The sequence below is a fragment of the Pseudomonas sp. SJZ080 genome (genome assembly GCF_007828295.1).
Lineage (GTDB): Bacteria > Pseudomonadota > Gammaproteobacteria > Pseudomonadales > Pseudomonadaceae > Aquipseudomonas > Aquipseudomonas migulae_A.
Window position 1 is genome coordinate 1 of record NZ_VIUK01000020.1, and the last position, 111136, is coordinate 111136.

The window sequence follows — 111136 nt, forward strand, 5'->3', positions numbered from 1 at the left end:
CAGGAGTAAAGGAGCGGCGTTGTTTGGTCATCTGACACCTCAATCTGGCGAGCATTCTCGCCTAAATGGGTGTCCGGTTTCATTAGACCACTACAGATTGGTTGTAGCAGCGAACGCAATCGCTCCGGCAACAGGTTGGCTGGAATGGGGAATGCCGCGAGGTAGTCGATCATCTGTACGCGTCCTTGCTATGTCGAAGCCAACTCGATCGTTTCGCCAAGGTTCAACCAAAGCCAGAAGTGGAAATTGGTGTAAGTCAATGTGCTTGAGCTCAAGTTGATCAGCCGTCAGGAGCTGCTCACTCCACCCAGCATATTAACGATATCGCCGTGTATTCAGGTAGCTGCGAATACTTCTCTACCCAATCTTGTATTGAGCGATTCCAATGCCCTTGCTACCCACCAGGCGCTGCCTGCCGTTGGTGGGCAGCCAGAGCTGGCGCAAAGCAGTGCCAAAGCTATCGCTAGCTCACAGCTACCTAGATCCAGGATATTCGTGGGAGTAAATGTGGGAGTATTCTTTCAGGCATGAAAAAGCCCAATCTTTTCGGATTGGGCTAAGTCATTGAAAAATATGGTCGGGACGGAGTGATTCGAACACTCGACCCCTAGCACCCCATGCTGGCGGACGTCCTAAAAGGCTTTAAATTACAGTCCATTACGTAGGCGCCCACTGCAATCGACGCTCTACGTGGTTCAGCTTGGTTTCACGTTTCCCCGCAAAAGTCCCTACAGGCTTTCGTTCAGAAAGTCCCTGCCCCTACGGCGTTCTGCCGACACCCCACATCAATTCTCACACTTCAAGTTTCTCCCTGCTACGCTCCCTCTTCACGGAGGAAATTCAATGCCCCATTCAGACCTGCTCCCTTCTCTGCTCTACAAGATCAACGAAAACCAATTGGCTCTAGAGGCAGCGATTCTTGAACTGTCCAACTGGGTCGAGGAGCGTGGCGGCGCCGAAGTGGCTGACAACGTACGCGGCGCCCTGGACACCATCGACAAGAACGAAGAGTTCATCAAGCTGACGCTTGCGGTGCTGATGGCGCCGGACTGAGCGCTGTTCGTCGCCAGCCCCTCGCGGAATCTACAAGCCTCGATGGACTAACCAATGTACTTTTGCTGCGCTGCTGGCCCTTTCTGGCGTCCCTGCCGAGCAGGAATTACTTGATGCGCATGTAATAGGTAACGCCGATGTTCTTGCCGCGCGTTTCCGTCCCTGATCGGACGGCGCCGTTGGTGCCGTCACCCACTGGCTGCAAACGGGTGCTTAGGCCTGCGCCATTTGATGCGAGCCATCGCTCGATGGAAAACCCGCTGCCTGCGTTAGTTGCGACAGAGCCTGAGGCGCCGTTGGCGGTCATATCACCATAACGGGTTCCGCCTGCCTCCACGGCACCGACTTGAAACCCCTGGAATTGATCGCCCTCGACTGTGCCGGACGAGCCCGCCCTCAGGAATCGCCGCTCGGTGTTCATCAGTCTTACGGTTTGCCCGTTCAATGGACTACTTGCCAAGCTGACAACGGCAGTCGCCTGCACAAGCGGCGAAGTCCCGGTCACACTCTCCGAACTCAGCACACCTGTGTTGTAGGCATCGGCCGCAGTGAGCTTGATGTAGCGATAAGGCTGATTGGTGGGTGGCTCAGTAACCCCTGTCAGGTTGGTAAACACGGGAATCGGCACGCCGATAGGCTGAAAATTCCAAGGGTCGCCGGCAAAAGCAGCAGACGCGGCCGCAGCGGAGGCGGATGCAGCGGCTGCAATTTCGGATAAATGAGCGGCGTTAGCTGATGCAGCGGCGGCAGCGGCGGCAGCCAAAGCCTGCGCCGGCTGCTGTTCGATCTGCTCCAGGGTCAGATTGGAAGGGGTCGGTTGACCCAGCGCATCAAAGGCCAGCATCCGCAAAGCGCGATTTGCGATGACCGGCAGCGGCGGGATGCCTTCAGGCTCCAGCAAGCTCACCGTCAGAGCTCGTCCATTGTCTCGATACAGCTGCTTGACGGCCAACCACAGTCGATCGAAGTCCGGGTTTACCGTCTGCGCAAGGAAGTCGCCGTTGATTTGGTAGTCCGTTAACCGCTGAAACGGCATGACTTGCTGAAACAACAGATCGCCCAGCGGCGGCACCGTGAATGTGCATGAACTGGTTGGGTTGCCAATACCTGTAAGGGTAAACCCGGACGTAATCAGGGCACCGTCGAGCGTGATTTGCAGGTCGGCAGCATCAAGCAATAGGAAGGTAATGGTGTAGGTCGGCGCAATGCCGTTGGCTGCATAGCGCTTAAACGTTGGTCCTGGTTGAACTGACATGACGTGCCCCTGAGTGTGGGCGGGCTAGTATTCGACCTGAACATCATGAGTGCCCGCATCTGGGCGCCAATCGTCCCGCCGAGCCTCTGTCGGTTTCCCGACTATTCGGCCAATGCGCACAGGGGTTGAGCTGATGCCGCCGGCGCCGCTGTCTATATAGTCGTCGTCCTGGGTGTTCACTGCCGGATTGAAATCGCGCATCTGATCCCACACCGGGCCGCGCAGCACATCGATGTGAGCCCACAGGAAGCGCGCCGACAGCGGCGATTCGAAGGCGTCGAGAATGCGTTTCTGTTTGTTGACGGTTGAGTGCTCTTCCCCCACCCCGCAACCGGTACCCTTCAGGGCTTGTTTCAGGATCGTCGGCACGAAGCCGCCCGGGCCGTTGGTTTCGACGATGACGCGCGGAATCTGATATTTGATCACCAGCTCGCGCACCTGGTACACCTGGCCGCCAATGATTCGGTCGCGGCTGTCGAACTCAGCAATTTCCCCGGTAAGACCGGCGGCGATGTGCCAATAGAGTTGCCCGCGGGCATCGGTCAGCAGCAGCGAGAATGCTGAGGCGTCGGATTTGATCTTGCCCAGCGAACAGTCCCAGTAAGCTACCGCGCCAACGATCTGCGTTGAACCCAGATACATGGCAGCCGCGTTGTTGGCGTAGCGCATGGTCGGCTGGACGTCGTAGGGGATAATTCGGGTCGGGTCCAAACGAACCTCCGTGACGGGCTTCGAGTGGAGTTGATACTGCGAATCCCATTCGTTGATGGTGCGGGTTTCTTTACGGCGCGTTTCCAGTGTCGCCATGTCGAAACGCTCGGGCCAGGCGCTGCCCGCATAGCAATCGACCAACGTGCCGGGTGGTGTAAAGAAGGCAATACCGGTCTTCGTCGGCTGGTAATCCTTGCCGAGCACCAGCACCCGTGCGTGCTTGCCGATTCCGGAGAACACCACGTCAGGCACGAACGGCACGTCGTAGGCGTTCAGCTTGGCGTCATCAATCCTGTGTTCCTGGGCGAACATGCGGATGGTCAGGCAGTCGGCGCCCATGCTTTCCAGTTCGTCGTACAGGCTGTCATGGGTGTGTGGGGTGCCGATGTAGAGCTTGCTGCCACCCGGCACCAGGATGTGTGTCTGTTCACCGAGCCGGTACCGGAGCTTTTCCCGTGCCTCGGGTGTCTGGATGTTTCGCGGGACCTCGACGTCATCGTTCTGGCATTCATCAGCGCGGGCCGAAGTGACGTTGGACAGAATGCCCTTGGCGAACATGCTGGCGTTCCGGAAGTCGGACGCCCCTTCTACCCACCATTGTTCGACGGTGCCCTGGTTGGGCGGCAACAGGTGACGGGTCAGCGGATGATTGCGGATGACGTTCTGCGTATCTCGGCTGGTTTTGTAGGCGGTCGGGTCCGATTCCGACTGGTGCAGGATTCGAAAGGTCGGGTCTTTGTAGTAGAGCCAGGCGTTATAGATCGCCAGCAAGGTGGATTTGCCGAAGCCCCGGAAGCAACGCAAAACGGCCAGAGGCCCTTTAGCCTCCAGCCATATCAGCGCTTGAACGTGGATAAACGGCACATCCCATCGCATGCGCCGTGCCCACAGCATAAAGAAAACCAGTAGGCTGACTTTCTTCTCGGGGTCAGTGGACATGGCCACTCTTCTGCATCCGATCGATGATGGCTTGCGCCTCACGTTCGGCGGCAGCTAGTTCGCCGTCCAGTTCATCCACAGCATGACCAGCGTCCGGGGCTGGCTTCTGGCGGTTCATGATGCCGGCGATGTTCACCACCTTGAGCAACAGAGTCATGGTGGCGGCGGCGTTCTTCTTGCACCAGTAGCGGTCGCCGCGTTCCTGCTGGGTGAGTTCAGCCGGAACCTTCTCAGCACCTGGCCAGTTGTGCGGATCGACCTCGGAAATTACAACTTCACCCAGGCGTTCGCTGAGCGCTTGCAATCGGGTGATCTGATCGTCACGCATATCAGCGGCCTCCTACTACGGCGTCAAGGTTCGGCGCGCGATCGGGCGTCGAGTCGCCCGGCTCCCACCAATACGATTGCTTGAATTCCTTCTGTGCGCGTTGCTTCATCCGGCGCAGGTACCCGGGCGAGAAGTAATCCTGCAGTTGGTTGAAGATCAGGTGGTCCGTTGCGGCCTTCGTGTACCAGAGGTTCGCCGCGGGCAAATGACTCTTGGCTAGCTTCACCAGCTTGGCCCCGGTCTGGTTGACCTCGCCGGCGGCCGCATTGTCCTTGAGCTTGAATACCTGCTCGATGTCACCAGCGATGGGGCCGCCGACGGCCGCCAGTGGCGAGCTGCCGCCCTGCGAGTTGTCAGAGAACAGGAAGTCGCCATACAGACCCATCGCCCCGCCCTTGAGCATGGAGGCGATGCCGAAGCGCAGGCCCGGCACGCCGAGCGTGCCGTCGTCCAGCATGTTTTTCGGATCGCGCCCGCTGGCTACTTCGTTGAGCTGAATGGCCATGCCGCCCAGCACGGTGGTGCTGGCGATCAGCGCGCCCAGATAACCGGCTTTGCCCCAGCCTTCTTGCGCCATGCCGCGCTGGACGTGCCGCATGACCATGCCGATGGAGAAACTTTTGAACTGCCAGAACGAGCGCAACAGCTCGCCCTTGACGGTGCCGCGCTCAACGCCGCCGTGCATCATGGCCTTCTCACGGGCACCGGGCTCGATGATTGCCATGTTCGTTTCATCCAGCACGGTGCCCAGCAGCTTGGTGGCGGCCTGATCCTTGAGGCGCTGCGGCGTAGTGTTGAGCTGCTTGGCCATCTGCACCAGGTCAGCGTCAGGAATGCGGTAGATGCTGTTCGCGGTCAGCACTGTGTCGCCCACGCCGCGCCAGTCCTCAGGCTGAGCAAGGCGCCACACAGACCAATCGGTTTCGGTTACGCCCTGGCCGAGCAGGCGCTTGCTGTCGGCTGGGTCCATGGCTGCAATGGTCGGGTGCCGGCGCGACATGTCGCCGATGGTGTCCATCATGGTGGCGCCGAAAGCCCTCTGCGTGCCAGCGGTCAAGGCGTTAAGGCCAGACGCCTGCATCACCTTGCTGGCGGCGGTCTGCGAGAACTTCGACACCTTGCCCGATATCTGCTCGGTGCTTCCCAAGCCGTCAGCGCCCCAGCGATTGAGGCTACCGATCAGTTGGTTCAAGCCCAGCCCGGCACGCTGCGCCATGCGACGATCCCCGGCACTGGCCGGGTTGAGCATGCGTATCTCATTGGCGAATACCTTCATCACCGGCATGCCGTTCATGGCAGCGGTAAGCCCCAGCGTTCCCTGGTCGGTTACGGACGTCAGCACCGCCGAGCCCAAGCGGCTGGCGACGTTCAGGGCGCGGTAAGTCTCGAAACCGTTGGCAATAGCAGCAGATGCTGGCGGTTCGCGGGTGCCGGCCACCTCTTCATAAAGGTGTTCGATCTTCCGGCGCTGCTTGGCGGTCTTGTCGGCTTTCAGTGGGTCGGCCTCGATGGTGACCTTCTGCCCTTCATCGAGGAAGTAACGCATCTGGTTGTTCGGGTTCGGGCCCAGCGTTTCGACCAAGGCGACATCCCGCGATGCCCTGTCGATGTGGCCTATCAGCAGCTCCAGCAGGTTGCGTTCGCCATACGCTTTCTGTGCGGCGATGAAACTCTCGGCATCCTTGTAGTGGATTTGGCGGGACTCGCTCCCACGGTTGGCGCGCATGCCGTTGCCGGCGACGTTGCCCGGTTCCAGCTTGTTGACGCCACCGGTGGCCAGGGTGGTCCATGCGTGATTGAGAAAGTCGGTCAGCTCAACATCATTCATCGGCGAGCCGTCTTCTTTCATGTACTTGGCGCGGTTCGCCCACTGCACGTGGTCCCCCACCCACTTAGCCTGGTCCTTGGCCACCTTCACCTGCGAGTGATCGCGCGGCATCGACCAATCATCCAGCAAACCCACATCGCCGCCGGCACGATTGAAGCGCTGGCGCAGTTGTTCAGCGGTGTCCTGAAACTGTTTCGCTGCGGTCTTGGCGGTGGCTACGCCGGAATCCTGCCCGTGCAGCTCGCGCACCAAAGCGAGGTTGCCAGCTTCGTCCTGGAACAACCCCATAAACTTGCCCTTAGTCTGGTCGATCACCTCAAGCATGCGGCTCAGCGCATCGTCACGGATGGCGCGACTGGCCGACTCGATCGACTGAATGCCGCTCTTGCCATCGCTGGAAAACGCCAACAACCGATCAAGCCCTTCAAGGGGCTGATCCGGGAAACGTTTCATATAACTGTCGATGCGGTCGTGGGCCAGGATTGTCAGGGCCACGCGCTTTTTCTTGAGTTGCTGCTCAGCCACCAGCTCCTGCGCGGATTTGGTGGCGGCCTCGTTCAACCGGTCGGCAGCGGTCTTTGATTGCCAGGTGGTGTCGGTCTGGGCGAGCTGGCGCATGTTGCGGCGCAGCCTGTCCTCGATGCCTTGGATTTCTGGTTGGGTGAGGGATCGGCCAATGGCCTGGGTGACAGCTTGAATGCACTCGGCGCGCATGGCCATGGGCTTGCCTCCAATTGGAATGGGGCAAGCCTATGGTGGGGGGATAGACGGTTTCCCGACTATTTATTCAGAGACGCAGCCGTTGCCGCGATTGGACCAGTCGACGATTTTGGCCGCTTTGATTTCGAAGGTGGTGGCGCAATTGTATTCGAGCCCCTGCTGCGGCACGCCGTGGCTGACCGTCGTGTAGGCGGCAGTGCCGGTCACGCTGGTGCTTGCAACAGACGGGGTACCAGGCAAAACGAGAGTGTTGCCGAACGAGTATTGAAGAAACTTGCTATCGCCCGATTCATAGGTGCGCTCTGGCGGCCCCCACGAACGAACGAGTTTCAGCTCGTCCTGGCCGATCCAAGTGTTCAGCCGGGTTTCATACTTCGCTTCGGAAGCGCACCCGGCGAGCAGCGATAGCGCAATGAGCGGCAATACCCTTTTCATGTCCTGTCCCTTGAATCGCTTGTGTGGTCGCATATTCACACATCACCCCCGTTGCAGGAAGCACGCTGCAGCGGCGACAAAGCCCCGGGATTCTTCCTGAGCCCTGACGATATCGGCGTCGGCCTGCGCCATCAGTTCCCGCGCAGACACAGTGATCGGGTTGCCGTCGGCATCCAGCGCGCCAGTGGACAGACGCATGTCGTCCATGCGGCTCAGGATCTCGTCTGCGACTTGCACGACCGGGTCAGCATCGGGCTGCTCGCCTTTCGACGGTGCTGCATCTTTAGGGGGTGCTGATGCATCTTTTCCCCCAGTTGTTGCAACTTTTGCCGGTTCCGATGCATTTTTTGCTGGGGCCTGTGCATTTTTCCCAGCCTTTGGAGCATCAACTGGCCGGCCAATATCCAGCGGTTTGGCCTGCAACGTCGGCTCAGCGCGTTCTATATCGTCAAGGATGCGGCGGATTTCCTGCTGCGCTATCTGCGCCATGGACTGCCGGGTGTTGGCTTCAGCGACACCGGCAGCGAGTGGCTTTTTCTCGAAGCCCTGAACAATGGCATCCGCGCGTTGATTCACTCGATCGTCAAAGCGAGACGGGGTTTCGCCACGATTCATGGCGGCCAGATCGGCGCGGGCAAGCTCGGCGGTGCGGTTGCCGGTGAGGCTTTCATTCAGCGCGGTCTGGCGGTCGCTGAGTTCAAGGCGCTCAGCATCGATCGCTTGCCTTGCCGACTGTTCGGCACGCTTGCGGCTCTGCCCCTGTGCCTGGAACTCTTTTGCTCGAGCGCGAAACGTATCGTCCAACCCATCAATGGACTGCTTGAGCGTGCCCAGCTCGGCGCGGACGTCCTTCACATTGGGGAGAATGCCGGCGGCTTCCTGCTCCAGCTGCATGCGCAAGGTCGGTTCAAGATCCTGTTTGGCGGTGGCCAGCGCTACGTCACGGGTTGGAGCAACTACCGAGGATTTCTCGGCAGTTCGCATGAACTGGGCCGAGTGGATGCTCTCGGGCAACACCACCGGTTCACCGCGGCTGAGTTGGCCGATAGCCGTACGGATTGCATCCTGGTGGGCAACCGCTGACCGTGGGTTGATCGGCGCACCTGGTGCGGTGTCGATATCGGCATGCTGATAGGTGCGCTCACTCAATGCCGCGTCGACCTGTTCAGTGGTGGGACGGCGCAGTCCGGCCCGGCCAATGCCGAAGAACGCAGCACCGAGGATGGCATCCGTCGCAATCGCGGTGCCGTCCATGGCGCGGTACTGGGCGGCTTGTGCGTGATAGCCGCCACCGTCCAGCAGTTCGGCAGTGGCGCCGCGCCCAGCCATGCCCAACCCTACGTTCGCTCCTACAGCAATTGCAGCATCTCCAAGCAATGGCTTGACGAAGCGCGCCGCCGGCAACACCGCACCGACACCCACGGTTGCAGCGTCGATCACCCCCTTGAGAGTGGCCGTTGATTCGTCCAAGCCTTCAGCCATGCCAACCTGCTTGCTTGCGTAGCCAGCAGGACCACCAGCAGCCAGTCCCGCTCCCACAGGCCCAGCGAGGACCGTGCCCACCACCGTGCGCGGCAAAATGGCAGCGGCTTCGCCAAGGATCTGGCCGACCACACCGACTTCGGCGGGATCAGGGCGCAGGTCCATCACCGCTTGAGCCGTGCCCTGCCCCAGCGTCTCCTGGCTCGATTCTTCAGCGCTGGTGACGTTGGGCTTTCCGCCGAACTTCGGTTCAGGCAGTAGCACGTTGGCGGCCGCATCAAGGCCGGTTTGCCACAGCGAGCTGAAACCAGACTCAACGGCGGCGCCAGCCTCAAGCCCACCACGCAGCAGGCTGGGACCCAGAACGTCGAGTGCGCCAGTGAAGGCGCCCGGGGCCGGCTTGTCTGCTGTCCGTCCAAGGCGCTCGTTCTGGCTCAGCGCTTCGTTTTCTTCGACCATCCCGTCAAGCCAGCTCATTTGACTTTCACCATCATCGGTTCGTTGGTTGTCGGATCGATCTGTACCCGACCCGCATTCAGCAGGTAATACGAACCTTCCTTGCCCGGTACCGGCGACAGCGGCATGTCCTCCAGTTGGCCGATCGGGAACTTGCTACGGGTGGCCAGGCCTTCGAGTTCGATATCGACGACCTTATCGAACACCTTGTCGCTCATGCCGTAGGGCTTGATGACCTTCGCGCCGCCCCGCTCACCCACTCCGCCGGTGGCCAGGGTGATCGCCTGATCGGCAAGCTTGCTGTCGATCTCAGGCGACGGCCCGTCATGCTTCACGCCCTTCGGTCCGGCCATGCCTGCATACATGGATTTGTAAGCCAGATAGGCCTGCTCCCGCTGCGGGGTACCAGGTGTGAGCGAGTTGCCCACGCGCTCATCGAAGGATTCCCGGAACTGGTTGTCTTTCGGCATCGGTGTTGATTTGTCGGTGAGCACCTTCGCGCCGGCCAACAACGTCTTGGGCACGTCGGTACCGTCTTCACCCTTGAGCCCACGGAACTGCGCCATGCCGGCAAGGACAGTGATCGGCTGATCTCCGGCAATCGGCTTGATCGCGGCAGCGGCATCGGCACCAGTTGGTGAGGATGCCGCGATAGCGCCCAGTACCTGCAGCTTGGTGCCGTCATCGGCCTGCGACAGCAACGAAGCCAGCATGGTTTGCTCTTCAGGCTTCCACGGGTTGCGAGCAACCTCAGGCCCGTAGGACTTGCGCATTGAATTCACCACGTCGAAGCGGTTCGCGATCTGCTCGCCGAGCTTGGCCTGTCCTTCTGGCGTGGTGATGCCCGAGATATCCAGCGGTTCGACGTCGACCCCGGTTCGCATGGCGTTGAAGGTGAGCGGGTTCTCGCGCATCAGCTTGGTGTTGTTATCGATCGCAGTTTGCAGGCGAGCCACGTTCGCCTGCTCGGTGACGCTGCCGCCATTCCTGGCCATTTGCAGGCGCTTCTGTTCGACGTACTGCTGCTGCGCCGCAATGGGCTGACGCAACAGGTTCTGCACCTCGTTCATTTCGCCCATGCGTGCGTTGAACTCGCCGGCGGCGGACGTGCCAGACAGCCCGGCTTTCCACCGCTGCTGGTCTGCCGGCGTCGGCGGAACACCTGTTGCTGCCTGTCGATCCATTTGGGTAAGTATCCGCTCGGCCTTCATTTCCCGCATTTCGGCCTGGCGCTGTTGGTGTTCCTTGACCTGAAAGATTCGCCCGCTGACGGTGTTCAGCAACTGGGTACGCTTCTCCGGGTCAAGCTTCTTGGCGTAGAACCCATCCTCGGCGGTGAGGTCGTGCTCGACCTTTTGCAGGCTGCCCAGGCTCTCGCGTGACTCGATGACACGCTGAGTGGCGTGCGTGGTCCAGTTGTCGTCCTTGAATTCCTGTTTCTTGCTGGCCCATCCTTCGCCGAAGGCCAGCCGACCAGCGATATCGATGTCTTCGGCATCCATGCGGGCATTGATCTGATCGACGTTCGCGCCGGGCATGGCGGCGTCTTTGCCCAGCATGTCCATGCGTGACACCAGGTCGCTCTGGGCGGACTGAATACGACCCTTGGCAGCGGATGCGCGGATGGCTTCAAGGCCACCGATCTGCATGCGCTTGAGAGAGTTGCCGATTTCGCCCTGCTGAGCAGCGTCAAGTCCCGGAGTGTCCAGCGGGTCAAGCTTCGACACCGCCGCGTTATAGGCTTCCGGCGCCTTTTCGTAGCTCAGCTTGCCGGTGCGCATCTGCTCATCAAGGTCGGTGGCGATGGTCTTGATCTGCGATTCGCGATCGATCAGCGAGTTACTGGCCTTCACCCGGGCAAGGGCCTGGTCTTCCTTGATGCCCTTATCTATCTGCTGGTCAAGGACATTCAGCCCGAGACTGGTTACCGCGCCAGCAGCCTGTTGGTTTATGCGGTTCTGTACACCCGGATCGGTGGTGATGACGCGGTTCTGCGCGACATCCGTCTGCACGTTGGTCTGGCCAAAGTTGCCCACTGGGATTTTCATACAGCCGCGCCCCCGGGTTTAGATGCCTGCCCGTTGGCCGCTGCTTTCCAGCCGGACATGCCGAGGGAAGCACCGGTGTTCAATACGCTGCCGATAGCCTGAGAGTTCGCAGCTTGGCGCGCCTGAGCCCCCTGCATTCTGATGTTGCTGGAGTCGGCGTAGCCTCGGGCCTTCTGAGCCTGGCCGTTGAAGATGGTCAGCGCGGCGTCTTCTTCGGCGTTGCCGTAGATTTCCTCGTTGATGTTGATGGCCGTGCCCTCGCCCACTTCGACGCCAGACCCTGCAAGCGCGGCATTTGCCTCGCTCGCTTGATTGCGCGCAAGTCGACGTATGCGGTCGGCCTGGACCACCGAAGCACTGGCAGCAGCATCAGCGTCAAGCTGCGACTGCTCGGCCTGGGCCTTGGCATTCTGGTCGGCTTGCTTGCCGGCCTGTTGGGATGAATAGACGGAATATGCCGTCCCGGCAACGGCAGCAGCGACGGCGATGTATCCGCCGTATGCCGCCATAAACGCAGCGCCAGCAGCCATTAGTTGATCTCCATTTGAAAGAGGGGCGCGAACACATCGAACCCCAGGGATTGATACAGCTTCGAGGTGCCTTCGACGTTGAGCTTTGTGCCGATACCCAGCTGCACATGGCGAGCGCCACGGAGCCGCGCCCACTCGACAAACGCCAGAATCAGTCGGCGCGCTGTGAAGCCGCTGCGGCGCGATGGCTCAATGAACACTGAGTAGTCATAGGCAATGGTTTCCTCACTGAACCACTGGTCAACGATCCCACCAGCCATGCCGCCCACGATGTCGCCGCTGATCTCAGCCACGAACACCACACCGTTGTGCCCATTGATGAGCTCATGCAGAAACGCCGCGGACTTCTCGGGTGAGAAAGCGAGCGTTGAGTAACTGCTGATGTCGTGCAGCATGGTGCCCAGCTCGATCAGCCGGGGTACGTCAGAGTGTTTGGCGGCCCTGATCATGGGTATTACCTCAATCGTTGATCGACATTTTTTTGATGACGCAGAGCAGGTGGAACGGCAGCGGCTGGTTTTGCTCGATAGTGATAGAGGCTTGGCCACGGTCCCATCCGAGGTTTTCAAGCCTGTGATCCCCGGTGAACGGCTGCGCTGGCTGATTCAGGACGTTCTCGCCAAGCACACGGAAAGCGATCGGCTGGCCGTTAACCACGCAACCGATCGTTTCGAGGAATCGCAACGTGATTTCAGCGACCCGCATGCTGTTGCCCTGGGCGCTGCCGGTGCTGCCCTGCACTTCTGGCGTCAGCGTTTTGATCCTGGTCTTGTACGGCAGACCGATTTGAACGGTTAAGGCGTTGCGGGAAATGGTGACCTGCCCGCCGGTGACAACCTGCTGCGGCATCGGCACGCCGTCCGCGACGATATCCACGGTCTTACCTTCCAGGTGGCCCAACCCGGTCCACACCGTCGCACCAGGTCCACTGGTTGCGCTGATGCCGCAATCGACGTTGATGCCTGATACGAACCGCTCGACGTAACGGACGGTGTTGCCGTTGACGGTGCGGTTGACGATGGCCCACATCTGTTCGCCGCCAGTGGTTGGAATCGACGCAACCGATTCGAACTTGCCGTCAGTGACTTGCCGGGCCCAGCCAACCACGTCTTGGTCACGGTCAACGGTCAGGGTGGCGATCACACCGTCATTGCGGACCAGAAACAGGATCGACTCCGGCTCTTGCTGATAAGCCATGTCGATGACGCCGCTCTGCGTGGCGTGCTCAGACAGGACGGACATGTCCGGGGCGCCGTAGGCATCGGAGTCGTATTTGTAGGCCAGTGCCCGCAACTTGCGGTCTGAGCGCTGAATGAAATACAGCTCGTTGCCGATCCGCACTGGCTTGACGTTGTTGCAGCCGTATACGGATTGGTTCTTGACCTGAATGTTGGTCGGGGTGATGGGCTTCTCGACGCCACCAGTGAGGCTGAACTCGCCGCCGTAGGTCAGTGCAATCAGCGCCTTGATCTGTGCCATGTGCGTGATGGGGTTGATCTGGTCGCTGGACACAGTGAACGACATGGCGTCGTCGTCCTTGGTACCCAGCTCGAAGTTCAGATACTCACCGGTGCGCGACTCCCAAATGGTCTGGGGGAAGTTGGGCGAGCCGGCGGCGACAAGACGCTGTTCATGCAACGTGCCGGTTGATGGGTAGCCGTCAAAGTCGTTCCAGACTGAAGCCTCAAGCGACCAGGCGTTCGCAGGCGCGGCGACCGTCGAAGTGTTGGCACCACGAACAATCCCCGAGACAACCGTTGAACTTGAGACGACAGTGATTTCAACCAGACCGCTATTGACCTTGACGAATTTGCCTACGTCATCAGAGCGCCACCCTGCTGCGCCTAAGGTCAGGCCGATGACGGCACCGACTGTGCCCACAACGCTTGGCGACAGCGTTGTTTGCGGAGAACCCTTAATCGACCAAGCGGCCATAGGGGTGACCGGAAATGCAGTCACCACCTGTACGGTGACCACGGTGGCACTGATGGCAGCGGTGATCTTGGCAATACCGCCACCAGACCAGATTTCACGCCCAACGTCCGAAGCCAGGAAGGCGGAAACCGAGGACGTGAACGTACGGCCGGTGCCTACGGTGATATCGCTGATCGTTGCCGAGGTGGCGAAGTTGATGCCCTTCTCGTCGAACGGCTTGGTCACAAAAGGCGCCGGTGCAAGACTCCATTGCAAATCCGTGATGCGGCGCAGGCGCTGGATAGGCACCTGGTTGTTGAAGATAAACATGGTGTCAGCGCCCTGCACGTAATCGATCGCGCTGAGCATTGCCTCGGTGTAAGGGCTGATCAGCTCGACTCCGGTGTAGACCCCGTTCGGGTAGTAGACCCGCACGTAAAGGTCGCCGAACTCGCACATGTAGGCTTGAGATTTGTTGAACACGTAGGGGATGAGGCGCGCGCGCTTGGCGGCGAACTTGGCAGCGGCAGCAAACAGAGTGCCATCGCGGCGAGTGCAACCACCGTGCACCAGTGGCCAAGCGTTTTCGATGATCTCGGCGCCGTTCTGGTACCGAGCGATATCGACACGGCCCAGCATGCGCGGCGAGAGTTCGCCGGCGGTGAAGTTGGTCTGGTTGAGCGTATAGCGCGCCATTATCCGCGTGCCCCGAAGCGAGCGCCGTAGAGACGTTCATCGCCCAGGGTCTGCGGCGGATCTTCCTGGCCATCAACAGCCCGCGCCACCTTCTTGGCCATCGCAAGTTTCTGTTCAAAGTTGGCTTGGAGCGCGGCTGACTGAGTGATCGGGTAAGCCATGGCGGCAGCCATCGACAGCGTCAGCAGCTCAACAAGGCTGGCATCCCAGACGTTTTCGATCTCATTCCGGTACACGTAGCGCAGTTCGACGGATGTGGCGTTGGCCAAGATGCTGCGACCCTCAACCAGGTAATCAATCTGCATGCCGCTCTGCCCGACCTCCAGTACGCGCAGGAAGTCCGCCGGTAACTCGAACTGATTGTCGTAGCCAAAGGCCGGGGCCGTGGCGTCAGGCGCCAGCAAGGCGCGCTTGATGGTGCAGTTCCACGGGTGAGCCCGTAGCAGGCCATCACGAATGGTCGGATACAGGTTGGCGGCGATCTTGGCCCGGTCCACAGGTTCATTGAAGTCGTTGATGGTCTGTGCACCCAGCATCAACAGGGCGTTGGAGCAGATCGAAACCCCGGTTGCCATGCTCATCCTAAAACCTCCACATAAAAGGACCGGGGCACGCGGCCCCGGTTAAGTCGTTCGCCATCCCTGGCAGCACCAATCAGTTTTGTCCGGCGTAATGCGCCACCAGGGTGATGACTTGGCCCGCCAGCAGCGCAGCACCGGCAACAGTGGAGAACAGTTCGCTTTGATCGGTGGCCAGGCCTTGCTGAGCTACCGAAACCTCAAACAGAGCTCCGTTGGCGAACTGGGCGTCGGCGGTCGCACTGCCTGCTGCCGCTACCGAAGTCGCTGCGAGATAGCGCGCTGGCACTACAGCGTCGCCAAGGTTGATGGTCGAAGATGCAGCACCGACAGCGAAATACAGTCGAGTGCCGGGCATGAGGCGAGAACCAAACGGCAGCAGGCCCCAGGAGATTTTGTCGCCAATAGCGATGCCGCCAACGGGGACGGTGTAGGTGCTGACAAGAATCTGCACGTCAGCGCCCTGCAGGTTGGGTTTGACCAACTGCTGCGGAAGAGCCGCGCGAGCGGCGGATACGGATGCGTTTACGGTTGCCATGGGTTAGAACTCCTAAACCGGGAAAGAGGGGGAAGCCGAAGCCGCTTACGCGGCCTCAGTTACGGAGATTTCAACAACCTTTTCTTCCTCGGTACGCACGGCACCAATGGACTGCTTGCCGTAGATCCGCACGTTGAAGCCCTTGCCCGGATCCTCGCCAACCTTGGTGGTGATGTCCTTGCCTTTGCCCAGGGTTACGCCGGACTTCGCCCAGGCGTACAGACGGCGGGTTGAACCGTCATAAGGGGTGCGCTCGGAAGGAATCCAGGTGAAGCCCATCCACTTACCTTCCACGTCGCCTTCCTGAAGGAACTTGCCGGCCATGTAGTCAGCGCTGGTCAGGGTGCTGTCCGCGAGGATGTCGGCAGCAGCGGAAGCGGTGTAGGTCATGAACAGCTCTTCACCGTTGTGGTTATCCGCTTCGTTACGGCGGAACAGCTTGCGAGCCTGGATGATCTTGGCCTTGGTCAAGCCGGTACCACCCACCGCGATTTTTTGCGTGGTTGGCAGGATGATGTTGCCGGTGGTAGCGCGCGAGTTGCCGCCGAAGGCGCCGATGATCACGTCGTCTTTGGCACGGTTCAGCGCCGCAACCATCGCCTTGACGTAGTCCGACGTCGGATCAACCAGCATACGAATCTTGTCCTGGTCGTCGATCATGTCGCCATCGTCCCAATCGAACAGATCCACAAAGCGTGTGCTGTGTGGTTGGTCATTGATCGGGGTGTCAGCGTGACGCTGGGTGCGACGCTGGGCGGTACGCTGACCCAGGCGGTTAACCGACTTCGACATGCCGACGATGTTGGGCTCGATGGTCACGCGGGTTTCGAACCGCGAGGTCATTTGCTGCGCGAGGTGACGGAAGTTGTCAGCGAACTGCTGAACAAAGGCTTCGGTAATTTGCTGAGACATGCGATGCACTCCAATGCAGATAAGGGATTTGCCTGCCGGGTGTCCGCAACGCGGGCCGGTATTCCTGGCGTGCATCGGCTTTGCTGCGCCTCGGGGCTGTCCGGGTGTCTGCGTGCCATCGCAGGCCGGCCCATTGCTGGGATGCCTGCGATGTTTGTGCATGGTGGGTGTCGGTTTCCCGACTATTTGCAGCGGGGGTTAGAAGCGGGATGTAGGCGTGTTGTATTTGCGGTTGTAGAGGTCATCCAGTTGCGCCTGAATGCCGGCGCGCTTGGCATCGTGGGGCGGCAGATCCTGCAACTGCTGGCGCAACTCCGAAGTCTTGACCGCGAAATCACCATCGCTCACTACGGCGCCGCCGTTGATTGGGCGGTCTTCCTTCAGCTCCTTGCCGATGTTGGCGGTGAAAGCGATGAAGTCGGGATCGTTGCCGTACTTCTCCATCAGTGCGCCGAAGTTGCCTGGCTTGCCCGGCTCGCTGGCAAACGCTTCAGCAGCCCGGTAAGACGCAGTGACGTTGGTCTTCATGGCCTGCTCATCGGTCCATACCGCTTTCAGCGCGGTGGTGCAGTCCTGAGTGGTGAGCACGGCAGCACCAGCGATCAAGCCGGGCGCCGCCTTCATGTATTCGCCGATCACGTACTGCACCTGGTCGTTGCTCAGTCCCTTGGCGTGAGCCCCCTTAAGGAACGACTGGGTTTCTGGATCAGCCTTGAATTCGTCCCAGTTGAAGCCCTCGACGCCCTCCAGCTTGACCGCGTATTCGTCCGGGGTTTTGGGTGGCACATCACCTGAGCCCATGCGCTTTTCAAGATGACTGTAGGACTCGGCCAGCTTGCGGGTGGACGCTTCGAGGTCAAGCGATCCATCTTCCTTGCTGGTCCGATACTTCTCAGGGATGTAATCGTTCGGGCCCGGCACAACAGCCGCGGCTGGCGTGGCAGCTGCCAGCACGGAAGCCGGTTGTTCGGTTGTTACTGCACCAGGCACACCATCTGCCGGAGCTTCAGCCATGAACATCACGCCCATGAAACGGGCAAAACTATTCTTCAAACGCATTGGTATCTACTCCATTTGCTCTGTTGATTTGGGCAACGATGAATTCCAGCACTCGCCGCTGGCCGTCTCGCTGGTAAGTTTCGAGCACCGCATCGATCCCGCCCTTTACCACTGCGGGGCGGGCGAACTGATGGGTGAGCGCTTCGAGGATCAACCGCCCTTCGTGGTGGTCCTCGAAAACGCGCTTGAACATTGCTGCATCGACTTCGATCGCCATTACGCTGCGGCCCCTGCTGTTTGCTTGATGGCGGTCTCTCCGGCCTGTTGCTGCAGCATCTGCTGCTGGGCCTGTTCCTGCGCCGCCTGCTGGTCTTGGGCTCTCTTCTCGCGCAGCTTGTCGCGTGCGGCTTCGCTGCGGATGACGGATGAAGGAACCCCCAGCGCCTCGCCTTTGAAGCGCTGGGCGGCGTCCATGTCGATGTTGTCCATGATGTCCGAGGTAGGATCAGCGGCCTTGATGGCCAGTGCGCCGCCCACGTACGTGTCAATCGCGGTGACCTCTTCCAGTTTCTGGGCGCGTGACAGCGGGCCGGTGTAGCGAACCGTGAAGTTACGATCGGTCAACGATTGAGGGGCGGCACCCAGCACGCCAGCACGGTAGGCAATACCGAAGCAGCGCTCGATCAGAAGTTGCAGGTACTCCGACTGCATGCGGCCATAGACTGGGCCAAGCAACTGACGGATCAGGGCGACACGCGCGTGCACCTCGGTGGCGGTCATGCTCGGCCCGTCCTGGGCGCGGAGCTGGTCGGCCATCAGGATCCGTCGAATCGAAGCCTGAATGCGGGCGATCTTCGTCTCGGCGTATTGGAAGTTTGAGCCGCTTTGCAGTGGCTTCATGCTGTCGACACTGTTGGCCACGATGATCTTGCGCGGGCCCACCTTGACCGTGCGCGGGTTTAGTACCCCGTCATCTTCGGCAATCCACATGCCGGCGATGGCCAGGTCACCGGCAGCCAAGTCCATACGGCACAGCTCGTTGAGGGTTCGGGAGTCCGGCAGAGCATCCGAAACCGGGCCGGTCGCGTACACGCTATCGGGGATCATCATCCAGCGCGGCACGACTACCGGCATTTCGTGATAGCCAGACTCACTGACCAGAAGCTGCGCACCGACCTCCACCTTGCAACTGGCGATCGGCATGTTCTTCGCCAGCCTGGCGTTGACCATGTGTGTGGTGCGCGGATAGATCGCGTGGATGAACGAAACCAGTTCCTGTGGCTTGTCCTTGGCCAGCTTGCGGGTGGTCTCGCTGATGTTCTCTTCGCCGAACTCGTTGACTGCCTGTTCTGCCGTGAGCCTGTACTCGCGATACACGGTGTCAATCTGCCCGCCCGCCTTGGATGCGGAGCAGTACACGCTCGCGATAGGCCACAGGTCGAACACGAAGCCGCCGTTGTCTTGATCCGCATCGATGTACATGGCAAACCAGCCAGCACACACGATATCGATCATGCCCTCAAAGCCGGCGGCGTCGAAGTTGGCGGCGTGAATGTTCTCCCAAAGGATTTTGGCGCTGTCGTCCATCCAGCGGCGCTCTTCATCACTCTCTTGGCCAGCGTCCAGGGCGAACCACACAGAGTTTGCAGGCGTGACACCAGACATGATGGCCGATGACAGGATACGCACAGCATCAGTGGTGGTGCCGTCGATCATGCGGGCCTTACGCGACTGCGCTTCGGTCGCTGTGATCGACTCACCGGAAAAGCCACTACCCCGCACGGGGTAGCTGTGGTCGTAGCAGTCGCGCCAGGTCTGCTCATGCGGCGAGCGCAGCGACTTCAGGGTGCTCAACGTTTTGCAGATCTGGGATGCGTTCATGATCCGAGGGTGCTCTTGCCTTGGGATAGAACAGAGCCGGTGCCTTGGGCGCCGGACGTGAGCAGGCTGCTCTCGGCCTTACGCTTCTTGCGGGCGGCGGTTTCTTCGTTGGCCTTGATGGCAGCAGTATCAGCAGCCTTGGTGGCTTCGATCTGCGGATCAGGCGGCGCCACAACGACTGGGGCTGGCGGCTTCTTCGGCTTACTTCCCATGCGCCTTACTCCTTGACCGGTGGTTCAGGGCACAGCCAGCCGTCAGGCGTCATGACTGCTTGCTTGAGCTTGGTGGCGTCGACGTCGGTAGTCGCCGATTGCTTGGGCTGTGCCTGGTCGGCGCGGTCTTGCAGGCGCTCCGGGTCCAGCTTCAACGGCTCACCGCCGGCGTTCATGCGTTCGACTTCGGCAACGATCGAAACCTTGTCGCCAACGAAGTCACCAACGCGGGTGGCGTCAGCGTCATTGGTCACGACGTGCCAGCGGCCACCGGCACTGTGCTTGGCGGCGTACAGCGGAGGCTGTGCCTGGGCGGTGTCGGCCTCGTTGGCAGTGGTCACTGCTGCTGCGAGCGGCGTCATAGTGCCAAGCGGTTCGCCTGGGGTTTGAATCTTCAAATCATCTGGACCGGGCATGGTCTTGTCTCCTGATGGTGTGAAGCCCGGCACGTGACCGGGCATCAGCAGTTGCTGGACGGGTTACTCGGCGGGCGAGGCAGCGAGGGCTTCAGGCTCAGGCGGTACAGGGGTTTTCAGCAGTTGCTTGGCATAGGAAATCAAGTCAACGCTCAGCGTGTTAGCGGCGCCCTGAACGTCCATGTTGTTCGACGGTGCAACGCGACTGACCAGCGTTCCCGCGATCTCAACAAGGATTTGCGCTTTCAAAACATCCTGATAATCGACTTCGCGGATAGTGGCTTCTGGCATGGGTGTAGCCCTCGGGTTGATGGGGAATCAACGAATTGAGGGCCAAGGATCAGGTGGGCAGGCTGTCGGGTTCCCGACTATTTGCGAGGGGTGCAGGCGGTGGCCACGTAATCGATCAGCCCGTTCAAGGCGATGATGGCTTCGTCTCCGTCGTTGGTGATGGCGACAATTCGTTGAGCAGCCGCGGGGTCAATGTCGGCTCTCGCTTCTGCATCATCCACGCCGGCGGTGGTGGCGGTGGCTCGCACTGCGGGACAACGGGCTGGGACTGACAGCCGCTGAGCACCAGTGCCAACGCGAGCAAGCTGGGCTTTGTGCTGGGCTTGAACATCGGTGAGTACCTTCGTGTGGTCGGTGTCGAGCTGGGCCAGCAGGCGCTGGGTATTGCGGCGGGACTCGGCGGCGTTGGTCAGCGTGGTGACCTCTTCCTCGGCAGATGCCAGCTTTGTGCTGACGTGGTCGACGCGCCAAAGCGCCAGCAGCAGCCCGATGGCCAGTGCGGCACAGATGCCGGCGAGGATCTTCACGGCACGTCTCGGAAGAACACGTGGTTGCCAATGGTGACGGTTTGCTTCGCTCCCACAGTCCACTTGGGCGCGGTCTTCATGCTCTTGGCGTAGTAGTGAGTGGCGCCGCCGGTTGGGTCAGGCGTTGCGCCATCGACGACGAGCTTGGCGTTGCGCATCACCAGGGCGTACTGGCTGGGCGGGATCTGCTTGGCGCCACTCAGGTAGGGATAGTTCGGGTCGTTCTTGTTCCAGCAGCTGAACTGCCACGGGGCCTGGCACACGCCGGCATAGCCCTCGCCCCACCACGACCGAGGGTTGCCATCGTTCACCCGGTTGCGGATGGTCCAGGCAACAGCGACCTGCCCTGCTGGACCTTCGCCGCGTGCTTCACCCCACAGCGTGCGGGCCAGTACATCGATGTCGTTGGCGACCATCAGTCCATCCTCAGGATGCGCGCCACGTTGCCGCGAGCCCGGTAGACCAGCACCACCAGGACGAGCAGAACGATCAGCTGGAAAGGGGAAACGGCGGGGGTAGGCCTGGAGAAGAGGACCGACATCATGATCGACAGCCACTCGCAGCCTGTTGCGGCGGCCAGCGCGTAGGCCATCCATGACACGCCAGCGCGGTATCGGGCACCCTGCCGGCGATAGAAAGCGATGCGGATGCAGATGGCGCCACAGACACCCCCTGCAAGAAGAGTCCATGGATCAACCATTGGGACGACCTCCACGAAGATTGAGGAGCCATTGCAGCCACCCAGGCACCTTGCCGCCGCCAAACCACTCCAGAAGGCTGATACAGATGGTCACGCAGAACAGCGCGCCGAAGAAAGCGACAAGGCCAGATGTCTTGGCCCATTCACGGCCGATCACTTCGCTTGCAACGTAGTAACCGGCCACCCATGACGCGATGAAATAGCCCAGACGGGCCAGCGGAGTGAGGTCCTTCGCGTAGACCACGATGAACATTGCACCAGCGAATGCCCCCACCACCGCGTTCGGGTCCACACCTGGCCACGAGCTCACAGCGGTGACACCGACAATCCCTGCGGCCAACACTGCCCCGCTGCTTGGCTCTGCCATTTGATACCTCGGAAAGAAATAACCCCGCACAGGGCGGGGTCGGGTTACTCGACGAGGTAAGGATCAGCGGGGTTGGGTGTCGGGTTCCCGACTATTTGGGAGGCAGTAAAAACCCCGCCGTGGCGGGGCTCTGTTACAGGTCAATCATCATTAGCAGCTGGCGGTAGCCTAAAACATGCGAGACGACCCTCGATGTGTTTGATGTGATCATCCAACACCCAGAGTGCACCCATCACGTTTTGATGGGTGATCGAGAAGCCTTCAATGTACGTGCCGTTCTCACGCAGCAATGCCAGCACAGATCGGGCTTTCTCCGCTGCCTCTCCCAAGGCGTCTACAAGTTCCAGTACTGCTTTACGTTGATCCATTCGTGGTTCCCTTCATCGAGTTGAGGAACCTCCGGTCGCTATACTGCGTCAATTTGTTGCTAATCTTTTAGGCATATATTGACGTTACGTATTTACGTAAATACAGTTCATACACCTTCAGCCCTAGGCCGAAGTGTGATTTTGAAGACCTTGCAGGAACTTCAAGCTGTACACCGGAGGAGAAACTGGGTAATCCGTTCCCCTCTACCAAACCCTCGACGCGGCAACGTCGGGGGTTTTTTTTTGGTTTCGGGTACTGGTGATGTGTCCAGTGATGTCGAATATAACCGCACTTTCTCAACATGCAACACACTCCCAAGAATTTTCTCGATCCCCATGTTGGGCGCCGAAACACTGACTCCGGCGCCGGTCAACCTGAGTGATAAGCCCACCAGTCACCTTTAGCGACCATGGGCAGTCTTGATCTGTCGTTCCCCGTGATCTGGCACCAGAACAACACAAGTCGCTCCCCTTCCGTGTAGCGAGGTTCAGCGCCTTGTTTCCAGCCCAACAACGTGGTGCGCGCAACTCCGATGACATCAGCAACCGACTGCGGGGAATAGCCGGTACGTGACAAGGCCGTGATGACCTGAAACCAGTCAACCCGGTGTTCGACTCGCTGCTGGGCTACGGCCAGCATGGTCAGCCCCCAAACGCGCGCGCACGCGAGGCAGAGAGCAGTTGCGCGCCCTCCGCCCCCTCCACCCCCCTCATTACGCGGCAAGTCATTTCAGCGATAACAAAACTGAAGTCCATAACCGGATCATCGGATCCATCGAACTGGAACGGATGCACAGCTCTGCGGTACCCAAGCAGCCCCTCAGGCTCACCTGGTGCTGACAGATCTACGTCCACCCCGATCATTACCCAGCCGTCTACCAGCTCGCGGCAGGCCCATTGCATGACTGGCTTTTTCATGTGCTCCCCTCCCCAGGGTTATTGGCAGACGGACGGCAGACCCATCCAGTAGAGCTTCAACGCCATGAACACCAGCGCGGACAAGGCAGTGAATCCAGCAATCAAAATTGTGTTCATGACGACTTCCCCTCAAGCGGCACAACACGAACGAGTACGCCCGGGGTTTCACCGAAACGCTTGCTCAGCGAGACGTTGACCACCTGGACGTCATCCTTGAACACGATGCCGTTGATGCCGTCGCAGATAGCCTTCAGGACGTTGTCCGCGTCTGGCTTCTTGGTTGGCATCACCAGCCCTTGCAGGGCCTCGGCGGTTTTCTTCTTCGACCAGGACGCAGCCACGGACACGATGATTTTCATTTCCACCATGACGGGGCCGGCGAACAGGTCGCGGCCGTTCATGGCTTGCTGTGCGGCCATGGAAATGAGGGTTTCGTAGTTGGCGGTCTTGGTTGGGGTGAACATGCGTGCATGCCCACCGATGGTGCTGACGCGTGATCTGCCCTTCCCCACGGCTTCGCCCGGTACCACGAACGAAACGGGCCTTTGATCAAGCATGGTCTTCTCTCCGGATACCGAGTTTTGCCAGCAACATGGCGCGGGCAGATTGAGGGTTGGCCGGGATGCCCTGGGCGATGACCAGCGCTTCGGCTTCCTTGCGGGAGTGTTCGAGCTGGACCTGTTCGCGGGGTCGCATGCTGTCGCTACCAATGCCTTTGGCAATGCGGCCTTCGAGCGGCTGGCCGGTCTGGGCGCGGCGCATGACGATGGCGTAGTTGCGCTCGAAGCGTTGTTTCAGCGCTTTGTCGTTGTGGTTGCCGGCGCGTAGATCGAACGTGCTTGTCGCTTCGGCGGCGATCTTCACAGCCTTGTGGCTGTAGGAACCACGCAGCGCTTCATCCCATGCCTGGGCTTCCGAGGGCATGTCGTCAACGCGCTCGCACAGATCCATGAAGTCGCTGGGCGATGGTGGAAACTTGCACTCCAGCACCATGCGTTGCAGACCACGGTTTACAGCCTCGTCCCCCAGTTCCTGAATCCCGGTCATCCACACGCGGCGGGCGAGCTGCTCAGCCCGTGCATCGCCATAGTGCTTTTCGTACCAGGCAGGGAACGCGGTTTTCAGCGTTGCGAAGACACGGCGAACTGCCCGGCGCACTTGCTGCTCCAGCGGGGTAACGTTTTCGGCTACTGGCTCACCAGCTAGGGTCGTTGAGGATGTCGTGAGCGTTACGCGAGCGGATTGGAGCAGTTCGTCTACCGGTGTCATTGAGTGTTCCCCCGTTGGCTTGCTGGGTGCGTGCTTGGCGTTTCAGTTGCTGGGCGAGCGCGTGTTCCCACTGAGCCTGGGTCTTCAGGTCATCGGGTCGGCTGATCCAGTAGGAGCGGAATTCAAGAAGCTGGTCGGCTTCGAAGGTTTGCCCGGCCATGCCATTGCGAAACAGGACGGCGGTGAAAGTCTTGGGGTCGGGCTCCCAAACGTCGTGGAGCGGAAATTTCGTCTGCGCGGTATGTGTGTGTTCTTTATTCTTATCTGTATCTAATCTGTCGTGACTCGGCGTGACTGTGCGTGACGCGCCGTGACTCTCCTTTTCCTCGGCTTCCCTTCGCAACCGCTCTCGCTGATCCCTTTTTCGTTGCGCAGCTGATTTGGCGCCGCTTTCAGGGTTGCCAGCGTCTTCACGTTTTGGTTGTCGCCCTTCCCATCCGGACAACCGATCACCGTCCATGACACGTCCCTGCATGGCCAAAAATACGGCTTCAACCTGCTCGTCTGTCACGTCCAAAGCGGACGCAATATCCTCTTTCGTGACTGTCACGTGACCGCGCGTGACATTTCGTGACGCGTCAACGAGCAGATGCACATACATGGCCTGGACAAGTGATATCGGCTGCGAGGAAACGCGGGCGATGGTTCTCCATTTCGGATCGTTTGGCATGTCGTGCCAGAGCCTGAGCCAATCCATGGTCAGTCTTCCTCCAACTGGTCAACGTGCTGCACATGCTCCATCCAGCGCTTGGCCTGATGAAAAATCGCCTCGATATCGCGCTGGTTAAAGCAACGCATTTCGTTGGGGACAATTTTCAGGTCGAGAACGGCCAGGATCTGAGCGAACTGCTCAAACTTCTCCGGTTTCATGCGGCTGATCGTGGCCTCATCGCAACCGACTGCAACCGCGACGGGACCGTTGCCGATCGATGCAAGACGCTGCATGAGGACCGAATAGTTCTTGCGGGCCCTTACGGTCTGCTCTTGGTTCAATGGGCTCGACATAGTCAGGCCGCCGACTGGCCTGGCTCAGGGAACACCTGGGCCAGATCGCAAGTGGCACCGAGATCATTCAACGCGGCAACGATCAAGCGGGCATCAGAAAGGGATGGAGTCCGTTCGCCACTCTCGTAGTTGGCGATACGTGACTGCCCCCAGCTCAGCTTTCGGTACAGGTCGGACTGGCGGATTCCAGCCTTTTCCCTGATTTCACGGATACGGTTCATGGGCTTAGCCTCCTGTGGATCTTAGCGAAGGATAAACACATAACGTGATTAACACAAACACGATAAGTGAGAACAGTTCATTTCGTTGCGTGATTAAACTCGCAGCCATGAACACACTCGGCTCAAGAATCAAGCATTACAGGCGGGCTCTGGGCATGTCCCAGAAGGCTTTGGCGATGGCGTGCGGCTGGGGCTCACAGTCCCGGATAGGCAATTACGAGACTGATTCACGCGAGCCAACGCTCGACGATGTCAGGACGATTGCGGCTGCTCTTCGAATTGCACCGGAAGCACTGCTACTGGAGGACGACGACAGCGTACAAAATGTGCAGATGGCCTTGCAGCCAACCAAGGCGCCCAAGGCCTACCCTTTGATCAGCTGGGTTATGGCTGGCGAATGGGCAGAGTCACCGGACAACCATCACCCAGGGGATGCTGATGAATGGCTGTCATCGACCGAGAACGCTGGTGAAAATGGGTTTTGGCTGACCGTACGCGGCGACTCAATGACCTGTAACGGCAACCCAAGCTTTCCAGAGGGTTCACGCATCTTGGTGCGGCCAGAAGCCGACCGAATCAGCGGTAAATATTACGTGGTGAAGCTGATCGACAAGGGTGAAACTACTTTCAAACAATTCATCGAAGACGCCGGCAACAAGTACTTAAAGCCGCTGAACCCGAGCTATCGCACTATCGAAATCAATGGGAACTGCCAGTTCATCGGGCGCGTCATCGATACAAAAATGACTGGACTCTAATTCTGTAACGGTGAGGGATAATTTCCATGAAAGGATTCGTAAAATTTATCCTGGTCGCTGGTATTCTCAGCGCTAGCCCAGCATGGGCCGCAACGGGCAAAAACCTGGTGGACTGGGGCAAAGACTACGAGACAAACCAAGCGGGCACCTCTTTCACTGGCGGATCTTTTTTCGGTTACGTTTCGGCAGTTGCTGACAGTTTTCGAGGAGTTGGCTTATGCCCTCCAGACAATGTCACTTACGGTCAATTGGCCGCAATTACCCTAAAATATCTCCGTAATAACCCTGAACAGTGGAACCAAGATGCATCTGGATTGGTTTATGAGTCTCTCTCGCGGACGTTTCCTTGCAAGAAAAAGTAACTATCCAGCGTTCATTCGTATAAGACCCGACTTAATAAGCTAGAAACCCGCCCTCACTTCCAAAAAGCCTGGCTGATGCCGGGTTTTTTTCGCCTTCAGAAAAATAAATCACGATACGTGTTTGACAGCGCAAACACATTGCGTGATTATTGATCACAGGAAACACGCACATGAACACGCAAGCCGGCGAAAGCCACCGCTCTTTAGTTTCACCGCTTCACCACAGGTAGCGATGAACCGGCCTTAACGGTTCAGAGGGATGGCAACTGTCCCAGGGTGCGCAGCGTAAAGCCCCAAATCAGTTTTCCAGCGGACAGGGTCGCGGCTGGAGATAAGGAAACACCGGAATTTGCATCGCCTCTGTCCACTCGGCGAGTGGGCAGACGGATGTAATCACCGCTTGGAGGCACCATGGAACACGAAATAGTTGTTGAGGGGTTTGTCCTCCAAGTGGAGGTAACCCATTGCGAGAACACGCCACCTTGCCCCGGCACCTGGTCCAGTGACTGGGATGCTCAGGGCTGCCGCGAACTCGAGTTCAAGGTTGTGTCGGGCATCTGCTACGACGATGACGGGATCCGAATGGATGTCGAGCCGTATCAACTGCCGATTCTGGCTCATTCGCTCGGCCGTCAGATTGAAACGGCGCTGTGGGTTGAGATTGACGCCATCAACCGCCGGCAGAAACGGTGGGCAGCATGAGCCGCCAGCATCAAATCGCCGTGGACATGATCGACTCTCGGTTCACTCAGCTGAATGCGGGCAGCACATCAGCGCAGTTGCATGCTGAAACGAGCATGGCCTACGAAATGGCTCACTCGCTGGGTGCGATCGATAACCGGGAGTACGGCCACTACAAGGCCCGGCACAACCGGATTATCGAGATCCAGCATCAGGAATTGATGCAGAAACTGGAGTCATACCGATGACCACACCACCAGTTAAATCACTGATCGACGAGCAAATCGCCGAAATCGAACGAACCCTGACCATTCTTGGCGTCGGCCTACCCCGCGATCTTCCTGTATCGGCGCTTCCGCCCAAGCTGGCGGCAGCTATCAAGGGCGGTCGGATCGCGGTGAGGGTTCGGCCATGACCATGATTTGCAGCAAGTGCAACAGACTCGGCATCCACTGGGTCGGCCCCCTGTCGAACCTCACCGGGACCAGGTGTCCACATTGCGGCGGCGAGAATTGCCAACGCGACTTGCAACCGGATGATCAGTGCCGTGAGTGCGGCAGCGAGGTCTGCAACGGCGAGTGCTTCGGCGACGACATGATGGGTTCATCGGGGTGACCACTGCTCAGCGGTACCGGCGCCGCGCCATCCGCTGGACCTCAGCCGCAGTCGGCCTTTTGTTCCTCACCATCGTTCTCTTGGGCCCTGCAATCGGCGGCCTGATCACTCAATAGGTAAGCATCATGGAAACCAAACCAGATGGCGGGCCGGCTTTTCCGATGCCCGCCGAGCAGTGTGTGTACGACTCAAGCCAAGGGATGATCGGCACAGAAGGCTATGGCCGTCACGCCGAATATGGCATGAGCCTGCGCGACTACTTTGCGGCCAAGTGCGATGTAAGCCAGTACGTGCCTGTCGACGTGTTCTATCGAACGTATGGCCGCAACCCGGCCGCAAGCGAACTGGCTGAAATGATTGCGACGATCCGCTACATCGAAGCCGACGCAATGCTGGCTGCCCGCTCCGCCTAACCCTTCCCGCTAACCCTCTTCAATGCTGCGCACGTCGCGGCAAGGAAACTCTTGTGTCCGAATTAGCCATCAAGCAGACATTCAGTCTCGCGCCGCAGAACCTCGACGAGGCGTTGAAGTTCGCCGACTACCTCGCCAACTCCGACATCGTCCCCAAGGACTTCCAACGCAAGCCGGCCAACATCCTGGTGGCTGTCCAGTGGGGCATGGAACTGGGTTTGCAGCCCATGCAGGCCATGCAAAGCATTGCGGTCATCAACGGTCGCCCGTCGCTCTGGGGTGACGCAGTGATCGCCCTGGTCCGCAGCTCGCCGCTGTGTGAGTACGTGTACGAAACCGACGATGGCGAGACGGCAACATGCCGGGTGAAGCGCGTCGGCGAAGAGGAACAGTCCCGCACGTTCAGCATGACCGATGCCGGCTTGGCTGGCCTCAAAGGCAAACAGGGCCCGTGGAGCCAATACCCGAAACGCATGCGTCAGATGCGTGCCCGCTCCTTTGCTCTGCGCGACGTCTTCCCTGACGTGCTGCGCGGCATGCCGATGGCCGAGGAAGTCCAGGACATTCCCACCGAGCGCGAGCTCAACCAGACCCACGTCCGCAAGGCCGACGAGCCAAAGCAGTTGCCGGCTTATCCCGACAGCAAGCTGGAAGAAAACGCGGACAAGTGGCGCGGAATGATCGCGCAGAACCGCACCAGCCCTGAACACCTGCTGAGCACCCTGACCAGCAAGTACGTCCTCACCACCGAGCAGATCGAGCGTATCCACGCCCTGGCGCCAATCGAAGGAGATCACACTGATGCAAGTGCATAACGTCCAGCAAGGTACGCCCGAGTGGCACGCCCTTCGTTCCAGCTACTTCACCGCTTCGGAGGCACCCGCGATGATGAGCGCTTCGAAGTTCCAGACCCGCAACGACCTGCTGTCCATGAAGAAAACCGGCATTGTTCCGGACGTCACCCCGCAGCAACAGGCCGCGTTCGACCGTGGCCACGCCACTGAGGAAATGGCCCGGCCCCTGGTCGAGGAAATGATCGGCGAAGAGCTCTACCCAATCGTCGGTACCAGCGGCAACCTGCTTGCGTCCATGGACGGCGCCACGATGCTGGGCGACGTCCTGTTCGAACACAAGCTGTGGAACGAGAAGGTGGTTGCACAAATCCGCGCCGGCGAGCTGGAGCCGCACTACTACTGGCAGCTTGAGCAGCAGCTGCTGGTCAGCGGCGCCGAACGCGTGATTTTCGTCTGTTCGGATGGCACCAACAACAAATTCGCCCACATGGAATACAGCCCCGTGCTTGGTCGCCGTGAGCAACTGGTCGCTGGCTGGGCCCAGTTCGAGCAGGAACTTGGCGAATTTGTGCCGCAGCAAGCAAAGGTAGAGGCGATTGGCGCTGCACCCGACCAACTGCCGGCGCTGCGCATCGACGTAACTGGCATGGTCACCGCCAGCAACCTGGACGCGTTCAAGTCCCACGCCCTGGCGGTAATCAGCGACATCAACACCGAGTTATCGACCGACAAGGACTTCGCCGACGCCGATGCAACGGTTAAGTGGTGCGGCGAGGTTGAGGACAAGCTGAAGGCCGCCAAAGAACACGCGTTGAGCCAAACCGAAAGCATCGACGTGCTGTTCAAGGCGATCGATGACATCGCGGCAGAGACGCGGCGCAAGCGCCTGGAACTGGAAAAGCTGATCAAGGCGCGCAAGGACATTATCCGTAGCGATATCGTCATGGATGCGGCGAAGGCCTTGCAGGCGCACATCGACCAGATCAACGAAACGCTGAACAGCCGAATCCGGATGCCCAAGGTGCTGGCGGACTTCGCTGGCGTCATCAAGGGAAAACGCACCATCGACAGCCTCAAGGAAGCCGCCGACGCTGAGCTGGCCCGCGCCAAGATCGAGGCCAGCCGAATTGCTGACTTGATCCGGATGAACCTGAAAAGCCTGAACGAACTGGCGATTAAGCACGGCTTCCTGTTCCACGATGCCCAGGACCTTGTGCTCAAGGCCAACGACGACCTGGTTGCATTGATCAAGGTTCGGATCAGCGAGCACGAACAGCAGCAGGCCGAGCTGAAACAGCAGGAAGAAGCCAAGCAGCAAGCTGCAGCGGCCGTAACGCCTGCACAGGTTGTAGAACCTGAGCCTGAGCCTAAGACGGTCGAACCGGCGCCGGTCACCACAACCGCAACGGTTTCGACAATTACCCAAACGCCGGCAGACGATGGCCAGCGCATAAAGCTGGGCGATATCACCTCGCGCCTGGGCTTCACGCTGTCGGCTGAGTTCCTGCGCTCCCTGGGCTTCGAAGCGGTGGAGCGCAAGCAGGGCGCGCAGCTGTATCGCGCCAGCGACTTCCCTCTCATCTGCACCGCCCTGATCCATCACATTCAGGCAGTGCAGAGCAACCAGGCCGCAGCCTGATCAGGGGGCTCGTCCATGGCTTCCGAATCCGTTCTAGATATCTACGACAGCATCGAGGAGTTCGCCGCGATCCTGGTCTCCGCTGAGCTTCACGCCAGCGGCGGCTGGGAAATGGAATTCGTCGAGAACATCCGCGCCAGCTTCAAGCGTTACGGCGCCCACACCAACCTGAGCCCAGCTCAACAATCAAAGCTTGAGCGCATCGCCAAGCACTGAGGACACTCTATGAAAACTGAACACTTCGAGGCCATCGAACGCGCAAAGATGCACGGCGTGATGCCTTCGGTGCTGGCCCATCAGCTATTGGTGCGCGATCTGGTCGAAGCCGCCATGTTCGAATGGCAGAACATCGCCGCACCGTTCAACAAACTCAACGAAGGCCAGCGCCAGGAAGTGACCGACCGGGTTACCGAAAAAGTCACCGAAGCGGTCTACACCGCTGTTGGGATCATTTCGTCTCGCAGCGTCGACACCATCCCACTGACAGTGGCCGATGCCAAGTTCAAGGCCAAGAGCATCACGGTCACCGCGACGATTGATGCTCAGGATCCGAATCGTCACGGCCTGATCGACGTAGCCGGCAAGCTCTGCCTGCTGGTGCTGGCCCCGAACGATTATGCCGAGGGCCTCGACAGCCTCACGGTTGAACGTGATCAGCGCGATTTGCCACTGCACAGCAGCGATTTGACCGGCAGTCTGTTCGACCGAAAACAGGCGGCGAGCGGCCCGGATGAACCGGACAGCGAGGAACTGCCAGACCATGACGGCGAAGGTGAAGATCCGCTGTATCAGGAAGCCGTTGCTTTCGTGATGGAAACGCGGCGCCCTTCTATTTCAGCCATCCAGCGCAAGCTGAAGATCGGCTACAACCGCGCGGCGCGGATGCTCGAAGGCATGGAGCAGACAGGCATTGTGACGGCAATGAACACCAACGGAGCTCGGGAAGTGCTGCGTCCAATGCTGGACCAGCAAGCCGCCATCAACAAAGAGTTCGGCGATTTCACCTATGAGGATGCCGCCCAGCTGATCGTCCTCAAGGCCAATACCAAGCCGTTCAAAGCTCACTGGGTGCAAAGCCGACTGGCCATCGACAGTGACCAGGTGATGGTCCTGCTGTTGCGTCTGCTCGACAACGAAGTGATCCAGCTCGACACCGAGGGCGCGACCTCCCTGGAACACAGTTACAAGGTCATCGCCTCGCTGGAAGACGTCGTTTAACCCACCCCACCGCAACACCGCCGGCGCCTTCGGGCGCCTTTTCTTCGCCTAAAGGAAAGTGCCCCATGAACCTGCTGACCCCCTACGACACTGAAACCACCGGCCTCCCGCTGTTCCGCGACCCAAGCGACGATCCGCGCCAGCCGCACCTGGTGGACATCTGCATTCTGGCCTACAGCCCTGACGGCACCCTGGTCGATTCCTTCGAAGCAATGATCCGCCCTGATGGTTGGGTGATCCCGCCTGAAGTCACCGCAATTCACGGCATCACCAATGAAATGGCCATGGACTTGGGGATCCCTGAGTCGGAAGCGCTGGACGGCTTCATGGCCATTCACGACCGCGCCGGCCTGCGTATCGCCCACAACATCCAGTTTGATGACCGGATCATGCGCATCGCGCTGTCGCGGTACCGGGGCAAGGAAGCGGCAGACGCGTTCAAGGCCACCGCCGGCTACTGCACCTGCCAGTCGAGCAAGAACATCGTTCAGTGCCCGCCCACCGAGAAGATGATCCGCGCCGGCTTCGGCAAGCAATTCAAGGTGCCGACCGTGGCCGAGGCCCTTCTGCACTTCACCGGCGAGGAGTTGGTCGGCGGCCACCGCGCGCGGCCCGACACCGAAGCCTGTGCCCGCATCTACTTCGCGATGAACCCGCCGGTCACTCAGGTGGCTTGATCCTGCCCCACCATGCGCCGGCGTTTGCCGGCGTAACCTCTTTCACAAGGACACCGCCGCATGATGCTTAAGCGCGTACTCAAACACTTTCATTTCTGCTGCGGCCTCGGTGGTGGTGCCAAAGGGTTCAACAAGGCCAAGCCAATCGTTGGCAACATCCAAGCCGAATGGCAGTGCATCGGCGGCGTCGACATTGATGCCGCTGGCCTGGCCGACTTCGAAAGGTTGAGCGGAGTGAAAGGCACGCTGCTGGACCTGTTCACCCGAGATCAGTACATCCGCTTCCACGGTAAAGAGCCGCCACCAGGTTGGCGTGAGGCCACCGTCGACGACATCCGCCGCGCCGCCAACTATCAACGGCCTGACGCGGTGTTCATTTCCAGCCCATGCAAAGGCGCGTCCGGCTTGCTGTCTGAAAAGATGAGCCTCACGCCGAAGTATCAGGCCCTGAACGAACTGACGTTGCGCTGCATCTGGTTGTTCGGCGAAGCCTGGAAGGACGACCCGGTCCCGCTGCTGGTGTTCGAGAACGTGCCACGGCTCGCCACTCGTGGGCGTCACCTGCTGGACCAGATCAACAAGCTGCTGAGCCACTTCGGCTACGCGGTTGCAGAAACCACCCACGATTGTGGAGTCATCGGCGGTCTGGCCCAGAGTCGCAAGCGCTTCTTGCTGGTGGCCCGACACATCGAGAAGGTGCCGCCGTTCCTGTACGAGCCGGAGAAAAAGACCCTCAAGTCTGTTGGCTCAATCCTCGGCCGCATGCCTCTCGCCGGCGACGTAGAAGCCGCGGGGCCGATGCACCGGGTACCGGCGCTGCAATGGAAGACATGGGTTCGCCTCGCCCTGGTCACCGCCGGCAAAGACTGGCGCAGCCTGAATGATTTAGCGATCGAGGACGGCTACCTGCGTGACCTGGTGATCGTGCCGGAATACCGCGCCGGTTACCTGGGTGTGCACGACTGGAAGGACTCTGCCGGTACTGTCGCCGGACGTAGCAGCCCAACCAATGGTGCGTTCTCCGTTGCGGATCCACGCAGCAAAGCCGGCGCCCTGCAATACCAGCAGTACGGTGTCCGGCGCTGGGACGAAACAAGCGGCGCGGTCATCGGAGTGAAGTCGCCCGGGCAAGGGACGTTCAGCGTTGCCGACCCTCGGCCAAATTGGAACCGACACAGCAACAACCTGGCCGTCAAAGAATGGGACCGCCATAGCTCAACCATCATTGCAGGTGGCAAGGGCGTACAAGGCGGGCAACTGTCGATCGCGGATCCTCGCCCAGGCATGAAACGCGTGAAGGGTGACGCATACCTGAGCGGCGGGCATTACGGCGTTGTTGGCTGGAACGATCAGTGCGGCGCCGTCTCGGCAAGCGCCCGGCAAGACAACGGCCGGTGGTCCGTCGCTGATCCACGCATGCCGGAAGCCAACGAGCGGCTGACCTGTGTGATCGAAAGCCTCGACGGCACCTGGCACCGGCCATTCACCACACTTGAGCTGGCTGCGCTGCAAAGCTTGGTCGAGCCCGAGGAAATGTTCGAGCTGGACGGTCTTAGCGATCAGGCCTGGCGCGAACGGATCGGCAACGCAGTACCACCGGCAGCCGCCGAAGCAATTGCCCACGTAATGGGCACCACCCTACTGCTGGCCGCCGCCGGCGAAACCTTCATGCTCAACAGCATGCCAATCTGGGTTCAGCCCGTGGCTATAGGTCTGAGCGTTTCTCAGCAGGTATCCCAATGAATTCACTTGCACAGCAGGCGCTTGACCGTGCCCGCCACCCTGCCCCTGCGTCAAAGCTTCTGCCGCCAATCGTGGCCAACGAGCCGCTGCCCGAGCTGGTCATCACCGGTCCAATCAACCGGGTCATGGAGTTGGAGGGCAAGCGGTACGCCCTTGAGGTGGTACGCGCCCTTGGCGCTGCCATCCGCCGTGAACCCGTGCGGACAAAAGCTATTGCCGACCTGACCCGGTACGCCGCACAGCGGCCAGCCAGCGTGGCCAGCGGCGTCAAGATTGTCATTGATTTGTTGAAGGGGGCGCCGTAACAAAGCTCGTGCAGTTAAGACAGTCCACCGATCGATTGAAGCTTAAAGTTGATCGTCGCAACCATAAACTGACCTAACTCGCTTTTTTATATTCATATATAGGCTTAAATATTTCCTCTTATCATCCTCAGGATGCATCGCATGGGCACAAATATATGCAAGAACGTCTGCTATTTGCAGCAACTGAGGATATCCCCCATCACCTATTAAAGGTTCAACTGAATATACCCTTCCCGGTTCTGGATGGACATCATTGAACCCGGAGGTTAGAAAGTGAGCCTGCCGCTTTCGTTCTCCGAGAAACTTCACTGGAGTAGTGTCGGGAGCTATGTGAATCTGACAATCCTTGGCCTGCGGGCCGTGAGCGCCGTCTGGCCTGACGACAAAGCACGCTTGTGCTAGCGTTCCGAGAACACCTTTCGGATCATATTTGGCCGGCATTTGGATATTCGGACCACCGTCCGGCGATTCAAACATCAGCGGCTCATCAAACATATGTTTGACCTTGTCCTCTAGTGCATAAGCAAACCTTAAACCTGCTTCATTGCGGTTTATTATCGTGATCAGGTTGGTAAGTATTGAGGTTATGTCTTCCCTGGATAAGTGGCTCAACCCCAACTTATCCCTACGCTGCCCACTGAAAAGTTCACGACAATGAATCCCTACACCCTCGGGAAATTTAAACCTTTTCCTTACCTCCTCGAACTCCCGAAGAATCGATTTCAACCGGGTTCTTTTAAATATTATGAAAGCGAAGACTAAAACCCCTTCGTATTGGCTGTCGTCTCCGAATGCCATATACCTGGCACCGCTGTCGGCACCCACGCTATCCACGTTTCCAGCCATTTTTGCTTCCTTACGTCACGACTAATTCGCTCATCTTCGTCTCGAACCCACCTCTCGCGCAATAAGCCAGGCGCGCAGTCGTATCCCCAACTTAGTCCACCCCTGCAAAGGCGTGGCGAGGAATCCCTATGGCCAACACAAGAGCAGCGACGGTCGCAGAGACCCCGCCACGCTTCATCCGGGCGATGGATGCCCCTGCATATCTCGGCATGTGCCGCGCCGAATTCAAGAACACCGTACGCCCCCACGTAAGGGAGTTCCCTATTGGAAAACAGGGCGTGGCCTTTGATCGGCACGAGTTGGATGCATGGGCAGACGCCTACATCGCATCGATGGCAATTGAAAAAGCTAGCAATGAGGACAACAATCCGCCCCGCAGTGGGCGCCAAGGAGTTAATAAATGGCGCGAAAAACCATGTCTGGCCTCTACGAGAGGAACGGCATTTGGCACATCGACAAAGTCGTCAGAGGTAAGCGACTTCAAGAAAGCACTGGATCGAGTGAAAGGGAAGAAGCCGAGCAGTACCTGATACACCGGCTTGAAAAGCTGCGGCAGGAATCGATTTACGGCGTGCGTCAGGTCCGAACCTGGCGCGAAGCCGCGACACGGTTCCTGGTGGAGTTTCAGGATCAACCCTCAATTGGGCTGTCAGCATCTCACTTGGAACAGCTCGATCCGTACATCGGCGACTTGCCCATAACCCACATCGATGACGGGACGCTGGCGCAATTCATCAAGGATCGGAAGAAACCAGGCAAGACCACCACCGGGAAGGTAAAGCCGGGGGTATCGAACAGGACGGTGAACATCGCGCTACAGCGGGTTGTTCGAATACTGAACCTGTGCCACAGGAAGTGGCGGGATGCGGAAAAACGGCCGTGGCTGGAGAGCGTGCCGATGATTTCGATGCTTGAGGAAAAGAAGTCCAGCCGGAAGCCTTACCCATTGTCATGGGAAGAGCAGGCCATTTTGTTTCCTGAGCTGCCAGATCACCTGTTGAGGATGGCCCTCTACAAGGTGAACACAGGTTGTCGGGAACAGGAGGTCTGCAAGTTGGCATGGGAGTGGGAGATACGAGTGCCGGAACTGAACACCAGCGTATTCCTGATACCGCCTGGATTCGGCGGACGAAATGATAAGTCTGGGGTAAAGAACGGCGATGAGCGCCTGGTGATACTGAACAAGGTGGCGATGTCCATCATTGATGGGCAGCGCGGGCTACACCGAGACTTAGTATTCCCATACGGACAACCAGATCAGTTTGGGGCCACGGCCATGCACCGGATGAACGACTCGGCCTGGAGGAAAGCCAGGAAGCGCGCGGCGGACAAGTGGGAAAAAGCCCACCAGGCGCCAGCGCATCCCGGATTCATATCAATCAGGATTCACGACTTGAAGCACACCTTTGGCAGAAGGCTACGTGCGGCAACCGTGACAGAGGAAGATCGGAAGGCGTTATTGGGGCATAAGAACGGCAGCATTACGAGCCACTATTCTACCCCGGAGCTGCAGCATCTGATCGAGGCTGCGAACAAAGTATCGGCAACTGACTCTCGCGGGCCAGCGCTGACCATTTTGAGGAGGAAAACGGGATGATCCCCCGCAAAAGTCCCTACGCGTAAAAAAGCCGAACTGGCTAGAGTTCGGCTAAGTTACTGATAAATATGGTCGGGACGGAGTGATTCGAACACTCGACCCCTAGCACCCCATGCTAGTGCGCTACCGGACTGCGCTACGCCCCGACTAGGCGTGAAACTCGTTCTTCACCTCGAAGAACGCTCAAGAATATATCGCAAGCTTTTGAAAACTGGAAGTATTCAAACGCATGAATTTATTTCTTGAGCACCACCAGCACATCTTCCAGTTCGGCAATCATCTGCCGAATCATCTGCTTGTATTGAGTGGTGTCGTCTTTGGCTTCATCGCCGGACAAACGCAAGCGTGCGCCGCCGATGGTGAACCCTTGATCGTAAAGAAGCGCGCGGATCTGCCGGATCATCAGCACGTCTTGTCGCTGATAATACCGGCGGTTTCCGCGCCGTTTGACGGGGTTGAGTTGAGGAAACTCCTGCTCCCAATAGCGCAGCACGTGTGGTTTTACCGCACACAGCTCGCTGACTTCACCGATGGTGAAGTAGCGTTTGCCTGGGATGACGGGTAGCTCGTCGTTATGACTTGGTTCCAGCATAAGCCTCAACTCGGGCCTTCAACTTCTGCCCTGGACGAAAGGTGACCACACGGCGAGCCGTGATCGGGATTTCTTCACCCGTTTTCGGATTGCGGCCAGGCCGCTGGCGTTTGTCCCGAAGGTCGAAATTGCCGAAACCGGACAATTTGACTTGTTCGTTGTCTTCAAGAGCGTGCCTGATTTCTTCAAAAAACAGTTCGACCAATTCCTTGGCCTCCCGTTTATTCAGGCCCAGCTCTTCATACAGACGTTCCGCCATTTCAGCTTTCGTCAGAGCCCCCATACGTCACTTCCTTAACGTGGCGTTCAACCTTTGTTCGAGCGAGGTGAGGATGTTTTGCGTCGTGGTATTCACCTCATCGTCATTAAGAGTGCGCGATGGATGCTGCCAGGTCAAGCCGACGGCAAGGCTTTTTCTATCAGGATCAATGCCTTTACCCTGATATACGTCAAATAGCCTGAGGTCCGTCAGCCATTCCCCTGCATTTTCACGGATTACGTCCAGTACGGCGCTAGCCGCGACGCCTTTTTCGGCAATCAGCGCGAGATCACGACGCACTTCAGGAAAGCGCGATAACTCCTGGAATTCAGGCATTTTGCCCAACGCCACTTCAGCCAGAACCAGCTCGAAAACGAAGACCGGACGGTCGAGACCGAGGGCTTTCGACAATTCGGGGTGAATTGCACCAACGAAACCTACCAGACGACCTTCGCGTTCGATGCGCGCGGTTTGACCCGGGTGCAACGCGGGGTGTTTACCCGGTACGAACGTGAACGAATCCAGTGCACCGGCGAAGCCCAGCACCGCTTCCACGTCAGCCTTGACGTCGAAGAAGTCGACGACATCGCGACCTTGCGCCCAGCCTTCCGGCAGACGGCTACCGCAAACAACACCCGCCAGCATCGGCTCTTGCTTCAAGCCTTCCAGCTGACCGACGAAACGCAGGCCGCTTTCGAACAGTCGGACGCGATCCTGTTGACGATTCAGGTTGTGCTGAAGCGCCTTGACCAGACCTGGCCACAGGGACGAGCGCATGGCCGCCATGTCGTTGGAAATCGGGTTGGCCAACAGCAGCGGCTCGACACCCGGATTAAACAACTCGAATTGTTTCGGATCGATGAAGCTGTAGGTGATCGCTTCCTGATAACCACGGGCTACCAGCAGACGACGCAACTCAGGCAGTTCGCTACGCGCTTCAGCCTTGGCTTGCGGCGCCAGACGGGCTTGCGGATAACGAACCGGCAGACGGTTGTAGCCGTACAGACGCGCCAGCTCTTCGATCAGGTCGACTTCGAGACTGATGTCGAAGCGATGGCTTGGCACTTCAACGCGCCACTGCCCTGCCCCATCGGCTGAAACGGTCAGGCCCAAAGCGTTGAGCAGACGCTCGACTTCGGCCGAATCCATTTCCATACCCAGCATCTGGGTGATGCGCTGGGCACGCAGGGTGACCGGTGCGATCTTCGGCAGGTGCTGTTCGCTGACGGTTTCGATGATCGGGCCAGCTTCACCACCTGTGATTTCCAGCAGCAGGCCGGTGGCACGCTCCATGGCTTCACGAGCCAGTTGCCAGTCCACGCCACGCTCGTAGCGGTGCGAGGCGTCGGTGTGCAGGCCGTAGGAACGAGCCTTGCCAGCAACGGCAATCTGATCGAAGAACGCACTTTCAAGGAAAATATCGCGAGTGGTCGCGGTATTGACGCCACTGTGCTCGCCCCCCATGACGCCGGCGATTGCCAAAGCGCGGGTGTGGTCGGCGATCACCAGCGTATCGCTACGCAGGCTGACTTCCTGACCATCGAGCAAGACAAGCTTCTCGCCTTCTTCAGCCATACGCACACGGATGCCGCCATTGATTTCAGCGAGATCGAACGCGTGCAGCGGCTGACCCAGCTCCAGCATCACGTAGTTGGTGATGTCGACGGCCGCATCGATGCTGCGCACTTCGGCACGACGCAGACGCTCAACCATCCACAGCGGCGTAGGCTTGGACAGGTCAACGTTACGGATCACACGCCCCAGGTAACGCGGGCAAGCGTTTGGCGCCAGCACTTCGATCGAACGCACTTCATCATGCGCGGCTGGAACGGTGGCAATGACCGGGCGGGTGACTTCAGCGGCGTACAGCGCGCCGACTTCACGGGCCAGGCCGGCCAGGGACAGGCAATCGCCGCGGTTCGGTGTCAGGTCGACCTCGATGCTGGCGTCGTCCAGGCTCAGGTATTCGCGAATGTCCTGGCCAACCGGCGCATCGACCGGCAATTCCATCAGGCCGTCGTTGCCTTCACCAATTTGCAGCTCGGCCTGAGAGCACAGCATGCCGTTGGACTCAACGCCACGCAGCTTGGCTTTCTTGATTTTGAAGTCGCCCGGCAGTTCGGCACCGATCATGGCGAACGGGATCTTCAGGCCCGGACGCACGTTTGGCGCACCGCACACAACCTGGAAAGTCTCCGAGCCATTGCTGACCTGGCAAACACGCAACTTGTCAGCGTCCGGGTGCTGCTCGGTGCTCAACACCTCACCAACGACCACACCGGTGAATTCGCCGGCGGCCGGCGTAACGCTATCGACCTCAAGGCCGGCCATCGACAGACGAGCAACCAGCTCGTCGCGACTTACCTGCGGGCTAACCCAGCCACGCAGCCATTGTTCACTGAATTTCATCCTGCTCTCCTAAGAATTCGTTACGACTAGCGAAATTGCGCGAGGAACCGCAAGTCGTTGTCGAAGAACAGACGCAAGTCGTTCACGCCGTAACGCAGCATGGCCAGACGCTCAACGCCCATGCCGAAGGCAAAGCCCGAAAACTCTTCCGGGTCGATCCCGGACATGCGCAACACGTTCGGGTGAACCATGCCGCAGCCCATGACTTCCAGCCAGCCAGTCTGTTTGCAGACTCGGCAGCCTTTACCGCTGCACATCACGCATTCCATGTCGACTTCAGCGGATGGCTCGGTGAACGGGAAGTACGAAGGGCGGAAACGCACGGCCAGTTCTTTTTCGAAGAACACGCGCAGGAACTCTTCGATGGTGCCTTTCAGGTCGGCGAAGTTGATATCGCGATCGACCAGCAGGCCTTCGACCTGGTGAAACATCGGCGAGTGGGTGATATCGGAGTCGCTGCGGTACACACGGCCTGGGCAGACGATGCGGATCGGCGGTTGTTTCGATTCCATGGTGCGGACCTGTACCGGCGAGGTATGGGTGCGCAGCAACATGTTGGCATTGAAATAGAAGGTGTCATGCATCGACCGGGCCGGGTGATGGCCTGGGATGTTGAGCGCTTCGAAGTTGTGATAATCGTCTTCGACTTCAGGGCCTTCGGCGATGCCGTAGCCGATGTGAGTGAAGAACTGTTCGATACGTTCCAGAGTGCGAGTAACCGGATGCAGACCACCCGAGGTCTGGCCACGGCCAGGCAGGGTCACGTCAATGGACTCGGCAGACAGTTTGGCGGCCAGGTCGGCCTCTTCAAACAGTGCCTTGCGGGCATTGAGAACCTCTGTGACACGCTCCTTGGCAACGTTGATCAGCGCGCCGACTTGCGGACGCTCTTCTGCCGGCAAATTCCCCAGGGTCTTCATCACCTGAGTCAATTCACCCTTTTTGCCAAGGTAGTGAACCCGGATTTGCTCCAGGGCATTGATATCTTCAGCGCTTTGCACAGCCTCTAGTGCTTGAGAGACGAGCGCATCCAGGTTTTCCATGTACAGACTCCAGATACAAAATAGGGGAAGAGCTTGAAGGCTCTTCCCCTATTTATGACGTTTAACACCTGACCCCACAGAGGTGAGGCCGGGTGACTGTCGGGGGTACTTAAGCCAAGGTGGCTTTAGCTTTCTCGACAATCGCAGCAAACGCCGCTTTTTCGTTCACTGCCAGATCAGCCAGAACCTTACGGTCGATCTCGATGGACGCTTTTTTCAGGCCGGCGATGAAACGGCTGTAGGACAGACCGTTGATACGTGCACCAGCGTTGATACGAGCGATCCACAGAGCGCGGAACTGACGTTTTTTCTGACGACGGTCACGGTAGGCGTATTGGCCTGCCTTGATTACCGCTTGCTTGGCAACACGGAATACGCGCGAGCGAGCGCCGTAGTAGCCTTTAGCAAGTTTCAGAATTTTTTTGTGACGTTTACGGGCAATGACGCCACGCTTTACACGAGCCATGAGTTACTTCCTCTATTCTTGACTAAAATTAACGAAGGCGCAGCATGCGCTCGACTTTTGCCACGTCAGACGGATGCAGCAAGCTGCTACCGCGCAGTTGACGCTTACGCTTGGTCGACATTTTAGTCAGGATGTGGCTCTTGAAAGCGTGCTTGTGCTTGATACCGTTAGCAGTTTTCAGAAACCGCTTAGCAGCACCACTTTTCGTTTTCATTTTTGGCATGTTCGGATACTCCGCATTCAGTTGATAAACATAATCAGAAGGCCTGCCGTGCCCTGTTGATTACTTCTTCTTTTTCGGGGCGATGACCATGATCAGCTGGCGTCCTTCCATCTTAGGATGCTGTTCGACCGAACCGTACTCGAGCAAGTCACCTTCAACTCGCTTGAGGAGTTCCATCCCCAGCTCCTGGTGGGCCATCTCACGGCCGCGGAATCGCAAGGATACCTTGGCCCTGTCCCCATCACTCAGGAAACGTACCAGGTTGCGCAGTTTTACCTGGTAATCCCCTTCCTCCGTCCCTGGACGAAACTTGATTTCTTTAACCTGAATCTGCTTCTGGTTTTTCTTGGCCGCGGCAATCTGCTTCTTCTTCTCGAAGATCGATTTGCCGTAGTCCATCAGTTTGCAAACAGGGGGTACTGCATCGGCGGAAATTTCCACCAAATCCAGTTTGGCCTCTTCAGCCTTAAGAAGCGCGTCTTCAATTGACACAATCCCAAGCTGTTCACCTTCAGCCCCAATTAACCGAACCTCGCGTGCCGAGATATTCTCGTTGATCGGGGCTTTCGGTGCAGCTCGTTTATCTTGTCTCATTTCACGCTTAATAATAATTACTCCGAATCTGGGCGACCACGCCGGGAAACCGCTTGCGCGAGAAACTCAGCGAACTGGGCGACGGGCATCGAGCCCAGGTCAGCACCTTCACGAGTACGCACAGCGACAGTCTGCATCTCGACTTCCCGATCTCCGATAACCAAGAGATAGGGAACCTTGAGCAAAGTATGCTCGCGGATTTTAAAGCCGATCTTTTCATTTCTCAAGTCAGACTTGGCACGAAATCCGCTTTCATTGAGAGTTTTTTCAACCTCGGCGGCAAAATCGGCCTGTTTGTCAGTGATGTTCATGATCACTGCCTGGGTCGGAGCCAGCCACGCAGGGAATGCACCCTCGTAGTGCTCGATCAGGATGCCGACGAAACGTTCGAAGGATCCGAGGATCGCCCGGTGCAACATCACCGGGTGCTTGCGACTGTTGTCTTCGGAGACGTATTCGGCTCCCAGACGGACAGGCAGGTTAAAATCGAGCTGCAGGGTACCACACTGCCAGACGCGACCGAGGCAATCTTTCAGCGAGAACTCGATCTTCGGACCGTAGAACGCACCCTCGCCCGGCTGCAGATCATACGGCAGGCCAGCGCTGTCAAGGGCTGCAGCCAGTGCCGCTTCGGCGCGATCCCACAATTCGTCGGAACCTACGCGTTTTTCCGGACGAGTGGACAACTTCATTTCGACGTCTTTAAAGCCGAAGTCGGCATAGACGTCCATGGTCAGCTTGATGAACGCGGCGGATTCGGCCTGCATCTGCTCTTCGGTGCAGAAGATGTGGGCGTCATCCTGAGTGAATGCACGCACACGCATGATGCCGTGCAACGCACCCGATGGCTCGTTACGGTGACAGGCACCGAATTCGGCCAGACGCATCGGCAACTCGCGGTAGCTTTTCAAGCCCTGATTGAACACTTGCACGTGGCAAGGGCAGTTCATCGGCTTGATGGCGTAGTCGCGGTTTTCCGACTGAGTGGTGAACATGTTGTCGGCGTAGTTGGCCCAGTGCCCGGATTTCTCCCACAGGCTGCGGTCAACGACTTGCGGCGTCTTGATCTCCAGGTAGCCGTTGTCGCGCTGAACCTTGCGCATGTACTGCTCGAGCACCTGGTACAGAGTCCAGCCGTTCGGGTGCCAGAACACCATACCCGGCGACTCTTCCTGGGTGTGGAACAGGCCCAGGCGCTTGCCGATCTTGCGGTGATCGCGCTTTTCAGCTTCTTCGATGCGCTGGATGTAAGCTGCCAGCTGCTTCTTGTCAGCCCATGCGGTGCCATAAACGCGCTGCAATTGCTCGTTTTTCGCATCGCCACGCCAGTAGGCGCCGGACAACTTGGTCAGCTTGAAGGATTTCAGGAAACGCGTGTTCGGCACGTGCGGGCCACGGCACATGTCGACGTATTCTTCGTGATAGTACAGGCCCATGGCCTGCTCGTTCGGCATGTCCTCGACCAGGCGCAGCTTGTAGTCTTCGCCACGGGCCTTGAACACTTCGATCACTTCGGCGCGCGGAGTGACTTTCTTGATCACGTCGTAATCTTTTTCGATCAGCTGCTGCATGCGCTGTTCGATGGCGGCCAGGTCGTCCGGAGTGAAAGGACGTTCGAAGGCGATGTCGTAATAGAAGCCTTCGTCGATGACCGGACCGATGACCATTTTGGCGGTCGGATACAGCTGCTTGACCGCATGGCCAACCAGGTGGGCGCAAGAGTGGCGAATGATCTCCAGCCCCTCTTCATCCTTAGGCGTAATGATTTGCAGCGTAGCGTCGGCGCTGATGATGTCGCTGGCGTCGACCAGCTTGCCATCGACCTTGCCGGCCACGGTGGCCTTGGCCAGACCTGCACCGATGGATGCGGCGACCTCGGCTACGGAAACCGGGTGATCGAATGAACGTTGACTGCCGTCGGGAAGAGTAATAGTTGGCATGGCGCCTCCTCTCCTAGTGGTGACCCCTACCAAAGGTCACGTGGGTTGGGATGAGCCAGTACAAGATCCGATCCAGGCCATTCAATGACGAACGCCTGCCTTACAGCGGCAGGAGCCTTGCGGCCAACCGGAAAACCGAACCAGAGTGACTGGGATTCAAATCAGGGTTATTCGAACATCTGCCGCCGCCGGGACTGAAGGTCATCCGAAGCTTGCAAATACCCGAGCGGGGCATGCTAGCACAGATGAACGGTCGTCGCGGCTCCGGGTTTTCTACGAGGGCAAATCAGGTGTTTTTATGCCAGAGTGCTGAACTTGAAGCCTGCTTTCCCCCTCAGATAACAAGACATTGACCCAAAAGGAGCATCCCAGCATGCGTCTGAATCGTTTGTTCGCAGTAGTCGCCCCCATCGTCCTGTTGCTGCCGCTGGCCGCCCACGCCGATTGGCCGAAGGGCGAGCGCGAGAAATACATGGCTCAGTGCACCCAGGCAGCGACTCCCCAGATTGGCGCAGCGGCGGCCAAAGCCCACTGCGCTTGCGGCGCCGATGCGATCAAATCGTACCCAGCCAGCGATCTTCAATCGTTGATGGACAACAAAGCCAGCCCGGAACTGCAACAGAAAGCGCTGGGCCAGATCGCTAAATGCAAGGCCAGTAATCCGGTCAAAAAATAAGCTCGAACGAACCCCGCATTCGGTTTTCCGACGGTGAAAAGGTCTTAAAAACCGCTTTTTCCGACAATTTATGCAGGTTTTACAGCTTTTTTTATCGTCTTTACTTTCGGCCGAAAGCCTTTTAAAACGGGGCTTTCAGCCACATCAAGCAACAAAGAATGCGTGACTGCAGGGCAAACAACACGTCCGGGGGGCTCCCAAAGCGAACATTTCGACTATGATACCCCGGTGTGCCCAGTTGGCCTGAGCAGCACAGTACTACTGAAAATATATGTTTCTTGGAGATACACCATGTCTAATCGCCAAACCGGCACCGTTAAATGGTTCAACGATGAAAAAGGCTTCGGCTTCATCACTCCTCAAGGTGGCGGTGACGACCTGTTCGTACACTTCAAAGCTATCGAAAGCGACGGTTTCAAAAGCCTGAAAGAAGGCCAGACCGTTTCCTTCGTGGCTGAGAAAGGCCAAAAGGGTATGCAAGCTGCTCAAGTTCGCCCAGAGTAATTTCCAGGCGCACTAAAAAAACCCCGTCCATGTGACGGGGTTTTTTATGGGTGAAGAAAAAGCCTGACGGTGTCAGCCGCAGTTGATGCGCGTGATCACCAGGTTGTTATCGGTGTTCAGGTTCAGGCGATCGGAGCGGTACTCCAGGGTCACCATATCGTTGGGCTTGAGGATACGGGCATTTTGCGCGCCAGCGCGAATGCGTGCCTGCTCCAGCAGTTCAGGCGAAGCCTTTTTGCCAATGGTGAATTCGGCAGCCTTTGCTTCGCAACGGCTGTGACCGGTATCAGTCGTCGTGACGGGGTCTGTTGCCGATTCGGTGGACGTACTGCTGCAACCCGCCAGCAGGCTAGCGGCCAACAAAGTACCCAATGACGCGAGCTTCCAAGGCATGAAGCCTCCTTTTTTCAATAGTTGAGCTGAGATCGTGCGACCGCCAATCTGGCATTTGGTTTCACAGGCAGCGCTCTCACACTACCCTCGATCCGGACAATCGGCGAGTTTGCCTGAGCATTCCCGGCCGTTCATCCCTCAATCGTGACTGAATATGAACAGCACTCAATAAATGTCGATGTAGTCGAACGGTGGTGTAGGCCAATTCTCCTTCAGCGCATTAAAGATCTGCATGACCCAAACCTCGTCACTCGCCGCGACCAATCCCACATACCCTGAGCCCTTGGCCCACGTTTCCAGACGAAACAGCAAACCGTCGATGTCGGTACCGCCCACGACGCCTGATGAAATGTAAGCGATGCCGCCCTTGGTGACCCGCAACTGAGTGTGCTCATCATCGCTGGCACTGGCCAGCAATTGACGCACCGCTTCAAGGGTCAAGCCGTCAGGAGTGCTCAAATCGATCTGCACAGCGCTATCCTTGAAAAATTCATCAAAGCCCCAGTGTCGCATAGCCCTCCTCTCATGCCTAAGTCGGAGTGCCAAACGTCCGGCAAAATGGTTAACTCACACCCAGACTTTCCCGAATTCACGAGCCCCATCATGACCACCGTAAGCATCGACGCCGACATCAAAGCAAAATGGCCGCAAGGTCATAGCTCTTACAGCCCGGGCAGCCCGGAAGAGTTGGCGATCATTGGTATCGATCTATTGGTCAAGGAGCTGGGGACTGAAGCGGCGCAATCGTTCATCGCGCAGGTGTTCGAGAAATACCCGGCCGATTACAAGGGCGCCGAATACAACGAAAGGGAGTGAAACCCGCAGGCTGGCACCTGCGGGGGTGAAACTTACTTCAGACGCGCCAGGCGCTGGGTCAGCAGGTCGAAGAACCCCTGAGCGTCGCCGCTTTCAACCCAGAAAGCGTTCTTCGGCGCTTTCAGGCCGTCATACCAGTCGACGATGGTTTGACCGAACGTCGGGCCCTCGCGGCTATCAACCACCACATTGACCGAACGGCCGGTGAACAGCTCCGGCTTGAGCAGGTAGGCAATGACCGTAGCGTCATGCACCGGACCTCCCGGAAGACCGTAGTGCTCCATGTCACCTTTGACGTATTCGTTGAGAATGTCGCCCACCAGCTTGCTGGCGTTGTTGTCCAGCGCGGCGATCTGCTTCAGACGCGCCTCGCTGGTAAGGATTTTATGGGTCACGTCCAATGGTAGATAGGTCAGTTTGACGCCACTGTTCAACACCACTTTCGCCGCTTGCGGGTCAGCGAACAGGTTGAACTCCGCCACCGGAGTGATGTTGCCGCCATTGAAGTGCGCCCCCCCCCATGATCACCACTTCCTTGATGCCCTGAACGATTTCAGGTTCCTGGATCAGCGCCAGGGCCAGGTTGGTCTGTGGACCGAGCATGGCGATGGTGATGCTGTGAGGCTTGGCGGTTTTCAAGGTATCTATCAGGTAATTGACCGCATTGCCGCTGGCCAGGCCTTTCTTCGGTTCATGTACGGCAACGCCCGACAGGCCCTCCTTGCCATGAATGTTCTCGGCATAGATCGGCGTGCGCATCAGTGGCTTCGGCGCACCGGCATACACCGGCACCTCTTCGCGCCCTGCCCACTCGCGGGCCAGCCGCGCATTACGCGAAGTCTTGTCCAGACGCACGTTACCGGCGACGGTGGTCAGCGCGCGGATGTTCAATTCTTCCGGCGATGCCAGGGCAAACAGCAAGGCCACCACGTCATCGGCCCCCGGATCAGTGTCGATGATCAAGTCGATCTTTTCCGCCGCCTGGGCGCTTGTTGCGGTAATCAGAGACAAAAGCAGCAGACTCCGAAGCAGGTGGTGCAGTTTCTGGGCATAGCGGTGCATAGCGCACTCCTTGTGCGTGGGAAAGCAGAATGACAATGGCGAATCAAAACGTAACCCCGGCCACCAGCATGATGTTGCAGTACGGCTGACATTCGCCGGTACGAACAATCGCCCGTGCCTGTCGGCTCAAGACCTTGAATTGATCATGACCGAGCAACTCACGCTGCCCCAGCGAACCTTCGGCATTCAGTTCGTCGAGCGTCGCCAGCGACGACGGTTGCTTGTCCAGGATCTCCCGCGCCAACACATGGCTTTCGACCTGCATTTCGCTGAGCACGACTTTCAATGTGCTGATGAAATCCGGAATGCCGTGGGTCAGGGCCAGATCGATCAGTTCGACGCCCGGAGGCACCGGCAAACCGGCATCGCCAATCACGACCATGTCGCCGTGGCCCAGGGAAGCGATCAGTCGCGACAACGCGACGTTGAGCAGTGGTGTTTTCTTCATGGTGCTTTAAAGGCCTGTACATCGGACAAATCGGGAATCGAGGGTTGCGCGCCAGCACGGGTCACTGACAGCGCGGCGGCCACCTGGCCGAAACGGATCGCGTCGCCCTCGTTTTTGCCGGTCGCCAATGCAGCGGCGAAACCACCGACAAAGGTGTCGCCAGCCGCCGTGGTATCGACCGCTTTTACCTTCGGCGCCGGAAAGTGTTCGAAACTTTTGCCATTGGCAAACAGCGAGCCCTGGGCACCCAGGGTGATGATGACCTTGCCCGCCCCCATGGCAATCAGCCGGGTCGCTGCGGTTTCGGCGGTTGCCAGGGAGTCCACCGGCAAACCGCTCAATGCCGAGGCTTCGCTTTCGTTCGGGATCAGGTAATCGATGGCGGCATACCAGTCTGCCGGCAACGGACGACTGGCTGGTGCCGGGTTGAGAATCACGGTTTTGCCCAGTTCACGACCGCGCTTGAGCGCATGTCCAACCGTGGCATCTGGCACTTCCAACTGACAGATGATCACATCTGCCGCCTGCAATACCGCGTCGAAACGATCGATCACTTCTGGCGTCAGTGCGCCATTGGCACCGGCGACGATGATGATCGAGTTCTGGCTGTTGTCATCCACCACGATCAATGCCACGCCGCTGGCACCGTCGACAGTGCTGACCGCCCGGCAATCGATGCGGTCGGCCAACAACGCCCCGCGCAGCTCCTCGCCATAGGCGTCGCTACCTACGCAACCGACCATCGACACCTGCGCACCCAGCCGCGCCGCAGCAACCGCCTGATTGGCGCCCTTGCCACCGGAGACCGTGGCAAACGACTCGCCGATCAGCGTTTCACCGCCACGGGGCAACCGCGATGCGCGGGTCACCAGGTCCATGTTGAGGCTGCCTATCACCACTACTTTTGCTGACATACATTGCTACTCATCAATTCTGTTTCAGTGGTGCTTTTGATTTAACGGGTTTCCATCTTCAACGGAAGTGGTCAAACACACCGGCCAACGGCGCAGTCGATTCCCGCAGGACAATACTGGGCGTCACGATCCGTTGATCGGTGGCCCTGTCCGGTGTGGCGATCCTGCGTAAAAGCACGCCGGCCGCCATCTCGCCGAGTTGCAGGATCGACTGGCCCACGGTGGTCAGCGCCGGATAGACATAACGGCTCATCTGGATATCGTCGAAGCCGATCACCGACAGCTCGCTCGGCACTCGAATATTGCGCTCGGCGGCGGCTCGCAGCACGCCGATGCCGATCATGTCGTTGCCGGCAAAAATCGCGCTCGGCGGGTTTTTCTCCAACAGGATCGCGGCGGCGCTGTAACCACCGGTGCTGGTGAAATCGCTTTCCAGCATGCGCTCGCGAGGCACTTCGACGCCCGCCTCTTTCAGCGCACGGCAATAACCGGCCATACGCATCTGCGCCACGCTGGTACTTGCCGGCCCGCCAATGGTGGCGATGTCGCGATGCCCCAGCTCCAGAAGGTGCCGGGTCGCCAGATAAGCGCCGTACTCATGATCGATGCGCACCAGATCGGCATTCACGCCTTCCAGCCCGCGGTCGACGATAACCATCGGCGTGCGCACGCCCGCCAGGCCTTCAGCCAGCCCCGCATCACCACCGGCCGAGGCCACGATCAGCCCGTCGATGCGTTTTTCCAGCAACACGCGCAGGTAGCTGCGCTGTTTTTCCGGGTTGTCGTCGGAGTTGCAGAGGATCACGCAATAGCCATTACGCTCGCAGTAATCCTCGATGCCGCGAGCCAGTTCGGCGAAGTACGGGTTCAGACTGTTGGGCACCAGCAGACCGATGGTCGCCGTGGTCTTGGCCTTCAATGAGCGGGCCACGGCGCTGGGCACGTAGTCGAGACTTTTGATCGCGGCCTCGACCTTGATCCGCACTTCCTCACTGACCGGCCGGGTCTTGTTCACCACGTGGGACACCGTGGTGTAGGAAATCCCCGCGAGTGCTGCCACATCCTTGATTGTTGCCATGACTCAGGTCCGCCGGCTTGCGCGCTGACTGCGATAGGTATCAAGCACCACCGCCACCACGATGACTGCGCCGGTGATGATGCGTTTGGTCGGCTCGGTTGCACCGATCTGCGCCAGACCGGCCGCCAGCACGGAAATGATCAGGACCCCGAAAAAGGTGCTGATGACCGAACCGCGACCGCCCATCAGGCTGGTTCCGCCGATCACCACGGCGGCGATCACTTGCAGTTCCAGGCCCGACCCGGCGTTCGGGTCCGCCGCCTCCAGACGAGAAATCTGGAACAGCGCGGCGATACCGGCCAGCAGCCCCATCAGACTGAACACCAGAATCTTGTAGGGCTTTGGATTGATCCCTGCCAGACGTACCGCCTCTTCGTTGGTGCCGATGCCGATCAGGTAACGACCGAACACCGTGCGGGTCAACACCGCCTGAGCAATGAAAATGATCAGCAAGGCAATGATGAACGATGGCGAGATGCCGAAGGCGATCGGGTTGGACAGCCAGGCAAAGGCATCACCGATGTAGGCCGTGCGCGAACCGGTCATCTGATACGCCACGCCGCGCGCCATTTCCAGCACACCGAGGGACACGATGAACGACGGAATCCGCCAGGCCACGGTGATCGAACCGGTGATGGTCCCGGCCAGCGCTGCTGCCGCCATGCCGAGCAGTGCCGCCGGCAATACGCTCCAGCCCCAGCCGAGAATCGCCACGCTGACCGTCGATGCTGCGAGTGCCAGCACCGAGCCAACCGACAGGTCGATGCCGCCGATGATCAGCACGAACGTCATGCCGACCGCGAGCACCATCAAATCCGGAATCTGGTTGGCCAGGGTGCTGAAGGTGTCGTAAGACAGGAAATGGCTGCTCAGGACCGAGAACAGCACGACCATCGCCAGCAAGGCACCGGCCAGACCCAGATAGGTGCCGAGGCCGTAAAAATTGCCACTACGTTTACCGGCAGACGTTGCAGTTTTCATTGAGGATCCCTAGGCGCTGCTTCATTGAGCAACGCATCACGTTTTTGGTAGCCGGCAAAAGCGGCGGCAAGCAAGTCATCCTGGGTCCAGCTATCGCGTTCGAACGTCTCGATCAGACGCCCCGCCGACAGCACGCCGATGCGGTCGCAGATCAGCATCAGTTCGCGCAGGTCGCTGGACACCACCACCAGCGCCTTGCCCTGACGGGTCAGCTCGCCGAGCAGTGCATAGATGTCGAATTTGGCGCCGACGTCGATGCCGCGAGTCGGCTCGTCGAACAGCAACACTGAACAATCGCGTTCCAGCCAACGGCCGATCACGACTTTCTGCTGATTGCCGCCGGACAATTCCGACACCCGTTGTGTCGGGCTGGAACTGCGGATGCGCATGGCGTCGATCTGACGCTGGGCCAGGGACATCTCGTCACCCGTGTTGACGAAACCGCCACTGGAAATCTCCGGCATGTTGCCCAGGGCAATGTTCGCGCTGATCGATTGGGTCAGGAGCAAACCTTCACCCTTGCGGTCTTCAGTAATCAGGGCAATGCCGTGCGCGACGGCGTCAACCGGTGAACGAATACTCACGACCTGTGCTGGCGAACCCAGTGCAACCGTGCCGCTGTCCGCCGTGTCGGCGCCGAAGATCAGGCGCAGCAACTCGGTACGCCCTGCCCCGATCAAACCGGAAATCCCGAAAATCTCACCGGCGCGCACTTCGAAGGACACGTCGCGCACCTTGTCCGAGCGGGTCAGCCCCTTTACCGTCAACGCCGGAGCGCCAATCTTGCGCGGGCCCATGTCGATGTGTTCACCGAGTTCACGGCCGACCATCAGGGTCACCAGTTGCTCGCTGTTGTAATTGGCCATCGGCTCGACGCAGACCAGATTGCCGTCGCGCAACACCGCAATGCGCTGGGCGACACGGGCCAACTCTTCGAGGCGGTGCGAGATATAGATGATCGACACACCGCGAGCCTGCAGGCGCGTGATCTGCTCGAACAGCATTTCGACTTCACGGGCCGTCAGCATCGCGGTCGGTTCATCGAGGATCAGCACATGACAATCGCCGATCAGGTTGCGGGCGATTTCGACCATTTGCTGGTGACCGATACCCAGCTCGCCGACCAGGGTGTCCGGGTCGATCGCGTCGAGCCCGACCTGGGCCATAGCCTCGATCGCGGCCTTTCGAAGTTTCTTGCGACTGATCCAGCCCGCGTTGCTGGGCAGGTTGTCGAGAAACAGGTTTTCCGCCACCGACAGGGTCGGCAGCAGATTAAGCTCTTGCATGACCATGCGAATGCCCAGATCTTCAGCCTGGGTACGGCTGCCAGGGCGATAATCCTGACCCTGGAATTGCATCTGCCCGGTGGTCGGCGTGACCAGCCCGCCGATGATTTTCGACAGCGTGCTTTTGCCGGCGCCGTTCTCGCCGGTCAGCGCCAGCACTTCACCGCGCATCAACGTCAGGTCGATGCCGGCAAGAACAGGCTGCGCATAGGTCTTACCGATACCGCTGACCGAGAGGACAGCGATCGGAGCGGAAACTGACATAAAAATCTCCATGTGCTCGCCCGGACGGACGAGCACCGTTGTGTCGCCAGAAGGACTACTTGGTAACCAGCTCAACCGGAGTTTCGATGACGCCGTTGGTGCCGCTGTCGACCTTCTCGCCCTTGATGATTTTCAGCGCCGTCTCGATACCGAACACGGCTTGCCTGGCGGCGAACTGGTCAGCGGTGGCCAGGACACGGCCGTCCTTGAGCATCGGCTTGATGGCGTTGATGTTGTCGTAGCCGACCACTTGCACCTTGCCGGCCTTGCCCGCGGCACGCACGGCGGACACGGCGCCGACGGCCATGCTGTCGTTGCCGGCCAGCAGGGCTTTGATGTTCGGGTATTCGCTGAGCATGGAAGAGGCAACCTGGTTGCCCTTGTTGATTTCCCAATCGCCGGATTGCAGGGATACGACCTTGATCTGGGCCGCTTCCATCGCATCCTTGAAGCCTGCAGTGCGGGCCTGGGCGTTGGTGGTGGTGGACACGCCTTCGATGATACCGACTTCGTCACCGGCCTTCAGTTGCTTGGCCAGGTATTCGCCCACCAGCCTCGCGCCTTTACGGTTGTCCGGACCTACAAACGGAACGGTGATGTTCTTGCTTTTGACGACAGCTGGATCCAGCTGGTTATCGATGTTGATCACGGTGATGCCAGCATCCACCGCTTTCTTGATCACTGGCACCATGGCCTTGGAGTCAGCTGGCGCGATGACCAGCGCATTGACCTTGGAGACGATCATCTGCTCGACGATGCGGATCTGGTTGGCCGTGTCCGTTTCGTCCTTGATGCCGTTGGAGATCAGTTCGAAATCGCCGGAGTGGTCTTTCTGGTAGGCCTTGGCGCCGTCTTCCATGGTCAGGAAGAATTCGTTGGCCAGGGATTTCATGACCAGCGCGACTTTAGGTTTTTCAGGGGATTCGGCGAAAGCCGAGGAGCCAGGCAACGCGGCGGATGCGGCAGCCAGCATAGCGACAGCGAGAAGACGTCCAGCGAATGGCAGCTTCATGGGTTCACTCCGATCTTATGATTATTCTGAGCAATGCTTGCGCGGGCATAAGCTTCACCGGATTCGCCGAGGAACAAGCCATCGGCGGAGCCGCGCAAACGTTTGCGTAGACCGAACTATGCGAACCCTGTCGTCATTTGTCAACGACCGAAAAAACCGTTTTGTACTTCGGCGGGTGTCTCTTTTTACGCCGTGGTACTGACAATACCACCCGCGCTGGAACCCTTGGCCAGCTCCTTGACCAGATTGCCGGTTACTTCCAACAGTGCCCCGTTGGTGTCGGCGACCTGTCCCTGAATCGACATGACCACTGCGGCCTTGGCTTCCGGTGTCGGGTAGGTCGCAGCCTGGGCTGCCGCCAATTGCTGCTGTTGCTCGCGCAGTTGCTGCTGCAGCTCCTGCATGCGTTTGAGCAACATCTTTACTGCGATGCTTTGGTCGCTGCCGCTTTCTGCTTTGGCTTCGGCCGGGGTGCCGCCACCGGTGCGAACCTTGGTTTTGTCAGCCGATTCCTTGTTACCCAACGCCAGCGCCGACGCTTCGGAAGTCGAATCGCTCAAAGCGTTGATCGTCGCCGTGGACTTGCCACCAATGGTGATTGCGCCTGCATTGGGAAAGCCAACCGAAAATGACATGTGAACTCCTGGAGAAAAAGATCCTTTGAAGGCCATCGACCTGCGAACGATTTTCTTTAGTACCTATTTGCCATCTGGCAAGACGACTTGCTCGACAGGAGCCGTAGTCCTTTTCGGAGAGCCGAACGTAAATGCCAAACATATTCGGAAACCCGGACAACAAGCTGTTGAAGGCCCATCTGACAAAAGCCACATAATTGATACAAATCATGAGGTTAAAGGCATTTTTTCAATTCTGGATATGACTGGTACAGATCCTGCTCCCTCTACTCCACCCCAGGCGTTCAGATCAGCCTGTGGCGCATCTAGATGAACCTGCATCAGCACACTACTAGAGAGAAAAATAATGACATCTGCTTTCAAGACTTTCGTTCCGGGCGCTTTGGCCCTCTTGCTGCTCCTTCCGACAGCCCTACAGGCAAAAGAAGCCGAAACCCAACAAAAACTGGCGAACGTGGTGATCCTCGCCACGGGCGGCACCATTGCCGGCGCGGGCGCCAGCGCCGCCAACAGCGCGACGTACCAAGCGGCGAAAGTCGGCATCGAACAATTGATCGCCGGGGTTCCGGAACTGAGCCAACTGGCTAACGTCCGCGGCGAACAAGTCATGCAAATCGCTTCAGAAAGCATCACCAACGACAACCTGCTGCAACTGGGCCGTCGCGTTGCCGAACTGGCCGACAGCAAGGACGTCGATGGCATCGTCATCACCCACGGCACCGACACCCTGGAAGAGACTGCCTACTTCCTGAACCTGGTGGAAAAAACCGACAAGCCGATCATCGTCGTAGGCTCCATGCGCCCGGGCACCGCGATGTCCGCCGACGGCATGCTGAACCTGTACAACGCCGTCGCCGTAGCCAGTAGCAAAGACGCTCGCGGCAAAGGCGTGCTGGTGACCATGAACGATGAAATCCAGTCCGGTCGCGACGTCAGCAAGATGATCAACATCAAGACCGAGGCGTTTAAAAGTGCCTGGGGTCCACTCGGCATGGTGGTCGAAGGCAAATCCTACTGGTTCCGCCTGCCAGCCAAGCGCCACACCATGGATTCGGAATTCGACATCAAGAACATCAAGAGTCTGCCTGACGTCGAAATCGCCTACTCCTACGGCAACGTGAGTGATACCGCCTACAAAGCGCTGGCTCAATCCGGCGCCAAAGCCATCATCCACGCCGGTACCGGCAATGGCTCGGTGTCTTCGCGTGTGGTTCCAGCTTTGCAGGCCCTGCGCAAGGACGGCGTGCAAATCATCCGGTCCTCCCACGTCAACGCCGGTGGTTTCGTTCTGCGTAACGCTGAACAACCTGACGACAAGTACGACTGGGTCGTTGCGCATGACTTGAATCCACAGAAAGCACGCATCCTGGCCATGGTCGCGCTGACCAAGACCAATGACAGCAAAGAGCTGCAGCGGATGTTCTGGGAATACTGATTCGCCCTCGCCCGACCGGTTCCGGTCGGGCACCGCTGTCACCACTCGCCATCTCTGGCGAGTGGTCTCATATCCGATAAAAAAATTTCCCTCTTCCTACACCAAACGGAAAATATCGCTGTCAGAGGATTTTCTTGAATTTTAAGCAGTTGCGAAAATGCCTACAGTTAAATACTGTATGCACGTACAGCTTAATAAGGATAATTCCGTGGCCACCACCTCCTCCTCTCCTGACGCCTATGAACGCATGGGCATGCGCGTTCAGAAAATCATCAATTCTCCCACCGCCCAGAAAGCCAAAGCTGCGCTGATCTTTCGTCTTCCGGACGAGCCCGTGGACGAGTGGGAACAGTTGCTCGAAGAAATCGACGAGAACGACAACGTCACCCTCGCCTATCGCGACGATGGCGGTGTGCAGATTTTCTGGGTTGTGCCGAAGGAAGATTGAGTCAATGAGTGTCCGTTGTTTTGCTTTGCTGTTTCTGCTCTTTGCGATGGGTGCCCAGGCTGACGCCCCGCGCACCTTCAGCGAAGCCAAGAAAGTCGCCTGGAAGTTGTATGCGCCGCAATCCACCGAGTTCTACTGCGGGTGCAAGTACACCGGCAATAAGGTGAACCTCTCCGCCTGCGGTTATGTACCGCGCAAAAATGCCAAGCGCGCTTCCCGCATCGAATGGGAGCACATCGTCCCTGCCTGGCAGATCGGCCACCAGCGTCAGTGCTGGCAGGAAGGCGGACGCAAGAACTGCACGCGTTACGACCCGACCTATCAGAAAGCCGAGGCCGATTTACATAACCTGGTGCCGAGCATCGGCGAGGTAAACGGTGATCGCAGCAACTTCAGTTTTGGCTGGCTGCCGGAGCAATCCGGACAATACGGCTCGTGCCTGACCCAGGTTGATTTCAAGGCGAAGAAGGTCATGCCCCGCCCTTCCATTCGCGGCATGATCGCCCGGACTTACTTCTACATGAGCAAGCAGTACGGTTTGCGCCTGTCGAAGCAGGATCGGCAACTGTACGAAGCCTGGGACAAAACCTACCCGGTGCAAGCCTGGGAACGCCAACGCAACCAAAGTGTGGCGTGCGTGATGGGACGCGGTAACGAGTTTGTCGGGCCGATTGACATGAAAGCGTGCGGCTAAACGCTGACCGAACGCAAAAAAGGCCTTGGGTTGAATGCCCAAGGCCTTTTTTGTTTTAACCGCGCTCGTTTCACCAGGGCGGTCAACCATCGTTACTGAGTCACCGGATGCTCGATGACCAGCAATTCGATGTTCTGTTTTTTCGCGCGGGTCAGCGCCGCACGCACCTCTGCCTGCTTGGCTTCAGCCTCGGCTTTCGAATGGTAGGGCCCCATCAGGATGCGGGTCTTGCCATTGTCCTTGACCACGCTGGAAACGAAACTGTGCTCGATCAGCCAGCCGCTGAGGTCGCTGACAGCCTGGGTTATTTCACCTCGCACCTCCAGATCCCACTGAGGTGCGGAGGCCACCACCGGCGCGGCAGTCGCAGCCGGCTGCGGCTTTTGCGCATCTACGCGCTTGCCTTCACCACATCCCGCCAATGCCAGTACTGCGATTACCAAGGCCATTTTGCGCACAACGCTTCCCTCTGAATGCTGAAAACGGGGATTTTAACACCCATGAATACTTCCCGAGTGCCGCAAAATGGGCTCAAAACAACGAGAATGATGGATGCGGCCTCTGTATAGTTACGCCTTGGGAATTAATGCAGCATCTGCGCGTCAGAAAGAGGCACCCAAACCGTGAGACTTAGCACTAATCTATACATACCACCGACCTCTGCACTGTCCGAATCAGGTGCCCCATAAAGCAATCAAGGAGAAGACCATGCTGATACTCACCCGCAAAGTCGGTGAAAGCATAAACATTGGCGATGACATTACGATCACTATTCTGGGCGTAAGCGGCCAGCAAGTCAGAATCGGCATCAACGCCCCGAAAGACGTTGCGGTGCACCGCGAAGAAATTTATCAGCGCATTCAGGCCGGCCTGACAGCTCCGGACAAGCCACAATCCTGAATCCTGCTGCAGTCAGTAGCCAGCCCGTTCGCCCCGGAACCACGGCTGGCTAAGATTCTTGTGTCGCTATCACCAGCGCAGTGCCCCTCCCAGAACGTGAAGCCGATACTAGCGGCATGTCTCACGTCATAGCTGTCGGACGTTTCGGATAAATCCTGGGGAAGTGCGCAATCGCACTCGCCTAACCAAACGTCACACCCCGCGCCATGCCCGTAGCCGCGATGACCATCAGCAGCACCAGCAGCGCTTCGACATGACTGATCCGTGCGAACAGCGTTGCACGGCCGGTATTGATGGCTGCGCCCCGCGCCTGCGCAATCCGCCATTTGATCAGCGTCACCATCGGTGCAACTTCAAGCAGCAGGATAAGGACGAAAAGCGTCATCTTGAGGTGAAACAGCGGCTGATGCAGATAGTAGTCAGTGCCCTTTTCGTACCCGCCAAAGGCTCGCATCCCACCAGTCACCAGCAGGACGACTGCAGAAATCCCCCACAGGTTATCCGCGCTCAATACGCTGCGAGCATCCCCTACGCCCTTGGCCAGGCGCCGAAAAGCCGTACCGCGGGACAGGACTGCCCAGAAACCCAAGGCAAACGCCAAGAGATGGATCGCAGCAAGAAACCAGTGCACAAGCATCGATATACTCCCGTCAGGCCAACATTCAGAGAGGCCTGAAGTAGTAGCCCAAAAAGCAGGAGTCTGCCTGCGCCCAAGGATGGAAGACGTGAATCGCTCAGAACTGCCAACGCTCGTACTGCTACCAGGAATGGATGGTACCGGCCAACTTTTCAGCCCCTTGGTCTCCGCTCTAGGGCCAGATGTCGAAACGATTGTTGTCCACTACCCGTACGACGTTTCATTGAGCTACGAAGAGCTGGAAGCGATAGCGCGAAAGTCATTGCCCACGGATCGCCCCTTTATCTTGCTCGGAGAGTCCTTTTCCGGCCCCATTGCCATTTCACTGACGGCCCTGCATTTGCCTCAACAGATTGGCTTGATCCTGTGCAGCACCTTTATCCAAAACCCGCGACCGGCATTCAAGTCACTCAAACACTTGATCCCCCTGCTGCCCATCGAACTTTTCCCCACCCAATGGCTCAGTAAAATCTTGCTGGGTCGATTTTCTACCGCAAGCTTGCGCGCAGCACTGAATGAGGCAATCACCCAAGTCACGCCCTCGGTGATGCGCTCACGGCTTCGATCAGTAGTGGAAGTGGATGTGTTGGCACAACTTGCCCGTGTCGACATCACGACGCTGTACCTTCGCGCCCGCCAGGATTGGGTGGTACCGGAAAGCGCCTCAATGCAAGTATTGAAGGCAAATTTCAAGGTTACGGAAGTCGTTCTGGACGCACCGCATTGCCTGCTTCAGGCATCTCCGATGGAGTCCGCCCGCGCTATACGGGACTTCATGGGGCGTGTCATCCCGGCAGTTGAATGATTACTTCACAGCGTTACGGCACTCAACGCGCACGGAAGTCTCAGCCAAAAGGATCAGAGCCCACCCGCTTCGCGACGCTGTCGCGACCTGAAATCTTGATCACGCAACAGCAGTCGCGGCAACTTGAAGAGTTCGAACGCACGATCAATCAGCTGGAAAGCAATTGATTTGCGACGCTGCGAGACAATCATTCGGCCTACTTCGAAACCAAACTCAGCGGCATCTTCGCGCGACACAAAAAACATCGAAAGTGCTTCACTGGCCTCTTCTTTGCCGTCGAACCAAATCGAAATCTTTGCCTTGTGATGCGTTTGCAGATTTTCAGGTTCGTCTGGTTTTGTTTTGATTGGCCCGACGGTAGCCACCAGGATTTCGTAACCAGAGAACGTCTCTTGCTTCGTAATGATTGAAGTCCCTGTTGTCATTACCGCCGTCCATTGCTTGTAAAAGATTGGGCGCTACGATACCCGTAAATCCGGGCAATGCCAAACTGCCATCATCTATGAAATCGTATCCCGTTCCGGAGGACGCCCAAATCGCAAGCAACAAAAAAGGGCTCACCTTTCGGTGAGCCCTTCCAGACCGCCCAGCAGAGCGGATTTTGTTTGGTAGGCGCGATTGGACTCGAACCAACGACCCCCACCATGTCAAGGTGGTGCTCTAACCAACTGAGCTACGTGCCTGCTGTGAGGCGGCATTCTACGGAATTCCGGAGGGGTGTCAACACCTTTTTTCGAGCTAACCCTATGAATATGCAAAATATTTAATTTCGCCGCTGCAAAGAAGATTTTGCGGTGGCTGGCGGTCGATTTTTAACTCGGGTAGGATCGGCGCACTCGTAAAATATATTAAACAGAGGCTGCAGGATGGCGAACACTCCCTACCCAGAGTCCTATTACGCCGCATCGGCCAATGCGGTTCCGCCGCGCCCGGCCTTGCAGGGTGACGTAGAGACTGATGTCTGTGTGATCGGTGCCGGTTATACCGGTCTGTCCTCTGCCCTGTTTCTGCTGGAGAACGGTTTCAAGGTCACGGTGCTGGAAGCCGCCAAGGTCGGCTTCGGCGCTTCGGGTCGCAACGGCGGCCAGATTGTTAACAGCTACAGCCGCGACATCGATGTGATCGAACGCACCGTTGGCCCCAAGCAGGCACAGTTGCTTGGGCAGATGGCGTTCGAGGGCGGGCGGATCATTCGTGAGCGGGTCGCCAAATATAATATTCAGTGCGACCTGAAGGACGGTGGCGTGTTCGCCGCGATCACCGCCAAGCAGATGGGCCATCTGGAATCGCAGAAGCGCCTGTGGGAGCGTTTCGGTCACACGCAACTTGAGCTGATGGATCAGAAACGCATTCGTGAAGTGGTGAACTGCGATCAATACATCGGCGGCATGCTCGACATGAGCGGCGGGCAGATTCATCCGCTGAACCTGGCGCTCGGCGAAGCGGCGGCAGTCGAGTCATTGGGCGGCACTATTTATGAGCAATCGCCGGCGGTGCGCATCGAGCGCGGCGCGAACCCGGTGGTGCATACCCCTCAGGGCAAGGTCAGGGCCAAGTTCATCATCGTGGCGGGCAACGCTTATCTCGGCAATCTGGTGCCAGAGCTTGCGGCCAAGTCGATGCCTTGCGGCACTCAGGTAATCACCACCGAACCCTTGAACGATGAATTGGCGAAAAGCCTGCTGCCACAGGATTATTGCGTCGAGGACTGCAATTACCTGCTCGACTACTATCGCCTGAGCGGTGACAAACGCCTGATTTTCGGTGGCGGCGTGGTGTACGGCGCGCGGGATCCGGCGAACATCGAGGCGATCATCCGGCCGAAGATGCTCAAGGCGTTCCCGCAACTCAAAGACGTGAAAATCGACTACGCGTGGACCGGCAATTTCCTGCTGACCCTGTCGCGACTTCCTCAGGTCGGGCGCCTGGGCGACAACATCTACTATTCCCAGGGTTGCAGCGGTCACGGTGTGACGTACACGCATCTGGCGGGCAAGGTGCTGGCCGAGGCGTTGCGCGGTCAAGCCGAGCGTTTTGATGCGTTTGCTGGCTTGCCGCACTATCCATTCCCCGGCGGCCAACTGCTGCGGACCCCGTTTGCGGCGTTGGGGGCGTGGTATTACGGGTTGCGGGATAAGCTCGGCTATTGACGGACTTGTAGGTGCCGGCTTGCTGGCGATGACGCCTATGCAGTCAACAAACAGTTTGGCAGGCGCAGCGCTATCGCCAGCAAGCCGGCTCCTGCAAGGGGTGTGTCAGAGCCGATTGCGTGGGCCAAACAATCAAAAAACCGCTGCTTTGCGGCGCAGCAAATCTATGAACAAACCCAACTCCCGACTGATGTGTTCGCCCTTGCGCAACAGCAGCCCGAACGGCGCCAGTTGCACATCCAGCTCTACCGGCAGCGCCACCACCAGCCCCATTTTCAGGTAGTCGCGCAACGCGGTTTCCGACAGCACCATGATTGCGTCGGTCAGCTGGATGAGCTGCTGCATGGAATACACCGAGCTGCACTCGATGATGTCGGCAGGTGTCGGCAAGGCCAGGCTCTGCAAAGCCTGATCCAGACCGATGCGCGCCGGACTGGTCTCCGGTTGCAGAATCCACGGCCAGCCGCTGACCAGTTCCGACAGCTCGAGTTTTTTGCGTTTGGCCAGTGGATGGCCGGCGTGCACCACCACCAGCAATCGTTCATTGCCCAATTGCTCGAACGTGTAGTGCTCGCTGTCAGTGGCGGCATTGCGTCGAGCGATGGCGAGGTCGATACGGCCCTGCTCCAGCAACTGGATCACCTGATCGCTCGTGTCGCCCATGATGCGGATTCGCAGTTGCGGATTGAGCGCCTTGATCTCGGCAATCGAATCCATCACCAGATCCGGCGCGGCGCCCATGATCGTGCCGATGGAGAGATAGCCATAGCCGCCCTGCTGCCGTGCGATCAGGTCTTCGGCGCAGCGATCGAGGCCGCTGATGGCTGACTCGGCGAAGCGAATCAACTCGGCGCCCAATGCCGTCGGCCGCATCCCGCGTGGCAGGCGCTCGAACAGGTCGCAGCCGAACATGTCTTCAATCTCATGCAGCATGCGGGTGGCGGCCGGCTGCGACATGTTGAGGTTTTGCGAGGCACGGTGCAGGTTCAGACTGCTACTGAGCGCCACCAGCATGTGCAGATGTTTGTAGCGCAAACGGTTGAGCAGGCTGCGGGAAACGGTTGGCGTAGTCATGAGAAGCCTTTTTTATCGATACCCGGAAGGTATCAGTTGTTAGCTAGATTCGATTTGTAACGCATCGATCCGCAACCGTACAGTCTTCCCCATAAGAACAAATGCCCTACCAAAGGAAAACTGCGATGAAGACTTTACCCGCGCCTCTGCTCGCCAAAATTTCCTGGCGGCTGCTCCCGTTTCTCCTGCTGATGTACATCATGGCCTTCCTCGACCGCGCCAACGTCGGGTTCGCCAAGCAAGCCTTTCAAGCCGACACCCATATCAGCGATGCCGCGTTCGCCTTCGGTGCCGGGGTGTTCTTCGTCGGTTACGCGCTGCTGGAAGTGCCAAGCAATCTGATTCTGCACCGCGTCGGCGCCCGTCTGTGGATGTGCCGGATCATGGTCACCTGGGGCCTGGTCTCCGCCGCGATGGTCTTCGCCCACACCGAAACCAGCTTCTACGTCCTGCGCTTCTTGCTGGGCGTGGCCGAAGCCGGTTTCTTCCCCGGCGTCATCCTTTACCTCACCTACTGGTTCCCCAACGCGGTACGCGGCAAGGCCATGGGTTTCTTCTATTTCGGCGCGCCGCTGGCGTTCATCTTTGGCAGCCCGCTGTCCGGCCTGTTGCTTGAGCTGGATGGTTTTGCCGGCGTCCACGGCTGGCAGTGGTTGTTTGCCGTTGAAGGCTTGATGGCCACGGCGGTGGGCGTCTGGGCCTACTGGTACCTGGACAATCGCCCGGCCGACGCCAAGTGGCTGACCGTCGAGGAGCGCCAGCAAGTGCAGACCTTGCTCGATCAGGAAGACAGCCACAAACAGAACCACGGTCGCAGCCTGCTCAATGTGCTGTGCCAACCCTCGGTGCTGTACCTGTGCCTGATTTATCTGCTGATTCAGGCCAGCGTTTATGGCGTGGTGTTTTACCTGCCAACTCAGGTCAGCGGGTTGCTGGGCACCAAAGTCGGGCTGATGGTCGGGCTGGTCACGGCGATCCCATGGATCTGTGCATTGGTGGCCGCTTACTTGATTCCCGGTTACAGCGACCGCACGGGCGAACGTCGTCGCATCGCCTGTCTGACCTTGTTGATGGCCGCCGCCGGGATCGCCTGCTCGGTGACCTTCAGCAGTCCGTTCCTCGGCATCGTCGCCCTGTGCTTCGCCGCTTCCGGCTTCATCGCTGTGCAACCGGTGTTCTGGACCTTCCCTTCCAGTTACCTCGCCGGCAGTGCCGCGGCGGCCGGTATCGCCCTGATCAACTCGTTCGGCGCCCTCGGCGGCTTCATCGCCCCGGTGCTGAAAAACTGGGCCGAAGGCGCCTTCCATTCACCGGCCGCAGGTTTGTACGTGCTGGCCGGCACCACCGTCATCGCCGCGTTGCTGGTGCTGGGCGTGCGTTCGCCCGGCCATAAAGCTTCGAACAAACCGGCCACCGTTTAAACCTGAGGAGTCACACCATGGGCATTCCAACCATCAAACACGTCCGCGCTTTTACATTGAGAGGCGGTGGCGCGGATTATCACGATCAGGCGGACGGCCACTGGATCGACGATCACATTGCCACGCCGATGAGCAAATACCCGGAGTACCGCCAGAGCCGCCGCACCTTCGGCATCAACGTACTCGGCACGCTGGTGGTGGAGATCGAAGCCAGCGACGGCACTGTCGGTTTTGCCGTGACCACGGGCGGCGAGCCTGCTGCCTACATCGTCGAGAAACACCTGGCGCGTTTCCTCGAAGGCGCACGGGTCACCGACATCGAGAAAATCTGGGACCAGATGTACCAGTCGACTCTGTATTACGGGCGCAAAGGCATCGTTATCAACACTCTCTCCGGCGTTGACTTGGCGCTTTGGGACCTGCTCGGCAAGATCCGCCAGGAGCCGGTGCACCAATTGCTCGGCGGCGCGGTACGCGATGAGTTGCAGTTCTACGCCACCGGCGCTCGCCCCGACCTGGCGCAGAAAATGGGTTTCATCGGCGGCAAGATGCCGTTGCACCACGGCCCGGCGGAAGGCGAGGAAGGCCTGCGCAAGAACCTCGAAGAACTGGCAACCATGCGCGAACGGGTCGGCCCGGACTTCTGGCTGATGCTCGATTGCTGGATGAGCCTGGACCTCAACTACGCCACCAAACTCGCAGTCGGCGCCCACGAATATGGCTTGAAGTGGATTGAAGAAGCCCTGCCGCCGGACGATTACTGGGGCTACGCCGCACTGCGCAACAACGTGCCCAAAGGCATGCTGGTGACCACAGGCGAACACGAAGCCACGCGCTGGGGCTTTCGCATGCTGCTGGAGATGGGTTGCTGCGACATCATCCAGCCGGATGTCGGCTGGTGCGGCGGGATCACTGAACTGGTGAAAATTTCCGCCCTGGCCGACGCTCACAACGCGCTGGTCATTCCTCACGGCTCGTCGGTTTACAGCTATCACTTCGTCGCCACCCGGCATAACAGCCCGTTTGCCGAGTTCCTGATGATGGCGCCGAAGGCTGACGAAGTGGTGCCGATGTTCCATCCGCAATTGCTCGGTGAACCCGTACCGGTGAACGGCCGCATGCGCCTGTCGGCACTCGATCAACCGGGCTTCGGCGTGACGCTCAACCCGGAATGCCAACTGCATCGGCCGTACAACCGCTGAGAAAGGACACCGTCATGAACATGCCTCACAACGCTTTCAAGGCTGCCCTGAAAAACCCGGCGACCCAATACGGCATCTGGGCCGGTTTCGCCACGGGCTACGCCGCCGAGATCGTCGCCACCACCGGTTACGACTGGATGCTGATCGACGGTGAACACGCGCCGAACACCGTGCCCGGCGTACTCGCGCAACTGCAGGCGGTGGCGCCCTACGCCACCGCGCCGGTGGTGCGTGCGGTGACGGGCGACGCCAACCTGATCAAGCAATTGCTGGATATCGGCGCGCAGACGCTGATGATCCCGATGGTCGAAACCGCCGAGCAGGCGGCGGCCCTGGTGCGCGCCATGCGTTATCCGCCGCACGGTATTCGTGGCGTCGGTGGCGGCCTGACCCGAGCTACGCGTTGGGATGGCGTGCCGGATTACCTGAACACCGCCCATGAGCAACTGTGCCTGATCGTTCAGGTGGAATCGCGCACGGGTGTTGAAAACGTCGAAGCGATCGCGGCCGTCGAAGGCGTCGATGCGGTGTTTATCGGCCCGGCGGATCTGTCCATCGGACTGGGTCATGCCGGCAATCCCGGTCACCCGCAAGTCCAGGAACGAATTCAACACGCGGTCAACGCAACGCTCGCGGCCGGCAAGGCCTGCGGCATTCTGGCGCCGAACGAAGAAGACGCGCGCCGCTATCAGAGTTGGGGTTGTCAGTTCATAGCGGTGGCCATCGATATCAGCCTGTTGCGTCAGAGCGCCGTAAACACCCTTGCGCGTTATCGCACACCGGCCACCGCCCAAGCGCCATCGCGAACTTACTGATCAAGGAGTCGTCCATGCCTGTTTACGAAAACTTCATCAATGGCCAGTTTGTGGCCAGCGCCGCTCATATCGACGTGATCAACCCGGCCACCGGCGCCGTGCTGTCAAAAGTCCCGGCCTCGACTGCCGAAGACGTTGATCGTGCCCTTGCCGCCGCCCGCGGCGCGCAAAAAGACTGGTCACGCAAACCGGCGATTGAACGCGCCGGGCATTTGCGTCGCATCGCCGCCAAGCTGCGGGAAAACGTCGCGCACCTGGCGCGCACCATCACTCTGGAACAAGGCAAGATCAGTGGCCTGGCGGAGGTCGAAGTCAACTTCACCGCCGATTACCTCGACTACATGGCCGAATGGGCAAGGCGCATCGAAGGCGAAATCATCACCAGTGACCGCCAGAACGAAAACATCTTTCTGTTCCGAAAACCACTGGGGGTGGTGGCCGGGATTCTGCCGTGGAATTTCCCGTTCTTCCTCATCGCCCGCAAGATGGCGCCGGCGCTGCTGACCGGCAACACGATCGTGATCAAGCCCAGCGAAGAAACCCCGAACAACTGCTTCGAATTTGCCCGACTGGTAGCGGAAACCGATCTGCCGCCCGGCGTGTTCAATGTGGTCTGCGGCGATGGCCGAGTCGGCGCGGCGCTCAGCGCGCACAAGGGCGTGGACATGATCAGCTTCACCGGCAGCGTGGATACCGGCTCGCGCATCATGGCCGCCGCCGCGCCGAACATCACCAAACTCAATCTGGAACTGGGCGGCAAGGCGCCGGCGATTGTGTTGGCGGATGCCGACCTGGACCTGGCGGTGAAGGCCATCCGCAATTCGCGGATTATCAACAGCGGTCAGGTGTGCAACTGCGCCGAACGGGTGTATGTCGAGCGCAAGGTTGCCGACCAGTTTATCGAACGTATCGCGGCGGCCATGAGCGCTACCCGCTTCGGCGACCCGATTGCCCAACCCGATATCGAGATGGGACCACTGATCAACCGCCAGGGCCTGGACAGCGTCAACCGTAAAGTCCGCACGGCGTTGAGTCAGGGGGCGAATTTGATCAGCGGCGGGCAGATTGCCGATCTGCCGAGTGGTTTCCACTTCCAGCCCACCGTGCTGGCCGGCTGCCGGGCCGACATGGAAATTATGCGCGAAGAGATTTTCGGCCCGGTGCTGCCGATTCAGATCATCGATGACCTCGACGAAGCCATCGCCCTGGCCAACGACTGTGAATACGGCCTGACTTCGTCGATCTACACCCGCGACCTGAGCAAAACGATGCACGCGATGCGCGAACTGGATTTTGGTGAAACCTACGTGAATCGCGAGAACTTTGAAGCCATGCAGGGCTTCCATGCCGGGGTGCGTAAATCCGGGATTGGTGGGGCGGATGGCAAGCATGGGTTGTATGAGTACACGCATACGCATGCGGTGTATTTGCAAGGCTGAACCTGGCGGTGTTGCTGATGCCGCCATCGCGAGCAAGTCGGATCGCCGCACCGCCGCTCCCACACTGGATCTGTGTCGTTCACAAAATTCGTGGCCAACAGAGATCAAATGTGGGAGCGGCGGTGCGGCGATCCGACTTGCTCGCGATGGCGTCAGCTCGGGCACATCGATTTAAAAGTCGACGGTAGCCGAAAGCAGGTAAGTGCGCGGCGTCGACAGCGTCAACCCAGGCTCGCTGTCATCCGAGGCCCCGGCCGAACTCCAATAGCGCTTGTCCGCCACGTTCTCGACATTGGCGCGCAGGGTGATGTTCTTGTCCTCGACCTTGAACGCATAGCGTGCACCCACGTCGAAACGCTCCCACGAATCGATTTCCTTGTTGTTGGACTGGTCCAGGAACTGCGAGCTGGAATAGATGCCGCGGCTGGTCAGGGTCAAGCCCTGTACGGTCGGCACGTCCCACTCGGCGCCCAGGTTGACGTTGTACTTGGGCGTGGCCGGCGCGCGATTGCCGTCAAAGGTGCCATTGGTGGTGTTGGTCAACTCGCTGTCGATGTACATGACACCGCCGAGCAAGCGGAAACCTTTGAGCGGCTCACCAAACACACTCAGTTCCACACCGTCGTTCTGACGTTTGCCATTGGGGCCGAATACGCGAGTCGTGGCGTTGGTCTCGTAGGCCGGCTGCTTGATCCGGAACACTGCGGCGGTCACCGCGAACTGACCCGCGTCGTACTTGGCGCCGACCTCGACCTGGCGACTGACGAACGGCGGGAAGATTTCGTCCTCGTTGATCGAGGTCGACGGGGCGATCTTGCCCTGGCTCAGGCCTTCCATGTAGTTGGCATACAGCGACAGCTTGTCGGTCGCCTTGAACAGGATGCCGCCCGACGGCGAGACCTTTTCCTCGTCGTAGGCGGTGTCGCCTCTGACGTTATCGGTCCAGTCGTCAACCTTCACGCGCTGCCAGCGGGCGCCGAGGGTCAGCAGCAGCCGGTCCTCGAAGAAACCCAGGGTGTCGGACAACGCCACACCGGTGGAGCGGTTCTCGGTGTAGACCTTCGAATCGAGTCGAGTGGGCCTGACTGGCGTACGTGTTTCCAGGGGGTTGTAGAGGTTGCTGTTGCCATTGGCATAACGGGCGCCGCCATTTTCGAAGTCCATGTAGAAATAGCTGGCGGCCAGGTTGACCTCATGGCTCACGGGGCCGGTGTGGAACCAGTTGCGCACCCCGGCGGTAGCCGTCCGGACACTTTCGTCACGGGTGAAGTCACGGGGTTGAACAACGAAGTCGCCCCGGTTGTTGGTGACCGAAACGGCATGACGAAGGAAGTCATGACTGCTTTCGCGCGCGCCCACACCGCCGTACAACATGACGTTATCGCTGACATCGAATTCGCCGTTCACCGTGCCGAACGTGTCGTTGGTACTCGCCTTGCTCCAGGGTTGCGCGTAGTTGTGACGTACATCGCTGGCATGCGGAACCTGCGCATTGGCGCCAACCTGCACGCGCTCTTGCGGCGCGTCGGTATCACGCTCGGTGCGCCCGAGGTCGGTCGAGAGCCGCAGGCGTTCACCGCGAAAATCCAGGCCCAGCACGGCCATCTCGCGGTCGACATTCTGGTGATCCCATTCGGTGTCGCCGGACTGCTTCACACCGTTGAAACGAATCCCGAACTTGTTGTCTTCACCGAAGCGTCGACCGATATCCACGGCACCGCCGGTCTGGCTGTCGGACGCGTAGTTGCCGGTAAACGAAGTGATCGGCTTGTCGGTCGCGCGCTTGGGCACCACGTTGATCCCGCCCCCCACGGCACCTCGCGGCGAGATGCCGTTGATGAGCTGGCTCGGGCCTTTGAGAATGTCGACGCGGTCGGCCATTTCCATGTCGATCGTATAGGTCGGCAGGACGCCGTAGAGCCCGTTGTAAGCTACATCACTGTTGAACAGGCTGAACCCGCGAATGGTGAACTGCTCATAACGCCCACCCGCCGGGTTGGTGGCGCGAACCGAAGGATCACTGGCGATCAACTCGCCCAGGGTACGCGCCTGCAGGTTCTTGACCGCCTCGCTGGTGTAGGTGGTCATGCTGAACGGCGTTTCCATGAAGTCTTTCGACCCCAGCAAGCCTTGCGAACCGCGGCGCGCGACCTGACCACCGGCATACACCTCGCCGTCCGCCCCGCCGGTGGCACCGAGAATCGAGGTGGAGGCCAGTTGCAGGCTGCTGCCTTCTGGTGTTGGAGTCAGGATGTAAGCCTGTTCGCCCACTGGCTGCAGTTGCAGACCGGAACCCTGCAACAGCCGGGCAAAGCCCTCCTCCACGGCGAATTCACCGGACAGACCGGCGCTGTTGCGACCGCTCACCAACGCCGGGTCTACCGAGAGATTGACACCAGCCAACCCGGCAAAACGGGTCAGCGCATCGCTCAGGCTGCCGGCAGGCACCTGATAACTGCGCCGGGCACTGTCTTCGGCCCAGCTTGCGTTCATGAACAATGGATTGGCACTCAGGCCCAACAGCAGGCTCAGGTGCAACAACGGACGCAGGCGCAAAGAAGCCGGGCGTGGATGGCAGGTTGCAGACATTGAAATGGCTCTCTTGATTCGTTCACATGCCTTGAATGACAAGCGAGCCAAAAAAAGGGGACAGGCTTCACACACTATTTTTGCGCGGCAGCAACGTGACCCAGTAACGGGTTCGGGAATGCACCTCCAGCGGCAGACTGGCCGCGAGCAGCGCGAGGACGCGATCAGTGTCGTCCAGCAGGAAACTGCCGGTGACGTGCAATGTTTCCAGCTCCGGCTCCCAGCGCAGAACGCCCGCTCGGTAAGTGCCGAGCTCGCGCAGGAAATCGCCCAGCGGCTGGTTCTTCGCCATCAGCACACCTTCGCGCCAACCGGGAGCAAGCGCATCGAATGGCGTGATCGCTCCGGCACCCACCGCTTGAAGGCTGACCTGCTGACCGCCGCGCACCGCCAGCACTGGCCCCTGCAAGGGCTGCAACTGTACAGAGCCATTGAACACCGACACTCGACAGCCTTGCGCGTGCTGGCGAACGCAGACTTCGCTTTGACTGACGATGACATTTCCGAATTTAGTCTGAATCGTCAGCGGCGTTGTACCCGTCACCTTCAGCGACAGTTCGCCCTCGATCAATTTCACCCGGCGGTTCTGCATATCCACATCGACGGCGCTGGCGGTGTTGAGTTGCAAGGAACTGCCATCGGTGAGCTGCACTTTTTTGCGCTCGCCAGTGGCGGTGTGCAGGTCGGCACGCCAGGCATCCAGCGGTAATTGTCGGCTGATCAGCCAGGCCGTCGGCACCAACGCCACGGCGCCCAATGCGCGCTTGAGCACCACGCGCCGCCCCGGATCAGGACGATCCAGACTGCTCAACGCCAACCCTGAAGGCAGATCGGCGAAACGCTGACGCAAGGCTTGCGCCTTCTGCCAGGCATGCTGGTGAGTGGCACAAGTATCAAGCCAACGCTGTAAATTCACTCGATCCTGCTCATTGGCACCGCCAGATTCCAGCAACGCAAGCCACTGCGCCGCAGCACGGACAGCCTGACGGGCATCGGACGTTTGACTGTTCACAGGTCCACCAACAGGCAGTGCTCGTAGGCTTGCGCCATGTAGCGCTTGATCGTGCGCTCGGACACTTCCAGGCGCTCGGCAATTTGCTGGTAATTCAAGCCTTCGAGCTGACTCCAGAGAAACGCCCGTCGCACGGCCCTCGGCAGTCCATCGAGCAGCTCATCCAGCGCTTGCAGGGTTTCCAGCAGCAGCCAGCGCTGTTCCGGTGATGGCGCGCACGCTTCGGGCATCGACGCCAATGCGGCCAGGTAAGCCTGCTCCAGACTGCGACGCTGATAGAAATTGCTCAGCAGGCGTTTTCCCACGGTCAGCAGATAGGCACGGGGCTCTTTCAAGTCGGCGATCCGCTGGGAGCTGGCCAGCAAACGCAGGAACGTATCCTGGCTCAGGTCCGCCGCATCACAGCCGTTGCCCATACGTCTTCTCAACCAGCTTTCAAGCCAGCCACGGTGATCGCGGTACAGGTCGTGAAGGGTTTGCTCCTTCGGCAGCGCTGCATCACTCATTTCAAGAAGCCCTGTGCCAGGAGTTATCGTAAATGAGAGTGATTCTAATTAATGTCAGCGCTGTGAACCAAGTCCTTTATGCATCGCACGGGCAGAAAGTTGGTCCTGGAAAGACTGGAGTGGCATAAAAGCCAAATTTCAGACACAAAAAACCCCGGTCTTTCGACCAGGGTCTTTGCTATCGACGCGAAGATAAACCAGTGGCTTTCTTCGTAGCTCCAAGGCGTTCAGCGGGCCTTGAGGCAGATATGGCGCAGCGGACGGGACTCGAACCCGCGACCCCCGGCGTGACAGGCCGGTATTCTAACCGACTGAACTACCGCTGCGTATCGCTTTGGACTTGCGTCCTAACTCGTCTGATTGAAGTTTCGAGACTTTTCAATCTCTCTTTCAATCTCGAATCAGGGATAAACCTGACTCGGAAAATATGGCGCAGCGGACGGGACTCGAACCCGCGACCCCCGGCGTGACAGGCCGGTATTCTAACCGACTGAACTACCGCTGCGCGTCGGTGGAGGCTTTTCAGCTTCCATCTTGCTTTCGCAAGACTCTCAAGAAGTGGTGGGTGATGACGGGATCGAACCGCCGACATTCTGCTTGTAAGGCAGACGCTCTCCCAGCTGAGCTAATCACCCTTTGCTTCTCTGAGGCCGCGAAATTTACGCACCTAACGAAGCTAAGTCAATAGCCTGCTTGAAGTTTTTCTGAAAAAGACAAAATCGTGTCATTCGGGGCGACGCTGGCAACAGTGAGACCGCCTTCGCGAGCAAGCCCGCTCCCACAGTAGACCGCATTTCTCCAGGCAGCCCGAGATCTACTGTGGGGGCGGGCTTGCTCGCGAAAGCGGCGGTACATTCAACATAAATGCTGAAGAAATCGCCCCTGTCCGAATTACTCGCTGTAAATCATCTTCTTGGTCATGCCGCCATCGACCACAAACTCCTGGCCCGTGACGAAACCCGCATTCTTCGACAGCAGCCAGGCAACCATCGCCGCCACGTCCTCGACCGTCCCTACCCTGCCCGCCGGATGCTGCGCATGGTCGGCTTCGGTGAGTGGCTCGGCACGCCGCACGGAAGGATCCCGCGCATCGATCCAGCCAGGACTGACGGCATTGACGCGAATTTCCGGACCCAGGCTGATCGCCAACGCGTGAGTCAGGGCCAGCAGCCCGCCCTTGCTCGCCGCGTAAGCCTCTGTGTCGGGTTCTGACTGCCCGGCACGGGTCGAGGCCAGATTGACGATTGCCCCGCTGTGAGCACGCAGGTACGGCGCACAGTGCTTGGCCAATAACATCGGCCCGCTGAGATTCACCGCCAGCACCCGATTCCAGTAAGCCAGATCAAGGCTTTCCAGGGTGATGTTGTGCGGATCGGCCACTGCCGCGTTGCACACCAATGCATCCAGACGCCCGAACTGCCCCAGCACTTCGGCAACGCCCAGCGCGACCTGCCCCTCATTCGAGACGTCCATGGCGATGAACCAGGCGTTCTCACCCAGCACCTTCGCCACTTTCGAACCACGCACACGGTCCAGGTCCGTCAACACCACCTGCCAGCCTTCGCTGATCAGCCAGGCTGCGATCCCCAGACCGATGCCCCGCGCAGCACCGGTTACCAGTGCAACGCGGCCATTGGAACCGGTTGTCGGGATGGACAACTCGATCACAAGGCAGCCAACCCGCGCGCCAGATCGGCCTGCAGGTCGGCCACGTCTTCCAGACCGACCGCAATGCGGATCAGGCTGTCACGAATACCCGCCGCCTCACGTTCCTGTGGCGCCAGACGGCCGTGAGAGGTGGTGCTCGGGTGGGTGATGGTGGTTTTACTGTCACCGAGGTTGGCGGTGATCGAAATCAACCGGGTCGCATCGATAAAGCGCCATGCGCCCTCTTTGCCACCCTTGACCTCGAAACTCACCACGGCGCCGAAGCCTTTCTGCTGACGCTGGGCCAACTCGTGCTGCGGGTGGCTTTTCAGGCCGGCGTAATGGACTTTCTCGATACCGTCCTGCTGCTCCAGCCACTCGGCCAGTTGCTGCGCGTTGGCACAATGCGCCTTCATGCGCAGGCCCAGGGTTTCGAGGCCCTTGAGGAAAATCCAGGCATTGAACGGGCTCAAGGTTGGCCCGGCAGTGCGCAGGAAACCGACCACTTCTTTCATCTGCTCGCTACGACCGGCGACAACACCGCCCATGCAACGGCCCTGGCCGTCGATGAACTTTGTTGCCGAGTGCACGACGATGTCCGCACCCATCTTCAGCGGCTGCTGCAACGCAGGCGTGCAGAAGCAGTTGTCCACCACCAGCATCGCGCCTTTGGCGTGAGCGATTTTCGCCAGCTCAGCGATATCCACCAGCTCGGCCAGCGGGTTGGACGGCGACTCGACGAACAGCAATTTGGTGTTGGCCTTGATCGCCGCATCCCAGCCGGACAGATCCGCCAGAGGCACGTAATCGACTTCGATGCCGAAGCGCTTGAAGTACTTCTCGAACAGGCTGATGGTCGAACCGAACACGCTGCGCGACACCAGCACATGGTCGCCGGCGCTGCACAGGCTCATTACCACCGCCATGATCGCGGCCATGCCTGTGGCGGTGGCCACCGCTTGCTCAGCGCTTTCCAGCGCGGCAATGCGCTCTTCGAACGCGCGCACGGTCGGGTTGGTGTAGCGCGAGTAAACATTACCCGGCACTTCCCCGGCGAAACGCGCGGCCGCGTCGGCGGCGGTACGGAATACGTAGCTGGAAGTGAAGAACATCGGATCACCGTGTTCGCCTTCCGGCGTACGGTGCTGACCGGCGCGTACGGCCAGGGTATCGAACGCTACGCCTTCGAGGTCGCTGTCCAGCCGACCGGCATCCCAATCCTGACTCATGCTGTCACTCCTTGCCCTACTCGGTAATAGATACGAAACCGGCCTGTAGGAGTATGCCTTGCCCGCGAAGGGGCCTTTGGGAACGCCAAAAGCTTCGCGGGCAAGCCATGCTCCTACAGGCCGGTCGTTTACTCAGTTGTTGTACAGATCGATGATCGCGCTGACTGCCTGCGTCTTGACCTTGGAGGCATCGTTACGTGCCTGCTCGATCTTGTTCAGGTAAGCCTCGTCGACGTCGCCGGTGACGTACTGGCCATCAAACACCGCGCAATCGAACTTGTCGATCTTGATCTTGCCGCCACCCACCGCTTCGATCAAGTCAGGCAAGTCCTGATAGATCAGCCAGTCTGCGCCGATCAGATCAGCCACATCCTGAGTCGAACGATTGTGAGCGATCAGCTCATGGGCGCTCGGCATGTCGATGCCGTAGACGTTCGGGTAGCGAACGGCCGGTGCCGCGGAGCAGAAGTAGACGTTTTTCGCGCCGGCTTCGCGGGCCATCTGGATGATCTGCTTGCAAGTGGTGCCGCGAACGATCGAGTCGTCCACCAACATCACGTTCTTGCCGCGGAATTCCAGTTCGATGGCGTTGAGCTTCTGGCGTACGGATTTTTTCCGTGCGGCCTGGCCCGGCATGATGAAGGTCCGGCCGATGTAGCGGTTCTTCACGAAGCCTTCGCGGAACTTGACGCCCAGGTGGTTCGCCAGCTCCAGCGCCGCGGTGCGGCTGGTGTCCGGAATCGGGATGACCACGTCGATGTCGTGATCCGGACGCTCGCGCAGGATCTTCTCGGCAAGCTTCTCGCCCATGCGCAGACGGGCTTTATAAACCGAGACGCCATCGATGATCGAGTCCGGACGCGCCAGGTAGACGTGTTCGAAGATGCACGGAGTCAGGGACGGGTTGGTTGCGCACTGACGGGTATGCAGCTTGCCGTCTTCAGTGATGTAGACCGCTTCGCCCGGCGCCAGGTCGCGAATAAGGGTGAAGCCGAGCACGTCCAGGGACACGCTTTCGGAGGCGATCATGTACTCGACGCCTTCGTCGGTATGACGCTGGCCGAAGACGATCGGGCGAATGCCGTGCGGGTCGCGGAAACCGACGATGCCGTAGCCGGTCACCATCGCAACAACGGCGTAACCACCCACGCAACGGTTGTGCACGTCGGTCACGGCGGCGAACACGTCTTCTTCGGTCGGCTGCAGCTTGCCGCGCTGGGCCAGCTCGTGCGCGAACACGTTCAGCAGTACTTCCGAATCGGAGTTGGTGTTGACGTGGCGCAGGTCAGATTCGTAAATCTCCTTGGCCAGCTGCTCAACGTTGGTCAGGTTACCGTTGTGCGCCAGGGTAATGCCGTAAGGCGAGTTGACGTAAAACGGTTGAGCTTCGGCCGAAGTCGAGCTGCCCGCGGTCGGATAACGCACATGGCCAATGCCCATGTGGCCGACCAGGCGCTGCATGTGACGCTGATGGAACACGTCACGCACCAGGCCATTGTCCTTGCGCAGGAATAACCGGCCGTCATGGCTGGTCACGATACCGGCAGCGTCCTGGCCGCGGTGCTGGAGGACGGTTAGCGCGTCATACAGCGCCTGATTGACGTTCGACTTACCGACGATACCGACGATGCCACACATGCGACGCAACCCCTACTTAATGGATCTGAACTGAACACAACTCACTGAGGCGTTTTGGCCGTCGGCAAGAGGTGCTCCTTGAACGGTATTTCAGCGGGTACGCTGATACCGCTGGCAAGCCACTGACTGCTCCACCCAAGGATCAGGTTTTTGGACCAGTCTGCGACCAATAGAAATTTTGGCACGAGCTGCGACTGTTGCCACCACCCGTCCTGCTGTACCGGCCCCAGGCTCAACAGCCCGACCGCCACGACCACCAGCAACACGCCACGCGCGGCGCCGAAGGCCATGCCGAGGAATCGATCGGTCCCGGACAACCCGGTGACGCGTACCAACTCGCCGATAAGATAATTGATCATTGCGCCTACGATTAACGTGGCGACAAACATGATGGCACAGCCCGTGATTACACGAGCCGATGGCGTTTCGATGTATCCGGCGAGGTACTCGGACAATGCACCACCGAACATCCAGGCGACGACTCCTGCGATGATCCAGGTCACCAGCGACAATGCTTCCTTCACGAAGCCGCGGCTCAGACTGATCAATGCGGAGATGGCGACGATTGCAACGATCGCCCAGTCAACCCAGGTAAATGGCACAGTGCAGCCTACAGACGGATAAGGCGGCGCATTTTAGCAGAGCCCATGGCTATCGGTAAGCTGCGATTGTCAGTGCATTTCAAATCGGGGCGATAGTTTTAATTGCGCTCAGGCTGGAAACGCACCACAAAGCCCTTGAGGTTCTTCTGACGGCCCAACAAGTCGCGCAGACGATCGGCTTCGGCACGCTCGATCAGCGGCCCGACGAACACCCGATTTTTACCGTCGGCCGTGCGGATATAGGCGTTATAGCCCTGACTGCGCAGGTCTTTTTGCAGGCTTTCGGCACTGGCACGGCTCGACAGGCTGGCCAGTTGCACCGACCAGCTGACCGACAGGCCATTGGCGTCGACGCGGCTTTGAGTCGTATCCGGCTTGCCCGGTGCAGCAGTGATCGGCTGGCTTGGCGCAGTCGTTGGCTTGTTGACCGGAGCCGGCGCTGGAGGCGGCGTTACCGGTTTCGCGGCAGGCGCAGGCGCGACGGGCGCCGTCGGTGCGATCGGCAGCGATGGCTCTTCCTGCTGGGCGATATCGTCATCACTCGGCACGGGTTCTTGCGGCAAGGCTTGAGGCTCGGGCACGACCACCGGCTCAACCTGAACCTGCGGCACCGAAGGCGCTTGCGGTGCAGCCGGTGCTTCGACTGTGACCTGACGCTGTTCATCATGGCGGGAAAACAGCATCGGCAGGAAAATCACTGCCAGTGCCACCAGCACCAGGGCGCCGACCATGCGCTGTTTGTAGGCCTTATCCAGCAATGCCATTTGCCGCTTCCTCCGTGGAGCGCCGGGCCAGCCATTCAAGGGCCTCGGCAACACAATAAAATGATCCGAACAACAGAATCTCGTCGTCGCTCGTCGCCAGTGCGCACTGCCCTTCCAGGGCGGCAGCCACACTGTCATAGGACGCTACCGACGCACCAAGGTTCTGCAACGCCCCGTGCAAGTCGGCAACCGGTCGCGCCCGCGGTGAATTCAGCGGTGCAACAGCCCAGTGCTGGACACTAGCATTCAATTCGCCAACAACACCATCCAGATCCTTGTCCGCCAGCAATCCAAACACCGCCAGACGCTTGCCGACCGGTGGCCGGGCAGCCAGGCGACGAGCCAGATACTCGGCCGCATGAGGGTTATGCCCCACATCCAGCAACAGGTTCAGACGCTTGCCCTGCCAGTCGAACTGTCGGCGATCGAGACGCCCGACCACTTTCGTGGCTTTCAGGGCATCAATGATTTGCGTATCCACCCAAGGCAAACCGAGCAGCAGATAGGCTTGCAACGCCAGTGCGGCGTTTTCCATCGGCAGATCGAGCAATGGCAAATCCCGCAGCTCGACTGCTCGCCCTTGAGCGTCAAGACCGCGCCATTGCCAATTGTGATCGGTCACGCCGAGATCAAAATCACGCCCACGCAGGAAAAACGGGCAAGCCAGCTCGCGCGCCTTGTCCAGCAGAGGTTGAGGAGGATTCAGATCACCACAGAGCGCAGGCGCGCCCTGGCGGAAGATGCCGGCTTTCTCAAAAGCCACGGATTCACGGGTATCGCCCAGATAATCGGCGTGATCAACGCCGATGCTGGTCACCAGCGCCATGTCGGCATCCACCACGTTGACCGTGTCCAGACGCCCACCCAGGCCGACTTCAAGTACCACGGCATCCAGCGCTGACCGTTGAAACAGCCAGAACGCCGCCAGGGTGCCCATCTCGAAATACGTCAGGGACGTCTCGCCACGACCCGCCTCTACCGCAGCGAAGGCTTCGCACAGCTCGGCGTCAGTCGCTTCGACGCCGTTGACCTGCACCCGTTCGTTGTAACGCAGCAGGTGCGGAGAATTGTAGACACCGACTTTCAGACCCTGCGCCCGCAACAACGAAGCCACGAATGCGCAGGTAGAACCCTTGCCGTTGGTGCCGGTGACCGTGATCACCCGAGGCGCCGGCTTGCCCAGCCCCATGCGGGACGCTACCTGTTGCGAGCGCTCAAGGCCCATGTCGATGGCCGAAGGGTGCAACTGCTCAAGGTAGGCGAGCCACTCGCCAAGGGTACGCTCAGTCATATGTTGGCAGGCACCGGCGGAACCACGATCGGCTCGATGGGTGCCGCGACGAATTTCGGCGTCGGCTTGCCGGTCAGTTGCGCCAGCAGGTTGCCCAGGCGTGGACGCAGTTCCTGACGGTGAATGATCATGTCGATCGCACCATGCTCCAGCAGGAATTCGCTGCGCTGGAAGCCTTCCGGCAGTTTTTCGCGAACGGTTTGCTCGATCACGCGCGGACCGGCGAAGCCGATCAGGGCTTTCGGCTCGCCGACGATGACGTCGCCGAGCATCGCCAGGCTGGCGGAAACGCCGCCGTAGACCGGGTCGGTCAGCACGGAGATGAACGGAATGCCCTCTTCACGCAGACGCGCCAGCACCGCGGAAGTCTTGGCCATTTGCATCAGGGAAATCAGGGCTTCCTGCATCCGCGCGCCACCGGAAGCGGCGAAGCAGATCATCGGGCATTTGTTTTCCAGGGCGTAGTTGGCGGCGCGCACGAAGCGCTCACCGACGATGGCGCCCATGGAACCGCCCATGAAGGAGAATTCGAAGGCCGAAACCACCACCGGCATACCCAGCAGCGTGCCACTCATGGAGATCAGCGCGTCTTTCTCGCCAGTCTGCTTTTGCGCAGCGGTCAGACGGTCCTTGTACTTCTTGCCGTCACGGAATTTCAGGCGGTCGACCGGCTCCAGGTCCGCACCCAGCTCGCTGCGGCCTTCGGCGTCGAGGAAAATATCGATACGGGCGCGTGCGCCGATACGCATGTGGTGGTTGCACTTGGGGCAAACGTCCAGGGTCTTTTCCAGCTCCGGACGATACAGCACAGCCTCGCAAGACGGGCATTTGTGCCACAGACCTTCAGGCACCGAGCTCTTCTTGACCTCGGAACGCATGATCGAAGGGATCAGTTTGTCTACTAACCAGTTGCTCATGCTTTCTTTCTCCAGTACCGGCGGCCCGAACGCTCTGGTTCGCAGCCCCGCGTATGCCCTTGAGCTAAATTCATGTGTGTGGCGATGATCGGTGGATGGCCGGGTCAGTGAAGCGTGACCTGCGTACAACCCATCAATCCTCAGCCGTGCCTGCTTTGTGCAGCGCAGTGCATTTTGGGACGGCGGCAGTCTGCCAGCCGTCACATCGACGTAGGAGCTGTCGAGTGAAACGAGGCTGCGATCTTTTGATCTTGCTTGTCGAAAACCAAAGTCAAAAGATCGCAGCCTCGTTTCACTCGACAGCTCCTACAAGCTGCTGCGTACCGCGTTAATGAATGCCTGAATCTTTGCGTGATCCTTGATGCCCTTGCTCGCCTCCACCCCACCACTGACGTCTACGGCATACGGCCGAACCCTTGCAATCGCTTCGGCGACGTTATCCGGCGTCAAGCCGCCCGCCAGGATGATCGGCTTGCTCAAGCCTTGCGGTATCAGAGACCAGTCGAATGCTTCGCCGGTTCCGCCGGGTACGCCTTCAACGTAGGTGTCGAGCAGGATACCGCTGGCGCTTGGAAACGCATCGCATGCCGCCGCGATATCGTCGCCGGCCTTGACCCGCAGCGCCTTGATGTACGGTCGATGCCAGCCTTCACAGTCGGCAGCGGTTTCGTCGCCGTGGAACTGCAACAGGTCCAGCGGTACGGCGTCGAGCAACTCTCCCAACTCGCAGCGGCTGACGTTGACGAACAACCCCACAGTGGTCACGAACGGCGGCAGCGCCTTGATGATGTCGCGCGCCTGCTGGAACGTCACGGCCCGCGGGCTCTTGGCGTAAAACACAAACCCGATCGCATCCGCGCCAGCCTCGACCGCCGCCAACGCATCTTCTATGCGGGTAATCCCGCAAATCTTGCTGCGAACGGCTGACATGTCGATAAAACCTCAGGGCAAATCCGGGAAAGTCCCGGATGGTAACAAATGCGTTCGAGGGCGTCAGCCGTCAAGTTCGGCGAAACCGGTCAGGAAGTGTGGACCAATGTAACGCTCGGGCAATTCGAACTCGTCGCGGTACTCGACCTGCACCAGATACAGGCCGAACGGATGCGCCGTCACCCCGCCGGAACGGCGAACCCGGCTCTCCAGCACTTCTTTCATCCACTCCACCGGACGCTCGCCGGCGCCAATGGTCATCAGTACGCCGGCAATGTTGCGCACCATGTGATGCAGGAAGGCGCTGGCGCGAATGTCCAGCACGATCATCTTGCCGTGGCGCGTGACGCGCAGGTGATGCAGTTCCTTGATCGGCGACTTGGCCTGGCACTGACCCGCACGGAAAGCGCTGAAGTCGTGGGTGCCGACCAGGTATTGCGCGGCCTCGGCCATGCGCTCGACGTCGAGGGGACGGTGATTCCAGGTAATTTCTTCGTTCAGATGCGCCGGGCGGATCTGATCGTTGTAGATCACGTAGCGATAACGCCGGGCGATGGCCTTGAACCGCGCATGGAAATGCGCCGGCATGACCTTGGCCCAGCTGACACTGACGTCGTGGGGCAAGTTGATGTTGGCGCCCATGACCCAGGCTTTCATCGAACGCTCGACCTGCGTGTCGAAATGCACCACCTGACCGCAGGCATGCACGCCCGCGTCCGTACGCCCGGCGCAGAGCAGCGACACCGGTGAGTCGGCGACTTTGGACAAGGCCTTTTCCAGGGTTTCCTGCACCGTGAGCACACCGGACGCCTGACGCTGCCAGCCGCGAAAGCGCGAGCCTTTGTATTCAACGCCCAAGGCGATGCGGAAAAAGCCGTCGGCCGCCATTTCGGCGGCCGGGTTATCTATATTTGCCAAGGAGTGACAGCCTGCTGATGTACGCAAAGGCGGGCATTATAAGGCCGTCGGACCGGGACGCCAGAGGCGTGTGATGTTTGTGCCGTTGCAGCCCCCATGCAGACTTCGCTATATAGATACCTATACAACGAAAAACAGAAACCCACCGAGACCTGATGATGACTGCACTCCTCAAAGAAGCCGTCGGCCTGGCTTACAGCCTGGAAGGCATGCTGCATGCCAAACGCAAGACGTGGGAAGCCATCGACGAGATGGCCCGACGCATCAAACCCGGCATGCGCGAATCCGAGGCGCTGGCCATGAGCCTTGACGTATTGAACGAGCTGGGGATGGACCGCATCTGGCACCCCTCGAAGATCCGTTTTGGCGAAAACACCCTGAAAACCTTCAAGCAACGCTCTGAAGGCGATCCGGTACTGGCTGAGAACGACATTTTCTTTATCGATCTCGGCATAGTCTGGGATCGCCACGAAGGCGACTCTGGCGCAACGTTTGTCGTCGGCGACGATCCCGAGATGAAGGCATGCGCGGCGGCAGCCAAGACGTTGTTCGATCAGGTTCACGATTACTGGCGCACCCGGCAGGTGGCCGGCCTCGAGCTGTACCGTTATGCCGACGGGCAGGCGACGGCGATGGGCTGGAAGCTGAACCTGGAGATCAAGGGGCACCGGGTCAGTGATTTTCCCCATGCGATTTACCGTGCCGGGGATTTGGGCAATTTTGAGGAGTGTCCGAATGTCGGGCTGTGGATTCTGGAAATCCAGATCGCCCACCCTACCCGGCCGTTTGGTGCGTTTTATGAGGATTTGTTGGCTTAAGAAAATCGAATCTGGGAGCGGGCGTGCTCCCAGAGGGGTATTGCGGTGATCCAGAAACAAAAACGGCAGCCTCAAAGGGCTGCCGTTTTTTTACGCTTTTTCGATCACTCAAGCCAGACGCGAAAGCATTTCCTTGGCTTCGCTCTTCTGACCCGCATCACCCTCGGTCACGACTTCGTTGAGGATGTCCCGTGCGCCGTCGGCGTCGCCCATGTCGATGTAGGCCTGGGCCAGGTCAAGTTTGGTGGCGACTTCGTCGGTGCCGGAGAGGAAATCGAATTCCGGCTCGTCAGCGGCGGAAGCCAATGCGTCTTCTGCCGTAAAGGACGGTTCGCCAATGGTCTGGGACAGACGATCCAGCTCGGCGTTGACGTCATCCAGTTCAGCCGCGAATGCATCCGGAGCGTCCATTTCATCGGCCAGCGACAGATCGAAATCCGCCGGCAGCTCCAGATCATCCAGCGCTACCTCGGGAGTGGCCGGCACTTCAGCGGCAGGCAAGTCCTTGACGTCATCATCCAGGCTCAACAGGAAATCGTCTTCAGCGAGGATCCCCGGCGACGCATCCCCACCGAGGTCCATGTCCAGATCGAAGTCCGACAGGTCGTCGAGGTTTTCCTTGATTTCAGTCTGCTGCGCCAGCACCGACTCAAAGCTCAGGTCGTCGTCCAGCGGGAAATCGTCCAGTTCGGCCAAAGCTTCTGGCGAAGGCGTCGGCTCAGGTGCAGCCACCGCCGGAGAAGCGTTTTCCAGATCATCCAGACTCAGATCAAACGCGCTGTCGAAGTCGTCATCAGCCAGGGCCGGTGCCGGTTCTTCGGGCTCGTCCTTCAACAGATCCTGAACGTATTGGGCGTCCAGTTCCGCAGCGACAGCCGCAGCAGCCAGACCACCTGCCACGACGACGGCCATGGCCGGGAAGCGACTTTTCAGCTCTTCGACACGGGCGTAGTTTTCGCCGTTGGCCACGAGCTGACGCTCCTGGGCCACGAACGCATCGCGATCGCCCTGCTGACCGTAGACTTCCATCAGCTTCAGACGCAGGTCACTGCGCTGAGGTTCTTGTTTGATGCCCTCTTCCAGCAACGCAGCAGCCTGATTCAGGCGACCGGCGGCCATGTGCGATTGCGCCTTGGTCAGCACGTCGTCATCGCGATCAGCGGCAGGCGCAACCAGTGGCGCAGCGATCGGCGGCGTTACCACCACGGGCTCAATCACTGGAGCTGGCGTTGGCGCTGGAGCCGGGGTCGGCGCAGGTGCAGGCGCGGTCGCGAGTTTCACGCTTGGCGGCGGCACTTCCAGACCTTCGAAGCTGCTTTCTGGCAAGTCCAGATCAGCAGAGAATTCCTGCTCCTCGGACAACGCCCGGGCCATGCGCAGGTGTTTTTCGGCTTCCTGCTGGGCTTTGCGGCGACGGGCCAGCAACAGCAGCAACAGCAGCAGAACCACCGCCCCGCCACCGACCATGCCCAGCAACCACGGATTGGTCAGCAGTTCGTTGAACTTCTGGTCGTCGGATGTTGCAGGCGCTGGCTCGGCTGGCGTCTCGGCCGGGGCCGGCGTTGCTTCAGGGGCCGCAGCCGAAGGCGCTGGCGTTGCCGGCGCGCCTTCGACAGGCGCAGGGCTCAATTCGGCCGAGATGGCCGGCGCCGTGGTCGCAGCAGCCGGCGCACCCGCAGCACCTTCAGCCTGCAATTTGGCCAGTTGATTGTTCTTCAGCTCGATCAGGCGCTGCAGCTTGTCCAGCTGGCTTTGCAGATCGGTCATGCGGCTTTTCAGTTCAGCGTTGTCACGACGGGTCGTGTCGAGGCTTTCCTGGGTCACGGCCAGCTTGTTGCTCAAGGCTTTGGCATCGCCTGCTGCACCTTTGCTACCCGCTTTGCCGGACTCGGCGGACACCAGGCTCAAATTGTCCCTGGCAGGCTGCGCAGGAGCACCTTCACTGCGAGCGCGTTTGGTCGCGTCGAGTTGCTGCTGCCCTGTTCCAGGCTTAGCGACATAGCGACGGCCCTGACGCCACGCGGTGTTCTGCGCGGCGACTTCAGCAATGGCCTTGGGTTGCGGCACGCTGGTGGCCTGTGTCTGATCCGGCAGGCGCAGGACCTGACCGGTCTTCAGCAGGTTGATGTTGCCGTTGATGAAGGCATCCGGGTTCAGCGCCTGGATGGCCAGCATGGTTTGCTGAACCGAGCCGCCATTACGCGCCTTCGCGGCGATTTCCCACAGGGTATCGCGCGGCGTGGTGGTGTATTGGGTCGGCTTGGAGGCGCCGGTCACGGGAGAAGTGACCGTCTGGGTCGGTGCCGGTTGCGCAGCCGCTTCAGCGGTTTGCGGCGAGAATTTGGACGGATCGAGCAGCACGCTGTAATCGCGCAACAGGCGACCGTTGGGCCACATCACCTGAACCAGGAATTTCACCATCGGTTCGGACAACGGCTTGCTGGACGTCACACGCAGGACGCTTTTGCCACTGGCGTTAAGCACCGGGGTGAAGCTCAGGTCGTTGAGAAACGCCTGGCGATCGACACCGGCCTTGGCGAAATCTTCCGGCGACGCCAGGCTCGGTACCACTTCAGCAGCGGTGAGGTCCTTGACGTCGAGCAGCTCGATTTCTGCTACCAGCGGCTGGTTCAGCGACGATTTCAGGGTCAATTCCCCGAGCCCGAGCGCATGCGCCATACCGGAGGACAGCGCCGAGGCGGCCGCTATTGCTAACACCAGTTTGCGAACTTGAACCATAGCCTCATCCTTTGTCTGAACATTCCTCGGCCAGCGAGAAGGTGTTGATAGTCGCTGCCGTAAGGCATTGCGCGCGGCGGCGAAGGGTCGTCGCGCGCGATCATTTCTTTCATGCCCCGGAAAGCCCCGCAGGGTGACTCGCCTTCAGCAATCCGGCCAGGCACGGCGCCCGGCCAGAATCATTCTGCAAATTGCTGCCAAGTATCTTTTACAGCAGGTCTTTTATCAACAATTCAGCCACCTGCACAGCATTGAGCGCCGCGCCTTTGCGTACGTTATCTGACGTCAGCCACAAATTAAGTTCCGACGGGTCGTCGATTCCAGCGCGAACCCGACCGACGTAGACCACATCCTGCCCCACTGCGTCGCCGACCGCGGTCGGATAATCGCCGGCTTCCACCAGTTCAATCCCCGGCGCGTCTTCCAGCGCTTCGTTGATTTTCGCCAGGTCCACAGCGCTTGCTGACTGCAAGGTCACGCTAAAGCTATCGCCAAAAAACACCGGGGCTTGAATGCAAGTGGCGGAAATCTTTAATAAAGGCAAAGCCATGACCTGACGCAGCTCACGCACCAGGCGTTTTTCCAGCAGCGTATGGCCCTGTTCATCCGGCTTGCCGACTTGCGCCAGCAGGTTGAAAGCCATCTGCCGATCGAAGAAAGTCGGCTCCAGAGGACGCACATTGAGCAGTTCGGCGGTTTGCCGGGCCAGTTCAGTGACGGCTTCGCGGCCCTGGGCAGAGACGGCCAGACTGGCGGTCACATTGACGCGCTGCAGGTCGAGCAGACCGAGCAACGGTGCGAGCACTACGGCCAAGGTGGTGGCCGAAGGGCTTGGACTGCTGACCTGGAACGGTTTTTTCAGACCGGCCAACACCTGGGCATTGGCTTCCGGCACCACTTGTGGTGCCTGATCGGCCGGCAAGGCGCCCGACAGATCGATCAACGAGCAACCGGCGGCCGTGGCGCGCGAGGCAAAACTCAAGGTCACCGCCGGGCCTGCGGCGAAAAACACCAACTGCACTTTGCTGAAGTCGAACTCGTCCACTTCCCGCACCCGCACGTTCTTGCCGCGAAACGGCACCGAATGCCCGGCGGATTCACTGCTGGCCAGCAGGTGCAGGTTGCCGACCGGAAAGTCGCGTTCTTCGAGAATCTGCACGAGCGTTTCGCCGACAGTACCGGTGGCGCCGATCACGGCAATATCAAAGGACTGGCTCATGGTTCTACCTCTGGCGAAACGGGGGGAGCGGCACTTTACCGGGTGGGTGGCGTGCAGGCAATTCGGTGGAGGTTTGCGGCGCCTGTTCCGGCCTCTTCGACTTGCTCGCGAAGAGGCCGGTGCAGGCAACCAATCAACCTCTGCCGGCCACCCATAAAAAAACCCGCACCTCTTTCAAGGCGCGGGTTCTTTGATTACTTCAATCAATCAACGCTCAAGCAGAATCCGCAGCATGCGACGCAGCGGCTCGGCCGCGCCCCACAGCAGCTGGTCGCCAACGGTGAACGCGCCGACGAACTGCGAACCCATGTTCAGCTTGCGCAGACGGCCAACCGGAACATTCAGGGTGCCGGTGACCTTCGTCGGGCTCAGCTCCTGCATGCTGATGTCGCGGTTGTTCGGCACCAGTTTGACCCAAGGGTTGTGCTGGCTGATCAGCCCTTCGATGTCGGCGATCGGCACATCTTTGTTCAGCTTGATGGTCAACGCCTGGCTGTGGCAGCGCATGGCGCCGATGCGCACGCAGATGCCATCCACCGGGATCGGGCTCTTGAAGCGACCGAGGATCTTGTTGGTCTCGGCCTGGGCCTTCCACTCTTCGCGGCTCTGGCCGTTCGGCAGTTCCTTGTCGATCCACGGGATCAGGCTGCCGGCCAGCGGTACGCCGAAGTTTTCGGTCGGGTACGCGTCGCTGCGCATGGCTTCGGCTACACGGCGGTCGATGTCGAGGATGGCGCTGGCCGGGTCGGCCAGTTGATCGGCGACAGCGGCGTGGGTCGCGCCCATTTGCTTGATCAGTTCACGCATGTTCTGCGCGCCGGCACCGGAGGCTGCCTGATAAGTCATGGCGCTCATCCACTCGACCAGACCGGCTTCGAACAGACCGCCCAGGCCCATCAGCATCAGGCTGACGGTGCAGTTGCCGCCGATGTAGTTCTTGGTGCCCGCATCGAGCTGCTGGTCGATGACCTTGCGGTTCACCGGGTCCAGCACGATCACCGCGTCATCCTGCATGCGCAGGCTGGAAGCGGCGTCGATCCAGTAACCCTGCCAGCCGGCTTCGCGCAGCTTCGGGAAGACTTCGCTGGTGTAGTCGCCACCCTGGCAGGTCAGAATCACGTCGAGGGTTTTCAGCTCTTCAATGCTGTAAGCGTCCTTGAGCGGAGCAATGTCCTTGCCCACGGACGGGCCTTGGCCACCGACATTGGAAGTGGTGAAAAACACCGGCTCGATAAGATCGAAATCCTGCTCTTCCAGCATCCGCTGCATGAGCACGGAACCGACCATACCGCGCCAACCGATCAGACCTACACGTTTCATCGCAACTACACCTTCTTGAAAAGTGGGCCGCTGCTTTCGAAGTGGAAAGTGGCAGCGGGCCCGAGAGATTACAGATTCCGCAGCGCGGCGACTACTGCGTCACCCATTTCCTGCGTACCGACTTTAGTGCAACCGGTCGACCAGATGTCGCCCGTGCGCAGCCCCTGATCCAGCACCAGGCTCACGGCTTTCTCGATTGCATCCGCTGCATCCGACTGGTTGAAGCTGTAACGCAACATCATCGACACCGACAAAATGGTCGCCAGCGGGTTGGCAATGCCTTTGCCCGCGATGTCCGGCGCAGAGCCATGGCAAGGCTCGTACATGCCCTTGTTGTTGGTATCCAGGGACGCCGACGGCAGCATGCCGATGGAACCGGTAAGCATCGACGCCTGGTCGGACAGGATGTCGCCGAACATGTTGTCGGTGACGATCACGTCGAACTGCTTTGGCGCACGCACCAGCTGCATGGCGGCGTTGTCGACGTACATGTGGCTCAGTTCGACTTCAGGGTAATCCTTGGCCACTTCCTCGACGATTTCACGCCACAACTGGCTGGAAGCCAGGACGTTGGCCTTGTCCACCGAGCACAGCTTCTTGCCACGCACCATGGCCATGTCGAAACCGACACGGGCGATGCGGCGGATTTCGCTTTCGCTGTAGGGCAGCGTGTCGTAGGACTGACGCTCGCCGTTTTCCAGGGTACGGGTGCCGCGTGGCGTGCCGAAGTAGATACCGCCGGTCAGTTCGCGAACGATCAGGATGTCCAGACCGGAAACGATGTCGGCTTTCAGGCTGGAAGCCTCGGCCAGTTGCGGGTACAGGATCGCCGGGCGCAGGTTGCCGAACAGGCCCAGTTGCGCACGGATTTTCAGCAGACCGCGCTCAGGGCGGATGTCACGCTCGATGGTGTCCCATTTCGGACCGCCCACGGCGCCCAGCAAGACGGCGTCGGCTGCACGGGCTCGCTCCAGGGTTTCGTCGGCCAGAGGCACGCCGTGCTTGTCGATGGCAGCGCCACCGATCACGTCGTGGCTCAGTTCGAAGCCCAGGCTGTACTTGTCATTGGCCAGTTCCAGCACCTTGACCGCTTCGGCCATGATTTCCGGGCCAATACCGTCACCTGGGAGAATCAGAATCTGCTTGCTCATGCTTTCCTCATGTCATCAGTCGGAGCGCCCTGAGGCGCTCCCGGAAAAATTCTATCGCTCGGCCATCAGTACCAGCACATCGGTACTGAACGAACCATCGGCCTCAATCTCAAAATATTCGCGTACTTCGTTGCCCATCGACTGCTGCAACTCGCGGATCGCAGCGCGCATCACTTGTGGTGTGCGCATGCGCTCGACCCAGCTGTTGTACTCCAGACGCAGGCGTTGACGCGTGGTGCTGCGAGTGTGCAACCCCGCTTCGCTGACCTGGCGCAACCATTCACCCGCGGAATAATCGCGCACATGGCTGGTGTCGCGCAGCACTTCGACGCTTTGCAGGTAAGTGTCGAACAACGGGCTGCCCGGTGACAACACGTCGACGAACGCCGCCACGCCACCCGGCTTCAGCACCCGGCGAACTTCGCGCAGGGCCAGGCCGAGATCGCTCCAATGGTGCGCCGAATAACGGCTGAAGACGAAATCGAACTCACCATCGGCGAACGGCAGGCGTTCGGCGGCGCCGAGGGCCGTGGTCACATTAGTCAAACCCCGATCAACGGCTGCGGCGGCGACCACGTCGAGCATTTGCTGCGAGAGGTCGTAGGCCACCACTTCCTTGACCAGCGAGGCCACGTGGAAACTCACATGACCGGCGCCGCAACCCAGGTCCAGCACCCGGGCATCGCCCTTCCCGGCCACTTCGGCTTGTAGCAGTGCGAATTCGGTGCCTTGAGCGTGAACGGCGCTGCTCAGATAGGCCGAGGCCTGTTCACCGAATTGCTTTTGTACAACCTGAGTGTGTTGGGCGGTGCTGGTCATAGTTATGTCCTGATATTTGTGTTGTCTGATCTGCCGTCTTCGACTTGCTCGCGAAGAGGCCAGCCATACCTACATCAATTTCGGATCAATCACGCGTCGCGAAACAACCACGGCTGGCTCGCACGGTGCTTGGCTTCGAACGTCGCAATCGCCTCGTGGTCCTGCAAGGTCAGGCCGATGTCATCGAGGCCGTTGACCAGGCAGTGCTTGCGGAACTCGTCAAGCTCGAAGCTGTAGACCTTGCCGTCCGGCCGGGTCACGGTCTGGGCTTGCAGGTCGATCTTCAATTCATAGCCTGGATTCGCCTCGACTTGCTGGAACAGTTCATCCACTTCAGCGTCGCTCAAGATGATCGGCAGCAAGCCGTTCTTGAAGCTGTTGTTGTAGAAGATGTCGGCATAGCTCGGCGCAATGATGCTGCGGAAACCGTACTCTTCCAGCGCCCATGGCGCGTGCTCGCGGCTGGAGCCGCAACCGAAGTTCTCGCGGGCCAACAATACGCTGGCGCCCTGGTAACGCTCGGCGTTGAGGACGAAATCCTTGTTCAGCGGACGCTTGGAGTTGTCCTGATAGGCATAACCCACGTCCAGGTAGCGCCATTCGTCAAACAGGTTCGGGCCAAAACCGGTGCGCTTGATCGACTTCAAAAACTGCTTCGGAATGATCTGGTCGGTGTCGACGTTGGCACGATCCAATGGCGCGACCAAACCGGTGTGTTGGGTAAAAGCTCTCATGTGCGGTTCCTCAGATCAGTTCGCGAACGTCGATGAAACGACCGTTGACGGCAGCCGCCGCGGCCATGGCCGGGCTGACCAGGTGCGTACGGCCACCGGCGCCCTGACGCCCTTCGAAGTTGCGGTTGGACGTCGACGCGCAATGTTCGCCCGACTCCAAACGATCCGGGTTCATCGCCAGGCACATCGAGCAACCCGGTTCGCGCCACTCAAAACCGGCCTCGAGGAAAATCTTGTCCAGGCCTTCGGCCTCGGCTTGCGCCTTCACCAGGCCCGAGCCCGGCACCACGATGGCTTGCTTGATGGTCGAAGCGACCTTGCGGCCCTTGGCAATCACCGCTGCAGCGCGCAGATCTTCGATCCGAGAGTTGGTGCAGGAGCCAATGAATACGCGGTCCAGTTGAATGTCGGTGATCGCCTGATTGGCGGTCAGCCCCATGTACTTCAAGGCGCGTTCGATGGAACCGCGTTTGACCAGGTCCATTTCCTTCGCCGGGTCCGGCACGTTCTGATCGACCGCCAGAACCATCTCGGGCGAAGTGCCCCAACTGACTTGCGGTTTGATCTGAGTGGCGTCGAGTTCGACGACGGTGTCAAACACCGCATCAGCGTCGGAAACCAGGTCTTTCCAGGCTTCGACAGCCAGGTCCCATTCCGCGCCTTTCGGGGCAAACGGACGGCCTTTCACGTACGCCACGGTTTTTTCATCCGCCGCCACCAGACCTACGCGAGCGCCGGCCTCGATGGACATGTTGCAGATGGTCATGCGGCCTTCGATAGACAAGTCGCGAATGGCGCTGCCGGCAAACTCGATGGCGTGGCCATTGCCGCCGGCGGTGCCGATCTTGCCGATGACCGCGAGCACGATGTCCTTGGCGGTCACACCGAACGGCAGTTTGCCTTCGACCGACACCAGCATGTTCTTCATTTTCTTGGCGACCAGGCACTGCGTGGCGAACACGTGCTCGACCTCGGAAGTGCCGATGCCGTGGGCCAGGGCGCCAAACGCGCCGTGAGTCGAGGTGTGCGAGTCGCCGCAGACCACGGTCATGCCCGGCAAGGTAGCACCCTGCTCCGGACCGATTACGTGAACGATGCCCTGACGCACGTCATTCATTTTGAATTCGGTGATGCCATATTCGTCGCAGTAGTCATCAAGGGTCTGAACCTGCAAACGCGAGACCTGGTCGGTAATCGCTTCGATGCCGCCCTTGCGATCCGGAGTGGTCGGTACGTTGTGGTCCGGAGTGGCAATGATCGAGTCGACGCGCCAAGGCTTGCGCCCGGCCAGGCGCAGGCCTTCGAAAGCTTGGGGCGAAGTCACTTCATGGATGATGTGGCGGTCGATATAGATCAGCGACGACCCATCGTCGCGCCGTTTCACTTCATGGGATTCCCAAAGCTTGTCGTAAAGCGTTTTGCCGGCCATCAGACGGTCCTCATCAGCTTGTTTCTATGCCCTGGGCTTTGAACAATTCAATAACCCTTTGGCTTGTGAGGTCGATCCTAGGGGGTTACATTAAATAACTCAAATTCATATTTTTTATGCTTTGGATAACCAACTGGAATACAGCAATGGACCTCGCCAACCTCAATGCTTTTATTGCCATCGCCGAGACCGGAAGCTTCTCCGGCGCCGGTGAACGGCTGCACCTGACGCAACCGGCGATCAGCAAGCGGATTGCCGGGCTCGAGCAGCAATTGAAGGTGCGCCTGTTTGACCGCCTGGGGCGCGAAGTCGGGCTGACGGAAGCCGGTCGCGCCCTGCTGCCGCGGGCCTATCAGATTCTGAACGTGCTGGACGACACCCGCCGTGCCCTGACCAACCTGACCGGCGAAGTGAGCGGTCGCCTGACCCTGGCCACCAGTCACCACATCGGCCTGCACCGTTTGCCCCCCCTATTAAGGGAGTTCACCCGCCGTTACCCACAAGTCGCGCTGGATATTCAGTTCCTCGATTCGGAAGTGGCCTACGAAGAAATCCTCCATGGTCGCGCCGAGCTTGCCGTCATCACCCTGGCGCCGGAGCCCCACGCACTGGTCAAGGCCACGCCGGTGTGGGACGACCCGCTGGATTTCGTGGTCGCGCCAGAGCATTCGCTGATCAGCAATGGCGCGGTAACCCTGGCAGACATCGCCCTGCATCCGGCCGTGTTTCCCGGCGGCAACACCTTTACTCACCATATCGTCCAGCGCCTGTTCGAAGCGCAAGGCTTGACGCCGAATATCGCCATGAGCACGAATTATCTGGAAACCATCAAGATGATGGTCTCGATCGGCCTGGCCTGGAGCGTATTGCCGCGCACCATGCTCGACGATCAAGTTGCACGAATACCTTTGCCGGGCATACAACTGACTCGCCAGCTAGGCTATATCTTGCACACCGAACGGACGCTGTCGAACGCAGCACGGGCTTTTATGGCCTTGCTGGATGCACAAATCGATCTGCCAGGGACTCAAGGCTAATTTGTGCTAATCCTATAGAGCCGCGAAATCCTGTGCCTAACGCCCAATTCAGCCCAAGGCCTGCCAATGCCGAAATCCGTTGACCGTATTCCGCCAATGCCGCGTATACAGGCGCTTGACCCGAAACGGTCCGAGCAAAGCTGGGAAAGCGCGCCGCAGTTGCTGGCCGCGCTCAACGGAGCGCGTCTGGGCGCCTGGTATTGGGACATCGAGCGCGGGCAGATCAGTTGGTCGCGGGGTACGCAGGCCTTGTTCGGCTTCGACCCCCGGCTGCCATTGCCCGCCGACCTGGAATACCTCGACCTGCTGCCGCCTGAAGACCGGGCCAAAACCATTCGCGCGTTCCATGCCGTGATTGCCGGCGCTCCGCTGGAGCAAGCAATGCACCACCGCATTCGCTGGCCCGATGGCAGCCTTCACTGGCTGGAGATCAATGGCAGTTTGCTGCCGGACAAACACGGTCGGCCGCGCATGATCGGGGTGATCCGCGAAATCACCCACCAGCGCCAGCGTGAACAGGCACTGAGCAGCTCGGAAAAACGTTTCGCGACGCTGTTTCACCTGTGTCCGAACATGGTACTTCTGACCCGCCAGGAAGACGGCCTGATCACCGAGGCCAACCAGTATTTCGAAAGCCTGTTCGGCTGGCCGGTGCAGAACGCGATTGGCCGCACCACGATAGAACTGGGCCTGTGGGTGCACCCGGAACAACGCGATAAACTGGTCAAGGCGACCAAGGCCAAAGGCGAGCTGATCAACATGGAAGTGCAGTTCCGCGCCAGCAATGGCCAGATCCACGACGGCATCCTCAGCGCGCAAAAAGTAGAACTCGAAGGCCAACCCTATCTGCTCAGCACCTTCCTCGACACCACCGAACGCAAGGCCGCCGAACTCGCCCTGAAAGACAGCCAGGAGCGCCTCGATCTGGCGCTGGATTCAGCCCAACTCGGCACCTGGGACTGGCACATTCCCAGCGGCATGCTCTATGGCTCGGCCCGGGCCGCCCAGTTGCACGGGCTGGAACCCAAGCCGTTCCATGAGTCCTTCGAAGAGTTTTTCGAAGGCGTGCCCGGCGAAGAACGCGACAGCATGCGCGATGCCTATCGCAGCCTGCGCGAAGGTCCGGCGGGCAACTATCAATTGACTTACCGCGTACAAATGGAAGATGGCACTTCGCGCTACCTGGAAAGCCGCGCCCGCCTCTACCGCGATGATAACGGCGCGCCGTTGCGCATGGCAGGCACCTTGCTCGACATTACCGATCAGGTCGAGCGCGAGCAGATGCTGGTCGCTTCCGAAGAGAAATTTGCCACCCTGTTCCAGGTCAGTCCGGACCCGATTTGCGTCACCCGCCAGGACACCGGCCAGTTCATCGAAATCAACTCCAGTTTCACCCAGACTTTCGGCTGGAACACCGCCGAGGTGATTGGTCGCAGCGCCGACGAAATCGGCCTGTGGGACGCGTCGGCAAAAAGCCTGCGCCGGATCGAACAAGTCATCCGCGAACAAGGCCTGAACAACGTCGCCATTCTCGTTCAGCACAAGGACGGCCAATCGCTGACCTGCGTGATTTCCAGCCGCCAGATCAGCGTCGGCGACCAGCCGTGCATCGTTACCACCTTGCGCGACATCACCCAGCAACAACGCTCGGAAGCGGCGCTCAAGGCCAGCGAAGAGAAGTTCGCCAAGGCTTTCCACTCCAGTCCCGACGCTATCACCATTACCGAACGCGACACCGGGCGCTATCTGGAGGTCAACGATGGTTTCTGCCGCCTGACCGGCTATCGCGCCGATGAGGTGGTCGGCCGCACGGTGTACCAGGTCGGCATCTGGGCCGAAGAAAAACAACGCTCGGCGCTGTTGGCCGAACTACAGGTCAAGGGCCGGGTGCATCACCAGGAGATGCTCGGCCGCAACAAGCGCGGCGAACTGCTGACCGTCGAAGTCTCGGTGGAACCGATCACGCTCAACGAAACCGCTTGCCTGCTGCTGACCGCGCGGGACGTCAGCCTGCTGAAAAACGCCGAAGCGCAGATCCGTCACCTGGCCTACCACGACCCGCTGACCAACCTGCCCAACCGCGCACTGTTGATGGACCGCCTGAGCCAGCAGATCGCCCTGCTCAAACGCCACAACCTGCGTGGCGCCCTGATGTTTCTCGATCTCGACCACTTCAAGCACATCAACGACTCGCTCGGCCACCCCGTGGGCGACACGGTGCTGAAGATCATCACCGCCCGCCTTGAAGCCAGTGTGCGCATGGAAGACACCGTCGCGCGGCTGGGCGGCGATGAGTTCGTGGTGTTGCTCAGCGGTCTGGAAGGTTCGCGCAATGAAGTCAGCGCCCAGGTCCGCGAACTTGCGGACACCTTGCGTGAACTGTTGTCCGAACCGATGTTCCTGGATGGTCAACGCCTGCAAGTGACGCCAAGTATCGGCATCGCGCTGATTCCCGATCACGGCTCGACCCCGACCGACCTGCTCAAGCGCGCCGACATCGCGCTTTATCGGGCCAAGGATTCAGGGCGCAACACCACGCAGATGTACCACAACACCATGCAAAAGGCCGCCAGTGAACGCCTGCGCATGGAAACCGACTTGCGCCTGGCTCTTTCCCGGGGTGAGTTCGAGGTGCATTACCAGCCTCAGGTGGACGCTCGCAACAACCGCATCGTCGGTGCCGAAGCGCTGGTGCGCTGGAGCCATCCGGAGCTCGGCGCACAATCGCCGACCGAATTCATCAAGGTGCTGGAAGACAGCGGGTTGATTCTGGAGGTCGGCACCTGGATCGTCGACGAAGTGTGCTCAGCCTTCAAACAATTGATCGCCAAGGGCCTGATCAACCCGTTGGATTTCAGCCTTTGTGTGAACATCAGCCCGCGGCAATTCCGCCAGAACGACTTCGTCGAGCGCATCGAGCACAGCCTCGTCAGCCACGGCCTCCCCTGCTCGCTGCTGAAACTGGAAATCACCGAAGGCATCGTCATCCAGAATCTGGAAGACACCATCAGCAAAATGCGTCGCCTGAAAAAGCTCGGCGTAAGCTTCGCCATGGATGACTTTGGCACCGGTTACTCCTCGTTGACCTACCTCAAGCGACTGCCGGTCGACACGCTGAAAATCGACCAGTCATTCATCCGCGACGCCACCACCGACCCCAACGACGCCGAGATCATCCGCGCTATCGTCGCCATGGCCCGCAGCCTGGAATTGAAAGTGATTGCCGAAGGAGTGGAGACCCCGGAACAGCTTGAGTTCCTGCAGGGGCTGGGCTGCCATTTTTATCAGGGGTATTTGCACAGCTCGCCGCTGCCGGTGAAGGCGTTCCAGAAGCTTCTTAAATAACGCGGACGGTGCAGGAGCTGCCGAAGGCTGCGATCTTTTGATCTTGCATTGTGATTGCCGGCGTAAAGATCAAAAGATCGCAGCCTTCGGCAGCTCCTACGGGACGGGACAAGGCACAAAAAAAGGGCGCCATTGGCGCCCTTTTCACTGCCCTGCCTTAGTGCTGCAGGGCTGGTTTTTGTGTCCCGTTGATCGGGATGCGTTTGGCTTTCGCCTCTTCCGGAACCACCCGCAACAGGTCGATACTCAACAAACCGTTGCTCAGGTCGGCGGCCTTGATTTCGATATGGTCCGCCAGACGGAAGGACAGTTTGAAGGCCCGCTGTGCGATGCCTTGGTACAGATAAGTGACTTCTTCGTTCGCGTCAAGTTTGCCGCCACTGATGGTCAGCACACCTTTTTCCACTTGCAACTCCAGGTCTTCTTCCTGGAATCCGGCGGCCGCTATGACGATGCGGTATTGGTCGTCGCCGTGTTTTTCAACGTTGTAAGGTGGGTAGGTGCTGCCTGGCTCGTTGCGCAGCGCGGTTTCGAACAGGTCGTTGAAACGGTCGAAACCCACCGAGGAACGGAACAGTGGTGCCATCGAAAATGCAGTGCTCATGATTCAAATCTCCCGAAAACATATCAGCAAGTTTTTTTGTCTCCGCGACCCGAATTCGGCATCGCGTAATCCTTAAATAAGGACCGCTGATGGCTTTTCAAGAGAGTTTTTCAGAATTTTTTCAAGCTGCTTCCAACACCTGCAAACCCAGCAATCGCGAGACCTGATCCAGTTCGGTTTCACGGCGCAGCTCGGTAAACAACTCAACGGCTTCGGGATAATTGCGCGTCAGCATGGCCAGCCACTGCTTCAGGCGACCCGGCGATTGACGCGCTGTCATCTGCGCCTTGGCCTGCAGCCAGAAGTCCTGAATCAGCGGCAACAGCTCCGCCCAAGTCATCTCGACCACTTCTTCACCGGCACGGGCGGCAGCGATTTGCCGGGCCAGGTCCGGACGCGACACCAGCCCGCGGCCGAGCATGATGTCTTCCACGCCACTGATTTCGCGGCAACGGCGCCAGTCTTCAACGCTCCAGATATCACCATTGGCGAACACCGGCACCTTGACCACTTCCTGCACGCGGGGTATCCACTCCCAATGTGCCGGCGGTTTGTAACCGTCCATCTTGGTCCGCGCATGCACCACGATGTGTGCCGCGCCGCCTTCGGCCAAGGCGGTGGCGCAGACCAGCGAACCGTCCGGGCTGTCGAAGCCCAGACGCATTTTCGCGGTGACCGGAATGTGCGCTGGAACGGCGCGACGGACATGCTCGACGATCTGGTTCAGCAGCTCGGGCTCTTTGAGCAGCACCGCACCACCGCGCGATTTGTTGACGGTTTTGGCCGGGCAACCGAAGTTCAGGTCGATGACTTCAGAACCCAATTCGCAGGCCAGCGCGGCGTTTTCCGCCAGGCACACCGGATCGGAACCCAACAGCTGCACGCGCAACGGCACGCCAGACGCGGTGCGCGCACCCGTCAGCAGTTCAGGACCGAACTTGTGGAAGTAGGCAGGCGTGAGCAACTGATCGTTGATCCGGATGAACTCGGTCACGCACCAATCGATACCGCCCACACGGGTCAGCACGTCCCGCAGGATGTTGTCGACCAACCCCTCCATGGGTGCCAAAGCAATTTGCATGAAAAACACACTCGACGAAAAACGTGCGGCAGTTTACTGGGTTTCACAATCGAAAAGATAACCACCTGTAGGAGCTGCCGGGATCGGGTCAGTTCGTTAGCTGCAACGCAGGGCCGTAACCTTCGATAAACTCCGCCGGCATGCGCTTGGGTTTGCCCGTGGACAGTTCGATACAGACAAACGTGGTCTGCGCGCGCAGCAACGTGGTGTTGTCGCTCGGGCGCTTCAGTTGGAAGTGCCGGGTCATTTTCAGGCGCTGATCCCAATCGACGATCCAGGTCGCCAATTGCAACTCATCGCCCTCGTAGGCCGCAGCCAGGTAATCGATCTCGTGCCGCACCACCGCCATCGCCCGATCAAGCCGCCGGTACTCGACCAGATCCAGGCCGAGCCGCTGAGAGTGGCGCCAGGCACAGCGCTCGAGCCAGGTCACGTACACCGCATTATTCGCGTGACCCAACCCGTCGATGTCCTCGGCGCCCACTTCCAGATCAATGATAAATGGCGTTGCCCGATCCCAGCCCATGCCCCACTCCCGGTCAGATTATGTCGACCGGGGCAGTGTAACGGATGCTCAGGCCGATTGGCGCGATCGCAGGCTGCGGCCGGCCAGCAGTGATAACACGCCATCAATCACCCGAGGGTCAGCCAGTACCCGCTGATGACCGCCTTCTTTCAGTCGCAACAGACGGCTGTCGAACCAGGCTTCGTGAATCAGCTGGGATTCCTTGACCGGAACAAAGCAGTCGTCTTCGGCGTGAACGATCAGGCCAGGCATGTCGAGTTGATAGTGCGAGACATCCAGCGCAGCGGCACGCATGCCAACGTCTTTTTCAACCTGTCGAATGAACGCCGAACGGGCTTTGGGCGGCAGTCGCACATAGCGGGCAAAACCACGCAGCACCCCGAGAATCCGCGCCGGAGCCGCAATCGTCACCAGGGTTTCAGTGCGCAAACCCAACTGGACGGCGAGCATGGCGCTGGCACCGCCCATCGAGTGACCGATGACCGCCTGCAGCGGTGGCAGCTCGGCGGCAGCCTCGAGCATGGCTCGGGCGAACAGCACGACGTTTGCTTCGTTGCCCGGCGAACGACCATGCGCAGGCCCGTCCAACGCAACGACGGTGTAACCGGCATCAACCAGCGCAGTGATCAGGCTGGCGAACTGCGTCGGCCGCCCTTCCCAACCGTGCATCAGCAACACCGCAGGACCTTGCCCCCAGCGCAACGCCGACAGGCCAAAGCGTAAAGTGATGCGCTCGGATTTCGCCAGCAGCGGCAGTTCCCAGTCACGCGGCGGCAGATCCCGCGGCGTCATGAAGGCCAGTCGCATTTTGCTCGCGACCAGTTTCGGTGCAAACCAGCCCAAGGTGCCATTAACGCCACGAACCCACTTTAACGTGCTCATCGCTCTCACTCCTCAAGCCATTTGCCTTCAGGTCATAACACCGCCGACTTGGCGGCACGCAGCAATCGATCGGACAAATCTCCTGGCCCCAACGCCCGCGCCAGAGCCAAACCACCCACCATCAAAGCCATGTCGGCCAAGGCTTTGTCGGTGTCTTCCGGGCTGGCCGCCAACTGCGCGACCATCATCTCCACATGCTCATTCAACGCCACACGAAACGCGTCCGGCAGACGCCCCAGCTCGCCGACAGACGCCGGGATCGGGCACGCCGACGCAGAGGAATCACGGTGTTTGCGTGACAGGTAAAACGCAGCCACCAAGGCGCGACGCTCTTCGCCGGTCAATTCGGCGTCCATGTCGGCGATCAGGCCACGGCGATGACCGAGCAGTTGCTTGAACGCTTCCAGCATCATCGCGTCCTTGCTTTCGAAGTGCGCATAGAAGCCGCCAACCGTCAGGCCGGCTGCGCCCATCACTTCGCCCACGCTCGGTTCGGCCGGGCCGCGCTGAATCAGCGCTGCGCTGGCGGCCTTGAGGATGCGTTCGCGGGTTTGAGCTTTTTTATCGTTCATCGTTGCCTCCGAATATTACGACTAGAATATTATTCTCATAATAATTTTACGCAAGTCGTGAGTGTGACCGCTGGTCTGAAGCACAGTTTGAAAGAAATGAGGGGGTTTGGCCAAACGCCAGACAAACAAAAGGGCCATTCAATAATTGAATGACCCTTATAAAATCCCGCAGAGCGGGTAATCGTGGCGTCCCCTAGGGGACTCGAACCCCTGTTACCGCCGTGAAAGGGCGGTGTCCTAGGCCACTAGACGAAGGGGACGCAAAACCTTCTATACAACTGATCAGTGCTGAGAGCTGATCGATTCAAGGCCGGTGTGGCCAGACCTTGAACTGTAAAATTGGTGGAGCTAGACGGGATCGAACCGTCGACCTCTTGCATGCCATGCAAGCGCTCTCCCAGCTGAGCTATAGCCCCGGATTTTTCGCCTCGCGGCGGAGCGACATCTTGCAACATCGCTTCTGTAAAACTGGCGTCCCCTAGGGGACTCGAACCCCTGTTACCGCCGTGAAAGGGCGGTGTCCTAGGCCACTAGACGAAGGGGACGCAAACCCTTCTATACAACAGATCAACACTGAGTGTTGATCGCCTCAAGGCCGGTGTGGCCAGACCTTGAAGTGTAAATTGGTGGAGCTAGACGGGATCGAACCGTCGACCTCTTGCATGCCATGCAAGCGCTCTCCCAGCTGAGCTATAGCCCCTCATCGCTGAGGACGGGGCGAATCTTAATGGCGCTTCGAAAGGCTGTCAAACTTATTTTTAAAATATTTCAAAGTTTTTTGCCGACATAACAATCACTTACCGCCTCTCCCCGAAAAACGGGGATGCTGCCAAAAGCAAGATCAAAAGATCGCAGCCTTCGGCAGCTCCTACAGGGGGATTGCATTTCAAATGTAGGAGCTGGCGCAGCCTGCGATCTTTTCGGGACATCAAGGAATCAGGCGATATTCGCCAGCAGTTTTTCCCACTCCTTGTTTTCCTTCTTCGACACGCCACCGAGCAAGTCGATAGCCTGACGCAAACGGAAACGCGTCAGGTCCGGGCCGAGGATTTCCATCGCATCGAGCACCGACACCGAGCTCGCCTGCCCAGTGATCGCAGCGAACATCAGCGGCATGGCGTCACGCAGCTTCAGCTCCAGGGATTCGACCACCGCTTGAATCGTCGCCGTGATGCTGTCCTTTTCCCACTGACGCAGGCTTTCCAGTTTCCACAGGATCAACTGCATCAACTGACGAACCTGATCACCCGACAGCTTCTTCGATTCAAACAGCTTGGCATCCGGGTTCACGCCACCGGCGAAGAAGAAACCGGCCAGCGGTGCGACCTGGCTGAAGGTTTCAACGCGGCCCTGCACGTGCGGTGCAATCTTCATCATGTATTCAGGGTTCAGTGCCCAGGTCTGCAAGCGCGAGGCGAATTCTTCCACCGGCAAGTCACGCAGCCACTGGCCGTTGAGCCAGGACAGCTTCTCGATGTCGAAAATCGGCCCGCCGAGGGAGACGCGGCTCAGGTCGAAGTTGTCGACCATTTCCTGCAGCGAGAACTTTTCGCGCTCGTCCGGCATCGACCAGCCCATGCGCCCGAGGTAGTTGAGCATCGCTTCCGGCATGAAACCCATGCGCTCGTAGAACGTCACCGAGGTCGGATTCTTGCGCTTGGACAGCTTGCTCTTGTCCGGGTTACGCAGCAGCGGCATGTAGCACAGCTCCGGTTGTTCCCAGCCGAAGTATTCGTACAGCAGAATCAGTTTCGGTGCCGAAGGCAGCCATTCTTCACCGCGCAGAACGTGGGTGATGCCCATCAGGTGGTCATCCACCACGTTGGCCAGGAAGTACGTCGGCAGGCCGTCGGTCTTCATCAGCACTTGCATGTCCATGCGATCCCACGGGATCTCGACGTCGCCACGCAGCATGTCCGGCACCACGCACACGCCTTCGCTCGGCACTTTCATGCGGATCACGTGCGGCTCGCCAGCGGCCAGACGGCGCGCGACTTCTTCCTTGGAGAGCAACAGTGCACGACCGTCGTAACGCGGAGTTTCGCCGCGAGCCATTTGTTCGGCGCGCATCTGATCCAGCTCTTCGGCGGTGCAGAAGCACGGAAACGCGTGACCCATCTCGACCAGTTGCTGGCAATACTTCTGATAGATGTCACCGCGCTCGCTTTGACGGTACGGACCGTGCGGGCCGCCGACGTCCGGGCCTTCGCTCCAGTCGATGCCCAACCAGCGCAGGGCGTCGAAAATCTGCTGTTCGGACTCGCGGGTCGAACGCAACTGATCGGTGTCTTCGATCCGCAGGATGAACTCACCGCCGTGCTGCTTGGCAAAGCAGTAGTTGAACAAAGCGATGTAAGCGGTACCTACGTGGGGGTCCCCGGTAGGCGATGGCGCGATGCGCGTGCGGACGGTGGTCATGGCAAGTCTCGAAATGAAGATAAAACAAAGGGCGAATGGTAACAGGCGTTGCCCGCCCGGCTCCAGTGAGCAGGGCATTTAAGCCAAGTTTGCGTCTACAACGGGCTCGGGCCGGGGTGAATGATGGATTATCAGCCGATGGCATTTACCCACTATCGACTGTATGCCAAATTCGCCTGCTGATAACTTTCCTTACAATTTCTCGACTACAGTTTGCCCCATGCCTGCCCAACTCAAGCGTCGCCTGTTTATTTTCCTGTTGATCGTCCTGCTGATTGCCGGGGGCTTTTGTGCCCAGTGGTTTTTCAAGGGACGGTTTTATGAAAGTACCGACAACGCCTACGTCCAGGGCGAGATCACCCGTGTGTCGAGCCAGTTGGGCGCGCGCATCGATCAGGTACTGGTGCAGGACAACCAGCACGTCGAGAAAGGTCAGCTGCTGATCAAGCTCGAAGGCGATGACTTCCACCTCGCCGTCGACCGCGCCAACGCCGCTCTCGCCACCCGCCAGGCCGAACGCCTGCAAGCCCAGAGCAAACTGACCCAGCAGGCCAGCCTGATTGCCGCAAGCGAAGCGCAAGTGGCGTCCAGCCAGGCCAGCCTCGGTCGCTCGCAAATCGATTTGTCCCGCGCGCAAACCCTGCGCAAACCGGGCTACGTTTCCGAAGAGCGGGTAACCACCCTCTCCGCCGACAACCACATCGCCCGCTCGCAGGTGACCAAGGCCCAGGCGGACGCTCAAAGTCAGCGCCAGCAAGTCAATTCCCTGAGCGCGGAAATCAAACGCCTCGACGCTATGATCGCCAACGCCAAAACCGATCTGGCCCAAGCGGAACTGAACCTGACCCGCAGCGAAATCCACGCCCCCATCAGCGGCCTGATCGGCCAGCGTGCCGCTCGCGAAGGCCAATATGTGCAGCCCGGTGCGTATCTGATGTCGATCGTCCCCGACCAGGACATCTGGATTCAGGCCAACTTCAAGGAAACCCAGATTGGCCGCATGCAGCCCGGCCAGAAAGCCGAACTGACGTTCGACGCCTACAGCGACACGCCGATAGAAGCGCGGGTCGACAGCCTGTTCGCGGCCTCAGGCGCGCAGTTCAGCCTGTTGCCGCCGGACAATGCCACCGGCAACTTCACCAAAGTCGTACAACGGATTCCGGTAAAACTGACCTTCGCCGCGGACAGCCCGCTGCACGGCAAGATTCGTCCGGGCATGTCGGTCACCGCCAAAGTGAACATCAAAGACGCCCCTGACGATGGCCGGTGATCAACTGATCCGCCCCGCCGGCGAACCGACCCGGCGGGACTGGATCGCGGTGATGAGCGTGATGCTCGGCGCGTTCATGGCGGTGCTCGACATTCAAATCACCAACTCGTCGCTCAAGGATATTCAGGGCGCGCTGTCGGCGACCCTGGAAGAAGGCTCATGGATTTCCACGTCGTACCTGGTCGCGGAGATCATCATGATTCCGCTGACGGCGTGGCTCGTGCAACTGCTCTCGGCACGCCGTCTGGCCGTGTGGGTCTCACTCGGGTTTCTTGCAGCCTCCCTGCTCTGCTCCATGGCGTGGAGCCTGGAAAGCATGATCATTTTCCGCGCGCTGCAGGGCTTCACCGGCGGCGCGCTGATCCCTCTGGCGTTCACCCTGACGCTGATCAAACTTCCCGAACACCACCGCGCCAAAGGCATGGCGATGTTCGCCATGACCGCAACGTTCGCGCCCTCCATCGGCCCGACGCTCGGCGGCTGGCTGACGGAAAACTGGGGCTGGGAATACATTTTCTACATCAATATCCCGCCGGGCCTGATCATGATCGCCGGCCTGATGTATGGCCTGGAAAAGAAAGAAGCGCACTGGGAACTGCTGAAAAGCACTGACTACACGGGCATTGTCACCCTTGGTATCGGCCTCGGTTGTTTGCAGGTGTTTCTGGAGGAAGGCCACCGCAAGGACTGGCTGGAATCGGACCTGATCGTCGGGCTCGGCAGTATCGCCCTGGTCAGCCTGATCACCTTTGTGATCGTGCAGTTTTCCAAGCCCAACCCGCTGATCAACCTCGGCATCCTCGGTAATCGAAACTTCGGCTTATCGAGCATTTCCAGCATCGGGATGGGGGTCGGGTTGTACGGTTCGATCTATCTGTTGCCGCTGTACCTGGCGCAGATCCAGAATTACAACGCCCTGCAGATCGGCGAAGTGATCATGTGGATGGGCGTGCCGCAGCTGTTTTTGATTCCACTGGTGCCGAAACTGATGAAGGTCATTTCGCCGAAATGGCTGTGCACGCTGGGGTTCGGGCTATTCGGGTTGGCGAGTTTTTCCTCGGGTGTGCTGAACCCGGATTTTGCCGGGCCGCAGTTCAATCAGATCCAGATCATCCGCGCGCTGGGGCAGCCGTTGATCATGGTGACAATCTCGCTGATCGCCACCGCGTACATCCTGCCGCAGGATGCGGGGTCGGCGTCGAGCCTGTTCAACATCCTGCGCAACCTCGGCGGCGCGATCGGCATCGCCCTCCTCGCCACGCTGCTGGATGCCCGGACCAAGACCTACTTTGATTATTTGCGTGAATCCATCGTGCCGAGCAACCCGCAGGTCGCCGAGCGTATGGCGTCGCTGACGGACCGGTTGGGCAGCGAAACGGCGGCGCTGGGCAAGCTCAGTGAGATCGCCCATCAGCAGGCGTCGATCATGGCTTACAACGATGCGTTTCATTTTGTCGGGATTGCGTTGGGGATCAGCATGCTGGCGGTGTTGCTGACCAGGAAGCTGCCGGCGGGGTTGAAGGCTGGCGAGGCGCACTAGTTGATATTTGTATCGCCCTGACTGGCCTCATCGCGAGCAAGCCCGCTCCCACACTAGACCGCGTCCGCCCAAGCAACTCGGTCAACTGTGGGAGCGGGCTTGCTCGCGATGAGGCCAGTCAGGCGCTAGAGATCAAACAGCGATCAACCGCTCCCGAAGCTTGGTAATCTCATCACGCATCTGCGCCGCCGCTTCGAATTCCAGGTCGCGCGCCAATTGGTACATCTTCTCTTCCAGCGCCTTGATACGCTTGGCGACTTCTCCCGGCGAACGCAATTCGGCTTCGTACTTGGCGCTCTCCTCGGCGGCCTTGGCCATGCCTTTGCGCTTCTTGCTGCGCGAGCCGGGCACGGTGGCGCCTTCCATGATGTCGGCAACGTCCTTGAACACACCCTTCGGTGTAATGCCGTTGGCCAGGTTGAAGGCGATCTGCTTGTCGCGACGACGCTCGGTTTCGCCGATCGCCCGCTCCATGGAGCCGGTGATCCGGTCTGCATAGAGAATCGCCCGGCCGTTGAGGTTACGCGCCGCGCGACCGATGGTCTGGATCAGCGAACGCTCGGAACGCAGGAAGCCTTCCTTGTCCGCATCGAGGATCGCCACCAGCGACACCTCCGGCATGTCCAGGCCTTCGCGCAGCAGGTTGATCCCCACCAGCACATCGAACGTGCCGAGGCGCAAATCACGGATGATTTCCACGCGCTCCACGGTGTCGATGTCCGAGTGCAGATAGCGCACCCGCACGCCGTGGTCGGCCAGGTAATCGGTCAAGTCTTCGGACATGCGCTTGGTCAATGTGGTGACCAACACCCGCTCTTCGAGGGCGACGCGCTTGGTGATTTCCGACAGCAAATCGTCGACCTGGGTCAGCGCCGGACGGATTTCGATTTGCGGGTCCACCAGGCCGGTCGGGCGCACCAGTTGCTCGACCACCCGTCCAGCATGTTCCGCCTCGTAGTTGCCCGGCGTGGCCGAGACAAAAATCGTCTGTGGGCTGATACCTTCGAACTCGTCGAAGCGCATTGGCCGGTTGTCCAGCGCCGAGGGCAGACGGAAGCCGTACTCCACCAGCGTTTCTTTGCGTGAGCGGTCGCCCTTATACATGGCGCCGACCTGCGGCACGCTGACGTGGGATTCGTCGATCACCAGCAAGGCGTCGGCCGGCAAGTAATCGAACAAGGTCGGCGGCGCCTCACCGGAGGCACGGCCCGAGAGGTAGCGCGAGTAGTTTTCGATGCCGTTGCAATAGCCCAGTTCGAGGATCATCTCCAGGTCGAAACGCGTGCGTTGCTCAAGACGTTGCGCTTCCACCAGTTTGTTGTTGGAGCGCAGGTATTCCAGACGCTCCTGCAACTCGACCTTGATCCCTTCGATGGCATCGAGCAGGGTTTCTCGCGGCGTTACGTAGTGGCTTTTCGGGTAGAAGGTGAAGCGCGGCAGCTTGCGAATCACCTCGCCGGTCAGAGGGTCGAAGGCCGACAGGCTCTCGACTTCGTCATCGAACAGTTCGATGCGGATCGCTTCGAAATCGGATTCTGCCGGGTGAATGTCGATCACATCACCGCGCACGCGGAAGGTCGCGCGGGCGAATTCCATATCGTTGCGGGTGTATTGCAGGTCCGCCAGGCGACGCAGCAAGGCGCGCTGATCGAGCTTGTCGCCCCGATCCACGTGCAGCACCATTTTCAAATAGGTTTCCGGGCTGCCCAGACCGTAGATGCACGACACCGTGGTGACGATGATCGCGTCCTTGCGCTCCAGCAACGCTTTGGTCGCCGAGAGTCGCATCTGCTCGATGTGATCGTTGATCGAGGCATCTTTCTCGATGAAGGTGTCCGAGGACGGCACGTAGGCTTCGGGCTGGTAGTAGTCGTAGTAGGAAACGAAGTACTCGACGGCGTTGTTCGGAAAAAACGCCTTGAATTCACCGTACAACTGCGCGGCCAGGGTCTTGTTCGGGGCCAGCACCAGCGTCGGGCGCTGAACCTGGGCGATGACGTTGGCGATGCTGAATGTCTTGCCCGAGCCGGTCACACCGAGCAACGTCTGGTGTGCCAGCCCGGCTTCGATGCCCTCGACCATCAGGCGAATGGCTTCCGGCTGATCGCCGGCGGGCTCGAAGCGGGTGACTAGCTGGAATTCAGACATGAAATACCCTCTGGGTCGCGCCCGTCCGGGCAAACCGGACAGCAACGAAAAAGACCACAAACGACCGACGTCGCCCGAGGAAAAAACTGGATTGTGCTCAATGTGGAGTCGATTGCCCGCGCTTTCAAGGCAAACGTCCTACATCCCTTGAAGTCTTTGACGGGATCAATCGACTAACGGTCGAAAAATAATCGGAAAAACTTACAGTAAAAGCCGAATCGACTGTCGCCATCAATCGCAGATGGCCTCTATACTAGCTCCCCGTTTGTGCACCGCTCTAGTGCATTCGGCTGGAGCGCGACACGTCCCTCCACTCTCCATTCAGAGCCGCCGCAAAAATGAGCCTGTTCTCCGCTGTCGAAATGGCACCACGCGATCCAATCCTGGGCCTCAACGAAGCATTCAACGCCGATACCCGTACCAACAAGGTCAACCTGGGGGTCGGTGTTTACTGCAACGAGGAGGGGCGAATTCCACTCCTGCGCGCCGTTGTCGAAGCCGAGACGATTCGCGTCGCTCAACACGCTTCCCGTGGCTACTTGCCGATCGACGGCATCGCTGCTTACGACCAGGCCGTTCAGAAACTGCTGTTCGGCAATGACTCGCCGCTGATCGCGGCTGGCCGTGTCATTACCACTCAAGCCGTTGGCGGTACTGGTGCACTGAAAATCGGTGCCGACTTCCTCAAGCAACTGCTGCCGAACGCCGTCGTGGCGATCAGCGACCCAAGCTGGGAAAACCACCGCGCGCTGTTCGAAACGGCCGGTTTCCCGGTGCAGAACTATCGTTACTACGACGCCGCCACCCACGACGTTAACCGTGTCGGCCTGCTGGAAGACCTGAACGCCCTGCCGTCCGGCTCGATCGTTGTGCTGCACGCGTGCTGCCACAACCCGACCGGCGTAGACCTCAGCCCGGCGGACTGGAAAAACGTTCTTGAAGTAGTGAAAGCGAAAAACCACGTGCCATTCCTCGACATGGCGTATCAAGGTTTCGGCGATGGCATCGACGAAGACGCCGCCGCCGTGCGTCTGTTCGCTGAATCGGGCCTGACCTTCTTCGTCTCCAGCTCGTTCTCCAAATCCTTCTCGCTGTACGGCGAGCGCGTTGGCGCCCTGTCGATCGTCAGTGAGTCGAAAGAAGAAAGCGCGCGCGTGCTGTCGCAAGTCAAACGCGTGATCCGCACCAACTACTCCAACCCGCCGACCCACGGTGCAAGCATCGTCGCCGCGGTGTTGAACAGCCCGGAACTGCGGGCCAAGTGGGAAGAAGAGCTGGCAGAAATGCGCCTGCGGATTCGCGGCATGCGCACCCAGATGGTTGACCTGTTGGCGAAAAACGCGCCACAGCGTGATTTCAGCTTTGTGGGTCGTCAGCGCGGCATGTTCTCTTACTCCGGCCTCACGGTTGAGCAAGTGACCCGTCTGCGCAGCGAGTTCGGCATCTACGCCCTGGACACCGGCCGCATCTGCGTTGCCGCGCTGAACCAGAGCAACATCGACGTCGTGACCAAGGCCATCGTTGCGGTGATCTGAGTCGTCGAGCACTAAACATAACGGGAAGCCATGAGGCTTCCCGTTTTTATTTGGCTCAGATAAATCCCAACCCCTCTAGACTGCACACATCGACCTTGTAGGAGCCGGCTTGCTGGCGATAGCGGTAGACCAGCCAACATCAATGTTGACTGTGATGGCCGCTTCGCCAGCAAGCCGGCTCCTACAACGTTTTATATACACCCGAGAATTCTGACGAGAGCCCAAATGAAAAACGATGACCTGCGCGCTGAGCGCGATGACCTGGATGACCTGAATGACTTCATCCCCCGCGTCCCGGCCAAACGCAGCAATAACCTGGTGCTGCAAGTGGCTGCGGGTGTGTTTCTCGGCGGACTGGCCTTGTGGCTGGTGCAACTGGGCGCGACGTTGCTTTACGCCAAACTGATGCTCGCCACCGTGACGTTCGGCGGTTAAGCCAGTTCGGTCGCGCGTTGGCTGGCCGCATCGTCATAGGCGACGTACAGCGATTCGGCGATCTGGCTTTTGATGGCCTTGGTGCTTTCCAGGCCCAGGACAAAACCTTCGGCCTTGCCGCCAGCGCGGTTCAATTCGTCAGCGGTGCTGGCCTGAGTGATGGCGTCGAACAGTTTTTCGGCGTGGGGGCCAACCCCTTTGGGCAGGCTGATCTGTGCGATGCTCATGCGAACACCTCGTTGCGTCGGAATGCGAGGGCTGGGTAATTCATGGCGCGTACCTTTTCGGCGAATGGCCGGCAGCGCGTGTAACCACTTCCGGGCGGCCATGGTAGACCTCTGGCGCTGTTCTGGTAACCGCCAATCGCCGATAAACCACCGCCCGTCCCGATGAATCCCTCGCATTGTTAACAGGTGCTTGACTTCTCTTTTTGAATCAGTAACATACACGCCATTCCGCGATAGCTCAGTTGGTAGAGCAAGTGACTGTTAATCACTGGGTCCCTGGTTCGAGTCCAGGTCGTGGAGCCAGACAGCAATAACGAAAAGCCTCTGAATCGAAAGGTTCAGGGGCTTTTTTGTGGTCGATGAAAAATTGGCTGATCCGCGAGCCTGTAGGAGCCGGCTTGCTGGCGATGGACGTTAACGATAACGCGTGAAACCAGGTTCACCGCAGCGCACTTACGTCTATCGCCAGCAAGCCGGCTCCTGCAAGGGACCGTGCCCAAGTGGGCCTTGCCCCAGTAAAAGCCGCACGAAAAAGGCGTCCCGAAGGACGCCCTTTGAACTTGCGTCGGAGCGAGTGTCAACCTGTCACTCGCTCCGGCCTTTCCAGCCGTCAGACATGTTCACTGCTTTTCGCAGGCACCGCCCGCGGCTCTCCATGCCCATGTTCCACCTCCACCACCGGGATCTCTTTCCCGTCGCAGTCATGCAATTTACCTTCGCTGAAATAATCCCCTTCGCGCAACGCGGCCAGATCCTGATAACGCAGGACCCGCTCAGTACCCGCCGCAAACACCGATTGCTGATCCGAATTACCGGCAGTGAGGTGGTTGAAGGTCAGGTTCAACACGATGGCCATGATCGCCGAGGAGCTGATACCCGAGTGGAAGATCGTCGCGAACCAGCTTGGGAACTGGTCGTAGAAATTTGGGGCGGCGATGGGAATCATGCCGAAACCGATGGAGGTGGCGACGATGATCAGGTTGACGTTGTTGCGGTAGTCGACCTTGGACAAGGTACGAATACCGCTGGCCGCCACGGTACCGAACAGCACGATACCGGCACCACCCAGCACCGAAGTCGGCACGGCGGCGATGACCCGGCCCATGAAGGGCAACAAGCCCAGGATCACGAGGAACAAACCGCCGGTGGCCACCACGAAACGGCTCTTGATCCCGGTCACCGCCACCAACCCGACGTTCTGGGCGAACGCGCTTTGGGTGAAGGAGCCGAAAATCGGCGCGATCATGCTCGACAGCATGTCGGCGCGCAAGCCGTTGCCCAGGCGTTTGGAATCGACCTTGGTGCCGATGATTTCACCGACGGCGAGGATGTCCGCCGAGGTTTCCACCAGCGTCACCATGACCACGATGCACATCGACAGAAT

The 111136-nt window shown here is 59.3% G+C and carries 114 protein-coding genes, 10 tRNA genes and 2 pseudogenes (1 of these 126 cut by a window edge); 36 read left to right on the forward strand and 90 right to left on the reverse strand.

The window, feature by feature from the left end; translation table 11 throughout:
• Nucleotides 1-843 precede the first annotated feature (843 nt).
• Nucleotides 844-1053 (forward strand): hypothetical protein, encoded by a 210-nt coding sequence (locus FBY04_RS22810; RefSeq protein WP_145317063.1) that lies wholly within the window; start codon nucleotides 844-846, stop codon nucleotides 1051-1053.
• A 106-nt stretch (nucleotides 1054-1159) separates the two neighbouring features.
• On the opposite strand, the gene FBY04_RS22815 is transcribed toward FBY04_RS22810, so the two are convergent.
• From FBY04_RS22815 to FBY04_RS22960, 30 genes are all read right to left on the reverse strand, one after another.
• On the reverse strand, nucleotides 1160-2308 hold the full coding sequence (locus FBY04_RS22815) for a hypothetical protein (RefSeq protein ID WP_145317065.1): 1149 nt from the start codon (nucleotides 2306-2308) through the stop codon (nucleotides 1160-1162).
• Nucleotides 2309-2332: 24 nt separating this feature from the next.
• The gene (terL, locus tag FBY04_RS22820; RefSeq protein ID WP_145317067.1) at nucleotides 2333-3958 is read right to left on the reverse strand and encodes a phage terminase large subunit; all 1626 of its coding nucleotides are present in this window, start codon (nucleotides 3956-3958) and stop codon (nucleotides 2333-2335) included.
• A complete protein-coding gene (locus FBY04_RS22825; RefSeq protein ID WP_145317069.1) occupies nucleotides 3948-4286 on the reverse strand; it encodes a hypothetical protein in 339 nt (112 codons plus the stop codon). The genes terL and FBY04_RS22825 overlap by 11 nt, the downstream gene beginning before the upstream one ends.
• 1 nt (nucleotide 4287) lies before the next feature.
• Nucleotides 4288-6834, reverse strand: a complete 2547-nt coding sequence (locus tag FBY04_RS22830; protein ID WP_145317070.1) for a hypothetical protein — start codon at nucleotides 6832-6834, stop codon at nucleotides 4288-4290.
• 63 nt (nucleotides 6835-6897) lie between these two features.
• Entirely contained in the window at nucleotides 6898-7269 is a 372-nt protein-coding gene (locus FBY04_RS22835) for a hypothetical protein (RefSeq protein WP_145317072.1), read from the reverse strand.
• A gap of 42 nt (nucleotides 7270-7311) precedes the next feature.
• Complete coding sequence (locus FBY04_RS22840) at nucleotides 7312-9228, reverse strand: hypothetical protein (RefSeq protein WP_145317074.1); 1917 nt, start codon at nucleotides 9226-9228, stop codon at nucleotides 7312-7314.
• Nucleotides 9225-11255 (reverse strand): hypothetical protein, encoded by a 2031-nt coding sequence (locus FBY04_RS22845; protein WP_145317076.1) that lies wholly within the window; start codon nucleotides 11253-11255, stop codon nucleotides 9225-9227. Before FBY04_RS22845 ends, FBY04_RS22840 begins: the two co-directional genes overlap by 4 nt.
• Complete coding sequence (locus FBY04_RS22850) at nucleotides 11252-11785, reverse strand: hypothetical protein (RefSeq protein ID WP_256667126.1); 534 nt, start codon at nucleotides 11783-11785, stop codon at nucleotides 11252-11254. The genes FBY04_RS22845 and FBY04_RS22850 overlap by 4 nt, the downstream gene beginning before the upstream one ends.
• Complete coding sequence (locus FBY04_RS22855) at nucleotides 11785-12180, reverse strand: GNAT family N-acetyltransferase (protein WP_178118317.1); 396 nt, start codon at nucleotides 12178-12180, stop codon at nucleotides 11785-11787. Before FBY04_RS22855 ends, FBY04_RS22850 begins: the two co-directional genes overlap by 1 nt.
• Nucleotides 12181-12244: 64 nt before the next feature.
• Nucleotides 12245-14395, reverse strand: a complete 2151-nt coding sequence (locus FBY04_RS22860) for a hypothetical protein (RefSeq protein ID WP_145317080.1) — start codon at nucleotides 14393-14395, stop codon at nucleotides 12245-12247.
• Nucleotides 14395-14976 carry a hypothetical protein gene (locus FBY04_RS22865; protein ID WP_218571661.1) on the reverse strand — a complete coding sequence of 194 codons (582 nt, stop codon included), beginning with the start codon at nucleotides 14974-14976 and terminating at the stop codon, nucleotides 14395-14397. The genes FBY04_RS22860 and FBY04_RS22865 overlap by 1 nt, the downstream gene beginning before the upstream one ends.
• Nucleotides 14977-15049: 73 nt before the next feature.
• Nucleotides 15050-15511 (reverse strand): hypothetical protein, encoded by a 462-nt coding sequence (locus FBY04_RS22870; RefSeq protein WP_145317083.1) that lies wholly within the window; start codon nucleotides 15509-15511, stop codon nucleotides 15050-15052.
• Nucleotides 15512-15556: 45 nt separating this feature from the next.
• Nucleotides 15557-16423: a phage capsid protein gene (locus FBY04_RS22875; protein WP_178118318.1), complete on the reverse strand. Its 867-nt coding sequence runs from the start codon at nucleotides 16421-16423 to the stop codon at nucleotides 15557-15559.
• A 198-nt stretch (nucleotides 16424-16621) separates the two neighbouring features.
• On the reverse strand, nucleotides 16622-17482 hold the full coding sequence (locus FBY04_RS22880; protein WP_145317085.1) for a hypothetical protein: 861 nt from the start codon (nucleotides 17480-17482) through the stop codon (nucleotides 16622-16624).
• On the reverse strand, nucleotides 17466-17699 hold the full coding sequence (locus tag FBY04_RS22885; protein ID WP_145317087.1) for a hypothetical protein: 234 nt from the start codon (nucleotides 17697-17699) through the stop codon (nucleotides 17466-17468). Before FBY04_RS22885 ends, FBY04_RS22880 begins: the two co-directional genes overlap by 17 nt.
• A complete protein-coding gene (locus tag FBY04_RS22890; RefSeq protein ID WP_145317089.1) occupies nucleotides 17699-19303 on the reverse strand; it encodes a portal protein in 1605 nt (534 codons plus the stop codon). The genes FBY04_RS22885 and FBY04_RS22890 overlap by 1 nt, the downstream gene beginning before the upstream one ends.
• On the reverse strand, nucleotides 19300-19515 hold the full coding sequence (locus FBY04_RS22895; RefSeq protein ID WP_145317092.1) for a hypothetical protein: 216 nt from the start codon (nucleotides 19513-19515) through the stop codon (nucleotides 19300-19302). The genes FBY04_RS22890 and FBY04_RS22895 overlap by 4 nt, the downstream gene beginning before the upstream one ends.
• Nucleotides 19516-19520: 5 nt before the next feature.
• Nucleotides 19521-19931, reverse strand: a complete 411-nt coding sequence (locus FBY04_RS22900) for a hypothetical protein (RefSeq protein ID WP_145317094.1) — start codon at nucleotides 19929-19931, stop codon at nucleotides 19521-19523.
• Nucleotides 19932-19994: 63 nt separating this feature from the next.
• Nucleotides 19995-20222 carry a hypothetical protein gene (locus FBY04_RS22905; protein ID WP_145317096.1) on the reverse strand — a complete coding sequence of 76 codons (228 nt, stop codon included), beginning with the start codon at nucleotides 20220-20222 and terminating at the stop codon, nucleotides 19995-19997.
• 77 nt (nucleotides 20223-20299) lie between these two features.
• On the reverse strand, nucleotides 20300-20749 hold the full coding sequence (locus FBY04_RS22910; protein ID WP_145317098.1) for a lysis system i-spanin subunit Rz: 450 nt from the start codon (nucleotides 20747-20749) through the stop codon (nucleotides 20300-20302).
• Complete coding sequence (locus tag FBY04_RS22915) at nucleotides 20746-21165, reverse strand: cell wall hydrolase (protein ID WP_145317100.1); 420 nt, start codon at nucleotides 21163-21165, stop codon at nucleotides 20746-20748. The genes FBY04_RS22910 and FBY04_RS22915 overlap by 4 nt, the downstream gene beginning before the upstream one ends.
• Nucleotides 21165-21449, reverse strand: coding sequence for a phage holin family protein (locus tag FBY04_RS22920; protein WP_145317102.1), 285 nt, complete (start codon nucleotides 21447-21449; stop codon nucleotides 21165-21167). The genes FBY04_RS22915 and FBY04_RS22920 overlap by 1 nt, the downstream gene beginning before the upstream one ends.
• Complete coding sequence (locus FBY04_RS22925; protein ID WP_145317104.1) at nucleotides 21442-21816, reverse strand: putative holin; 375 nt, start codon at nucleotides 21814-21816, stop codon at nucleotides 21442-21444. Before FBY04_RS22925 ends, FBY04_RS22920 begins: the two co-directional genes overlap by 8 nt.
• A 140-nt stretch (nucleotides 21817-21956) precedes the next feature.
• Nucleotides 21957-22184 carry a hypothetical protein gene (locus FBY04_RS22930; RefSeq protein WP_145317106.1) on the reverse strand — a complete coding sequence of 76 codons (228 nt, stop codon included), beginning with the start codon at nucleotides 22182-22184 and terminating at the stop codon, nucleotides 21957-21959.
• A gap of 642 nt (nucleotides 22185-22826) precedes the next feature.
• Entirely contained in the window at nucleotides 22827-23102 is a 276-nt protein-coding gene (locus FBY04_RS22935; RefSeq protein ID WP_145317108.1) for a hypothetical protein, read from the reverse strand.
• Between the two features lie 113 nt (nucleotides 23103-23215).
• A complete protein-coding gene (locus tag FBY04_RS22940) occupies nucleotides 23216-23659 on the reverse strand; it encodes a RusA family crossover junction endodeoxyribonuclease (RefSeq protein WP_145317110.1) in 444 nt (147 codons plus the stop codon).
• A complete protein-coding gene (locus tag FBY04_RS32430; protein WP_256667127.1) occupies nucleotides 23652-24260 on the reverse strand; it encodes a replication protein P in 609 nt (202 codons plus the stop codon). The genes FBY04_RS22940 and FBY04_RS32430 overlap by 8 nt, the downstream gene beginning before the upstream one ends.
• Before the next feature lie 37 nt (nucleotides 24261-24297).
• Nucleotides 24298-25068, reverse strand: a complete 771-nt coding sequence (locus FBY04_RS22950; RefSeq protein ID WP_145317112.1) for a DnaT-like ssDNA-binding domain-containing protein — start codon at nucleotides 25066-25068, stop codon at nucleotides 24298-24300.
• Nucleotides 25069-25070: 2 nt separating this feature from the next.
• Entirely contained in the window at nucleotides 25071-25376 is a 306-nt protein-coding gene (locus FBY04_RS22955) for a CII family transcriptional regulator (RefSeq protein ID WP_145317113.1), read from the reverse strand.
• A gap of 2 nt (nucleotides 25377-25378) precedes the next feature.
• The gene (locus FBY04_RS22960; protein WP_145317115.1) at nucleotides 25379-25597 is read right to left on the reverse strand and encodes a helix-turn-helix transcriptional regulator; all 219 of its coding nucleotides are present in this window, start codon (nucleotides 25595-25597) and stop codon (nucleotides 25379-25381) included.
• An 89-nt stretch (nucleotides 25598-25686) separates the two neighbouring features.
• Between FBY04_RS22960 and FBY04_RS22965 the strand changes: the two genes are divergently transcribed.
• From FBY04_RS22965 to FBY04_RS23020, 13 genes and pseudogenes are all read left to right on the forward strand, one after another.
• Complete coding sequence (locus FBY04_RS22965) at nucleotides 25687-26355, forward strand: LexA family protein (RefSeq protein WP_371927848.1); 669 nt, start codon at nucleotides 25687-25689, stop codon at nucleotides 26353-26355.
• 26 nt (nucleotides 26356-26381) lie between these two features.
• The gene (locus tag FBY04_RS22970; RefSeq protein ID WP_145317117.1) at nucleotides 26382-26717 is read left to right on the forward strand and encodes a Rap1a/Tai family immunity protein; all 336 of its coding nucleotides are present in this window, start codon (nucleotides 26382-26384) and stop codon (nucleotides 26715-26717) included.
• Nucleotides 26718-27128: 411 nt separating this feature from the next.
• On the forward strand, nucleotides 27129-27419 hold the full coding sequence (locus FBY04_RS22975) for a hypothetical protein (protein ID WP_145317119.1): 291 nt from the start codon (nucleotides 27129-27131) through the stop codon (nucleotides 27417-27419).
• The gene (locus FBY04_RS22980; protein ID WP_145317121.1) at nucleotides 27416-27646 is read left to right on the forward strand and encodes a hypothetical protein; all 231 of its coding nucleotides are present in this window, start codon (nucleotides 27416-27418) and stop codon (nucleotides 27644-27646) included. Before FBY04_RS22975 ends, FBY04_RS22980 begins: the two co-directional genes overlap by 4 nt.
• Entirely contained in the window at nucleotides 27643-27813 is a 171-nt protein-coding gene (locus FBY04_RS32435) for a hypothetical protein (protein ID WP_178118320.1), read from the forward strand. Before FBY04_RS22980 ends, FBY04_RS32435 begins: the two co-directional genes overlap by 4 nt.
• A gap of 325 nt (nucleotides 27814-28138) precedes the next feature.
• Nucleotides 28139-28426 (forward strand): hypothetical protein, encoded by a 288-nt coding sequence (locus tag FBY04_RS22985; RefSeq protein ID WP_145317123.1) that lies wholly within the window; start codon nucleotides 28139-28141, stop codon nucleotides 28424-28426.
• Nucleotides 28427-28479: 53 nt separating this feature from the next.
• Entirely contained in the window at nucleotides 28480-29241 is a 762-nt protein-coding gene (locus tag FBY04_RS22990) for a hypothetical protein (RefSeq protein ID WP_145317125.1), read from the forward strand.
• The gene (locus tag FBY04_RS22995) at nucleotides 29228-30859 is read left to right on the forward strand and encodes a YqaJ viral recombinase family protein (protein ID WP_145317127.1); all 1632 of its coding nucleotides are present in this window, start codon (nucleotides 29228-29230) and stop codon (nucleotides 30857-30859) included. Before FBY04_RS22990 ends, FBY04_RS22995 begins: the two co-directional genes overlap by 14 nt.
• 15 nt (nucleotides 30860-30874) lie before the next feature.
• A complete protein-coding gene (locus FBY04_RS23000; protein ID WP_145317129.1) occupies nucleotides 30875-31075 on the forward strand; it encodes a hypothetical protein in 201 nt (66 codons plus the stop codon).
• Nucleotides 31076-31615: 540 nt separating this feature from the next.
• Nucleotides 31616-31816, forward strand: a pseudogene (locus FBY04_RS32840) (DNA translocase FtsK); the annotation flags it as partial.
• Between the two features lie 326 nt (nucleotides 31817-32142).
• Nucleotides 32143-32754: a 3'-5' exonuclease gene (locus FBY04_RS23010; protein ID WP_145317134.1), complete on the forward strand. Its 612-nt coding sequence runs from the start codon at nucleotides 32143-32145 to the stop codon at nucleotides 32752-32754.
• Nucleotides 32755-32814: 60 nt separating this feature from the next.
• Nucleotides 32815-34497, forward strand: a complete 1683-nt coding sequence (locus FBY04_RS23015; protein ID WP_145317136.1) for a DNA cytosine methyltransferase — start codon at nucleotides 32815-32817, stop codon at nucleotides 34495-34497.
• Nucleotides 34494-34802 (forward strand): hypothetical protein, encoded by a 309-nt coding sequence (locus FBY04_RS23020; protein ID WP_256667129.1) that lies wholly within the window; start codon nucleotides 34494-34496, stop codon nucleotides 34800-34802. Before FBY04_RS23015 ends, FBY04_RS23020 begins: the two co-directional genes overlap by 4 nt.
• A 42-nt stretch (nucleotides 34803-34844) precedes the next feature.
• Here FBY04_RS23020 and FBY04_RS23025 read toward each other — a convergent pair whose 3' ends face one another.
• The gene (locus FBY04_RS23025) at nucleotides 34845-35648 is read right to left on the reverse strand and encodes a DUF3800 domain-containing protein (protein ID WP_145317138.1); all 804 of its coding nucleotides are present in this window, start codon (nucleotides 35646-35648) and stop codon (nucleotides 34845-34847) included.
• Nucleotides 35649-36048: 400 nt separating this feature from the next.
• On the opposite strand from FBY04_RS23025, the gene FBY04_RS23030 reads away from it, so the two are divergent.
• Complete coding sequence (locus FBY04_RS23030; RefSeq protein WP_145317139.1) at nucleotides 36049-37245, forward strand: tyrosine-type recombinase/integrase; 1197 nt, start codon at nucleotides 36049-36051, stop codon at nucleotides 37243-37245.
• A gap of 69 nt (nucleotides 37246-37314) precedes the next feature.
• Here the strand turns inward: FBY04_RS23030 and FBY04_RS23035 are convergent.
• The 9 genes from FBY04_RS23035 to thrS all read right to left on the reverse strand — a co-directional run bounded on the left by FBY04_RS23035 (nucleotide 37315) and on the right by thrS (nucleotide 44771).
• Nucleotides 37315-37391 (reverse strand) — tRNA-Pro (locus tag FBY04_RS23035).
• A gap of 89 nt (nucleotides 37392-37480) precedes the next feature.
• On the reverse strand, nucleotides 37481-37837 hold the full coding sequence (locus tag FBY04_RS23040; RefSeq protein ID WP_003179985.1) for a MerR family transcriptional regulator: 357 nt from the start codon (nucleotides 37835-37837) through the stop codon (nucleotides 37481-37483).
• Nucleotides 37818-38120: an integration host factor subunit alpha gene (gene ihfA, locus FBY04_RS23045; RefSeq protein WP_002553164.1), complete on the reverse strand. Its 303-nt coding sequence runs from the start codon at nucleotides 38118-38120 to the stop codon at nucleotides 37818-37820. The genes FBY04_RS23040 and ihfA overlap by 20 nt, the downstream gene beginning before the upstream one ends.
• 3 nt (nucleotides 38121-38123) lie before the next feature.
• A complete protein-coding gene (pheT, locus tag FBY04_RS23050; RefSeq protein ID WP_145317141.1) occupies nucleotides 38124-40505 on the reverse strand; it encodes a phenylalanine--tRNA ligase subunit beta in 2382 nt (793 codons plus the stop codon).
• A gap of 26 nt (nucleotides 40506-40531) precedes the next feature.
• The gene (pheS, locus tag FBY04_RS23055; protein WP_007905876.1) at nucleotides 40532-41548 is read right to left on the reverse strand and encodes a phenylalanine--tRNA ligase subunit alpha; all 1017 of its coding nucleotides are present in this window, start codon (nucleotides 41546-41548) and stop codon (nucleotides 40532-40534) included.
• Nucleotides 41549-41657: 109 nt separating this feature from the next.
• The gene (rplT, locus tag FBY04_RS23060) at nucleotides 41658-42014 is read right to left on the reverse strand and encodes a 50S ribosomal protein L20 (RefSeq protein ID WP_007905879.1); all 357 of its coding nucleotides are present in this window, start codon (nucleotides 42012-42014) and stop codon (nucleotides 41658-41660) included.
• 28 nt (nucleotides 42015-42042) lie between these two features.
• Complete coding sequence (gene rpmI, locus FBY04_RS23065; RefSeq protein ID WP_002553160.1) at nucleotides 42043-42237, reverse strand: 50S ribosomal protein L35; 195 nt, start codon at nucleotides 42235-42237, stop codon at nucleotides 42043-42045.
• 60 nt (nucleotides 42238-42297) lie between these two features.
• Nucleotides 42298-42849 (reverse strand): translation initiation factor IF-3, encoded by a 552-nt coding sequence (gene infC, locus FBY04_RS23070; RefSeq protein WP_172435341.1) that lies wholly within the window; start codon nucleotides 42847-42849, stop codon nucleotides 42298-42300.
• Nucleotides 42849-44771: a threonine--tRNA ligase gene (gene thrS / locus FBY04_RS23075; protein ID WP_008023971.1), complete on the reverse strand. Its 1923-nt coding sequence runs from the start codon at nucleotides 44769-44771 to the stop codon at nucleotides 42849-42851. The genes infC and thrS overlap by 1 nt, the downstream gene beginning before the upstream one ends.
• A gap of 373 nt (nucleotides 44772-45144) precedes the next feature.
• Here thrS and FBY04_RS23080 point away from each other — a divergent pair, with 373 nt between their 5' ends.
• Nucleotides 45145-45447, forward strand: a complete 303-nt coding sequence (locus FBY04_RS23080; RefSeq protein WP_084317963.1) for a hypothetical protein — start codon at nucleotides 45145-45147, stop codon at nucleotides 45445-45447.
• 291 nt (nucleotides 45448-45738) lie between these two features.
• Nucleotides 45739-45951, forward strand: a complete 213-nt coding sequence (locus tag FBY04_RS23085; RefSeq protein WP_003179963.1) for a cold-shock protein — start codon at nucleotides 45739-45741, stop codon at nucleotides 45949-45951.
• 72 nt (nucleotides 45952-46023) lie between these two features.
• Here FBY04_RS23085 and FBY04_RS23090 read toward each other — a convergent pair whose 3' ends face one another.
• Nucleotides 46024-46344 carry an I78 family peptidase inhibitor gene (locus FBY04_RS23090; protein ID WP_084317964.1) on the reverse strand — a complete coding sequence of 107 codons (321 nt, stop codon included), beginning with the start codon at nucleotides 46342-46344 and terminating at the stop codon, nucleotides 46024-46026.
• 165 nt (nucleotides 46345-46509) lie between these two features.
• Nucleotides 46510-46815, reverse strand: coding sequence for a hypothetical protein (locus tag FBY04_RS23095; RefSeq protein ID WP_145317143.1), 306 nt, complete (start codon nucleotides 46813-46815; stop codon nucleotides 46510-46512).
• A gap of 132 nt (nucleotides 46816-46947) precedes the next feature.
• On the opposite strand from FBY04_RS23095, the gene FBY04_RS23100 reads away from it, so the two are divergent.
• The gene (locus tag FBY04_RS23100; protein ID WP_033061806.1) at nucleotides 46948-47160 is read left to right on the forward strand and encodes a hypothetical protein; all 213 of its coding nucleotides are present in this window, start codon (nucleotides 46948-46950) and stop codon (nucleotides 47158-47160) included.
• 32 nt (nucleotides 47161-47192) lie between these two features.
• On the opposite strand, the pseudogene FBY04_RS23105 reads toward FBY04_RS23100, so the two are convergent.
• The 8 genes and pseudogenes from FBY04_RS23105 to FBY04_RS23140 form a co-directional block, all read right to left on the reverse strand.
• Nucleotides 47193-48222 (reverse strand): annotated as a pseudogene (locus FBY04_RS23105) (nucleoside hydrolase).
• 43 nt (nucleotides 48223-48265) lie between these two features.
• Nucleotides 48266-48670, reverse strand: coding sequence for a D-ribose pyranase (gene rbsD, locus FBY04_RS23110; protein ID WP_145317145.1), 405 nt, complete (start codon nucleotides 48668-48670; stop codon nucleotides 48266-48268).
• Nucleotides 48667-49584: a ribokinase gene (gene rbsK, locus FBY04_RS23115; protein ID WP_145317147.1), complete on the reverse strand. Its 918-nt coding sequence runs from the start codon at nucleotides 49582-49584 to the stop codon at nucleotides 48667-48669. The genes rbsD and rbsK overlap by 4 nt, the downstream gene beginning before the upstream one ends.
• Nucleotides 49585-49642: 58 nt before the next feature.
• Nucleotides 49643-50662, reverse strand: coding sequence for a LacI family DNA-binding transcriptional regulator (locus tag FBY04_RS23120; protein ID WP_084317968.1), 1020 nt, complete (start codon nucleotides 50660-50662; stop codon nucleotides 49643-49645).
• 3 nt (nucleotides 50663-50665) lie between these two features.
• On the reverse strand, nucleotides 50666-51643 hold the full coding sequence (locus FBY04_RS23125) for an ABC transporter permease (protein WP_145317149.1): 978 nt from the start codon (nucleotides 51641-51643) through the stop codon (nucleotides 50666-50668).
• Nucleotides 51640-53193, reverse strand: a complete 1554-nt coding sequence (locus tag FBY04_RS23130; RefSeq protein WP_084317970.1) for a sugar ABC transporter ATP-binding protein — start codon at nucleotides 53191-53193, stop codon at nucleotides 51640-51642. The genes FBY04_RS23125 and FBY04_RS23130 overlap by 4 nt, the downstream gene beginning before the upstream one ends.
• 55 nt (nucleotides 53194-53248) lie before the next feature.
• Nucleotides 53249-54205 carry a sugar ABC transporter substrate-binding protein gene (locus FBY04_RS23135; RefSeq protein WP_145317151.1) on the reverse strand — a complete coding sequence of 319 codons (957 nt, stop codon included), beginning with the start codon at nucleotides 54203-54205 and terminating at the stop codon, nucleotides 53249-53251.
• Nucleotides 54206-54390: 185 nt separating this feature from the next.
• Complete coding sequence (locus FBY04_RS23140; RefSeq protein ID WP_145317153.1) at nucleotides 54391-54840, reverse strand: hypothetical protein; 450 nt, start codon at nucleotides 54838-54840, stop codon at nucleotides 54391-54393.
• A gap of 346 nt (nucleotides 54841-55186) precedes the next feature.
• Here FBY04_RS23140 and FBY04_RS23145 point away from each other — a divergent pair, with 346 nt between their 5' ends.
• The 3 genes from FBY04_RS23145 to FBY04_RS23155 all read left to right on the forward strand — a co-directional run bounded on the left by FBY04_RS23145 (nucleotide 55187) and on the right by FBY04_RS23155 (nucleotide 57417).
• On the forward strand, nucleotides 55187-56275 hold the full coding sequence (locus FBY04_RS23145; protein WP_084317973.1) for an asparaginase: 1089 nt from the start codon (nucleotides 55187-55189) through the stop codon (nucleotides 56273-56275).
• 157 nt (nucleotides 56276-56432) lie between these two features.
• Nucleotides 56433-56723 carry a DUF1654 domain-containing protein gene (locus tag FBY04_RS23150; protein ID WP_084317974.1) on the forward strand — a complete coding sequence of 97 codons (291 nt, stop codon included), beginning with the start codon at nucleotides 56433-56435 and terminating at the stop codon, nucleotides 56721-56723.
• A 4-nt stretch (nucleotides 56724-56727) separates the two neighbouring features.
• Entirely contained in the window at nucleotides 56728-57417 is a 690-nt protein-coding gene (locus FBY04_RS23155) for an endonuclease (RefSeq protein ID WP_145317155.1), read from the forward strand.
• A 92-nt stretch (nucleotides 57418-57509) separates the two neighbouring features.
• Here the strand turns inward: FBY04_RS23155 and FBY04_RS23160 are convergent, their stop codons facing one another.
• A complete protein-coding gene (locus tag FBY04_RS23160) occupies nucleotides 57510-57875 on the reverse strand; it encodes an SPOR domain-containing protein (RefSeq protein WP_145317157.1) in 366 nt (121 codons plus the stop codon).
• Nucleotides 57876-58125: 250 nt separating this feature from the next.
• On the opposite strand from FBY04_RS23160, the gene csrA reads away from it, so the two are divergent.
• On the forward strand, nucleotides 58126-58317 hold the full coding sequence (csrA, locus tag FBY04_RS23165; RefSeq protein WP_008028241.1) for a carbon storage regulator CsrA: 192 nt from the start codon (nucleotides 58126-58128) through the stop codon (nucleotides 58315-58317).
• A 181-nt stretch (nucleotides 58318-58498) separates the two neighbouring features.
• On the opposite strand, the gene FBY04_RS23170 is transcribed toward csrA, so the two are convergent.
• Nucleotides 58499-58954 (reverse strand): DUF2214 family protein, encoded by a 456-nt coding sequence (locus tag FBY04_RS23170; RefSeq protein WP_145317159.1) that lies wholly within the window; start codon nucleotides 58952-58954, stop codon nucleotides 58499-58501.
• An 88-nt stretch (nucleotides 58955-59042) separates the two neighbouring features.
• On the opposite strand from FBY04_RS23170, the gene FBY04_RS23175 reads away from it, so the two are divergent.
• Nucleotides 59043-59759 (forward strand): alpha/beta fold hydrolase, encoded by a 717-nt coding sequence (locus FBY04_RS23175; RefSeq protein WP_084318056.1) that lies wholly within the window; start codon nucleotides 59043-59045, stop codon nucleotides 59757-59759.
• A gap of 53 nt (nucleotides 59760-59812) precedes the next feature.
• Here FBY04_RS23175 and FBY04_RS23180 read toward each other — a convergent pair whose 3' ends face one another.
• On the reverse strand, nucleotides 59813-60184 hold the full coding sequence (locus tag FBY04_RS23180) for a hypothetical protein (protein WP_145317161.1): 372 nt from the start codon (nucleotides 60182-60184) through the stop codon (nucleotides 59813-59815).
• A gap of 181 nt (nucleotides 60185-60365) precedes the next feature.
• Nucleotides 60366-60442: transfer RNA gene (locus FBY04_RS23185), tRNA-Val, on the reverse strand.
• A gap of 183 nt (nucleotides 60443-60625) precedes the next feature.
• On the opposite strand from FBY04_RS23185, the gene FBY04_RS23190 reads away from it, so the two are divergent.
• The gene (locus FBY04_RS23190; protein ID WP_145317163.1) at nucleotides 60626-61909 is read left to right on the forward strand and encodes an FAD-binding oxidoreductase; all 1284 of its coding nucleotides are present in this window, start codon (nucleotides 60626-60628) and stop codon (nucleotides 61907-61909) included.
• Between the two features lie 132 nt (nucleotides 61910-62041).
• Here the strand turns inward: FBY04_RS23190 and FBY04_RS23195 are convergent, their stop codons facing one another.
• Nucleotides 62042-62983, reverse strand: coding sequence for a LysR family transcriptional regulator (locus FBY04_RS23195; protein ID WP_145317165.1), 942 nt, complete (start codon nucleotides 62981-62983; stop codon nucleotides 62042-62044).
• A 125-nt stretch (nucleotides 62984-63108) separates the two neighbouring features.
• On the opposite strand from FBY04_RS23195, the gene FBY04_RS23200 reads away from it, so the two are divergent.
• From FBY04_RS23200 to aldA, 4 genes are read left to right on the forward strand one after another with little or no spacing between them, the layout of a single operon-like run.
• Nucleotides 63109-64404: an MFS transporter gene (locus FBY04_RS23200; RefSeq protein ID WP_145317167.1), complete on the forward strand. Its 1296-nt coding sequence runs from the start codon at nucleotides 63109-63111 to the stop codon at nucleotides 64402-64404.
• Between the two features lie 17 nt (nucleotides 64405-64421).
• Nucleotides 64422-65606, forward strand: a complete 1185-nt coding sequence (gene rhmD, locus FBY04_RS23205; protein ID WP_145317169.1) for an L-rhamnonate dehydratase — start codon at nucleotides 64422-64424, stop codon at nucleotides 65604-65606.
• Between the two features lie 14 nt (nucleotides 65607-65620).
• A complete protein-coding gene (locus FBY04_RS23210) occupies nucleotides 65621-66421 on the forward strand; it encodes an aldolase/citrate lyase family protein (RefSeq protein WP_145317171.1) in 801 nt (266 codons plus the stop codon).
• A 14-nt stretch (nucleotides 66422-66435) separates the two neighbouring features.
• Nucleotides 66436-67860, forward strand: coding sequence for an aldehyde dehydrogenase (gene aldA, locus FBY04_RS23215; protein ID WP_145317173.1), 1425 nt, complete (start codon nucleotides 66436-66438; stop codon nucleotides 67858-67860).
• Between the two features lie 171 nt (nucleotides 67861-68031).
• Here the strand turns inward: aldA and FBY04_RS23220 are convergent, their stop codons facing one another.
• From FBY04_RS23220 to truA, 15 genes are all read right to left on the reverse strand, one after another.
• Entirely contained in the window at nucleotides 68032-70449 is a 2418-nt protein-coding gene (locus FBY04_RS23220; RefSeq protein ID WP_145317175.1) for a TonB-dependent receptor, read from the reverse strand.
• Nucleotides 70450-70516: 67 nt separating this feature from the next.
• Nucleotides 70517-71461, reverse strand: coding sequence for a FecR domain-containing protein (locus tag FBY04_RS23225; RefSeq protein ID WP_145317176.1), 945 nt, complete (start codon nucleotides 71459-71461; stop codon nucleotides 70517-70519).
• Complete coding sequence (locus FBY04_RS23230; protein WP_145317178.1) at nucleotides 71458-71967, reverse strand: sigma-70 family RNA polymerase sigma factor; 510 nt, start codon at nucleotides 71965-71967, stop codon at nucleotides 71458-71460. The genes FBY04_RS23225 and FBY04_RS23230 overlap by 4 nt, the downstream gene beginning before the upstream one ends.
• A 249-nt stretch (nucleotides 71968-72216) precedes the next feature.
• Nucleotides 72217-72293 (reverse strand) — tRNA-Asp (locus FBY04_RS23235).
• A gap of 102 nt (nucleotides 72294-72395) precedes the next feature.
• Nucleotides 72396-72472, reverse strand: a tRNA-Asp gene (locus FBY04_RS23240).
• A gap of 54 nt (nucleotides 72473-72526) precedes the next feature.
• Nucleotides 72527-72602 (reverse strand) — tRNA-Val (locus tag FBY04_RS23245).
• A gap of 256 nt (nucleotides 72603-72858) precedes the next feature.
• Entirely contained in the window at nucleotides 72859-73635 is a 777-nt protein-coding gene (locus FBY04_RS23250; protein ID WP_145317180.1) for an SDR family oxidoreductase, read from the reverse strand.
• Nucleotides 73632-74843, reverse strand: a complete 1212-nt coding sequence (locus FBY04_RS23255; protein ID WP_084317999.1) for an O-succinylhomoserine sulfhydrylase — start codon at nucleotides 74841-74843, stop codon at nucleotides 73632-73634. Before FBY04_RS23255 ends, FBY04_RS23250 begins: the two co-directional genes overlap by 4 nt.
• Nucleotides 74844-74975: 132 nt before the next feature.
• The gene (purF, locus tag FBY04_RS23260; RefSeq protein ID WP_007935163.1) at nucleotides 74976-76481 is read right to left on the reverse strand and encodes an amidophosphoribosyltransferase; all 1506 of its coding nucleotides are present in this window, start codon (nucleotides 76479-76481) and stop codon (nucleotides 74976-74978) included.
• A 41-nt stretch (nucleotides 76482-76522) separates the two neighbouring features.
• Nucleotides 76523-77083 (reverse strand): CvpA family protein, encoded by a 561-nt coding sequence (locus FBY04_RS23265; protein WP_008028275.1) that lies wholly within the window; start codon nucleotides 77081-77083, stop codon nucleotides 76523-76525.
• 98 nt (nucleotides 77084-77181) lie between these two features.
• A complete protein-coding gene (locus FBY04_RS23270; RefSeq protein WP_145317182.1) occupies nucleotides 77182-77847 on the reverse strand; it encodes an SPOR domain-containing protein in 666 nt (221 codons plus the stop codon).
• The gene (gene folC, locus FBY04_RS23275; RefSeq protein ID WP_145317184.1) at nucleotides 77831-79138 is read right to left on the reverse strand and encodes a bifunctional tetrahydrofolate synthase/dihydrofolate synthase; all 1308 of its coding nucleotides are present in this window, start codon (nucleotides 79136-79138) and stop codon (nucleotides 77831-77833) included. The genes FBY04_RS23270 and folC overlap by 17 nt, the downstream gene beginning before the upstream one ends.
• A complete protein-coding gene (gene accD, locus FBY04_RS23280; protein ID WP_008028281.1) occupies nucleotides 79135-80055 on the reverse strand; it encodes an acetyl-CoA carboxylase, carboxyltransferase subunit beta in 921 nt (306 codons plus the stop codon). The genes folC and accD overlap by 4 nt, the downstream gene beginning before the upstream one ends.
• A 306-nt stretch (nucleotides 80056-80361) precedes the next feature.
• Nucleotides 80362-80985, reverse strand: a complete 624-nt coding sequence (locus FBY04_RS23285; RefSeq protein ID WP_084318002.1) for a phosphoribosylanthranilate isomerase — start codon at nucleotides 80983-80985, stop codon at nucleotides 80362-80364.
• A 63-nt stretch (nucleotides 80986-81048) separates the two neighbouring features.
• Nucleotides 81049-81873: a tRNA pseudouridine(38-40) synthase TruA gene (truA, locus tag FBY04_RS23290; RefSeq protein WP_084318003.1), complete on the reverse strand. Its 825-nt coding sequence runs from the start codon at nucleotides 81871-81873 to the stop codon at nucleotides 81049-81051.
• A gap of 188 nt (nucleotides 81874-82061) precedes the next feature.
• Between truA and FBY04_RS23295 the strand changes: the two genes are divergently transcribed.
• Entirely contained in the window at nucleotides 82062-82721 is a 660-nt protein-coding gene (locus FBY04_RS23295) for a M24 family metallopeptidase (protein ID WP_145317241.1), read from the forward strand.
• 108 nt (nucleotides 82722-82829) lie between these two features.
• Here the strand turns inward: FBY04_RS23295 and FBY04_RS23300 are convergent, their stop codons facing one another.
• The 7 genes from FBY04_RS23300 to leuC all read right to left on the reverse strand — a co-directional run bounded on the left by FBY04_RS23300 (nucleotide 82830) and on the right by leuC (nucleotide 92132).
• Complete coding sequence (locus tag FBY04_RS23300; RefSeq protein WP_145317187.1) at nucleotides 82830-85460, reverse strand: FimV/HubP family polar landmark protein; 2631 nt, start codon at nucleotides 85458-85460, stop codon at nucleotides 82830-82832.
• A 208-nt stretch (nucleotides 85461-85668) separates the two neighbouring features.
• A complete protein-coding gene (locus FBY04_RS23305) occupies nucleotides 85669-86679 on the reverse strand; it encodes an aspartate-semialdehyde dehydrogenase (RefSeq protein ID WP_084318005.1) in 1011 nt (336 codons plus the stop codon).
• Nucleotides 86680-86886: 207 nt separating this feature from the next.
• A complete protein-coding gene (asd, locus tag FBY04_RS23310) occupies nucleotides 86887-87999 on the reverse strand; it encodes an aspartate-semialdehyde dehydrogenase (protein ID WP_046026895.1) in 1113 nt (370 codons plus the stop codon).
• A 68-nt stretch (nucleotides 88000-88067) separates the two neighbouring features.
• The gene (gene leuB / locus FBY04_RS23315) at nucleotides 88068-89150 is read right to left on the reverse strand and encodes a 3-isopropylmalate dehydrogenase (protein ID WP_084318006.1); all 1083 of its coding nucleotides are present in this window, start codon (nucleotides 89148-89150) and stop codon (nucleotides 88068-88070) included.
• Between the two features lie 51 nt (nucleotides 89151-89201).
• Nucleotides 89202-89969, reverse strand: a complete 768-nt coding sequence (locus tag FBY04_RS23320) for a class I SAM-dependent methyltransferase (RefSeq protein WP_084318007.1) — start codon at nucleotides 89967-89969, stop codon at nucleotides 89202-89204.
• Between the two features lie 89 nt (nucleotides 89970-90058).
• The gene (gene leuD / locus FBY04_RS23325; protein WP_084318008.1) at nucleotides 90059-90703 is read right to left on the reverse strand and encodes a 3-isopropylmalate dehydratase small subunit; all 645 of its coding nucleotides are present in this window, start codon (nucleotides 90701-90703) and stop codon (nucleotides 90059-90061) included.
• 10 nt (nucleotides 90704-90713) lie between these two features.
• The gene (leuC, locus tag FBY04_RS23330; RefSeq protein ID WP_084318009.1) at nucleotides 90714-92132 is read right to left on the reverse strand and encodes a 3-isopropylmalate dehydratase large subunit; all 1419 of its coding nucleotides are present in this window, start codon (nucleotides 92130-92132) and stop codon (nucleotides 90714-90716) included.
• Nucleotides 92133-92278: 146 nt separating this feature from the next.
• On the opposite strand from leuC, the gene FBY04_RS23335 reads away from it, so the two are divergent.
• Complete coding sequence (locus FBY04_RS23335; protein ID WP_084318010.1) at nucleotides 92279-93169, forward strand: LysR family transcriptional regulator; 891 nt, start codon at nucleotides 92279-92281, stop codon at nucleotides 93167-93169.
• A 66-nt stretch (nucleotides 93170-93235) separates the two neighbouring features.
• A complete protein-coding gene (locus tag FBY04_RS23340) occupies nucleotides 93236-96514 on the forward strand; it encodes a bifunctional diguanylate cyclase/phosphodiesterase (RefSeq protein ID WP_145317189.1) in 3279 nt (1092 codons plus the stop codon).
• 157 nt (nucleotides 96515-96671) lie between these two features.
• Here FBY04_RS23340 and FBY04_RS23345 read toward each other — a convergent pair whose 3' ends face one another.
• The 10 genes from FBY04_RS23345 to gltX form a co-directional block, all read right to left on the reverse strand.
• Complete coding sequence (locus FBY04_RS23345; protein WP_145317191.1) at nucleotides 96672-97118, reverse strand: Hsp20 family protein; 447 nt, start codon at nucleotides 97116-97118, stop codon at nucleotides 96672-96674.
• A 121-nt stretch (nucleotides 97119-97239) separates the two neighbouring features.
• On the reverse strand, nucleotides 97240-98199 hold the full coding sequence (locus FBY04_RS23350) for a tRNA-dihydrouridine synthase (protein ID WP_084318013.1): 960 nt from the start codon (nucleotides 98197-98199) through the stop codon (nucleotides 97240-97242).
• An 88-nt stretch (nucleotides 98200-98287) separates the two neighbouring features.
• Nucleotides 98288-98725: a thioesterase family protein gene (locus tag FBY04_RS23355; RefSeq protein WP_084318014.1), complete on the reverse strand. Its 438-nt coding sequence runs from the start codon at nucleotides 98723-98725 to the stop codon at nucleotides 98288-98290.
• Nucleotides 98726-98773: 48 nt separating this feature from the next.
• A complete protein-coding gene (locus FBY04_RS23360; RefSeq protein ID WP_145317193.1) occupies nucleotides 98774-99607 on the reverse strand; it encodes an alpha/beta fold hydrolase in 834 nt (277 codons plus the stop codon).
• A 32-nt stretch (nucleotides 99608-99639) separates the two neighbouring features.
• The gene (locus FBY04_RS23365; RefSeq protein ID WP_145317195.1) at nucleotides 99640-100179 is read right to left on the reverse strand and encodes a TetR/AcrR family transcriptional regulator; all 540 of its coding nucleotides are present in this window, start codon (nucleotides 100177-100179) and stop codon (nucleotides 99640-99642) included.
• A gap of 184 nt (nucleotides 100180-100363) precedes the next feature.
• Nucleotides 100364-100439: transfer RNA gene (locus FBY04_RS23370), tRNA-Glu, on the reverse strand.
• Between the two features lie 80 nt (nucleotides 100440-100519).
• Nucleotides 100520-100595 (reverse strand) — tRNA-Ala (locus tag FBY04_RS23375).
• A 53-nt stretch (nucleotides 100596-100648) separates the two neighbouring features.
• Nucleotides 100649-100724: transfer RNA gene (locus FBY04_RS23380), tRNA-Glu, on the reverse strand.
• Nucleotides 100725-100803: 79 nt separating this feature from the next.
• Nucleotides 100804-100879, reverse strand: a tRNA-Ala gene (locus FBY04_RS23385).
• Between the two features lie 236 nt (nucleotides 100880-101115).
• Nucleotides 101116-102597 (reverse strand): glutamate--tRNA ligase, encoded by a 1482-nt coding sequence (gltX, locus tag FBY04_RS23390; RefSeq protein WP_084318017.1) that lies wholly within the window; start codon nucleotides 102595-102597, stop codon nucleotides 101116-101118.
• A 220-nt stretch (nucleotides 102598-102817) separates the two neighbouring features.
• Between gltX and FBY04_RS23395 the strand changes: the two genes are divergently transcribed.
• A complete protein-coding gene (locus FBY04_RS23395; protein ID WP_145317197.1) occupies nucleotides 102818-103867 on the forward strand; it encodes an HlyD family secretion protein in 1050 nt (349 codons plus the stop codon).
• A gap of 49 nt (nucleotides 103868-103916) precedes the next feature.
• Entirely contained in the window at nucleotides 103917-105407 is a 1491-nt protein-coding gene (locus FBY04_RS23400) for an MDR family MFS transporter (protein WP_174602647.1), read from the forward strand.
• A 132-nt stretch (nucleotides 105408-105539) separates the two neighbouring features.
• Here FBY04_RS23400 and uvrB read toward each other — a convergent pair whose 3' ends face one another.
• Nucleotides 105540-107555: an excinuclease ABC subunit UvrB gene (gene uvrB / locus FBY04_RS23405; protein ID WP_084318020.1), complete on the reverse strand. Its 2016-nt coding sequence runs from the start codon at nucleotides 107553-107555 to the stop codon at nucleotides 105540-105542.
• Nucleotides 107556-107893: 338 nt separating this feature from the next.
• Between uvrB and FBY04_RS23410 the strand changes: the two genes are divergently transcribed.
• Nucleotides 107894-109090, forward strand: coding sequence for an amino acid aminotransferase (locus tag FBY04_RS23410; protein WP_084318021.1), 1197 nt, complete (start codon nucleotides 107894-107896; stop codon nucleotides 109088-109090).
• A 225-nt stretch (nucleotides 109091-109315) separates the two neighbouring features.
• A complete protein-coding gene (locus FBY04_RS23415; protein WP_084318022.1) occupies nucleotides 109316-109525 on the forward strand; it encodes a hypothetical protein in 210 nt (69 codons plus the stop codon).
• On the opposite strand, the gene FBY04_RS23420 is transcribed toward FBY04_RS23415, so the two are convergent.
• Nucleotides 109522-109752 carry a hypothetical protein gene (locus tag FBY04_RS23420; RefSeq protein ID WP_084318023.1) on the reverse strand — a complete coding sequence of 77 codons (231 nt, stop codon included), beginning with the start codon at nucleotides 109750-109752 and terminating at the stop codon, nucleotides 109522-109524. The two genes, FBY04_RS23415 and FBY04_RS23420, sit on opposite strands and share 4 nt — an antisense overlap.
• Before the next feature lie 227 nt (nucleotides 109753-109979).
• On the opposite strand from FBY04_RS23420, the gene FBY04_RS23425 reads away from it, so the two are divergent.
• Nucleotides 109980-110055: transfer RNA gene (locus FBY04_RS23425), tRNA-Asn, on the forward strand.
• Between the two features lie 307 nt (nucleotides 110056-110362).
• Here the strand turns inward: FBY04_RS23425 and FBY04_RS23430 are convergent.
• On the reverse strand, nucleotides 110363-111136 hold the 3' portion of the coding sequence (locus FBY04_RS23430) for a nucleobase:cation symporter-2 family protein (RefSeq protein WP_145317199.1). 744 nt of this gene lie beyond the right edge of the window; only the last 774 of its 1518 coding nucleotides appear in the window; its start codon lies off the right edge, out of view; its stop codon occupies nucleotides 110363-110365.

What these genes read in the sequence shown, in the direction of transcription:
- FBY04_RS22810 (WP_145317063.1), top strand. Translation starts at nt 844, where the DNA reads ATGCCCCATTCAGACCTGCTCCCTTCTCTGCTCTACAAGATCAACGAA.
- FBY04_RS22815 (WP_145317065.1), bottom strand. Translation starts at nt 2,308, where the DNA reads ATGTCAGTTCAACCAGGACCAACGTTTAAGCGCTATGCAGCCAACGGC.
- terL (WP_145317067.1), bottom strand. Translation starts at nt 3,958, where the DNA reads ATGTCCACTGACCCCGAGAAGAAAGTCAGCCTACTGGTTTTCTTTATG.
- FBY04_RS22825 (WP_145317069.1), bottom strand. Translation starts at nt 4,286, where the DNA reads ATGCGTGACGATCAGATCACCCGATTGCAAGCGCTCAGCGAACGCCTG.
- FBY04_RS22830 (WP_145317070.1), bottom strand. Translation starts at nt 6,834, where the DNA reads ATGGCCATGCGCGCCGAGTGCATTCAAGCTGTCACCCAGGCCATTGGC.
- FBY04_RS22835 (WP_145317072.1), bottom strand. Translation starts at nt 7,269, where the DNA reads ATGAAAAGGGTATTGCCGCTCATTGCGCTATCGCTGCTCGCCGGGTGC.
- FBY04_RS22840 (WP_145317074.1), bottom strand. Translation starts at nt 9,228, where the DNA reads ATGAGCTGGCTTGACGGGATGGTCGAAGAAAACGAAGCGCTGAGCCAG.
- FBY04_RS22845 (WP_145317076.1), bottom strand. Translation starts at nt 11,255, where the DNA reads ATGAAAATCCCAGTGGGCAACTTTGGCCAGACCAACGTGCAGACGGAT.
- FBY04_RS22850 (WP_256667126.1), bottom strand. Translation starts at nt 11,785, where the DNA reads ATGGCTGCTGGCGCTGCGTTTATGGCGGCATACGGCGGATACATCGCC.
- FBY04_RS22855 (WP_178118317.1), bottom strand. Translation starts at nt 12,180, where the DNA reads ATGCTGCACGACATCAGCAGTTACTCAACGCTCGCTTTCTCACCCGAG.
- FBY04_RS22860 (WP_145317080.1), bottom strand. Translation starts at nt 14,395, where the DNA reads ATGGCGCGCTATACGCTCAACCAGACCAACTTCACCGCCGGCGAACTC.
- FBY04_RS22865 (WP_218571661.1), bottom strand. Translation starts at nt 14,976, where the DNA reads ATGAGCATGGCAACCGGGGTTTCGATCTGCTCCAACGCCCTGTTGATG.
- FBY04_RS22870 (WP_145317083.1), bottom strand. Translation starts at nt 15,511, where the DNA reads ATGGCAACCGTAAACGCATCCGTATCCGCCGCTCGCGCGGCTCTTCCG.
- FBY04_RS22875 (WP_178118318.1), bottom strand. Translation starts at nt 16,423, where the DNA reads ATGTCTCAGCAAATTACCGAAGCCTTTGTTCAGCAGTTCGCTGACAAC.
- FBY04_RS22880 (WP_145317085.1), bottom strand. Translation starts at nt 17,482, where the DNA reads ATGCGTTTGAAGAATAGTTTTGCCCGTTTCATGGGCGTGATGTTCATG.
- FBY04_RS22885 (WP_145317087.1), bottom strand. Translation starts at nt 17,699, where the DNA reads ATGGCGATCGAAGTCGATGCAGCAATGTTCAAGCGCGTTTTCGAGGAC.
- FBY04_RS22890 (WP_145317089.1), bottom strand. Translation starts at nt 19,303, where the DNA reads ATGAACGCATCCCAGATCTGCAAAACGTTGAGCACCCTGAAGTCGCTG.
- FBY04_RS22895 (WP_145317092.1), bottom strand. Translation starts at nt 19,515, where the DNA reads ATGGGAAGTAAGCCGAAGAAGCCGCCAGCCCCAGTCGTTGTGGCGCCG.
- FBY04_RS22900 (WP_145317094.1), bottom strand. Translation starts at nt 19,931, where the DNA reads ATGCCCGGTCCAGATGATTTGAAGATTCAAACCCCAGGCGAACCGCTT.
- FBY04_RS22905 (WP_145317096.1), bottom strand. Translation starts at nt 20,222, where the DNA reads ATGCCAGAAGCCACTATCCGCGAAGTCGATTATCAGGATGTTTTGAAA.
- FBY04_RS22915 (WP_145317100.1), bottom strand. Translation starts at nt 21,165, where the DNA reads ATGGTCGCCAACGACATCGATGTACTGGCCCGCACGCTGTGGGGTGAA.
- FBY04_RS22920 (WP_145317102.1), bottom strand. Translation starts at nt 21,449, where the DNA reads ATGGTTGATCCATGGACTCTTCTTGCAGGGGGTGTCTGTGGCGCCATC.
- FBY04_RS22925 (WP_145317104.1), bottom strand. Translation starts at nt 21,816, where the DNA reads ATGGCAGAGCCAAGCAGCGGGGCAGTGTTGGCCGCAGGGATTGTCGGT.
- FBY04_RS22930 (WP_145317106.1), bottom strand. Translation starts at nt 22,184, where the DNA reads ATGGATCAACGTAAAGCAGTACTGGAACTTGTAGACGCCTTGGGAGAG.
- FBY04_RS22935 (WP_145317108.1), bottom strand. Translation starts at nt 23,102, where the DNA reads ATGAAAAAGCCAGTCATGCAATGGGCCTGCCGCGAGCTGGTAGACGGC.
- FBY04_RS22940 (WP_145317110.1), bottom strand. Translation starts at nt 23,659, where the DNA reads ATGCTTGATCAAAGGCCCGTTTCGTTCGTGGTACCGGGCGAAGCCGTG.
- FBY04_RS22950 (WP_145317112.1), bottom strand. Translation starts at nt 25,068, where the DNA reads ATGGATTGGCTCAGGCTCTGGCACGACATGCCAAACGATCCGAAATGG.
- FBY04_RS22955 (WP_145317113.1), bottom strand. Translation starts at nt 25,376, where the DNA reads ATGTCGAGCCCATTGAACCAAGAGCAGACCGTAAGGGCCCGCAAGAAC.
- FBY04_RS22960 (WP_145317115.1), bottom strand. Translation starts at nt 25,597, where the DNA reads ATGAACCGTATCCGTGAAATCAGGGAAAAGGCTGGAATCCGCCAGTCC.
- FBY04_RS22970 (WP_145317117.1), top strand. Translation starts at nt 26,382, where the DNA reads ATGAAAGGATTCGTAAAATTTATCCTGGTCGCTGGTATTCTCAGCGCT.
- FBY04_RS22975 (WP_145317119.1), top strand. Translation starts at nt 27,129, where the DNA reads ATGGAACACGAAATAGTTGTTGAGGGGTTTGTCCTCCAAGTGGAGGTA.
- FBY04_RS22980 (WP_145317121.1), top strand. Translation starts at nt 27,416, where the DNA reads ATGAGCCGCCAGCATCAAATCGCCGTGGACATGATCGACTCTCGGTTC.
- FBY04_RS32435 (WP_178118320.1), top strand. Translation starts at nt 27,643, where the DNA reads ATGACCACACCACCAGTTAAATCACTGATCGACGAGCAAATCGCCGAA.
- FBY04_RS22985 (WP_145317123.1), top strand. Translation starts at nt 28,139, where the DNA reads ATGGAAACCAAACCAGATGGCGGGCCGGCTTTTCCGATGCCCGCCGAG.
- FBY04_RS22995 (WP_145317127.1), top strand. Translation starts at nt 29,228, where the DNA reads ATGCAAGTGCATAACGTCCAGCAAGGTACGCCCGAGTGGCACGCCCTT.
- FBY04_RS23000 (WP_145317129.1), top strand. Translation starts at nt 30,875, where the DNA reads ATGGCTTCCGAATCCGTTCTAGATATCTACGACAGCATCGAGGAGTTC.
- FBY04_RS23010 (WP_145317134.1), top strand. Translation starts at nt 32,143, where the DNA reads ATGAACCTGCTGACCCCCTACGACACTGAAACCACCGGCCTCCCGCTG.
- FBY04_RS23015 (WP_145317136.1), top strand. Translation starts at nt 32,815, where the DNA reads ATGATGCTTAAGCGCGTACTCAAACACTTTCATTTCTGCTGCGGCCTC.
- FBY04_RS23020 (WP_256667129.1), top strand. Translation starts at nt 34,494, where the DNA reads ATGAATTCACTTGCACAGCAGGCGCTTGACCGTGCCCGCCACCCTGCC.
- FBY04_RS23025 (WP_145317138.1), bottom strand. Translation starts at nt 35,648, where the DNA reads ATGGCTGGAAACGTGGATAGCGTGGGTGCCGACAGCGGTGCCAGGTAT.
- FBY04_RS23030 (WP_145317139.1), top strand. Translation starts at nt 36,049, where the DNA reads ATGGCGCGAAAAACCATGTCTGGCCTCTACGAGAGGAACGGCATTTGG.
- FBY04_RS23040 (WP_003179985.1), bottom strand. Translation starts at nt 37,837, where the DNA reads ATGCTGGAACCAAGTCATAACGACGAGCTACCCGTCATCCCAGGCAAA.
- ihfA (WP_002553164.1), bottom strand. Translation starts at nt 38,120, where the DNA reads ATGGGGGCTCTGACGAAAGCTGAAATGGCGGAACGTCTGTATGAAGAG.
- pheT (WP_145317141.1), bottom strand. Translation starts at nt 40,505, where the DNA reads ATGAAATTCAGTGAACAATGGCTGCGTGGCTGGGTTAGCCCGCAGGTA.
- pheS (WP_007905876.1), bottom strand. Translation starts at nt 41,548, where the DNA reads ATGGAAAACCTGGATGCGCTCGTCTCTCAAGCACTAGAGGCTGTGCAA.
- rplT (WP_007905879.1), bottom strand. Translation starts at nt 42,014, where the DNA reads ATGGCTCGTGTAAAGCGTGGCGTCATTGCCCGTAAACGTCACAAAAAA.
- rpmI (WP_002553160.1), bottom strand. Translation starts at nt 42,237, where the DNA reads ATGCCAAAAATGAAAACGAAAAGTGGTGCTGCTAAGCGGTTTCTGAAA.
- thrS (WP_008023971.1), bottom strand. Translation starts at nt 44,771, where the DNA reads ATGCCAACTATTACTCTTCCCGACGGCAGTCAACGTTCATTCGATCAC.
- FBY04_RS23080 (WP_084317963.1), top strand. Translation starts at nt 45,145, where the DNA reads ATGCGTCTGAATCGTTTGTTCGCAGTAGTCGCCCCCATCGTCCTGTTG.
- FBY04_RS23085 (WP_003179963.1), top strand. Translation starts at nt 45,739, where the DNA reads ATGTCTAATCGCCAAACCGGCACCGTTAAATGGTTCAACGATGAAAAA.
- FBY04_RS23090 (WP_084317964.1), bottom strand. Translation starts at nt 46,344, where the DNA reads ATGCCTTGGAAGCTCGCGTCATTGGGTACTTTGTTGGCCGCTAGCCTG.
- FBY04_RS23100 (WP_033061806.1), top strand. Translation starts at nt 46,948, where the DNA reads ATGACCACCGTAAGCATCGACGCCGACATCAAAGCAAAATGGCCGCAA.
- rbsD (WP_145317145.1), bottom strand. Translation starts at nt 48,670, where the DNA reads ATGAAGAAAACACCACTGCTCAACGTCGCGTTGTCGCGACTGATCGCT.
- rbsK (WP_145317147.1), bottom strand. Translation starts at nt 49,584, where the DNA reads ATGTCAGCAAAAGTAGTGGTGATAGGCAGCCTCAACATGGACCTGGTG.
- FBY04_RS23120 (WP_084317968.1), bottom strand. Translation starts at nt 50,662, where the DNA reads ATGGCAACAATCAAGGATGTGGCAGCACTCGCGGGGATTTCCTACACC.
- FBY04_RS23125 (WP_145317149.1), bottom strand. Translation starts at nt 51,643, where the DNA reads ATGAAAACTGCAACGTCTGCCGGTAAACGTAGTGGCAATTTTTACGGC.
- FBY04_RS23130 (WP_084317970.1), bottom strand. Translation starts at nt 53,193, where the DNA reads ATGTCAGTTTCCGCTCCGATCGCTGTCCTCTCGGTCAGCGGTATCGGT.
- FBY04_RS23135 (WP_145317151.1), bottom strand. Translation starts at nt 54,205, where the DNA reads ATGAAGCTGCCATTCGCTGGACGTCTTCTCGCTGTCGCTATGCTGGCT.
- FBY04_RS23140 (WP_145317153.1), bottom strand. Translation starts at nt 54,840, where the DNA reads ATGTCATTTTCGGTTGGCTTTCCCAATGCAGGCGCAATCACCATTGGT.
- FBY04_RS23145 (WP_084317973.1), top strand. Translation starts at nt 55,187, where the DNA reads ATGACATCTGCTTTCAAGACTTTCGTTCCGGGCGCTTTGGCCCTCTTG.
- FBY04_RS23150 (WP_084317974.1), top strand. Translation starts at nt 56,433, where the DNA reads ATGCCTACAGTTAAATACTGTATGCACGTACAGCTTAATAAGGATAAT.
- FBY04_RS23155 (WP_145317155.1), top strand. Translation starts at nt 56,728, where the DNA reads ATGAGTGTCCGTTGTTTTGCTTTGCTGTTTCTGCTCTTTGCGATGGGT.
- csrA (WP_008028241.1), top strand. Translation starts at nt 58,126, where the DNA reads ATGCTGATACTCACCCGCAAAGTCGGTGAAAGCATAAACATTGGCGAT.
- FBY04_RS23170 (WP_145317159.1), bottom strand. Translation starts at nt 58,954, where the DNA reads ATGCTTGTGCACTGGTTTCTTGCTGCGATCCATCTCTTGGCGTTTGCC.
- FBY04_RS23180 (WP_145317161.1), bottom strand. Translation starts at nt 60,184, where the DNA reads ATGACAACAGGGACTTCAATCATTACGAAGCAAGAGACGTTCTCTGGT.
- FBY04_RS23190 (WP_145317163.1), top strand. Translation starts at nt 60,626, where the DNA reads ATGGCGAACACTCCCTACCCAGAGTCCTATTACGCCGCATCGGCCAAT.
- FBY04_RS23195 (WP_145317165.1), bottom strand. Translation starts at nt 62,983, where the DNA reads ATGACTACGCCAACCGTTTCCCGCAGCCTGCTCAACCGTTTGCGCTAC.
- FBY04_RS23200 (WP_145317167.1), top strand. Translation starts at nt 63,109, where the DNA reads ATGAAGACTTTACCCGCGCCTCTGCTCGCCAAAATTTCCTGGCGGCTG.
- rhmD (WP_145317169.1), top strand. Translation starts at nt 64,422, where the DNA reads ATGGGCATTCCAACCATCAAACACGTCCGCGCTTTTACATTGAGAGGC.
- FBY04_RS23210 (WP_145317171.1), top strand. Translation starts at nt 65,621, where the DNA reads ATGAACATGCCTCACAACGCTTTCAAGGCTGCCCTGAAAAACCCGGCG.
- aldA (WP_145317173.1), top strand. Translation starts at nt 66,436, where the DNA reads ATGCCTGTTTACGAAAACTTCATCAATGGCCAGTTTGTGGCCAGCGCC.
- FBY04_RS23220 (WP_145317175.1), bottom strand. Translation starts at nt 70,449, where the DNA reads ATGTCTGCAACCTGCCATCCACGCCCGGCTTCTTTGCGCCTGCGTCCG.
- FBY04_RS23230 (WP_145317178.1), bottom strand. Translation starts at nt 71,967, where the DNA reads ATGAGTGATGCAGCGCTGCCGAAGGAGCAAACCCTTCACGACCTGTAC.
- FBY04_RS23255 (WP_084317999.1), bottom strand. Translation starts at nt 74,843, where the DNA reads ATGAGTCAGGATTGGGATGCCGGTCGGCTGGACAGCGACCTCGAAGGC.
- purF (WP_007935163.1), bottom strand. Translation starts at nt 76,481, where the DNA reads ATGTGTGGCATCGTCGGTATCGTCGGTAAGTCGAACGTCAATCAGGCG.
- FBY04_RS23270 (WP_145317182.1), bottom strand. Translation starts at nt 77,847, where the DNA reads ATGGCATTGCTGGATAAGGCCTACAAACAGCGCATGGTCGGCGCCCTG.
- folC (WP_145317184.1), bottom strand. Translation starts at nt 79,138, where the DNA reads ATGACTGAGCGTACCCTTGGCGAGTGGCTCGCCTACCTTGAGCAGTTG.
- accD (WP_008028281.1), bottom strand. Translation starts at nt 80,055, where the DNA reads ATGAGCAACTGGTTAGTAGACAAACTGATCCCTTCGATCATGCGTTCC.
- FBY04_RS23285 (WP_084318002.1), bottom strand. Translation starts at nt 80,985, where the DNA reads ATGTCAGCCGTTCGCAGCAAGATTTGCGGGATTACCCGCATAGAAGAT.
- truA (WP_084318003.1), bottom strand. Translation starts at nt 81,873, where the DNA reads ATGGCGGCCGACGGCTTTTTCCGCATCGCCTTGGGCGTTGAATACAAA.
- FBY04_RS23295 (WP_145317241.1), top strand. Translation starts at nt 82,062, where the DNA reads ATGACTGCACTCCTCAAAGAAGCCGTCGGCCTGGCTTACAGCCTGGAA.
- FBY04_RS23300 (WP_145317187.1), bottom strand. Translation starts at nt 85,460, where the DNA reads ATGGTTCAAGTTCGCAAACTGGTGTTAGCAATAGCGGCCGCCTCGGCG.
- FBY04_RS23305 (WP_084318005.1), bottom strand. Translation starts at nt 86,679, where the DNA reads ATGAGCCAGTCCTTTGATATTGCCGTGATCGGCGCCACCGGTACTGTC.
- asd (WP_046026895.1), bottom strand. Translation starts at nt 87,999, where the DNA reads ATGAAACGTGTAGGTCTGATCGGTTGGCGCGGTATGGTCGGTTCCGTG.
- leuB (WP_084318006.1), bottom strand. Translation starts at nt 89,150, where the DNA reads ATGAGCAAGCAGATTCTGATTCTCCCAGGTGACGGTATTGGCCCGGAA.
- FBY04_RS23320 (WP_084318007.1), bottom strand. Translation starts at nt 89,969, where the DNA reads ATGACCAGCACCGCCCAACACACTCAGGTTGTACAAAAGCAATTCGGT.
- leuD (WP_084318008.1), bottom strand. Translation starts at nt 90,703, where the DNA reads ATGAGAGCTTTTACCCAACACACCGGTTTGGTCGCGCCATTGGATCGT.
- leuC (WP_084318009.1), bottom strand. Translation starts at nt 92,132, where the DNA reads ATGGCCGGCAAAACGCTTTACGACAAGCTTTGGGAATCCCATGAAGTG.
- FBY04_RS23335 (WP_084318010.1), top strand. Translation starts at nt 92,279, where the DNA reads ATGGACCTCGCCAACCTCAATGCTTTTATTGCCATCGCCGAGACCGGA.
- FBY04_RS23340 (WP_145317189.1), top strand. Translation starts at nt 93,236, where the DNA reads ATGCCGAAATCCGTTGACCGTATTCCGCCAATGCCGCGTATACAGGCG.
- FBY04_RS23345 (WP_145317191.1), bottom strand. Translation starts at nt 97,118, where the DNA reads ATGAGCACTGCATTTTCGATGGCACCACTGTTCCGTTCCTCGGTGGGT.
- FBY04_RS23350 (WP_084318013.1), bottom strand. Translation starts at nt 98,199, where the DNA reads ATGCAAATTGCTTTGGCACCCATGGAGGGGTTGGTCGACAACATCCTG.
- FBY04_RS23355 (WP_084318014.1), bottom strand. Translation starts at nt 98,725, where the DNA reads ATGGGCTGGGATCGGGCAACGCCATTTATCATTGATCTGGAAGTGGGC.
- FBY04_RS23360 (WP_145317193.1), bottom strand. Translation starts at nt 99,607, where the DNA reads ATGAGCACGTTAAAGTGGGTTCGTGGCGTTAATGGCACCTTGGGCTGG.
- FBY04_RS23365 (WP_145317195.1), bottom strand. Translation starts at nt 100,179, where the DNA reads ATGAACGATAAAAAAGCTCAAACCCGCGAACGCATCCTCAAGGCCGCC.
- gltX (WP_084318017.1), bottom strand. Translation starts at nt 102,597, where the DNA reads ATGACCACCGTCCGCACGCGCATCGCGCCATCGCCTACCGGGGACCCC.
- FBY04_RS23395 (WP_145317197.1), top strand. Translation starts at nt 102,818, where the DNA reads ATGCCTGCCCAACTCAAGCGTCGCCTGTTTATTTTCCTGTTGATCGTC.
- uvrB (WP_084318020.1), bottom strand. Translation starts at nt 107,555, where the DNA reads ATGTCTGAATTCCAGCTAGTCACCCGCTTCGAGCCCGCCGGCGATCAG.
- FBY04_RS23410 (WP_084318021.1), top strand. Translation starts at nt 107,894, where the DNA reads ATGAGCCTGTTCTCCGCTGTCGAAATGGCACCACGCGATCCAATCCTG.
- FBY04_RS23415 (WP_084318022.1), top strand. Translation starts at nt 109,316, where the DNA reads ATGAAAAACGATGACCTGCGCGCTGAGCGCGATGACCTGGATGACCTG.
- FBY04_RS23420 (WP_084318023.1), bottom strand. Translation starts at nt 109,752, where the DNA reads ATGAGCATCGCACAGATCAGCCTGCCCAAAGGGGTTGGCCCCCACGCC.